At 39.6% G+C, this 115,343-nt stretch carries 112 protein-coding genes and 1 riboswitch (2 of these 113 running past the window's edge); of the genes, 34 read left to right on the top strand and 78 right to left on the bottom strand.

Annotated features, from left to right (window positions below; translation table 11 throughout):
• The 3 genes from recA to ABDW32_RS18740 form a co-directional block, all read left to right on the top strand.
• Positions 1 to 326, top strand: the end of a protein-coding gene (recA, locus tag ABDW32_RS18750; protein ID WP_343565137.1) for a recombinase RecA. Its footprint begins 700 nt before the window's first position; only the last 326 of its 1,026 coding nucleotides appear in the window; its start codon lies off the left edge, out of view; its stop codon occupies positions 324 to 326.
• A 202-nt stretch (positions 327 to 528) separates the two neighbouring features.
• A complete protein-coding gene (locus ABDW32_RS18745; RefSeq protein WP_343565135.1) occupies positions 529 to 1,296 on the top strand; it encodes an endonuclease/exonuclease/phosphatase family protein in 768 nt (255 codons plus the stop codon).
• 6 nt (positions 1,297 to 1,302) lie between these two features.
• The gene (locus ABDW32_RS18740) at positions 1,303 to 2,484 is read left to right on the top strand and encodes a metallophosphoesterase (RefSeq protein WP_343565133.1); all 1,182 of its coding nucleotides are present in this window, start codon (positions 1,303 to 1,305) and stop codon (positions 2,482 to 2,484) included.
• Positions 2,485 to 2,595: 111 nt separating this feature from the next.
• Here the strand turns inward: ABDW32_RS18740 and pruA are convergent, their stop codons facing one another.
• The 6 genes from pruA to ABDW32_RS18710 all read right to left on the bottom strand — a co-directional run bounded on the left by pruA (position 2,596) and on the right by ABDW32_RS18710 (position 6,900).
• A complete protein-coding gene (pruA, locus tag ABDW32_RS18735; RefSeq protein WP_343565131.1) occupies positions 2,596 to 4,233 on the bottom strand; it encodes an L-glutamate gamma-semialdehyde dehydrogenase in 1,638 nt (545 codons plus the stop codon).
• Between the two features lie 90 nt (positions 4,234 to 4,323).
• Positions 4,324 to 4,977 (bottom strand): peptide-methionine (S)-S-oxide reductase MsrA, encoded by a 654-nt coding sequence (gene msrA, locus ABDW32_RS18730; protein ID WP_343565127.1) that lies wholly within the window; start codon positions 4,975 to 4,977, stop codon positions 4,324 to 4,326.
• A gap of 188 nt (positions 4,978 to 5,165) precedes the next feature.
• A complete protein-coding gene (locus ABDW32_RS18725) occupies positions 5,166 to 5,774 on the bottom strand; it encodes a superoxide dismutase (protein ID WP_077438085.1) in 609 nt (202 codons plus the stop codon).
• Between the two features lie 101 nt (positions 5,775 to 5,875).
• The gene (locus tag ABDW32_RS18720; RefSeq protein ID WP_343565123.1) at positions 5,876 to 6,343 is read right to left on the bottom strand and encodes a nucleoside deaminase; all 468 of its coding nucleotides are present in this window, start codon (positions 6,341 to 6,343) and stop codon (positions 5,876 to 5,878) included.
• A 9-nt stretch (positions 6,344 to 6,352) separates the two neighbouring features.
• On the bottom strand, positions 6,353 to 6,694 hold the full coding sequence (locus ABDW32_RS18715) for a tRNA-binding protein (protein ID WP_343565121.1): 342 nt from the start codon (positions 6,692 to 6,694) through the stop codon (positions 6,353 to 6,355).
• A complete protein-coding gene (locus tag ABDW32_RS18710) occupies positions 6,691 to 6,900 on the bottom strand; it encodes a hypothetical protein (protein WP_077438088.1) in 210 nt (69 codons plus the stop codon). The genes ABDW32_RS18715 and ABDW32_RS18710 overlap by 4 nt, the downstream gene beginning before the upstream one ends.
• A gap of 88 nt (positions 6,901 to 6,988) precedes the next feature.
• On the opposite strand from ABDW32_RS18710, the gene ABDW32_RS18705 reads away from it, so the two are divergent.
• The 5 genes from ABDW32_RS18705 to ABDW32_RS18685 all read left to right on the top strand — a co-directional run bounded on the left by ABDW32_RS18705 (position 6,989) and on the right by ABDW32_RS18685 (position 15,144).
• Entirely contained in the window at positions 6,989 to 7,585 is a 597-nt protein-coding gene (locus tag ABDW32_RS18705; protein WP_343565116.1) for a porin family protein, read from the top strand.
• Positions 7,586 to 7,756: 171 nt separating this feature from the next.
• Complete coding sequence (locus ABDW32_RS18700) at positions 7,757 to 8,527, top strand: succinate dehydrogenase cytochrome b subunit (protein ID WP_077438090.1); 771 nt, start codon at positions 7,757 to 7,759, stop codon at positions 8,525 to 8,527.
• Positions 8,528 to 8,584: 57 nt separating this feature from the next.
• Positions 8,585 to 10,519, top strand: a complete 1,935-nt coding sequence (locus ABDW32_RS18695; RefSeq protein ID WP_343565111.1) for a fumarate reductase/succinate dehydrogenase flavoprotein subunit — start codon at positions 8,585 to 8,587, stop codon at positions 10,517 to 10,519.
• A gap of 14 nt (positions 10,520 to 10,533) precedes the next feature.
• Positions 10,534 to 11,307, top strand: coding sequence for a succinate dehydrogenase/fumarate reductase iron-sulfur subunit (locus ABDW32_RS18690; protein ID WP_175992101.1), 774 nt, complete (start codon positions 10,534 to 10,536; stop codon positions 11,305 to 11,307).
• Between the two features lie 90 nt (positions 11,308 to 11,397).
• Positions 11,398 to 15,144 (top strand): ATP-binding protein, encoded by a 3,747-nt coding sequence (locus tag ABDW32_RS18685; protein WP_343565108.1) that lies wholly within the window; start codon positions 11,398 to 11,400, stop codon positions 15,142 to 15,144.
• A 489-nt stretch (positions 15,145 to 15,633) separates the two neighbouring features.
• Here ABDW32_RS18685 and ABDW32_RS18680 read toward each other — a convergent pair whose 3' ends face one another.
• The 3 genes from ABDW32_RS18680 to ABDW32_RS18670 all read right to left on the bottom strand — a co-directional run bounded on the left by ABDW32_RS18680 (position 15,634) and on the right by ABDW32_RS18670 (position 18,659).
• Positions 15,634 to 16,560 carry a hypothetical protein gene (locus ABDW32_RS18680; RefSeq protein WP_343565107.1) on the bottom strand — a complete coding sequence of 309 codons (927 nt, stop codon included), beginning with the start codon at positions 16,558 to 16,560 and terminating at the stop codon, positions 15,634 to 15,636.
• A gap of 104 nt (positions 16,561 to 16,664) precedes the next feature.
• Positions 16,665 to 17,816 carry a GDP-mannose 4,6-dehydratase gene (gene gmd / locus ABDW32_RS18675; RefSeq protein WP_343565105.1) on the bottom strand — a complete coding sequence of 384 codons (1,152 nt, stop codon included), beginning with the start codon at positions 17,814 to 17,816 and terminating at the stop codon, positions 16,665 to 16,667.
• A 279-nt stretch (positions 17,817 to 18,095) separates the two neighbouring features.
• A complete protein-coding gene (locus tag ABDW32_RS18670) occupies positions 18,096 to 18,659 on the bottom strand; it encodes a hypothetical protein (protein WP_343565103.1) in 564 nt (187 codons plus the stop codon).
• A gap of 54 nt (positions 18,660 to 18,713) precedes the next feature.
• On the opposite strand from ABDW32_RS18670, the gene ABDW32_RS18665 reads away from it, so the two are divergent.
• From ABDW32_RS18665 to ABDW32_RS18655, 3 genes are all read left to right on the top strand, one after another.
• Positions 18,714 to 19,046 carry a hypothetical protein gene (locus ABDW32_RS18665; RefSeq protein ID WP_343565101.1) on the top strand — a complete coding sequence of 111 codons (333 nt, stop codon included), beginning with the start codon at positions 18,714 to 18,716 and terminating at the stop codon, positions 19,044 to 19,046.
• 85 nt (positions 19,047 to 19,131) lie between these two features.
• Entirely contained in the window at positions 19,132 to 20,046 is a 915-nt protein-coding gene (locus ABDW32_RS18660; protein ID WP_343565099.1) for a lysylphosphatidylglycerol synthase transmembrane domain-containing protein, read from the top strand.
• 2 nt (positions 20,047 to 20,048) lie between these two features.
• Positions 20,049 to 20,756: an SDR family oxidoreductase gene (locus tag ABDW32_RS18655; RefSeq protein WP_343565097.1), complete on the top strand. Its 708-nt coding sequence runs from the start codon at positions 20,049 to 20,051 to the stop codon at positions 20,754 to 20,756.
• Between the two features lie 169 nt (positions 20,757 to 20,925).
• On the opposite strand, the gene ABDW32_RS18650 is transcribed toward ABDW32_RS18655, so the two are convergent.
• From ABDW32_RS18650 to ABDW32_RS18640, 3 genes are read right to left on the bottom strand one after another with little or no spacing between them, the layout of a single operon-like run.
• The gene (locus ABDW32_RS18650) at positions 20,926 to 22,302 is read right to left on the bottom strand and encodes an alpha/beta fold hydrolase (protein WP_343565095.1); all 1,377 of its coding nucleotides are present in this window, start codon (positions 22,300 to 22,302) and stop codon (positions 20,926 to 20,928) included.
• Positions 22,303 to 22,312: 10 nt separating this feature from the next.
• Positions 22,313 to 22,897 carry a YIP1 family protein gene (locus ABDW32_RS18645; RefSeq protein WP_343565093.1) on the bottom strand — a complete coding sequence of 195 codons (585 nt, stop codon included), beginning with the start codon at positions 22,895 to 22,897 and terminating at the stop codon, positions 22,313 to 22,315.
• Positions 22,887 to 23,162, bottom strand: coding sequence for a DUF2089 family protein (locus ABDW32_RS18640; RefSeq protein ID WP_343565091.1), 276 nt, complete (start codon positions 23,160 to 23,162; stop codon positions 22,887 to 22,889). The genes ABDW32_RS18645 and ABDW32_RS18640 overlap by 11 nt, the downstream gene beginning before the upstream one ends.
• A gap of 124 nt (positions 23,163 to 23,286) precedes the next feature.
• On the opposite strand from ABDW32_RS18640, the gene ABDW32_RS18635 reads away from it, so the two are divergent.
• Positions 23,287 to 24,021, top strand: a complete 735-nt coding sequence (locus tag ABDW32_RS18635; RefSeq protein ID WP_343565089.1) for a lysophospholipid acyltransferase family protein — start codon at positions 23,287 to 23,289, stop codon at positions 24,019 to 24,021.
• Between the two features lie 7 nt (positions 24,022 to 24,028).
• Here the strand turns inward: ABDW32_RS18635 and ABDW32_RS18630 are convergent, their stop codons facing one another.
• Together ABDW32_RS18630 and ABDW32_RS18625 are read right to left on the bottom strand one after the other, a co-directional pair.
• Positions 24,029 to 25,159, bottom strand: coding sequence for a glycosyltransferase (locus tag ABDW32_RS18630; RefSeq protein ID WP_343565087.1), 1,131 nt, complete (start codon positions 25,157 to 25,159; stop codon positions 24,029 to 24,031).
• Positions 25,143 to 26,117: a lysylphosphatidylglycerol synthase domain-containing protein gene (locus tag ABDW32_RS18625; protein ID WP_343565085.1), complete on the bottom strand. Its 975-nt coding sequence runs from the start codon at positions 26,115 to 26,117 to the stop codon at positions 25,143 to 25,145. Before ABDW32_RS18625 ends, ABDW32_RS18630 begins: the two co-directional genes overlap by 17 nt.
• A gap of 100 nt (positions 26,118 to 26,217) precedes the next feature.
• Here ABDW32_RS18625 and ruvC point away from each other — a divergent pair, with 100 nt between their 5' ends.
• The gene (ruvC, locus tag ABDW32_RS18620) at positions 26,218 to 26,784 is read left to right on the top strand and encodes a crossover junction endodeoxyribonuclease RuvC (RefSeq protein ID WP_343565083.1); all 567 of its coding nucleotides are present in this window, start codon (positions 26,218 to 26,220) and stop codon (positions 26,782 to 26,784) included.
• Here ruvC and ABDW32_RS18615 read toward each other — a convergent pair whose 3' ends face one another.
• Positions 26,785 to 27,831, bottom strand: a complete 1,047-nt coding sequence (locus ABDW32_RS18615; protein WP_343565080.1) for a hypothetical protein — start codon at positions 27,829 to 27,831, stop codon at positions 26,785 to 26,787.
• 355 nt (positions 27,832 to 28,186) lie between these two features.
• Here ABDW32_RS18615 and ABDW32_RS18610 point away from each other — a divergent pair, with 355 nt between their 5' ends.
• Positions 28,187 to 28,660 (top strand): Lrp/AsnC ligand binding domain-containing protein, encoded by a 474-nt coding sequence (locus tag ABDW32_RS18610; RefSeq protein WP_046674894.1) that lies wholly within the window; start codon positions 28,187 to 28,189, stop codon positions 28,658 to 28,660.
• A gap of 34 nt (positions 28,661 to 28,694) precedes the next feature.
• On the opposite strand, the gene ABDW32_RS18605 is transcribed toward ABDW32_RS18610, so the two are convergent.
• The 34 genes from ABDW32_RS18605 to rplC all read right to left on the bottom strand — a co-directional run bounded on the left by ABDW32_RS18605 (position 28,695) and on the right by rplC (position 48,882).
• The gene (locus tag ABDW32_RS18605) at positions 28,695 to 29,759 is read right to left on the bottom strand and encodes a M20 family metallo-hydrolase (protein ID WP_343565078.1); all 1,065 of its coding nucleotides are present in this window, start codon (positions 29,757 to 29,759) and stop codon (positions 28,695 to 28,697) included.
• Positions 29,749 to 30,555, bottom strand: a complete 807-nt coding sequence (gene proC / locus ABDW32_RS18600) for a pyrroline-5-carboxylate reductase (protein ID WP_343565077.1) — start codon at positions 30,553 to 30,555, stop codon at positions 29,749 to 29,751. The genes ABDW32_RS18605 and proC overlap by 11 nt, the downstream gene beginning before the upstream one ends.
• A gap of 26 nt (positions 30,556 to 30,581) precedes the next feature.
• The gene (gene argB / locus ABDW32_RS18595; RefSeq protein ID WP_343565075.1) at positions 30,582 to 31,379 is read right to left on the bottom strand and encodes an acetylglutamate kinase; all 798 of its coding nucleotides are present in this window, start codon (positions 31,377 to 31,379) and stop codon (positions 30,582 to 30,584) included.
• 49 nt (positions 31,380 to 31,428) lie between these two features.
• Positions 31,429 to 32,391, bottom strand: a complete 963-nt coding sequence (locus ABDW32_RS18590; RefSeq protein ID WP_343565073.1) for an acetylornithine carbamoyltransferase — start codon at positions 32,389 to 32,391, stop codon at positions 31,429 to 31,431.
• A gap of 141 nt (positions 32,392 to 32,532) precedes the next feature.
• Positions 32,533 to 33,678, bottom strand: a complete 1,146-nt coding sequence (locus tag ABDW32_RS18585; protein WP_343565071.1) for an aminotransferase class III-fold pyridoxal phosphate-dependent enzyme — start codon at positions 33,676 to 33,678, stop codon at positions 32,533 to 32,535.
• Positions 33,679 to 33,835: 157 nt separating this feature from the next.
• Positions 33,836 to 34,342 (bottom strand): 50S ribosomal protein L17, encoded by a 507-nt coding sequence (rplQ, locus tag ABDW32_RS18580; RefSeq protein ID WP_077438110.1) that lies wholly within the window; start codon positions 34,340 to 34,342, stop codon positions 33,836 to 33,838.
• Positions 34,343 to 34,472: 130 nt separating this feature from the next.
• On the bottom strand, positions 34,473 to 35,465 hold the full coding sequence (locus tag ABDW32_RS18575) for a DNA-directed RNA polymerase subunit alpha (RefSeq protein WP_077438111.1): 993 nt from the start codon (positions 35,463 to 35,465) through the stop codon (positions 34,473 to 34,475).
• 96 nt (positions 35,466 to 35,561) lie between these two features.
• Complete coding sequence (gene rpsD / locus ABDW32_RS18570) at positions 35,562 to 36,170, bottom strand: 30S ribosomal protein S4 (RefSeq protein WP_077438112.1); 609 nt, start codon at positions 36,168 to 36,170, stop codon at positions 35,562 to 35,564.
• 60 nt (positions 36,171 to 36,230) lie between these two features.
• Positions 36,231 to 36,620: a 30S ribosomal protein S11 gene (gene rpsK / locus ABDW32_RS18565; RefSeq protein ID WP_046674885.1), complete on the bottom strand. Its 390-nt coding sequence runs from the start codon at positions 36,618 to 36,620 to the stop codon at positions 36,231 to 36,233.
• A gap of 10 nt (positions 36,621 to 36,630) precedes the next feature.
• Entirely contained in the window at positions 36,631 to 37,008 is a 378-nt protein-coding gene (gene rpsM / locus ABDW32_RS18560) for a 30S ribosomal protein S13 (protein WP_077438113.1), read from the bottom strand.
• A gap of 30 nt (positions 37,009 to 37,038) precedes the next feature.
• The gene (gene ykgO / locus ABDW32_RS18555; RefSeq protein WP_013665024.1) at positions 37,039 to 37,155 is read right to left on the bottom strand and encodes a type B 50S ribosomal protein L36; all 117 of its coding nucleotides are present in this window, start codon (positions 37,153 to 37,155) and stop codon (positions 37,039 to 37,041) included.
• 46 nt (positions 37,156 to 37,201) lie between these two features.
• Complete coding sequence (infA, locus tag ABDW32_RS18550; RefSeq protein WP_002997456.1) at positions 37,202 to 37,420, bottom strand: translation initiation factor IF-1; 219 nt, start codon at positions 37,418 to 37,420, stop codon at positions 37,202 to 37,204.
• Positions 37,421 to 37,494: 74 nt separating this feature from the next.
• The gene (gene map / locus ABDW32_RS18545) at positions 37,495 to 38,277 is read right to left on the bottom strand and encodes a type I methionyl aminopeptidase (protein WP_077438114.1); all 783 of its coding nucleotides are present in this window, start codon (positions 38,275 to 38,277) and stop codon (positions 37,495 to 37,497) included.
• A gap of 9 nt (positions 38,278 to 38,286) precedes the next feature.
• Entirely contained in the window at positions 38,287 to 39,624 is a 1,338-nt protein-coding gene (gene secY, locus ABDW32_RS18540; RefSeq protein ID WP_046674882.1) for a preprotein translocase subunit SecY, read from the bottom strand.
• Between the two features lie 3 nt (positions 39,625 to 39,627).
• Positions 39,628 to 40,074 (bottom strand): 50S ribosomal protein L15, encoded by a 447-nt coding sequence (gene rplO, locus ABDW32_RS18535; protein WP_070570400.1) that lies wholly within the window; start codon positions 40,072 to 40,074, stop codon positions 39,628 to 39,630.
• A gap of 118 nt (positions 40,075 to 40,192) precedes the next feature.
• Positions 40,193 to 40,372 (bottom strand): 50S ribosomal protein L30, encoded by a 180-nt coding sequence (gene rpmD, locus ABDW32_RS18530; RefSeq protein ID WP_045753985.1) that lies wholly within the window; start codon positions 40,370 to 40,372, stop codon positions 40,193 to 40,195.
• 5 nt (positions 40,373 to 40,377) lie between these two features.
• Positions 40,378 to 40,896 carry a 30S ribosomal protein S5 gene (gene rpsE, locus ABDW32_RS18525; RefSeq protein ID WP_028071565.1) on the bottom strand — a complete coding sequence of 173 codons (519 nt, stop codon included), beginning with the start codon at positions 40,894 to 40,896 and terminating at the stop codon, positions 40,378 to 40,380.
• Between the two features lie 12 nt (positions 40,897 to 40,908).
• Entirely contained in the window at positions 40,909 to 41,262 is a 354-nt protein-coding gene (gene rplR, locus ABDW32_RS18520; protein WP_077438115.1) for a 50S ribosomal protein L18, read from the bottom strand.
• A 5-nt stretch (positions 41,263 to 41,267) separates the two neighbouring features.
• Positions 41,268 to 41,822: a 50S ribosomal protein L6 gene (rplF, locus tag ABDW32_RS18515; protein ID WP_077438116.1), complete on the bottom strand. Its 555-nt coding sequence runs from the start codon at positions 41,820 to 41,822 to the stop codon at positions 41,268 to 41,270.
• A 21-nt stretch (positions 41,823 to 41,843) separates the two neighbouring features.
• On the bottom strand, positions 41,844 to 42,245 hold the full coding sequence (gene rpsH / locus ABDW32_RS18510; protein WP_245971333.1) for a 30S ribosomal protein S8: 402 nt from the start codon (positions 42,243 to 42,245) through the stop codon (positions 41,844 to 41,846).
• Between the two features lie 136 nt (positions 42,246 to 42,381).
• On the bottom strand, positions 42,382 to 42,651 hold the full coding sequence (gene rpsN, locus ABDW32_RS18505) for a 30S ribosomal protein S14 (protein ID WP_028071569.1): 270 nt from the start codon (positions 42,649 to 42,651) through the stop codon (positions 42,382 to 42,384).
• Positions 42,644 to 43,213 carry a 50S ribosomal protein L5 gene (rplE, locus tag ABDW32_RS18500; protein WP_046674875.1) on the bottom strand — a complete coding sequence of 190 codons (570 nt, stop codon included), beginning with the start codon at positions 43,211 to 43,213 and terminating at the stop codon, positions 42,644 to 42,646. The genes rpsN and rplE overlap by 8 nt, the downstream gene beginning before the upstream one ends.
• On the bottom strand, positions 43,213 to 43,524 hold the full coding sequence (gene rplX, locus ABDW32_RS18495; protein WP_172392456.1) for a 50S ribosomal protein L24: 312 nt from the start codon (positions 43,522 to 43,524) through the stop codon (positions 43,213 to 43,215). The genes rplE and rplX overlap by 1 nt, the downstream gene beginning before the upstream one ends.
• A gap of 35 nt (positions 43,525 to 43,559) precedes the next feature.
• Positions 43,560 to 43,928, bottom strand: coding sequence for a 50S ribosomal protein L14 (rplN, locus tag ABDW32_RS18490; protein WP_028071572.1), 369 nt, complete (start codon positions 43,926 to 43,928; stop codon positions 43,560 to 43,562).
• Position 43,929: 1 nt separating this feature from the next.
• Positions 43,930 to 44,184, bottom strand: coding sequence for a 30S ribosomal protein S17 (rpsQ, locus tag ABDW32_RS18485; protein WP_028071573.1), 255 nt, complete (start codon positions 44,182 to 44,184; stop codon positions 43,930 to 43,932).
• Between the two features lie 14 nt (positions 44,185 to 44,198).
• Positions 44,199 to 44,417: a 50S ribosomal protein L29 gene (rpmC, locus tag ABDW32_RS18480; RefSeq protein ID WP_077438119.1), complete on the bottom strand. Its 219-nt coding sequence runs from the start codon at positions 44,415 to 44,417 to the stop codon at positions 44,199 to 44,201.
• A gap of 92 nt (positions 44,418 to 44,509) precedes the next feature.
• A complete protein-coding gene (rplP, locus tag ABDW32_RS18475; protein WP_046674870.1) occupies positions 44,510 to 44,932 on the bottom strand; it encodes a 50S ribosomal protein L16 in 423 nt (140 codons plus the stop codon).
• 61 nt (positions 44,933 to 44,993) lie between these two features.
• Complete coding sequence (gene rpsC, locus ABDW32_RS18470) at positions 44,994 to 45,785, bottom strand: 30S ribosomal protein S3 (RefSeq protein ID WP_343565057.1); 792 nt, start codon at positions 45,783 to 45,785, stop codon at positions 44,994 to 44,996.
• Between the two features lie 11 nt (positions 45,786 to 45,796).
• Positions 45,797 to 46,231, bottom strand: a complete 435-nt coding sequence (gene rplV / locus ABDW32_RS18465) for a 50S ribosomal protein L22 (RefSeq protein ID WP_077438121.1) — start codon at positions 46,229 to 46,231, stop codon at positions 45,797 to 45,799.
• 6 nt (positions 46,232 to 46,237) lie between these two features.
• A complete protein-coding gene (gene rpsS / locus ABDW32_RS18460) occupies positions 46,238 to 46,504 on the bottom strand; it encodes a 30S ribosomal protein S19 (RefSeq protein ID WP_002997495.1) in 267 nt (88 codons plus the stop codon).
• On the bottom strand, positions 46,504 to 47,331 hold the full coding sequence (gene rplB / locus ABDW32_RS18455) for a 50S ribosomal protein L2 (RefSeq protein WP_077438122.1): 828 nt from the start codon (positions 47,329 to 47,331) through the stop codon (positions 46,504 to 46,506). Before rplB ends, rpsS begins: the two co-directional genes overlap by 1 nt.
• Positions 47,332 to 47,337: 6 nt before the next feature.
• Entirely contained in the window at positions 47,338 to 47,628 is a 291-nt protein-coding gene (gene rplW, locus ABDW32_RS18450; protein WP_077438123.1) for a 50S ribosomal protein L23, read from the bottom strand.
• 1 nt (position 47,629) lies between these two features.
• On the bottom strand, positions 47,630 to 48,259 hold the full coding sequence (rplD, locus tag ABDW32_RS18445) for a 50S ribosomal protein L4 (protein ID WP_070570413.1): 630 nt from the start codon (positions 48,257 to 48,259) through the stop codon (positions 47,630 to 47,632).
• Positions 48,260 to 48,264: 5 nt separating this feature from the next.
• Positions 48,265 to 48,882 (bottom strand): 50S ribosomal protein L3, encoded by a 618-nt coding sequence (rplC, locus tag ABDW32_RS18440; RefSeq protein WP_077438124.1) that lies wholly within the window; start codon positions 48,880 to 48,882, stop codon positions 48,265 to 48,267.
• Between the two features lie 340 nt (positions 48,883 to 49,222).
• On the opposite strand from rplC, the gene ABDW32_RS18435 reads away from it, so the two are divergent.
• Positions 49,223 to 49,693 (top strand): DinB family protein, encoded by a 471-nt coding sequence (locus ABDW32_RS18435; protein WP_343565051.1) that lies wholly within the window; start codon positions 49,223 to 49,225, stop codon positions 49,691 to 49,693.
• Positions 49,694 to 49,905: 212 nt separating this feature from the next.
• On the opposite strand, the gene ABDW32_RS18430 is transcribed toward ABDW32_RS18435, so the two are convergent.
• The 7 genes from ABDW32_RS18430 to ABDW32_RS18400 form a co-directional block, all read right to left on the bottom strand.
• A complete protein-coding gene (locus ABDW32_RS18430) occupies positions 49,906 to 50,859 on the bottom strand; it encodes a YafY family protein (protein ID WP_343565049.1) in 954 nt (317 codons plus the stop codon).
• Between the two features lie 553 nt (positions 50,860 to 51,412).
• Positions 51,413 to 51,883, bottom strand: a complete 471-nt coding sequence (locus tag ABDW32_RS18425) for a hypothetical protein (RefSeq protein WP_343565047.1) — start codon at positions 51,881 to 51,883, stop codon at positions 51,413 to 51,415.
• 413 nt (positions 51,884 to 52,296) lie between these two features.
• The gene (locus tag ABDW32_RS18420; RefSeq protein WP_343565045.1) at positions 52,297 to 53,568 is read right to left on the bottom strand and encodes a DUF2264 domain-containing protein; all 1,272 of its coding nucleotides are present in this window, start codon (positions 53,566 to 53,568) and stop codon (positions 52,297 to 52,299) included.
• Positions 53,569 to 53,634: 66 nt separating this feature from the next.
• On the bottom strand, positions 53,635 to 54,909 hold the full coding sequence (locus ABDW32_RS18415; RefSeq protein ID WP_343565043.1) for a glycoside hydrolase family 88 protein: 1,275 nt from the start codon (positions 54,907 to 54,909) through the stop codon (positions 53,635 to 53,637).
• A 204-nt stretch (positions 54,910 to 55,113) separates the two neighbouring features.
• The gene (locus tag ABDW32_RS18410; protein ID WP_343565041.1) at positions 55,114 to 56,382 is read right to left on the bottom strand and encodes a DUF2264 domain-containing protein; all 1,269 of its coding nucleotides are present in this window, start codon (positions 56,380 to 56,382) and stop codon (positions 55,114 to 55,116) included.
• Positions 56,383 to 56,535: 153 nt separating this feature from the next.
• Complete coding sequence (locus ABDW32_RS18405; RefSeq protein WP_343565039.1) at positions 56,536 to 58,224, bottom strand: RagB/SusD family nutrient uptake outer membrane protein; 1,689 nt, start codon at positions 58,222 to 58,224, stop codon at positions 56,536 to 56,538.
• A 13-nt stretch (positions 58,225 to 58,237) separates the two neighbouring features.
• Positions 58,238 to 61,357: a TonB-dependent receptor gene (locus tag ABDW32_RS18400; protein WP_343565037.1), complete on the bottom strand. Its 3,120-nt coding sequence runs from the start codon at positions 61,355 to 61,357 to the stop codon at positions 58,238 to 58,240.
• A 139-nt stretch (positions 61,358 to 61,496) separates the two neighbouring features.
• On the opposite strand from ABDW32_RS18400, the gene ABDW32_RS18395 reads away from it, so the two are divergent.
• Positions 61,497 to 65,357, top strand: a complete 3,861-nt coding sequence (locus ABDW32_RS18395) for a response regulator (RefSeq protein ID WP_343565035.1) — start codon at positions 61,497 to 61,499, stop codon at positions 65,355 to 65,357.
• Positions 65,358 to 65,537: 180 nt separating this feature from the next.
• On the opposite strand, the gene ABDW32_RS18390 is transcribed toward ABDW32_RS18395, so the two are convergent.
• A complete protein-coding gene (locus ABDW32_RS18390) occupies positions 65,538 to 66,788 on the bottom strand; it encodes a glycoside hydrolase family 88 protein (protein WP_343565033.1) in 1,251 nt (416 codons plus the stop codon).
• A gap of 684 nt (positions 66,789 to 67,472) precedes the next feature.
• Between ABDW32_RS18390 and ABDW32_RS18385 the strand changes: the two genes are divergently transcribed.
• The 3 genes from ABDW32_RS18385 to ABDW32_RS18375 all read left to right on the top strand — a co-directional run bounded on the left by ABDW32_RS18385 (position 67,473) and on the right by ABDW32_RS18375 (position 73,729).
• Positions 67,473 to 68,741, top strand: coding sequence for a Gfo/Idh/MocA family oxidoreductase (locus tag ABDW32_RS18385; protein ID WP_343565031.1), 1,269 nt, complete (start codon positions 67,473 to 67,475; stop codon positions 68,739 to 68,741).
• Between the two features lie 186 nt (positions 68,742 to 68,927).
• Positions 68,928 to 72,329, top strand: coding sequence for a DUF1080 domain-containing protein (locus ABDW32_RS18380; protein WP_343565029.1), 3,402 nt, complete (start codon positions 68,928 to 68,930; stop codon positions 72,327 to 72,329).
• Between the two features lie 149 nt (positions 72,330 to 72,478).
• Entirely contained in the window at positions 72,479 to 73,729 is a 1,251-nt protein-coding gene (locus tag ABDW32_RS18375; RefSeq protein WP_343565027.1) for an ROK family protein, read from the top strand.
• On the opposite strand, the gene ABDW32_RS18370 is transcribed toward ABDW32_RS18375, so the two are convergent.
• The 8 genes from ABDW32_RS18370 to ABDW32_RS18335 all read right to left on the bottom strand — a co-directional run bounded on the left by ABDW32_RS18370 (position 73,726) and on the right by ABDW32_RS18335 (position 82,355).
• Positions 73,726 to 74,085, bottom strand: a complete 360-nt coding sequence (locus tag ABDW32_RS18370; RefSeq protein WP_343565025.1) for a CoA-binding protein — start codon at positions 74,083 to 74,085, stop codon at positions 73,726 to 73,728. The two genes, ABDW32_RS18375 and ABDW32_RS18370, sit on opposite strands and share 4 nt — an antisense overlap.
• Positions 74,086 to 74,221: 136 nt before the next feature.
• A complete protein-coding gene (locus ABDW32_RS18365) occupies positions 74,222 to 75,412 on the bottom strand; it encodes a serine hydrolase domain-containing protein (RefSeq protein ID WP_343565023.1) in 1,191 nt (396 codons plus the stop codon).
• Positions 75,413 to 75,674: 262 nt separating this feature from the next.
• Complete coding sequence (locus tag ABDW32_RS18360; protein WP_343565021.1) at positions 75,675 to 77,306, bottom strand: 2-oxo acid dehydrogenase subunit E2; 1,632 nt, start codon at positions 77,304 to 77,306, stop codon at positions 75,675 to 75,677.
• Positions 77,307 to 77,335: 29 nt separating this feature from the next.
• On the bottom strand, positions 77,336 to 78,331 hold the full coding sequence (pdhA, locus tag ABDW32_RS18355; RefSeq protein ID WP_077438144.1) for a pyruvate dehydrogenase (acetyl-transferring) E1 component subunit alpha: 996 nt from the start codon (positions 78,329 to 78,331) through the stop codon (positions 77,336 to 77,338).
• 243 nt (positions 78,332 to 78,574) lie between these two features.
• Positions 78,575 to 79,957, bottom strand: coding sequence for a histidine--tRNA ligase (gene hisS / locus ABDW32_RS18350; protein WP_343565018.1), 1,383 nt, complete (start codon positions 79,955 to 79,957; stop codon positions 78,575 to 78,577).
• 55 nt (positions 79,958 to 80,012) lie between these two features.
• Complete coding sequence (gene rnc / locus ABDW32_RS18345) at positions 80,013 to 80,753, bottom strand: ribonuclease III (RefSeq protein ID WP_343565016.1); 741 nt, start codon at positions 80,751 to 80,753, stop codon at positions 80,013 to 80,015.
• A gap of 84 nt (positions 80,754 to 80,837) precedes the next feature.
• On the bottom strand, positions 80,838 to 82,091 hold the full coding sequence (gene fabF / locus ABDW32_RS18340) for a beta-ketoacyl-ACP synthase II (RefSeq protein WP_077438147.1): 1,254 nt from the start codon (positions 82,089 to 82,091) through the stop codon (positions 80,838 to 80,840).
• A gap of 27 nt (positions 82,092 to 82,118) precedes the next feature.
• Positions 82,119 to 82,355, bottom strand: coding sequence for an acyl carrier protein (locus tag ABDW32_RS18335; RefSeq protein ID WP_028070665.1), 237 nt, complete (start codon positions 82,353 to 82,355; stop codon positions 82,119 to 82,121).
• A gap of 317 nt (positions 82,356 to 82,672) precedes the next feature.
• Here ABDW32_RS18335 and ABDW32_RS18330 point away from each other — a divergent pair, with 317 nt between their 5' ends.
• Together ABDW32_RS18330 and pyk are read left to right on the top strand one after the other, a co-directional pair.
• Positions 82,673 to 83,137 carry an IPExxxVDY family protein gene (locus ABDW32_RS18330; protein ID WP_343565014.1) on the top strand — a complete coding sequence of 155 codons (465 nt, stop codon included), beginning with the start codon at positions 82,673 to 82,675 and terminating at the stop codon, positions 83,135 to 83,137.
• A 133-nt stretch (positions 83,138 to 83,270) separates the two neighbouring features.
• Positions 83,271 to 84,698 (top strand): pyruvate kinase, encoded by a 1,428-nt coding sequence (gene pyk / locus ABDW32_RS18325; protein WP_343565013.1) that lies wholly within the window; start codon positions 83,271 to 83,273, stop codon positions 84,696 to 84,698.
• A gap of 188 nt (positions 84,699 to 84,886) precedes the next feature.
• On the opposite strand, the gene ABDW32_RS18320 is transcribed toward pyk, so the two are convergent.
• Positions 84,887 to 85,210 (bottom strand): hypothetical protein, encoded by a 324-nt coding sequence (locus ABDW32_RS18320; protein WP_343565011.1) that lies wholly within the window; start codon positions 85,208 to 85,210, stop codon positions 84,887 to 84,889.
• 217 nt (positions 85,211 to 85,427) lie between these two features.
• Here ABDW32_RS18320 and ABDW32_RS18315 point away from each other — a divergent pair, with 217 nt between their 5' ends.
• The 3 genes from ABDW32_RS18315 (at position 85,428) to metE (ending at position 90,648) form a co-directional block, all read left to right on the top strand.
• Complete coding sequence (locus ABDW32_RS18315) at positions 85,428 to 87,260, top strand: HAMP domain-containing sensor histidine kinase (RefSeq protein ID WP_343565009.1); 1,833 nt, start codon at positions 85,428 to 85,430, stop codon at positions 87,258 to 87,260.
• A 54-nt stretch (positions 87,261 to 87,314) separates the two neighbouring features.
• Positions 87,315 to 88,004: a response regulator transcription factor gene (locus tag ABDW32_RS18310; RefSeq protein ID WP_343565007.1), complete on the top strand. Its 690-nt coding sequence runs from the start codon at positions 87,315 to 87,317 to the stop codon at positions 88,002 to 88,004.
• Positions 88,005 to 88,156: 152 nt separating this feature from the next.
• Positions 88,157 to 88,260, top strand: a riboswitch (SAM riboswitch).
• Positions 88,261 to 88,335: 75 nt separating this feature from the next.
• Positions 88,336 to 90,648 (top strand): 5-methyltetrahydropteroyltriglutamate--homocysteine S-methyltransferase, encoded by a 2,313-nt coding sequence (gene metE / locus ABDW32_RS18305; RefSeq protein WP_343565005.1) that lies wholly within the window; start codon positions 88,336 to 88,338, stop codon positions 90,646 to 90,648.
• A gap of 93 nt (positions 90,649 to 90,741) precedes the next feature.
• Here the strand turns inward: metE and ABDW32_RS18300 are convergent, their stop codons facing one another.
• Entirely contained in the window at positions 90,742 to 91,248 is a 507-nt protein-coding gene (locus ABDW32_RS18300) for a tetratricopeptide repeat protein (protein WP_343565003.1), read from the bottom strand.
• 424 nt (positions 91,249 to 91,672) lie between these two features.
• Here ABDW32_RS18300 and ABDW32_RS18295 point away from each other — a divergent pair, with 424 nt between their 5' ends.
• Positions 91,673 to 92,260: a helix-turn-helix transcriptional regulator gene (locus ABDW32_RS18295; RefSeq protein WP_343565001.1), complete on the top strand. Its 588-nt coding sequence runs from the start codon at positions 91,673 to 91,675 to the stop codon at positions 92,258 to 92,260.
• A 138-nt stretch (positions 92,261 to 92,398) separates the two neighbouring features.
• On the opposite strand, the gene ABDW32_RS18290 is transcribed toward ABDW32_RS18295, so the two are convergent.
• On the bottom strand, positions 92,399 to 92,758 hold the full coding sequence (locus tag ABDW32_RS18290; RefSeq protein WP_343564999.1) for a hypothetical protein: 360 nt from the start codon (positions 92,756 to 92,758) through the stop codon (positions 92,399 to 92,401).
• Between the two features lie 184 nt (positions 92,759 to 92,942).
• On the opposite strand from ABDW32_RS18290, the gene ssb reads away from it, so the two are divergent.
• Positions 92,943 to 93,338 (top strand): single-stranded DNA-binding protein, encoded by a 396-nt coding sequence (gene ssb, locus ABDW32_RS18285; protein WP_343564997.1) that lies wholly within the window; start codon positions 92,943 to 92,945, stop codon positions 93,336 to 93,338.
• A 63-nt stretch (positions 93,339 to 93,401) separates the two neighbouring features.
• On the opposite strand, the gene ABDW32_RS18280 is transcribed toward ssb, so the two are convergent.
• Both ABDW32_RS18280 and ABDW32_RS18275 read right to left on the bottom strand, forming a co-directional pair.
• Positions 93,402 to 93,575, bottom strand: coding sequence for a hypothetical protein (locus ABDW32_RS18280; RefSeq protein ID WP_343564995.1), 174 nt, complete (start codon positions 93,573 to 93,575; stop codon positions 93,402 to 93,404).
• A gap of 7 nt (positions 93,576 to 93,582) precedes the next feature.
• Positions 93,583 to 94,242, bottom strand: a complete 660-nt coding sequence (locus ABDW32_RS18275) for a helix-turn-helix transcriptional regulator (RefSeq protein ID WP_343564993.1) — start codon at positions 94,240 to 94,242, stop codon at positions 93,583 to 93,585.
• A gap of 91 nt (positions 94,243 to 94,333) precedes the next feature.
• On the opposite strand from ABDW32_RS18275, the gene ABDW32_RS18270 reads away from it, so the two are divergent.
• The 7 genes from ABDW32_RS18270 (at position 94,334) to ABDW32_RS18240 (ending at position 104,947) form a co-directional block, all read left to right on the top strand.
• Entirely contained in the window at positions 94,334 to 94,723 is a 390-nt protein-coding gene (locus ABDW32_RS18270; RefSeq protein WP_343564991.1) for a molecular chaperone Tir, read from the top strand.
• 4 nt (positions 94,724 to 94,727) lie between these two features.
• A complete protein-coding gene (locus ABDW32_RS18265; protein ID WP_343564989.1) occupies positions 94,728 to 95,435 on the top strand; it encodes a PspA/IM30 family protein in 708 nt (235 codons plus the stop codon).
• Positions 95,422 to 95,616, top strand: a complete 195-nt coding sequence (locus ABDW32_RS18260; protein WP_343564987.1) for a DUF4177 domain-containing protein — start codon at positions 95,422 to 95,424, stop codon at positions 95,614 to 95,616. Before ABDW32_RS18265 ends, ABDW32_RS18260 begins: the two co-directional genes overlap by 14 nt.
• Positions 95,617 to 95,628: 12 nt before the next feature.
• Positions 95,629 to 96,351: a hypothetical protein gene (locus tag ABDW32_RS18255; RefSeq protein ID WP_343564985.1), complete on the top strand. Its 723-nt coding sequence runs from the start codon at positions 95,629 to 95,631 to the stop codon at positions 96,349 to 96,351.
• A 102-nt stretch (positions 96,352 to 96,453) separates the two neighbouring features.
• Positions 96,454 to 98,568, top strand: a complete 2,115-nt coding sequence (locus ABDW32_RS18250) for a flotillin family protein (RefSeq protein WP_343564983.1) — start codon at positions 96,454 to 96,456, stop codon at positions 98,566 to 98,568.
• An 80-nt stretch (positions 98,569 to 98,648) separates the two neighbouring features.
• Entirely contained in the window at positions 98,649 to 100,082 is a 1,434-nt protein-coding gene (locus ABDW32_RS18245; protein ID WP_343564981.1) for a serine hydrolase domain-containing protein, read from the top strand.
• A gap of 20 nt (positions 100,083 to 100,102) precedes the next feature.
• Positions 100,103 to 104,947, top strand: a complete 4,845-nt coding sequence (locus tag ABDW32_RS18240; protein ID WP_343564979.1) for a DNA repair ATPase — start codon at positions 100,103 to 100,105, stop codon at positions 104,945 to 104,947.
• A 367-nt stretch (positions 104,948 to 105,314) separates the two neighbouring features.
• Here the strand turns inward: ABDW32_RS18240 and ABDW32_RS18235 are convergent, their stop codons facing one another.
• The 7 genes from ABDW32_RS18235 to ABDW32_RS18205 all read right to left on the bottom strand — a co-directional run bounded on the left by ABDW32_RS18235 (position 105,315) and on the right by ABDW32_RS18205 (position 113,819).
• Positions 105,315 to 107,021 carry a bifunctional alpha/beta hydrolase/class I SAM-dependent methyltransferase gene (locus tag ABDW32_RS18235; RefSeq protein WP_343564977.1) on the bottom strand — a complete coding sequence of 569 codons (1,707 nt, stop codon included), beginning with the start codon at positions 107,019 to 107,021 and terminating at the stop codon, positions 105,315 to 105,317.
• 98 nt (positions 107,022 to 107,119) lie between these two features.
• Positions 107,120 to 108,571, bottom strand: coding sequence for a phosphatase PAP2 family protein (locus tag ABDW32_RS18230; RefSeq protein WP_343564974.1), 1,452 nt, complete (start codon positions 108,569 to 108,571; stop codon positions 107,120 to 107,122).
• Positions 108,553 to 109,308, bottom strand: coding sequence for an SDR family NAD(P)-dependent oxidoreductase (locus tag ABDW32_RS18225; RefSeq protein ID WP_343564971.1), 756 nt, complete (start codon positions 109,306 to 109,308; stop codon positions 108,553 to 108,555). The genes ABDW32_RS18230 and ABDW32_RS18225 overlap by 19 nt, the downstream gene beginning before the upstream one ends.
• Before the next feature lie 208 nt (positions 109,309 to 109,516).
• Positions 109,517 to 110,548: a patatin-like phospholipase family protein gene (locus ABDW32_RS18220; protein WP_343564968.1), complete on the bottom strand. Its 1,032-nt coding sequence runs from the start codon at positions 110,546 to 110,548 to the stop codon at positions 109,517 to 109,519.
• Positions 110,549 to 110,727: 179 nt separating this feature from the next.
• Positions 110,728 to 111,573 carry a phosphatidate cytidylyltransferase gene (locus ABDW32_RS18215; protein WP_343564965.1) on the bottom strand — a complete coding sequence of 282 codons (846 nt, stop codon included), beginning with the start codon at positions 111,571 to 111,573 and terminating at the stop codon, positions 110,728 to 110,730.
• Positions 111,566 to 112,171, bottom strand: a complete 606-nt coding sequence (locus ABDW32_RS18210; RefSeq protein ID WP_343564963.1) for a CDP-alcohol phosphatidyltransferase family protein — start codon at positions 112,169 to 112,171, stop codon at positions 111,566 to 111,568. Before ABDW32_RS18210 ends, ABDW32_RS18215 begins: the two co-directional genes overlap by 8 nt.
• Before the next feature lie 163 nt (positions 112,172 to 112,334).
• On the bottom strand, positions 112,335 to 113,819 hold the full coding sequence (locus tag ABDW32_RS18205; RefSeq protein WP_343564961.1) for a TPM domain-containing protein: 1,485 nt from the start codon (positions 113,817 to 113,819) through the stop codon (positions 112,335 to 112,337).
• Positions 113,820 to 113,945: 126 nt separating this feature from the next.
• Here ABDW32_RS18205 and ABDW32_RS18200 point away from each other — a divergent pair, with 126 nt between their 5' ends.
• On the top strand, positions 113,946 to 114,179 hold the full coding sequence (locus tag ABDW32_RS18200; protein WP_343564959.1) for an NAD(+)--rifampin ADP-ribosyltransferase: 234 nt from the start codon (positions 113,946 to 113,948) through the stop codon (positions 114,177 to 114,179).
• A gap of 110 nt (positions 114,180 to 114,289) precedes the next feature.
• On the opposite strand, the gene ABDW32_RS18195 is transcribed toward ABDW32_RS18200, so the two are convergent.
• On the bottom strand, positions 114,290 to 115,343 hold the 3' portion of the coding sequence (locus ABDW32_RS18195) for a gluconate:H+ symporter (RefSeq protein WP_343564957.1). Its footprint extends 269 nt past the window's final position; the window shows 1,054 of its 1,323 coding nt (coding positions 270-1,323); its start codon lies off the right edge, out of view; the stop codon is at positions 114,290 to 114,292.

Raw genomic sequence — 115,343 nt, 5'->3', positions numbered from 1 at the left:
CTGATGAGGTATCTGGTAACCGCGTAAAAGTTAAAATTGTAAAAAATAAAGTAGCCCCTCCGTTCCGTATTGCGGAATTTGATATCATCTTTGGTGAAGGTATCTCAAAAGTTGGTGAAATCATTGACTTGGGTGTAGAATACGGTATCATCAAAAAAGCAGGTTCTTGGTTTAGCTATGGTGAAACCAAATTAGGACAAGGTAGAGATGCTGTAAAAGCCTTATTGTTTGACAATCCAGATCTAATGGATGAACTAGAGGCAAAAATCCGTACAGAAGTAACAGGGGAAGATCCTATGCTTCATGTAGAGGAAAATGAAGACTAATTGCTGTAAAAATTAGTATAATGTAGGTAGCCATCCTTTTGGGGATGGCTATTTTTTTATCCCTCCCCTTACCAGACTCCGGTTAAATTTAAATGATTATTTTGTTACATGTCCAAAGTTTTAAGTTTGTACGCTATGATTTTAGTATTTTTAGCGGGGCGAACATAAATCGCTGACTTCATTCTAAACTTAACTTTGAAAAATGAACCGTAAGCTAATTGCATTTCTTTTGATCCTTTTTGGATCAGTATTCCATCTCAGTGCACAAAAAATCCGCGTACTTTCCTTCAATATTCATCATGGGAATCCACCTTCAGAAAAGGAATCTGTAGTCAATCTCGATACCATCGCTCAAATTATTAAACATAGCAATGCTGACCTGGTCGGTTTGCAGGAAATTGATGTCAACCTAGGACGCTCCTACAACGAGGATCAAGCAAAAAAACTAGCTGAATTAACGGGAATGCACTACATTTTCTCAAAAGGAATAGACCTCGAACAAGGTGAATATGGAACGGCAATATTATCCAGATATCCGATAGAAAGCGTGGAAAAACATTTTCTACCCTCTCCTATCCAAAGCGAACGCAGAAGCTTATCCATTGTTGAAGTACGTATCAACAATAAGAAGATCTTATTCGCAAATACACATCTGGATCTAAAAGACAAAAACAAAATCGCACAGGCAAAGTTCATTACTTCCCGTTTCAAAAGTGAAAAACGACCTGTTATCCTGGTTGGCGATTTAAACTCCGAACCCACTGACCCTGCGATTAAAGAGCTCGGCATGTTATTCACAAAAACGAGTAGCCAAAATGGCTTAACCTTTCCACAAGACAAGCCTAATACCGAAATAGACTATATTATGGTCAATACCTCATCACATCCAAAATTCTTCAACCACCGGGTGATTGAAGAGAAATATGCAAGCGATCATCGTCCATTATATGTTGAAATCGACATTAAATAACCCATTATGAATTTTAATAGAAGAAGATTTTTAGAAGCGCTAGCACTCGCAGGAATTACATTGCCCAATATCAGCGTCGCTAAAGAAAAAGAAACAGAAAATCTGGAAGCAGATTTTAATTTTATAATACCGGCTTATTTACAGAATCAGACAGAGAACGGCATCAGCATTTTTACGATCTTGAGCAAACCAGCGCTAGCTTGGTTGGAAATCCTTGACAGTGCAGATAATGTACAGCAAACGATCCACCAATCCGAAGATGGTATGATTAATGCAAATACAGATTTTTTTCACTTTACTATCGAAGAGGCTCCCAGATCTTTTCGTTATCGCATCCGGGCAAAGGAAATTCAAAAATTCGATCCCTATAAAATCGTCTATGCGCAAGAAATCCAAACGCCCATCTTCGAAGCAAAACTAGCAAAAAACAACCAGGAACAAATTCGCTGTTTGGTCTATAATGATGTGCACGAGGAAAAAAGCAGCTACCGGGACCTTGTCCCTAACCAAGATAGCTCCATCTATGACTTCTTTGTTTTAAATGGAGATTCTTTCCATTATGTGACCAACCAAGAGGATATCACGGAGAAATTACTAAAGCCGATTGAGTTTTTCGCTACTGAGAAACCCTTTATTATGAACCGTGGGAATCACGAAACAAGAGGTTCCTTCGCGCGCAATTTCAAACGATATTTCGCCTATCCCAACAATAAATACTACCAAGCTTTCAAAAGGGGACCTATTTTTTGGATCATGCTGGATAGTGGCGAGGATAAACCTGACAGCCATGAAGTGTATGCGGGTACTGTAGACTACGACAATTATAGAAAAGAACAGGCGAAGTGGCTGGAGACCGTATTGCAATCTAAAGAACGAAAGTCTGCCCAACATACAGTGGTGATCAGCCATATCCCGATATTCCATTCAGATGAATGGCATGGTACATTGCATAACCGGGAATGCTTCCATCCCTTATTTCAGAAGTATAAAATAGATGCAATGATCTCCGGCCATACGCACCAGTACGGATATTATCCAGCAGATAAAGACCATAATTATCCCGTATTTATAGGCGGTGGCCCAAAAGCTGGAAAAAGGACCGTTATCGATATTTCGGGATCTGCCAAATCACTGGCTATCCGGATGACCCGAGACGATGGAACTGAACTGGGACAGTTTAAAAAATAACAAAGGCACTCCGTTATGTGGAGTGCCTTTTTTTGTTGAATGTATCTGCTACCGCCGATAGCGCTTGAAACCAAGCTATAGCTACCGTCCCTGCAGGATAATTCCATTATTTTATTCGCCTTTTTCTAAGAAAGGGTATCTGTAATCCGTATCTGGATTGAACGTTTCTTTGATCGTACGTGGAGACACCCAACGCAACAAGTTGATCATAGATCCAGCTTTGTCGTTTGTACCTGAACCTCTCGCTCCACCAAATGGTTGTTGTCCTACTACAGCACCAGTACATTTATCATTCACATAGAAGTTACCCGCTGCATGTCTTAATTTATCAGTAGCTAAATTAATGGCATAGCGATCCTGTGCGATAATTGAACCAGTCAATGCATAGATAGAAGTTGTATCAACGATATCCAATGTTTCCTCAAACTTAGCGTCTTCATAAACATATACGGTCAATACGGGACCAAACAATTCTTCAACCATTGTTTCGTAATCTGGCTTTGAAGCTTCAATGATCGTTGGGTGAATGAAATAGCCTTTGGACTTATCATAAGTACCGCCAACTACGATCTCTGCCTCATTGGATTCTTTCGCACGGTCAATGTATTTCGCTAATTTATCAAATGATTTCTCGTCGATAACCGCATTGATAAAGTTTGTAAAATCTTCAGTTCCACCGATTGTAAATGACTTCACATCATTAGTCATTGACTCTTTCAATGCTGGCCACAATGATTTAGGAATATACGCACGCGAGGCTGCTGAACATTTTTGACCTTGATATTCAAATGCTCCACGAACCAAAGCAGTATTCGCAGCTTTTAGATCTGCCGAAGGGTGTACAACAATAAAATCTTTACCACCTGTCTCACCGACGATACGTGGATAAGTTTTATAACGGTGGATATTATCACCGATCGTTTTCCAGATATCCTGGAATACACCTGTTGAACCCGTAAAGTGGATACCGGCAAAATCAGGATGTTGGAAAATCACATCACCAGCATCTGGTCCCGAAACATACACTAAGTTGATGACGCCATCAGGTAGCCCAGCTTCACGGAAGATTTTCATCAGCACATTTGCAGAATAGATTTGTGTATTGGATGGCTTCCATACCACAACATTTCCCATCATCGCAACACAAGATGGCAAGTTACCTGCGATCGCAGTAAAGTTGAACGGTGTCAATGCAAACACAAAGCCCTCAAGAGGACGTTGTTCAACCCGGTTCCACACACCTTTTCCCGATACCGGAGGTTGTTGCTTATAGATTTCGCTCATGTATTGTACATTGAAACGCAAGAAATCCACAATCTCACAAGCGGAGTCAATTTCAGCTTGATATGGGTTCTTTGACTGACCCAACATTGTTGCTGCATTTAACTCATAACGGTATTTCCCTGAAATCAATTCAGCTGCTTTCAAGAATATCGCTGCACGATCTTCCCATGCGAGATTTTCCCAATCCTTTTTAGCTGCCAAAGCAGCATTGATTGCATCTGTTACATGAGATTTATCGCCTTGATTGTATTGACCTAAGCTATGTTGATGGTCATGTGGAGGAGCTATATTTACTTTTTTAGAAGTAGTGATTTCTTTACCACCAATATACATTGGGATATCGATTTGTTTCGAACGTGCTTCATCAATTGCTGCTTTCAACAATTTACGTTCTTTCGTTCCGACAGCGTAAGTATACACCGGTTCATTTGAAGGAACAGGAACTGTAAAAAATCCTTTAGACATATTACAATTATTTATTATTCAACTTTTTAGAATCACACTAAATGATGCTAACAAGAGTAAAATTACCTTAAATTTTATGAATACCCAAAGTTACTCTCCTTCTTTGAGCACCTTGGAAAAGATACGTTTAAATTTTTCCAATTTCGGTTTAATGACCAATTGGCAATAAGGTTCCTCCCCATTTAGCCGATAATAATCCTGATGATAGTCCTCTGCGGGATAGAATACAGCTGCCGGCATAACCTCAGTTACAATCGGTTCGTTATAAACTTTCTCCTTATCTAGAGCCGTGATATAAAACCGTACTTTATCCAACTGCTCCTTGCTATGGACAAATATCGCTGAGCGGTACTGCGTTCCCACATCATTCCCCTGACGGTTTAATTGCGTAGGATCGTGCGCGACAAAAAAGGCCTCCAATAATTTGTCGTAGCTGATCACTTTCGGATCATAAATAATATTGGTCGCCTCTGCATGCCCGGTATTACCTGTACAGACCTGAGCATAGCTGGGATTAGCTAGCCATCCACCTGTATATCCGGAAACAACTTGCTGTACACCTTTCAACTCCTTAAACTGAGCTTCGGTACACCAAAAACAACCTGCAGCGAAGGTTGCTGTATCTAAGCTCCCTACGCTTTTTTCCGGTAGTTTAGAAAAATCCGATTTCGTAGCCTTCGGCTCTTGAGCACGGCAGGAACTCAACAAAAAAATAGCTGTAAAAATTATAAAAATATCTTTCATAGGCATAGCATTATTTTGTGGATGGATAAAGGATCTTGATCGACAGCCATTTGTGTCTCAACGTCTGTACTTCATATATCCGGCAATAAATTGCAAAAATATACCGTGTTGTCCCTGTATTCCTTAAAGCAAAGAAGCGACAATAAATTCTTATTGTCGCTTCCTTTTGTACTTACCAAAATGGTCAATTATTTTGCGGCAGCATAATTTTGTGCTACGGCATCCCAATTGATTACATTAAAGATTTCCTCCAAATAAGCGGGACGTTTATTTTGGAATTTCAAGTAATATGCATGTTCCCAAACATCAATACCTAAAATTGGTGTTCCTTTTACTTCAGCAACATCCATCAATGGATTATCTTGATTCGGTGTAGAGGTTACCGCTAATTTACCATCAGCTCCTACGATCAACCATGCCCAGCCTGATCCAAAACGTGTAGCACCTGCAGCCTGAAGTTGTTTTTTCAATTCGTCAAATGAACCAAAAGCAGCATTGATTGCTTCTGCCAATTCACCTGTCGGAGCTCCACCAGCATTTGGACCTAAAACCTTCCAAAATAAAGAGTGGTTATAGTGGCCACCGCCATTATTACGAACTGCTGCAGAATATTTGCTTACATTCTTGATGATATCCAATAAAGATAAGTTCTCTGCATCTGTTCCTGCGATAGCTTTATTTAAGTTGTCCACGTATGCCTGATGGTGTCTGTCATGGTGGATTTCCATTGTAGTCTTGTCAATATGTGGTTCTAATGCGTCGGCTGCGTACGGTAACGCTTCTAATTCAAATGCCATATCTATTTTAATTTAAATGTTTATTACTTCGTTTATATATACAAATATAACACAATATAGCCCGTTATGTTTTTATGTGTTACAATAAATTCTATATTTCGTTAACGTTTTTGACGAAAAAATGATTTTACCAATTCAGCGCATTCATTCTGCAAAACACCGTGGGTAACAACTGTCTTGGGGTGTAATATTTTATCATGAAAATGAGAATAACCCCGCTTTTCATCCTTGGCACCATAGACAATTTTACTGATATGTGTCCAATATGCTGCGCCAGCACACATGATACAGGGTTCTATGGTCACATATAACGTACAATCGTCCAGGTATTTTCCACCAAGATAATTTGCTGCTGCTGTAAAGGCTTGCATTTCAGCATGAGCCGTTACATCATTCAATCGCTGTGTGAGATTATGTCCTTTACCGATAATACGTCCTTTATGCACGATAACAGCGCCAATAGGAACCTCCCCCTCTTCAAAAGCCTTCTTTGCCTCATTTAGTGCCATGCGCATAAATGACTCGTCGCTATCGATTAATTGTGTACCTTCAAAATCTATAAATGTCATGTCACAAACTTAACTAAGTTTCGACCCATTTGGTAATTTTCTGTCCACAGAAGTCAAAATAATATCCCCGTTTTCATCTGCAAATCCCGTTACCAAACACTCGGAGAAAAAATTGGCAATCTGTTTCCTTGGAAAATTCACAACTGCGACAACCTGTTTTCCGATCAGTTCTTCCTTACTATAATGTACTGTAATCTGGGCACTACTTTGTAATACACCAATTTCACTTCCAAAATCAAGCTTTAATTGATAAGCTGGCTTTTTAGCTTTCGGAAAATCCTGCGCATCCAAAATAGTTCCTACACGTAAATCTACTTTTTCAAAATCTGTCCAACTAATGGTATCCCTCATAACCTATTGCTATTGATATCTTGAATTTCCTTACCAATTGTAAATATTATATAAGAGGGCTTGCGTCTTAAACGCGAAGAAAGTCTATTGATCAATTTATCTTCCTCACCTGCCTGAAAAGCCAGATCCTCATCACTTAGATGGTTGTACTTGCGACGGAGTTTTTCTTTGGCAACCTGCCATTGGTCTTCGTTAATTTTCAGCATAACTATGATTTAGGTATAAAATTTGTATATCTTTACCAAACTTGTAAAAGTTTGTTTAAAGATACAATATATACATAAATAAAAGATTATGAAAAAGATTTTACCAGCATTACTCTTAATTTGTGGTAGCATAGCAACTGCACAAGCACAGCTTTTACCTGGGTTTGAGGTCGGTTTAAAAGGAGCTTTAAACTTCTCTAAGTTTAAAAGTGATGGCAAATATTTCAATTCCGACAATAAAGCTGGGTATCAGGCTGGTCTCTATGGTCGTGTTGGCGTTTTAGGATTTCACGTTCAGCCTGAGGTCTATTTAACAGGAAAAAACACTAAAGTAACTAATTCGGAAGGAGAATCAACTGACGTTAAATTTACAACTGTTGATATTCCCGTGTTATTGGGCAAACGTTTTGGTTTAGGCCCGATTGGTGCGCGAATCCAAACCGGCCCAATCTTTTCATTTAAAGTAGATGATAAACAAGATAAGGTAATTGCTAACTTAGACCCAAATAACTACAAGAAAAGTGGCACATCTTGGGCATTTGGTGTGGGTGCTGATATCTCAAGCTTGCGTGTAGACCTACGTTATGAAATGGGTTTAAACAAGGTTAATAACGAAAGCCAGGCAAATCCAAAAATCAACATGTGGAGTATCGGTTTAGGCTATAGATTATTCAGTATTCTATAGTACGTTAACTCGAGTACATAGACGAGCAAAAAGTCCGTTTTTATCCAAAACGGACTTTTTATTTTAAAAAACTTTAGAACCGTTCTAAATTATTGCTTTTTCTTGTCAAAATGGTATCATATTTAATAGCAAATAGTAGATTTGCCTAATTAAAATTAAATTACAAGGATAATGAGTAAATCAAAGCCAGTTTTCAGTTCTTCGATTGGGAAGAAGCTAATCATGAGCTTAACAGGAATCTTCCTATGTTTATTCCTAGTTGTTCACTTGGTTGGTAACTTGCAATTATTTAAAGATGATGCGGGTCTAGCGTTCAACAAATACGCTTATTTCATGACTCACTTTACACCAATCAAAGTTGTTTCTTACTTATTGTACGCTTCGGTCATCGTTCACGTCATCTACGCCATTACATTGTCGATGAAAAACAAAGCCGCCCGTCCTATTGGTTATGCCAAATACGATGGTCAAGCAAACAGTAAATGGAATTCACGCAACATGGGTATCTTAGGTACTGTCATTTTAGTATTCTTAGCGACGCACATGTCAAATTTTTGGTGGAAGTTTCACAATGATCAGGTACCTTACATCGAATACCGTACTGATTTGGCAACTGGACAGACAACAGCTAGAGAACTTCAAGCTTCTGAATTCCACGACTACCAAGAAACGGTAGAAAACAATGTTCAAATCTTGAAAGCAAGAGATTTGTACAAACAAGTTGACTTTGCCTTCAAAAATGTAGCTTTAGTCGCTTTATACATTATTGCAATGGCGGCTTTGGCATTCCACTTAATTCACGGTTTCCAATCCGCGTTCCAAACTTTAGGTTTTAACCACAGAAGATATATTGGAATTATCAGAGCAATCGGAGTTTGGGTATTTGGAGTATTAATTCCAATTGGCTTTGCAATAATGCCATTGTTTTTCTTCTTTAAATAATTCAGAATCTTTTAAGATAAGGTTTAGGCCTTATGATTCAATATAAAATTAAGAGATATGTTAGATTCAAAAGTACCAGCGGGCCCATTAGCCCAAAAGTGGTCAAATCATAAATTTAATCTTAAGTTGGTTAACCCTGCTAACAAACGTAAATTTACCATTATCGTTGTTGGTACAGGTCTTGCTGGCGCATCCGCTGCCGCATCTTTAGCTGAGTTAGGATATAATGTAATTACTTTCTGTTACCAAGATTCACCTCGTCGGGCGCACTCTATTGCGGCTCAAGGTGGTATTAATGCGGCAAAGAGCTACCAAAATGATGGTGACTCTGTATTCCGTTTATTTTACGACACAATCAAAGGTGGTGACTACCGCTCACGCGAGGCAAACGTTTACCGTTTGGCCGAAGTATCTGTAAACATCATTGACCAATGTGTTGCACAAGGTGTTCCTTTTGCGCGTGAATACGGCGGTTTATTGGATAACCGTTCTTTCGGTGGTGCTCAGGTAAGCCGTACATTCTACGCACGTGGTCAAACTGGACAACAGTTATTGCTGGGTGCTTATTCAGCATTAAACCGTCAAATCAAAAAAGGAAAAGTAAAATCATATACGCGTCATGAGATGTTGGATTTGGTTATGATTGATGGTCATGCCAAAGGTATCGTAACTCGTGATTTGGTATCGGGTAAAATTGAAACACATGCAGCACATGCTGTATTGATGTGTACTGGTGGTTATGGTAACGTATTCTTCTTGTCTACAAATGCAATGGGATGTAACGTTACAGCAGCTTGGAGAGCGCACAAACGTGGTGCTTACTTCGCTAACCCTTGTTACACGCAAATTCACCCAACTTGTATTCCAGTAACTGGAGATCATCAATCCAAATTGACATTGATGTCTGAGTCTTTACGTAACGACGGCCGTGTATGGGTTCCCAAAACTCGCGAAATGGCTGAGAAGTTGCGCAAAGGCGAAATCAAAGCCAATGATATCAAAGAAGACGACAGAGATTATTTCTTGGAACGTAAATACCCATCATTCGGTAACTTGGTACCTCGTGACGTAGCGTCACGTAACGCTAAAGAAGCTGTTGATGATGGTCGTGGTGTTGGTAAAACTGGTTTCGCGGTATTCTTGGATTTCAAAGAAGCGATCGGTCGTTTAGGCGAAGATGCTGTACGTGCTAAATATGGTAACTTATTTGACATGTACTATCAGATCACTGACGAGAACCCGTATAAACAACCAATGCGTATTTACCCAGCGGTTCACTATACAATGGGTGGTGTATGGGTTGACTACAACTTGATGACGACAATCCCTGGTTTGTACGCATTAGGTGAGTGTAACTTCTCTGACCACGGTGCAAACCGCTTAGGTGCTTCGGCATTGATGCAAGGTCTTGCTGATGGTTATTTCGTTATTCCTTACACTGTGGGTGATTACCTTGCTAAATTAGGTTCTTTCGCACCGGTAGATCACAGCCATCCTGCATTCGAATCTACACGTAAAGAAGTCGAAGCAAAAATCAACAAATTGTTATCATTAAATGGTACACAAACTGTTGATGATATCCACAAAAAATTAGGCCACATCATGTGGGAATATTGTGGAATGGCTCGTACAGCTGAAGGATTACAAAAAGCACAAGGTTTGATCCAGGAATTGAAAAAAGAATTCTGGACGAATGTTAGAGTTCTTGGAGAGAACGAAGAATTAAATCTTTCTTTAGAGAAAGCTGGCCGTGTAGCAGACTTCTTGGAATTGGGTGAATTAATGGTTGTTGATGCATTGCAACGGGCTGAGTCCTGTGGCGGTCACTTCCGTCTGGAAAGCCAAACTGAAGAAGGTGAAGCAAAACGTAATGACGAGGAATTCGCTTATGTATCTGCCTGGGAATACAAAGGAGACAATGTACCAGAGCAATTACACAAGGAAGACTTGGTATTCGAAAACGTTCAGTTAACACAAAGAAGTTATAAATAAGAAGGAAAATTATCATGGCACAACATATGAATTTAACGCTGAAAGTTTGGCGTCAAAAAAATGATAAAGATAAAGGTCAATTTGTAACTTATCAGGCAAATAACATCGCTGATGATATGTCTTTCTTAGAGATGCTTGATATTGTGAATGAGGAATTGACACGTAAAGGTGAAGACCCTGTATATTTCGATCACGACTGTCGTGAAGGGATCTGCGGAATGTGTTCATTAGTAATCAATGGTCGCCCTCATGGTCCTAAAGAAGGTACGACAACATGTCAATTACACATGCGTAGCTTCCACGATGGACAGACGATCGTCATCGAACCTTGGAGAGCTGCGGCATTTCCGGTATTGAAAGACCTAGCAGTTGATCGTACAGCTTTTGATCGCATTCAACAAGCAGGTGGATATGTAAATATCAATACAGGTGGTGTTCCTGACGCCAATACAATTCCTATCCCTAAACGTATTGCTGACGAAGCTTTCGAATCGGCTACATGTATCGGTTGTGGTGCTTGTGTTGCAGCTTGTAAAAACGCTTCTGCGATGTTATTCGTATCAGCAAAAGTATCTCAATTTGCATTGTTACCTCAAGGTCAAACTGAGCGTTACGAACGTGCACAAGCAATGGTAGATCAAATGGATGCTGAAGGTTTCGGTAACTGTACGAATACCGGTGCTTGCGAAGCAGAATGTCCTGTTGGTATTAAATTAACGAATATCGCTCGTTTAAACCGCGAGTATTTGACTGCTAAAATCTTCAGACAGGAAGAACCACACGCATAATAATGCGTTTGGCATAAAATAATATAAAAGTCCTTGCCCTAAGAAAGCAAGGACTTTTTTTTATATTTACAATAATGTAAATTGACTCACGTGAATTCTGGTATAAAAATTCGTTTACTACTACTGATCTTAACACTTTGCTTTATAGGAACAGCGATCACCATCAAAGAATCTGTTACAAATAAAGAAATACTTGATATTGATACAAAATCGCTCAATGATTATATTACCAAACAAGAGAAAAAAGTAGACCGTATTTTTAAGGACTCATTGCTGCTAAAAACATTCAAGAATTACGATCAATATCCTATAGCTGTCTATCAAGCTTTTGAAAGGTATAAAAATGATGAAAAGGTTTATCTATTCTTATTTAAGGATCACGAACCGAAAATGTGGAGCACACATTTATTTGTTCCCATCACTGATCAAGGTTTTTTGGAAAAGTCGAATTTTGTACAAGACGATAATCGTTCCTACATCGTTCGTAAGAAAACAATCGGAAATATAAGCATACTTGCCTATGTCCTTGTTAAGCCTTATACTAATAACAATAATCCGTATCTAAACTCTTCTTTACGACGAAATTTCTTCGACACACGAAATATTGACATTGCATCTTATACTGATACCGTTGCAATCAAAAATATCTATAGTTCGGAGGGATCCTATCTTTTTTCCGTTAAGCTCAAAGAAGGTGATCACGAAAATATCTATACCATTTTGCAGTTTTTTTGCTGGTTGTTGGCCTGGATTGCTCTATTGATATTCTTCAATAGCCTCTGTCTCCACATGGCTAAGACCAGAAGAGCTTGGGGAGCGGTAGCACTACTTGCAGGCGTATTTATTCTTGTCAAATTCGCGGATCTGAAATGGAATTTGCTTTCTGAAAATGCGACGTTCGCTATATTCGATTCCCGAAACTATGCTTACAATAGTTTCTTCCCTAATATTTGGTCCGTTCTATCAACCACAATATTGATCCTTTGGCTCATACTATTTATCTATTCAATTCGAAAAGAACTCAACTTCGATAAAATAAAAGCTCTTCGGATCTTTAAACTACCCATTGCGATTGGATTTATCCTAAGTATATATTTATCCTTTGCACTTTTATATGATATAGCCGGAACACTAATTACCCATTCAAATAATATCTATTTTGACTTTACCAAACTCGTTGATCTACATTTCCTAAGCTGGGTAGATCTTGGTATTGTTGGCATGGGGATATTAGCATTAAGTATTTACATTGACCTCGTATTATTCTTTCTTAAAAAGTTAGAATTAAAGCCCACCCAACTATTAAATATCCAATTAGCCAGTGTCATTTTTGTCATTCTGGTTATTTCAATCTACATTGAAAAAAACAGCCTAGTTAATCTGCTTTTAGCCTTGATTATTCTAATAAAATCCTTTGGTGAAAAATATTTCGACAGGCATATTTTGACGAACTACATTGCTGTTTTGATTCTTTGGGCGATCATAAGTACAATTACTCATGCACGTTTCTACCAAGAACGGGATCTTATTGACATGAAGATATTGTTGAACAATCTACAGTCAGAAGACGATCTAAATGCCGTTTCACTATTTTCGGACATTGAAAGTGGTATCTCCAATGATAAAGAATTAAAGCACCTGTTTAACATTAGTCTTCCCAATACCAATACAGAGGGAATCAATGATTTCATCAAGAAGAAATATTTTAGTGGATACCTCTCCAAATATGAATTTAAGGCTTATTACTATGATCAGAATAATATTCCAATAAATCCAAATGATCAAAACAGAATTAATGAGTATAGAGAAAAAGTAATCAACAAATCAATAAAAGTCACTCAAAATTTCTACCGCGCCAGTGCTGAACTGGGAACCCATGAGTACTTTTCGATCATTCCAGTGGCAATTGATCAAAATAGGATCATCAACGTGATTATCAATCTTTCAAATAAGGATTTTAGCTACACGGTCCCCTATCCCGAGATATTAACAGATATGCGGATTAATAATTCGCAATATTATAATAAGGACGACTATTCGATTGCTCTTTATAAGGGTGGTTCGTTGGTTACCCAGTTTGGAAAATATACGTACGAAAATAACCTCCGGGGATTAAAAGGTACTCCAGGGAAATATATTGAAATACTGGACCGAGATTCGTACCTGCACATCGCGTATGTGGCTAATAGCTTTTCAACTTATATCATAAGTAAACAAAAGCCTTCTTTCTGGGACTATATAGCTACAACCTCTTTTCTGTTTTTGATTTTTTTCATAATCTTCATGATTTTCCATTATGCGACATCATTTTATATCTTTCTCAAGAATACGAAACTTACCGTCCGTAACTTAAAATATCAGTTCTATAAAATCATCAACAAAATACAGTATTCCACACGTATTCAGACCTCGATTATTTCTTCGGTTATATTGGCCATTCTGATATCAGCTGTAATTTCATATATCAGCATAAATAAACAGCTTTACAACAATAACAGAAATAGCAAAGAGCGCTTTATCATTGAGCTGGGGAAACGGATGGAAAATATGTTGACTTATACCGACCAGGTTTCTAATGAAAATCAGCTCATTAGTATTCTAAAGACTTTATCGGAAACAATATCCAAAGATTTCAACTTATACTCAAAATCGGGCAGGTTACTCTATAGTTCCCAGCGCAGAATTTATGATCTGGAGCTCTTCTCCACATTTATTAATCCGGCAGCGCTCAAAAACCTCTCCCTACTCAAAAAATCAGAAACAATAGAAGATGAGCGTATCGGAACGTTCCAGTTTGAGACGAGTTATGCCACAATAAGGGACAAGGATTATAGTACATTGGCCTATATCGGCATTCCGAACTTCTCCCTTCAAAAAGAAGAGAATATCAATAAAAATCTATTATTAAACACCATTGTCAATATTTATTCTCTTATTATCATTGGCTTCGGTTTTTATGCAACTTTCGTGGCCAATAGTGTGACCAATCCGCTCAGTATAATCAGTAAAAAAATATCCCAATTACGATTAGGGCAACCCAACGAGCCTTTATTCTGGCAACGAAATGATGAAATAGGTACATTGATCAAAGAGTATAATCTTATGATCATTAAGCTGGAAGACTACGCCAATAAAATAAAGGATACCGAACGTGAATCGACCTGGCGGGAAATGGCTCAACAGATTGCACATGAGATCAAAAATCCGCTAACGCCAATGAAATTAGGCATACAGCAGCTCAGGAGATCTTACAAAGATGATGATCCGAGATTCCCAGATCGCTTCAATAAATTCTCAACTTCATTTATTGAACAAATAGATGCTTTAACACAAATCGCTTCGGAGTTTTCTCATTTTGCAAAATTTCCGACGACAGTAATGGAAAACATTAATATTGTGGAGAAGATTACGAAGTCGATATCAGTATACGATAACACACCAAATGTCAATATCCGATTAATAAATAACGCTGATCAGAAGACCTTAATTGTTAAGGCAGATGGAAATGAGTTATTGCGGACGTTCAATAATCTGATAAAAAATGCGATCGAAGGAGGTTATGGACGAAAAAATATGAAGATAGAGATCTCTATCGAACGATACTCCGACAAATTTGTCAAAATAGATGTCAAAGATAATGGCTATGGCATTCCGGAAGCAATGAAAGATAAAATATTCCAGATCAACTTTACGACAAAAAGTTCTGGAAATGGTCTTGGCTTGGTGCTTGTGAAAAAAACTATTGAAGCATGTAATGGGCAGATCTATTTTGAGACAACGGAGGGTGAAGGCACGACATTCCATATTTTACTTCCATTACAACAAATAGAATCTTAGTTATTGTGGATTTTAGACAATCCACGATATTAAAACTTTCCTGATAAAGAGCCTAGGAATATCGAAAAACTGTGATCCAGGCGCAAGGAACACCATCAAAAGCTTCAGCAACCCCCTTGTTGTGGGAATTACAAAGCTTATATATATTGTATGCCTTGTAGTCTCTTTTGCGGTGAGCGCTATATGAGGCGAGATCCACAGAAAACAAGAGTTGCCCGGAAAATGCTGTTAAGCAAATAATTCTGTAGCTGTTGTGATCTATTTTAAAGCATAGCCCGCGAGCCCCATTTAGTTCGAATCCCTAAAATAAAGAAGGGCGAAAAAAACCGGTATGAAATTGAGTTGCAAAATAAAGGAAGCCAGCAAAATGTGGCGCTTAGCCCGGAAGTAAATATTTAAAAATCCCGCGGAAAGTGCCGATACAAAATTAAAAGAAAAAGGCAGTCCAAATGTGGACTGCCGCTTCTATATTCTAAATATAATATATTCTTAGCGTAATACGACAGCTGATCTACCCATGATCGCATTATCCTCATAAAGCAATACGGTATATGCTCCCTTAGCAAAACCATCTTCAGCAGCCCAATACACGACATAATCCTCACCCTTATTCGTAAACAAAATATTATGCTTAAAGGTATACTGTAGTTTTTCACCGTGCACAAAGAAAATATTATCCCCTTGAACGACAAGATTCCCCTGAGGGTCGATTATTCTTATGAAAATGTCACGTTCTCCAATTTTAGCAAGCGGGTTGTCTGCGACGGTAAAATTGATCTTTAATTTATCCACGCGCTTAGCACGTTCTTCAACAGATTCCTTTCCATTTCTTTTAACTTCAAGTCCATTGATCGTTATATTTGACACTTTCAACGCAGATGCCGTTGTTACCTTTTCCTTCAATTCAGAATTAGTGGTGGTCAAAGAATTAATTTGCTTATTTTTTTCGACTACAGATTCATTCAAATTCAAATTTTGCTTCGATAAAATCTGATTCTCTTGAATCAATCGCTGAACATCTACTCGATAGTTATCAACCTGCTTTTTTAACAGGTTTATTTTGCGTTGAGCGTCATCAATATCCTTAGAATTTATACTCTTATCTTCGAGTTTCTTACGGAGCTCGGCAATCTCTGTTCGCGAATCCTCTTTTTGTACAGTCATTTCAGGAGTCAATTGAACATTTTCAATATCAATCTTATCCAATTCGGCTTCTATCCGATCGATCTGTACCTGAAGGTTTTCTTTTTCCACTGTTAGAGCATAGACTTTTTCTCCGTTCGTCTTAAACTTAACATAAAAATATATATTCGTTGCGAGTAACGCCGCTATCGCGATAATGAAGAAATACACCTTAGAAGAATCTTTCTTCTTTTCGTCTTCCTTTTTACTCGAAACAACCTCTGAATTCATCATAATACATGCACTGTCATTTTCATCATATGAACTTAGTGATTCATACCATTTGAATGTTTAAACAAAAATTATTCCAGTTTTATTTTTTCCTTATTAATTATGAATTATTCAAAATAGTTGAGTGTCTGAAAACCACCTTGTTTCAGGTATTCTTCCTTCCTCATCAAATGGAGATCCGATTGTACCATATCTGTTACCAACATTTGAAGATCATATTTAGGTGTCCAGCCCAGTTTGGTATTTGCTTTTGTCGGATCTCCAATGAGTAAATCAACCTCGGTTGGCCGATAATAAGCAGGGTCTACCTTAACAACAGTTTGTCCGAATTTAATCAATGATTTATCAATATTCAACGCTGCTAGCCGTTCCTCATCCACATCAATTATAACTCCCTTTTCCTGCTCACCTTTCCCGCTAAATTCTATTTCTATCCCCAATTCGGCAAAAGCCAAACGAACAAAATCTCTGACAGTTGTGGTAACTCCTGTTGCGATTACAAAATCCTCAGGTTTTTCCTGTTGCAGGATTAGCCACATTGCTTCAACATAATCTTTTGCATGTCCCCAATCACGCTGAGCAGAAAGATTTCCAAGATAAAGTTTGTCCTGCAGTCCCAATGCAATTTTTGCCACTGCCCGCGTTATTTTACGGGTCACAAAAGTTTCCCCTCGGACCGGGCTTTCGTGATTGAACAAAATTCCATTACATGCATACATCTTGTAAGCTTCACGATAGTTCACCGTAATCCAATAGCCATACATTTTGGCAACCGCATAAGGACTTCTTGGATAAAAGGGTGTTGTCTCACTTTGTGGTACCGCTTGCACCAAACCATATAGTTCTGAGGTAGATGCCTGATAAATACGTGTTTTCTCAATCATTCCAAGCAATCTGACAGCTTCCAATATACGGAGTGTGCCTATGCCATCCGCATTAGCTGTATATTCAGGTGTATCAAAGCTTACTTTTACATGGGATTGAGCAGCAAGATTATAAATTTCATCCGGTTGAGTTTCCTGAATAACCCGGATCAAATTGGTTGAGTCTGTCAAATCACCGAAATGCAATGTAAAATTTCTATTGTCAAGATGGGGATCTTGATAAAGGTGATCTATACGATCAGTATTGAATAGGGAACTACGGCGCTTTAGACCATGAACCCTATAACCTTTTTTCAATAGGAATTCTGCTAAATAGGCACCATCTTGACCTGTAATACCTGTTATCAATGCAGTTTTCGTGTTTTGTTCAGCCATATTTCTATTTTATATTAAGCATCTCCCGCCTAATCCGGAGGGATCATACTGTTTGAATCCGATCAATCTGTTTTTACAAGGTGATGAAGCAATCCGATTTATTGGCTTCAAAAAGCGATTATCCATTCAGAACTTGCTTTTCAGTCTCATTCATCAACTCGCTCTCTTGCACTTTGAATAAATCAGGACGGATTCGGACTGTAAAAGTATTAAATTTTCAACAAAAAAAGCCATAGGAATTCCTATAGCTTTTTGTTATTCTTTTTTTCTCGTTTGACCTTAGTTTACACGCGAGAAATTAAATACTAAATAAGCTTCACCATTGGCGACTGTCAACGGCATTTTCATGATCAATTTATTACCATCAGAATATGACAGATCCAGGCGGTAACCTGTCGTTACATTCTTAGCTTTGTCTCCTGCGTAGATTTTTTTAAATTGGAATTGCGGTTCACCTAGACCTTTTCCCGGATTATATATAGACCAAAAAATCTCACGTGATGCACCCGGAGCACATAAAGTACCTTGAGCGTTGAACGTGATTGATCCCTTCCCATTGCCAATAAAATTCCAGTTACTACCAACAAAACATTCAGCCGGAGCTTCTTCAAAGACACTTTTAATCGTAAAAGTAGAAGGTAAGTTTTCTCTATCGATTGAATTTAGTGTCCAGGTTCCTTTCACAGCAGATCTCCACTCCGAGGCGCTCGGTCCTGACGCTGCACTTGTATTGGAAGAACCATTACCAGGGTTTCCAGATGATGTACCTTGCTTTTGTGCACCACAAGAGAACAAAGTCACCGTAGCAAAAACAGTTGCTAATGATAAAACGAATCGATTCATATGTCTAAATTTTAATTTCAAATTGTATTTTTGGGGTAAATTAATCCACAGCTCATGAAGGTTACAGCCAAAAATCATACCATAAGCAAAATAATTGCAAAAACTCTTTTGAGGTTATTCATTATTCTCCTGGCCTTTGCTGCCTATCCCCTGTTTCTGGGACAAGAAGCGAAGGCAAAATTAAGCCAAATCAGCCTCGCTTTTACAAATAAGGTTTCATTCATCGCCCCTATTTTATTATTTTGTTTTATCGTTGGATTAATGATTGCCGTGCTTAAGCACAAATATAAAAGAATTGACCTAAATTGGCTATTTTCCCTGGCTACGATATTTGGTATTTTATATTTGATTTTATTGTATTCAAGAATTTACCCAAGTATTGCCTAAGTTGAATTGCACAATTCGGCAAAGTTCCTAACTTTGAATTTTCCAAAATCGTATAATCGATCAAGATTGGAAAAAATAAACTTCTATGGATAAAAAAAAAGGTTTAAAGATCCTAAAAAACATACTAAAGATTGTCGTTACTGTAGGAGCCTTATATTGGGTTTTCAGCAAAGTTTCACTCAAAGATCTCAAAGAAGCTGTCATTAATTCAAATCCCATCTATTTATTTCTAGCCCTCTTAGCATATAGTGTTTCAATTTTTATCTCCTCTTCCCGCTTATTGACTTTTCTACGGGCAATCGGCTTAGATGTATCTGAGAAATATAATTTAAAACTCTACCAATTGGGTCTATTCTACAACCTTATTTTACCAGGAGGCGTAGGTGGAGATGGCTACAAGATATTCTTTCTTCGGAAAAGGTTCAGTATCAAAGGCAGGAAATTATTTACAGCCCTATTCTTAGATAGGCTAAGTGGTCTATGGGCCTTATGCCTAATAATAGCGGCTTTAATTACTTACATGCCACAGTTGGGCATACCAAATTACTTAACGATCATATTATTTATATTGGGTAGTATCCTTTATTATTTTATTGTCACAAAATTTTTCAAAGAATATAAAGCAACTTTTTTAAAGGCACATTTAAAAGCTATAGGTGTACAATCCATGCAAGTAATTGCCGCAATCCTGATCCTTTACGCATTAGGGTTCAATGGGAAGTTTTCACCATATTTATTTCTATTTCTCGCATCTTCGTTAGTATCTATCATCCCTTTTTCGGTAGGTGGATTAGGTATGCGGGAGCTTGTCATCATGTGGGGAGCAGGTATATTTCATGTCGATTCACACAATGCCGTATTGATCACGTTGTTATTTTATATTATCTCAGCAATCGTTGCGCTCTCAGGAATTTATTTTATCTTCAATCCGAAGGCAATCGGGGAGGATAAACTACCTTCTGCAGAGGAAGTTGAACAAAGTCAAAAACTAGAAGGATAAACATGGCGAATATTATTATCACAGGAGCAAGTAGTGGAGTCGGATTCGAGGCAGTGCTTGATTTGACCTCAAAAAAGGACAACAAAGTTATTGCATTGGCCCGTTCAGCAGACAAATTGAGAAAACTCCACGAAATCGCAAGTCAGCTCAATTATGATGGCGGAACACTCTTTCCTGCTCAATTTGATATTGTTTATGATGACTACGCAACATTAGTCCCTTTTATTCAATCCAAATTCGACACTGTTGATATCCTGATTAACAATGCCGGTGCATTAGTGAATAAACCTTTTATGGAGACAAGTGGGCAGGACTTTGCAGAGATGCTTCAGACAAATATCATAGGTCATGTCAATATGATTAAACAGGTTGTTCCATTTATGCATGAAGGTTCCCATATTGTTAACATCGGTAGTATGGGCGGTTTTCAGGGCGCGATGAAGTTCCCCGGTCTAGCAGCCTACTCTGCTAGTAAAGGAGCATTGGCGATTTTAACAGAATGCCTGGCGGAAGAATTTAAGGAAAAAGGGATCAAGGTTAATTGCTTAGCCCTGGGATCATCACAAACTGAAATGTTTGAAGCCGCGTTCCCAGGCGTGGAGGCTGGGACACTAGCTTTTGAAATGGGCAGATATATCGCTGATTTTGCACAGAATGGGCATAAATATTTCAATGGCAAAATCCTTCCCGTTGCCAATACAACTCCCTAATAAGTAGCGAGCACAAAGTACCCTATTGCTAAAATATTCCTTTTATTAGCGTCCAATCTGAAGCTCTATCTCCGATAAAGCTTTAGATTGGGCGCTGAACTTTTAATATACAGCTCCTGTTTAAGGTTATTAAACAATCGCTATCATTCATACGAATATCTTGATCCAATTACTTTGCTTTCAATTTAAGCCAATTCGTGAGATCATCCATCAATTGCACGTTGAAACTTTCCGGATTTTCAAAATATTCTTCAATTTTTCCTGTTTGTGCATTTTGAAAAAGATGGTTCAGATTTGGATAGTTTTTGATAGTGACATCTGTCGTATTCAAATGCAGGCGTTGAAGTGCGTAGATATTTTCATTTGCAGGAACCTGAATATCCTTTCCTCCAAAAGTAGCAAAAATAGGCACTTTCACCTGTTTCAGATAATAAGCTGGATCGATACGTATAAAAGTTTTAAACCATGGAATCAGCATAGGACTCAATTTAATTTTCATATCAGCTGTTAATGCATTCCCGTTGTTTTGACGAATAAGTTCTGTTTCCAATGATTCTGCCAAAACCTTCGGCGGCTCGTCCCTTAGTAGAATGTCATATAGCTTTCTGTTATTGCGCTTATTTACTTCTAGAGCAGGCTCAGCTAATCCAGCCACTTTTCCTAAAGCGTAACTTTGTAGGATTAATAGAGAATCTCCTTTGAGGACAGGACCAGACAGTAAAGCAATATAGTTGACTTTATCGTTTTCCGCTGCCACCATGTCCGCTATCAAAGCCCCTTCACTATGTCCAATGATACCTATTTTATCGGTTCTGACCATCGACTGCTTACTCACAAAATCCACGGCAGCATTTGCATCTGATGCGAAGTTAATTGTTGTTGCTAAATTAACCTCCCCTTTGGAACCACCGATACCGCGGTCATCGTAACGCAAAACCGCGAAACCATTTTTACTGAGGTGATCTGCCAGTACCTTAAATGGTCTATGACCAAACACTTCCGAATCTCTATTTTGTTGTCCACTTCCATTAACCAGAATAACAGCCGGAAAAGGTCCTCCCGCTTTGGGATAAGTAAGTGTTCCCGCTAAGGTAGCATTGCCCTTCACATTTTGAAACGTAACCTCCTTTTCAATGTAATCATATGGGGGAAAGACATCCTGCTTACGCGAAAGCCCACTTTGCTCGCTCTCACTGCGGACCAATAACATAGGAGATTCAAAGCTTCCCTGTTTCATTACACCTTTCAACACATCTTTATCCCGATCCAGGTAGCCAGTATAATATAGACCTATCGCTTTGACATCGATATATATCGAGTCCTTGTCCACTTTTATTGCATTAATAGGAAACTTTAGGGAGGTCTGCATGGGGCTTTCAAAAGTCCCAGCCCAATTATCATTGCTATCCTGCTTTAGATTGAATACCAAAAGTAATTTCTGCCCAGACACACTCACCTCACCTTTCCATGAACCATCAAAGGTCTGTGCGTCCGCACATGAGAACTGCAAACAGATCAAAAATAAATAGAGAATTTTCTTCATCATTTCTTTGCTATCAAAAATAATACTGTATACCTAAATCAAGCATAAAATATAATGCCACAAACAATATGCTTACCCAAATCTTTTTATTGTTTACAGCAACATTCATTCCTTTGACCAATAGATAGAATTGATAAAACAGTAGAAATAGCGCCGATATTCCAAATACAGCAAATAATATCATTTGGCCTTGATCTATAGTCGATAGAGTATGATCACCATTTTTTAAGGCTTCATCAATCTGTTTGGTAAACTCATCCTGATTCAATAGTTTGCCTAGTAGCAGAACCAAATAAAGTGGAAATGGCGCAATCAACATAACATTCAATACATCGATGATTCTGGTCCTATGGTTTAGTATCCTCCCTATTACATAGAATAAAATTAAAGGAACCAAAACCATATAAACATGAACTTTTAACACCGCAATAAAAGAAACGGGCGCTTGGGGTTTATAGAAATGCATAAATCCATTAAACTGCTCACCTGACAGATAGACAAGATAACTGGAAAATAAAAAGCCGGCGATACCCACAACAAACAATACCCGTTCCGAAAAATCCACAAAGGGATTTAATAACAACTGCTTAATTTTCATTGGCAAACGTATTTAACTTATGAATCAGATCATCTAGGATATTGCGAACCGTGGGATAAGATTTACCCATCTGGTTGGCCATCTCTTTTAAGCTACCTGAATATTTTAAAAAATTGAGAACAAACTCCTGCTCTTCGACTGTCAGTTGCATGAGTACGGGTAAAGTAAACTTACCAACAACTTCAGTATCGCAGGAATCACAGATCAGTTTGGAGACTTTTAGCTTTGCATCACAACATGGACAATTTACAGGTATTTTTTTCATTCCAAAAAACAAACATTAATATTGTTAAATATAACATTAATATTATTAAAATAAAACACAATATTATCAATATTTTCCAAAAACCGTTGCTTAATGATATATTTGTAAACATTAAATAAAGTGTATGAAAAAGTTTTTAGGCTATATCCTATCTATTATATTTTGGTTCTGTTTTGGCTTATCTTTAATTATATTCCACCCTATCCAATGGCTATGCCTAAAATTAGGTGGCTATAGTGCCCATAAAAAAAGCGTTGACATCTTAAATGCATGTTTGGTTGCTTGCTACTATACCTTATTCAATAGGGTCACTTTTATCGACAATAAATCCATCCCCTTAGGGCAGCCGATTATATTTGTTGCCAATCATCAAAGTACTTTTGATATTCCGCCGCTCATCTATTTTCTACGGAGATTTCATGGCAAGTTCATTTCGAAAATTGAACTGGCCAAGGGTATTCCCAGTATTTCGTTCAACCTAAAGCATGGCGGTGCAGCCAACATCGATCGGAATGACCCCAAACAGTCTATAGCTGAGATCCTCAAACTTGCCAACAATATGAAAACGAAGAACTGGTCCGCCTTTATCTTTCCTGAGGGTACTCGATCAAAAACCGGCAAGATGAAAGCATTCCACGTTGGCGGAATTGCAACATTATTAAAGAAAAATCCAAATGCGTTGGTTGTCCCTATTGCAATCAAAGGATCTTACGAGATGGTACAGTACGGTATGTATCCGCTAACTCCTTTTTTACATATGACATGGGAGGTATTGGACCCTTTGGATACAACGGATAAAAATATTGAGGAAATTGTAAAATTAGCTGAGGAAACGATTAAGCGAAAAGTAGAAAATTAAACCGGGTTTATTTGACTTGTCTGCCCTTCCAATCGTATTTCCCAATATTCCCCAATATTCCAATATAAGTTAAATATAGAATATGGGCTAGGCTTAATATTGGAAGATACCAAAGCAAAGTAGTGCGTTTCGCAAAAGTGGTTAAGGGTTGGATAAATAGGAACTCCACGACTACTTTAAGTAATAATGCGAAGATAACGACCCATCCAATTGTTTTAAAGCCTGCGATAGCAAGGGCTCCCCCTACCAGTAAAAGCACATTAAACAGCCAGATTGCGATTCCCAAGGCGATAACCCCCTTGTTTTTATACTTGGTACTTTTAGAGGCCCAACGTCTTCTTTGGCTTATAAATGAGCGAAGATCAGGTTTGGCATCCGTATACACAATAGCATCCTCTGATTTACAAAATGCGATCCGTTCAGGATATTTCTCTGCCACCTTATGCAAAAATAATTCATCGTCCCCAGAAGCAAGTTCATCAATACCTTTAAACCCGCCCATTTTCTTAAATATATCTTTTCGATAAGCTAAATTCGCACCGTTACAGGTTGTTGGCTTTCTATTCCCTATACCCGCAGCGCCAAGACCAATGAGATATAGGAACTCCAAGGTCTGCAAGCGCTCGAAAAAACTTCTTTCCTCTGAATACAGTACCGGTGAAGACAGCATGTAAACATCCTCCTTTTCAAAGGTTCCGATTACAGTCTTTAGCCAGTTTGGCCCCATCCTGCAGTCTGCGTCTGTCGTTATAATAATCTCCCCTTTACAGCAGTCAATTGCCCTTGAAATCGCCAGCTTCTTATAGGAATTCATCCGGCCATTCTCATTTAATTGAATTAACTTGACTCCTCGTTCGGTAAATTCTTTCACAATTGCTGAGGTGTTATCGTCCGAATGATCATCAATAATAATAAGTTCGAGAAGATCTTTTGGAAAAGCCTGATTTAAGATACATTCAATCGTTCTTCGAATATTTAATTCTTCATTACGGGCGGCAATAATTACGGATACCATTTTGGTGGGAATTAAATTACCATCAGGTGCTTGGATCTTAGCCCAGCCCTTCCGCATCCACAATACGAGAATAGCGTACACACAGGCAAAACTGATCAATAAATAACTAAGAATTTGTATCACCGAAAAAATTAATCTTAAAGACAAAAATAGAACCAAATATCGCCGGGAGAATCAAATTAACAAACCAAATACACGATACGATAGCCATCACTGCAATCTCCTGGGTTGTAATATAGCTATAAAGATTACTTGCAACAAAACTCCGCACACTAAAATCAAAAATATCCAAGGTGGGCAGGGCAGCCTGAACGAAAAAGAGGATAAAGATCATCAAGATCATGGACAGTAGGGGCAACTCAGGTAAAGTCAGCTTCATCAAAATAATATATTGCGAAGTGAAAATAATAAATCTTGCCAATGAATTGACCAGAACAATACTCAGTTCCGCTGTAGAATAATGTTCAAGTACCTCAAAAAAAGGTTTGATTTTCGTCAGAAACTTAATCCGCCCTACAAGCATATCCACCCATCTCACATTAAAATACAAGATAACAAATCCAGCGGCATAAATAATGGCGAGCAGCCATATTCCAAATTGGACAGATAAAGGCGTAGATAAAAATTTACAGACAAACCAGGCTATACTCAGTGAGCCCGCAACACTTGTCAATACCAATTGGGCAAACAACCCAACTCCCATCGCTACAGCCCCTTTGGCCCTGTTCTGCGGTGTAAGGAATAATACCCTACCACCGTACTCCCCAATCCTATTTGGAGTAAAAATCGCCCATGTAAGTCCACAAAAAACGGATTGAAATGCTTTCCAAAAAGATATATGCTCCAACTTAGAAGCGAGATAGCGCCATTTGACAACCTCCAGTAGCCAGTTTACAAGCATTAAAACAACGATCAATATCAATGTCCAGACAACAGAGTGTTGTTCTAATCCAGTGATCAGTGTCTTAAATTTATCGATATTGCTCTTATCGGATACCTTGGTAATGATATACCATGTGGCAAGTGCAAAAACCAGTACCTTCAATAAAAGACTGATGTATTTTTTTTGTCTCCCAGTCAACGTTTGATAATTAGAGAGCAATGTTACTAAATTTTAGCCAAATGATTAAGTTTTGTGTGCAGCAATCCACTTATAAAAAGCAAAATTTGTAATATTGTACATGCAGAAGGAAAAGGCGAAAGAAAGAATCATTCTGGGGATTGATCCTGGGACGGTAGTCCTTGGATATGGAATTATCAAAGAAGTTGGCAATACCATCTCCCTTATTTCAATGGGTGTCATCAAAATGGGCCACCTCGATGACCATGCACTAAAATTGCAACGCATCTTTAAAAAGACCGCTGCATTGATGCAAGAATATAACCCCGATTGTGTCGCGCTGGAGTCTCCTTTCTACGGCAAGAATATTCAGGTTATGCTCAAACTGGGGAGGGCGCAGGGTGTTGCTATGGCAGCTGCACTGGCACAAGATATCCCGATCTTTGAGTATTCACCCAGAAAAATAAAACAGTCAGTCACCGGAAATGGAAATGCTACGAAAGAACAGGTTTCGGCCATGCTCAAAAATCTATTAAAATTTGAGGAAACACCTCAATTTCTTGATGCGACAGATGGGCTGGCAATTGCTGTTTGCCATTCATTTCAAAAAAATAGTACTACAGGAAGCGGAAAATCCTATTCCGGCTGGTCCTCGTTTATCAAAGAAAACAAAGATCGGATCAAGTAGTTACATCTGCACCTGTCGGATGACATTTTTCACATTTAATTCGACAATATCAGTCATTGTCTTACATTTCAAATAAGAATTATTCTGATAAAACTCCGCGTACCCCTCACGCAATTGCCTAATATTTTCCGGAGTTGAGAGGACCTGCATCTGTGAAGCATCTCTAAGATCAGCGATCCGGTGCCGCTCACTCCGTACCCTATGCACAATCGAAGAGCGCTCCTCCTGTTGATATTGCAATACCGTTTTTTCGGTCAAATGCTCCATCGCAAGCTTAACATAGGGATAGTTCTCTTTAAAAAATTGGGGCATATATACCTTGGGATTTCCCTCATAAAACTGTTGATCAAAATCAATCGCCCTGATCCTAAACTGAAAATCATCAAAATCAGGTGTAATCTGCATGACAAAATTATAGGCCCGCATATCTCCCAAGAGTGTGATAATACAACGCTCGTTAAACTTGACAAATTCCTTTGAAATACGTGTCAAATTGTAATCGGGCGTGAACATTCTTGTTTGAGAAAATATATCACCGGGAATACCAACGATATGCTCTTCTACCAACGTATCCTGATCTACCATATAATTGACCTGGTTCGGAGATAATATTTCCTCCAGTTCTAAACCGTAGATCCGCGATGCATCCGCCTGTTTGATATAGAAATAATCATACACGTCATTCAATCGGTTTACAATACGGATCCGAAAGGGCCGTGTATTACCAAAACCACAGTACTCCACACGGTCGATATATTTGTGCTGTACAATACGTGTGTTGCCCGAAGCTTTAAGCTTGGCATAGATGACCTTTAACCCATCATATAGCTGATCAATAAGATACTGAGGATAGAGTGGTGTTTCCCAAAATGTATCATTACCAAATTTATCCATGACCGGTACGGTCTCCGTAAAATTCAATAGATCCTTATAACCAATGGGTAACTTTTCATCCCGTTGATATAGCTTAAGATATTTGTGAAGCCCTTCCCCTACCTCAAAGATCGGCTTCTTCCTCGAAATCTTTACATCTTGAACTTCTTCCATCTTTATTTTAGTCTTGAGATATTAAATATGCGTATTGAGATTTTGGTTTAACACATCAGCCACTTATTTACTTGTCTTTTGTTTTTGATCTTTATCCTACATCTTTATCGTCTCACTGACATGAATAACAAGATAACGAAACTATCTGATAACCTTACAATAAAATCACCTCTAAAACAATTATAAGCACTTTCGATCAAAAACATATAACATTATCAATATCAATAAGTATTTTTTATTAAATTTACATCTATAAACCGAAAATTCTTAGTAATTTTGAAATAAATTTAATTATTTTAGCTATTGGTCAGATTTTGATGTATGACCAATGAATGAAACACAAAACCCATTGTTAATGGAAAATCAATATGCAAACTATGATCTAGACAATTTGGATATCCAAATCCTGTCTATTCTAATGAATGATGCTTCTATTCCTTATACTGAAATAGCAAAAAAGCTAATTGTATCAGGTGGTACCATCCACGTTAGAATGAAGAAGATGGAAGAGTTAGGTATCATCAGAGGTTCAAATCTTATTATCAATCCCCAAAAAGTTGGATTTGACATCACTGCCTTTCTCGGTATCTATCTAGAAAAAGGTTCACAATATGCAGATGCGGTAGATAAGTTGAAAGAAATCAAAGAAGTGGTTGAGTTACATTATTGTACTGGCCAATACAGTATTTTTGCAAAAATTATCTGTAGGGACACTGTCCACCTCAGAAAAGTATTGAATGAAGATATCCAATCTGTACCTGGGATCCAGCGTACGGAGACAATTATCTCCCTTGAAGAAAGTATTAAGCGTCAGATCAGCTTAGTCTAGTATAAAAAAAGCTTCCAACAGTTGGAAGCTTTTTTTATACGATCTTTTGTAGCATAGCGATATACAAATCAATTCCTTCCCTAATTTCATCAATATAGATAAATTCATCCGCCATATGCGATCTTGCACTATCCCCTGGCCCCAGTTTTAACGAAGGAACCGGAATAAGCGCTTGATCACTCATTGTCGGAGATCCATATAGTTTACGGCCAAGCGTAATTCCTGCCTGGACAATAGGATGTTCTTCAGGAATAGAAGAAGATTTCAAACGAGTAGATCGAGCCGAAACTTCTGAAGATACATGAGATTTGATGATCGCTAGGGTTTCCTCATTTGTATACGCATCTGTTGTGCGCACATCAACGACAAAACTGCAATTAGCAGGTACTACGTTGTGCTGCGATCCCGACTGAATCATTGTCACGGACATTTTTATGGGACCTAAAGTCGCGGATGTTTTTTCAAAAGCATAATCTTTGAACCATTGAATATCACTTATCGCGTTATAAATTGCGTTGTCCCCCTCATCTCGTGCAGCATGGCCTGCTATTCCGATCGCATTACAGTCCAATACCATCAAACCTTTTTCCGCAATAGCTAAATCCATCAGGGTCGGCTCGCCAACGATCGCAAAATCAATAGGTCCGATATCCTCGAGTACCGATTCTATGCCGTTTCTGCCCGAGATTTCTTCCTCGGCACTTGCAACCAGACAAAAATTATAGTTTAGGTCCGCCCGTTCATAAAAGTATAAGAAGGTTGCAATCAGTGAGACCAGACATCCGCCAGCATCATTACTACCCAAGCCGTAAAGCTTCCCCCCTTCTTCCGTAGCAGCCAATGGATCACGGGTGTAACCCGGATTGGCTTTTACCGTATCATGGTGCGAATTAAGCAGGATAGTGGGTTTATCTATCGCGTAATGCTTATTATATACCCATACATTATTTCCCTTTCTAAAGGTTTTGACGAGCCTTTCTTTGAAAAATTCCTCAATCCGGTCAGCTGTTCGTTTTTCCTCACGGCTTAGAGAGGAAAGAGCGATCAACTGTTTCAATAAAGCCAAGCTATCTTTGAATAAGCTATCCTTATCCTTCATGATACAATCCTCCTGCTTTATCGGCAGACAATTTTATCCCTTTAATAAAAGCTGAACTAAAACCATTATGTTCCATTTCGTTCAATCCAGCAATGGTACACCCCTTTGGCGATGTTACCTTATCAATCTCACCTTCTGGATGCGCATTTGTATGCAACAATAAATCTGCAGCACCTTTAGCAGTCTGAACAGCCATTTTTAAGGCGTCATGTGCATGGAAACCTATTTCAACCCCACCTTGTGAAGCCGCTCGGATAGCACGCAGGAAAAAGGCTATTCCACAAGCGCACAAAGCTGTTGCTGAAGTCATCAGATCTTCATTGATAATGACAACTGATCCTACAGTCTCAAACATCTTTTCTACTTCAGCAAGACTTCCATCTGATGCATGATCACTTGCGATACAGGTCATCGATTGAGCGATAGCGATTGCGGTATTTGGCATAGCACGCACGACCGTCGCATCATCACCCAACACCGCTTTCAGGTCAGCACAGGAAACACCAGATACGATAGAAACAAAAATCTGATTTTTCTTGTCTATTTCGGGAGCGACCTCAACCAGTACCTTTTTTAATTGCTGTGGTAATATCGCAAAAACAACGATATCAGCACCTTTAACAGCCGCTTTGTTATCATTACTTACGGTGAAACCCTGGCTTGCCTCCTCAGCCAAAGCATTCAGATTTCTGCGGGTCAATGTAATATCGGCAGCACTTGCAAATTCGCTTTTTACAAGCCCTTTTGCCAAAGAGAGGCCGATATTGCCACTTCCAATAATAGTGACCTTTTTCATAGTGGGGTTTAGATTAGATTACATGATTATTTTAATGTCAAACAGGTGCCAAACTGTCCTTGTTGAAACAAATGTAAATTGTTGGCATGACCAATATACACCTCTTGAACACCTTTATTTATGGCATTAAATGCATTTTGTAGTTTTGGTATCATACCATCGTTGACGACACCAGAGTCTTTAAGATATTCAAATTCCTCGTATTTAATCGTTGGTATCACTGAATTTTCATCCGTTACATCCCGTAATACACCATTTTTCTCGAAGCAATAAACCAACGAAGTTTCATATAATGACGACAGAGAGACTGCCAAGGAAGATGCGATGGTATCTGCATTGGTATTGAGCAACTGTCCCAAACCATTATGTGTAATGGCAGAGAATACCGGAACAAATCCTGCTTCTAAAAACTTTTTTATCGCCAATGTATTCACCGAATCATGCAATAAATCTCCAACAAAACCATAGTCAATATCTTTGACGGGACGTTTTATAGCCTTGATCACATCCCCATCTGCCCCCGACAAGCCAACAGCATCGCATTTTAATTTTTGTAATTTGGCAACGATGGTTTTATTTGTTAATCCAGCATATACCATCGTAACTATACGTAGCATGTCTTCGTCCGTCACTCGACGGCCTTCAACCATTTGGGCTTGTACACCAAGTTCGCTTGCCAAACGTGTTGCAATTTTACCTCCGCCATGGACGAGGATTTTCTTCCCGGACAATGCGGAAAATTTCTCTAAAAAAGAATCTAACAGACCCTCATCATCGATAATATTTCCACCAATTTTTATAATATTTAATACACTATTAGCCATTACGCAACTTTTCCCAAATAAATAGTTTCTCAATAACCAAAGACTGGACTTATACCAGGTCTTCCAGCATTCGTTTTAAAACAACCTGTGCCGCCCATACACGATTACTGGCCTCTTTAATAACCAACGAGTTTGGTCCATCCAAAATCTCAGATGACAACTCCAGATCCCGTCTTACCGGCAAACAATGCATAACCTTTGCATCATTTGTCAAAGACAGCTTTTCATTATCCAACATCCAATCTTCATCCACGGTGTACACCTCGCCATATTCCTGATAGGATGACCAGTTCTTCACATAAACAAAATCAGCGTCTTTTAGACTTTCATTTAAGTTCGTTGAAATTCTCGCCCCCTTTGTAAAATCCTTGCTGAGCTCATAACCCATAGGTTGTGCAATCGTAAACTCCACAAGCCCTTCTTCCTGTGCCTTACACATCCATTCCGCAAAAGAATTCGGTACTGCCTGCGGCAAAGCTTTCACGTGTGGAGCCCAGGCCAATACTACCTTCGGCTTTGCGGTCTTCTTGTGCTCGGTGATGGTAATGATATCCGTCAAACTCTGTAATGGATGACGTGTGGCACTTTCTAAAGAGACAACAGGTACGCCACAGTATTGAATAAATTTATTAAATAGATCCTCGCTGTAATCCTCCTCCCGGTCTTTTAATTTTGGAAAGGATCGTAAGCCAAGGATATCGCAATATTCTCCCATGACTGCTGCTGCTTCGCGGATATGTTCAACAGTACTGCCATTCATCACGACACCGTCTTGCGTTTCCAGGGCCCAGCCATCCTTGTCCATATTCATGACCATAACATTCATACCCAAGTTCATTGCCGCTTTTTGGGTACTTAGACGCGTACGCAGACTAGGATTTAAAAATACGAGACCCAAGGTCTTATTTTTACCAAGATCTTGATTATCATATGGCGCTGCTTTTAAAGCTAACGCCTCTTGGACAACGTCTGCTACACTGGATACGTCCTTTACAGAGAAAAACTTTTTCATCTATATAAATCATTTATGTGGGTATTTCCGATGGCACAACGCTTTGTGCTCCCCACTTTGTTCATGTATGCTGTTGGAATAACAATGATTGATCCGCTATGATATCAGGGATCAATCATTGTTATTATTTCATCTATTATCTTAAGCGATTGCAACCGCTTTTATATGTTCTTTTAATGCCAGTAAAAATTGATCAGCATGTTCTTTTGTTATATTTAATGCTGGAAGCAATCGAATAACATACGGCTTTGCCTCACCTGTAAAAATACGATTCTTCAACAGAAGATCTTTTTTCACATGCGCTAAGGAAGCTGGAAGTTCTATTCCGATCATTAACCCTCTCCCCCTTACTTCGACGATCTCTTCAATTTTCTTTAGTTCGTCAATGAGATACTGTCCTACAAGCTGTGCATTCTCCATCAGGCCATCTTGTTGAATGACCTCCAATACAGCTAGCGCAGCGGCACAGGCCAGGTGATTGCCTCCAAAGGTTGTCCCCAAACTACCATGTGAAGCTTTAAACTTAGGAGAGATACTGATTGCCCCAATAGGAAAACCATTTCCCATCCCTTTGGCCATTGTATAAATATCCGCATTCACTCCGGAATAGTCCTGTGCATAAAACAGCCCCGTTCTCCCGTAGCCACATTGGACCTCATCGGCAATAAATACAGCATTATATTGGTCACAAAGTGAACGGATCAGCTGCAGAAAACTGATGGACGCTTCGCGGATACCGCCTACCCCTTGAATGCTTTCGATAATAACGGAAGAGATTTCCTCACCATAAGCAGCAAATGCTTCTTTTAAAGCCGTTTCATCATTGAATGGAAGGAAAACAACGTTCTCAGTTTCATTAACAGGTGCAACTATACTGGGATTGTCTGTAGCAGCTACCGCTAATGAGGTTCTACCATGAAAAGATTTAGAAAATGCGATGATTTTCTTTCTCTTATTATAGAAAGAAGCAAGCTTCAATGCATTTTCGTTTGCTTCAGCACCAGAATTACAGAGAAATAAGTCATAATCAACCTTACCAGATACTTCGCCGAGCAATCGTGCAAGTTCACGCTGAATAGGAATTTCAACAGAATTAGAATAGAATCCGATACGATTCAATTGCTCTGTAATGCGTTGTACATAATGTGGATGCGTGTGTCCGATCGATATCACGGCATGGCCACCATACAAGTCCAAATAAGCATTTCCTTCGGCATCCCACACCGTAGATCCATTAGCTTTAACTATGTTAATAGGATTAATGGGATAAACATCAAATGGTTTCATCTTAATGAATTATAGATTGATAAACGAAATAGCTTGTAATAGAAAAAGCTATCAGATTTTAGCATTACAAATATATCAGTTATAACGGTAGGAATGGTCATAAAATAAAAAAAGTCCTCTTAAAAAGAGGACTTTTTCTATGGTAACGGGAACAATATTATTCTCCGTCAACTTTTTCTTCACCTTCTACTTCAGCTTTTACTTCAGCAGGAGCTTCAGTTTCGGCAGGAGCAGCAGCTTTTTTAGCACCACCACGACGACGAGTAGCTTTTTTCTCAGCAGCAGCAGCTTTTTTACCGTAGATTTCGTTGTAATCAACTAACTCGATGAAAGCCATTTCAGCGTTATCACCTAAACGGTTTTCCATTTTGATGATACGTGTGTAACCACCTGGACGGTTAGCTACTTTTTCAGAAATTTCGCGGAACAAGATAGAAACTGCGTCTTTATCTTTCAAATAAGCGAATACTGTACGACGAGAGTGTGTTGTGTCGTTTTTAGATTTAGTAATCAACGGCTCAACGTATGTACGCAACGCTTTAGCTTTAGCCAAAGTAGTTGTGATACGTTTGTGTAGGATTAATGATGTTGCCATGTTAGCCAACATTGCTTTTCTATGGCTATCCGTACGGCCTAAGTGATTTACTTTTTTTCCGTGTCTCATTTTGATTTTATTATACTATATATACCGTTCTTGCTTTAAATAAACTGCCAGATTTTTCCAAGGCAACAGCCCATGTTATCCAGCAATTCGCTTCAAGAGGAATTACATATAGTGGTCGCTTAATAAATTATTATTCTTCGTCTAATTTATATTTCGCTAAATTCATTCCGAATGATAAACCTTTCGATTTAACCAATTCTTGGATTTCGCTTAACGATTTTTTACCGAAGTTTCTGAATTTTAACATATCCGCTACGTCGTAAGTTACCAACTCAGCTAACGTACGAATATCAGCAGCTTTCAAACAATTCAATGCACGCACTGAAAGGTCAAGGTCTACTAATTCTGTTTTCAGAATCTTACGCATGTGCAAGATCTCCTCATCGACAACTTTAGTTTCTTCTTTTGTTTGAGACTCAAGAAGCATATTCTCATCCGAGAATAAGATAAAGTGTTGAATTAAGATCTTAGCAGCCTCCTTCAAAGCTTCTTCGGGGTGAATTGAGCCATCTGTAGAAATATCCAACAACAATTTCTCGTAGTCAGTCTTTTGCTCTACACGGTAATTCTCAATGGTATATTTAACATTCTTGATCGGAGTAAAGATCGAATCGATAGCGATAACACCTACTGGCGCGTCAGTCACTTTATTCTCATCTGCATTTACATATCCACGACCTTTAGCAATACTCAATTCCAATTCAATTGTCACTGCGTTATCCATGTTACAGATTACTAAGTCTGGATTTAAGACAGTAAAGTTATTAGAGAATTTTGTGATATCACCAGCTAAGAATTGTTCTTGACCATTGATTACTACAAATACCTTTTCGTTGTCGCCAATCTCACCTGTTTTTTTGAAACGGATCTGTTTCAAGTTCAAGATAATTTCAGTTACGTCTTCAACAACACCTTTGATCGTTGAAAATTCGTGCGAAACGCCAGAAAACCTTATCGACGTAATTGCATATCCTTCTAACGAGGACAATAGAATACGGCGCAAAGCATTACCAATGGTTACACCAAAACCAGGCTCCAATGGACGAAATTCAAACGTACCATCAAAATCCGTAGATTTCTGCATGATAACTTTATCCGGTCTTTGAAATGCTAAAATTGCCATTTATTTTCTTTTAATGTTTTATTTGTAATAATAATTGTAATACAATAGAAAGATGCATAACCCAAAATTGGACTATGCATATTTCTATTTTATTTATTATTTAGAGTATAACTCAACGATTAAGTTCTCTTTAATGTTTTCAGGAATATCAGCTCTTTCTGGATAGCTTAAGAAAGTACCTGTCAATTCTTTCGCATTCCACTCTAACCAAGAAAATTTATTTACAGTACGACCTGCAACTGAATTTGTGATGGCTTCAAGTGTTTGAGAACGTTCACGAACTGCTACAACGTCACCTGGACGCAAGCTATATGATGGAATGTTAACAACACTTCCGTTAACAGTAATGTGTTTATGAGAGACTAACTGACGAGCAGCAGCACGAGAAGTAGCAATACCTAAACGGTAAACTACGTTATCTAAGCGAGCTTCCAATAATTTCAAGAAGATCTCACCTGTAATACCTTGTTTAGAGGCAGCTTTAACAAATAAGTTTGAGAACTGACGCTCCAATACACCGTAAGTGTATTTTGCTTTTTGTTTTTCTAACAATTGAATAGCATATTCAGATTGTTTACCTCTGCGTTTAGAAGCTCCATGTTGTCCAGGAGGGTAATTTTTCTTTTCTAACGCTTTATCTGGGCCGAAGATCGGCTCTCTAAATTTACGGGCAATTTTGGACTTAGGTCCTGTATATCTAGCCATTTTCTTTTACAATTAAAGTATCTATCAGCCTATAGCCGATGAATCTTATCTTTAAATTAATTAAACTCTTCTGCGTTTTGGAGGACGGCAACCGTTGTGAGGAAGTGGAGTGATGTCTTTGATAGTAGTCACATCGATTCCTACAGTTTGTAATGTTCTGATTGCAGATTCACGACCCGCACCAGGTCCTTTAACAAACACTTCAACTTTGCGTAGACCCAAGTCATGAGCAACTTTTCCACAGTCTTGTGCAGCTTGACCAGCAGCATATGGAGTGTTCTTTTTAGAACCACGGAAACCCATTTTACCAGCACTAGACCAAGAAATAGTTTGTCCTTGATTATTAGTCAAAGTTACAATGATATTGTTAAACGTTGCGTTAATGTGAGCCTGACCTACAGGTTCAATAACAACGATACGCTTTTTTGCAGCTTTTTTAGTTTTAGCCATTTCTTATTTATTATTTAGTAGCTTTTTTCTTGTTTGCAACTGTCTTACGTTTACCTTTACGAGTACGTGAGTTGTTTTTAGTACGTTGACCACGAACTGGTAAATGTTTACGGTGACGCAATCCACGGTAACAACCGATATCCATTAAACGTTTGATGTTCAATTGAATTTCTGAACGCAATGCACCTTCTACTTTCAATTCATCGTTGATGATGCTACGAATTGCTGCCAATTGTTCATCATTCCACTCTTGTACCTTCACATCTTCGCTGATACCAGCTTTTTCCAAGATATATTGAGCTCTTGTACGACCGATACCAAAAATATAGGTAAGGCCGATCACACCTCTTTTGTTTTTAGGTAAATCAATACCTGCTATCCTTGCCATATAATATTAAGCTATTATTTTTTTAATGAATTAACCCTGACGTTGTTTAAACTTAGGATTCTTTTTGTTGATTACAAAAACTTTACCTTTACGACGGATGATCTTACAGTCCGCGCTACGTTTTTTTATTGATGCTCTTACTTTCATGATATTTATTTTTTCAAAAGCTTGCGCTAAGTAAAAAGGCTTACGACTATTTATAGCGGTAAGTAATCCTTCCCTTAGTCAAATCATACGGAGACATTTCCAATTTAACTTTATCCCCAGGTAAAATTTTGATATAGTGCATACGCATTTTACCAGAAATATGGGCAATGATTTCATGTCCATTTTCCAATTCTACCCTAAACATAGCATTAGAAAGTGCCTCTCTAATTATACCGTCTTGTTCTATTGAGGCTTGTTTAGCCATATATTCTCGATTAAATTTAATTTAAAAGCCTGCGAACAGGAGTGCAAAGATAAATAAAAATAATTGAAAACCAACTACTTTTTACTCAAAACTTTCTCTACATGTTCGAATGTCAGCAACACATCTGGTTCTCCTTTTCGGATAGCAACCATTTGTTCGAAGTGCGCCGATAATTTCCCATCTACTGTACTTACTGTCCAACCATCATCCCAAAAACGAACACCAGCACGTCCCGCATTGATCATCGGCTCGATACAAATAACCAAACCTTCTTCCAATTTCGGGCCCGCACCACGCTTTCCATAATTTGGAACCTCTGGTTTTTCATGTAAATGATATCCTACTCCGTGCCCCACCAGTTCGCGCACAATTCCGAAACCGAACTTGCTTACATATTCCTGAACGGCAGAAGAGATATCCCCAACACGTTTACCGGCCACAGCCTGTTCAACACCTTTGTACAATGATTCCTTTGTGACATCCAACAACAACTGCGCTTCCTCAGAAATCTCGCCAACACCGAAAGTGTAAGCTGAATCACTGATAAAACCATTTAAATTGACACCCCCATCGACCGAAACAAGATCACCATCTTTAATTTCATAATCGCTTGGAAAACCGTGTACAATCTGATCGTTGACAGAGATACACAAAGAGTATGGAAATCCATGATAGTTTAAGAACGCTGGCGTTCCACCGTTATCATGAATATACTCATAAGCTAATTTATCAAGAGATATAGTTTTTACCCCAGGTTTAATCACTTTTGCGATTTCACCAAGCAATTGCGAAAGCACATCTGCTGACTTCCGCAATTGCTCTATATCATCTGCTGACTTATAAAATACTTTAGACATCTAAAGAAATTAAATTGCCGAATGATCCATTCCCTCTACAGACGCGGCCGAACGGCCTTTAATACGACCTGTTTTCATCAATCCATCATAATGACGCATCAATAAATGAGATTCGATCTGTTGCAAAGTATCCAACACCACACCTACTAAAATCAATAAGGACGTACCTCCATAGAAGTGCGCAAATTGATTATTAATACCAAACAAACTTGCAATAGCAGGTAGAATAGCAATAATCGCTAAGAAAATTGCACCTGGAAATGTAATATTTGATATTACGCGGTCTATAAAATTACTAGTTTCCAATCCCGGTTTAATACCTGGAACAAAACCTCCGTTTTTCTTCATGTCATCTGACATCTGTTGGGGGTTAACCATAATCGCTGTATAGAAGAACGTAAATGCGATAATTAGCACCGCAAAAGTCACGTTGTACGCTACAGAAGTATAGTTACTCAACGAGGTCAAAAATTCTGACTGAAGATTTGGGAAGAACTGTCCTAAACTCATTGGCACAAACATGATCGCCTGTGCAAAAATGATCGGCATTACACCTGCAGCATTTACCTTTAACGGTATATACTGACGTACTCCACCGACTTGCTTGTTTCCGACAATTTTCTTCGCATATTGTACAGGAATCTTACGAACTCCCTGTACGATCAAGATCGTAAAGATCACAACGAAGAATAAAGCCACAAATTCAAGCAACAATGGAATTGGACCACCACCACCTTTCGCCATTCTAGAAACCCATTCCGCAGTGATACCACTTGGCAATTGAGCGATAATACCGGTCATGATGATCAAAGAAATACCATTACCGATACCTTTATCAGTAATTTTTTCCCCTAACCACATCACAAATAAAGTACCGCCTGTCAAAACTATGGCAGTCAGAATCGTGAACAATGGGTCTGCAATTGTCTTAGCACTTGGCTCGATCTGAGTACGTACATAAGCAAAAGCCTGAAGCAGCGTAATCCCTAATGTTAAATAGCGAGTAATCTGATTCATTTTTTGACGACCACTTTCCCCTTCTTTCTGCATCTTTTGGAAGTAAGGAACCGCGATGCCCAACAATTGAACAACAATGGATGCCGAAATATATGGCATTACCCCTAAAGCAAAGATAGCCGAACGGGAGAATGATCCCCCCGCAAACATATCCAATAAGCCCAATAAACCCTCTTTCTGACCAGAAGCCAAAGCATGAGGATTTACACCTGGTAATACCACGTGACATCCAATACGGTAAATCAAAAGAAAAAGTAAGGTATTTAGAATACGCGTACGTAAATCATCGATTTTCCAAATATTGGTTAAGGTTGTGATTAGTTTCTTCATTTATTAAATTTTAACGATAGAACCGCCTGCAGCTTCAATAGCTTTTTGAGCAGAAGCAGTAAACGCGTGCGCTGTTACTTCAACTTTAGCTTTCAATTCACCGCGACCCAAGATTTTTACTTTGTCATTTTTAGACACTAATCCATGAGCTTTCAATGCATCGAAATCTACAGCTGTCAAATTGTGCTTCTCGATCAACGCTTGCAAAGTATCTAGGTTGACACCATTGTACTCAACACGGTTGATGTTTTTGAAACCAAATTTAGGTACACGACGTTGCAAAGGCATCTGACCACCTTCGAAACCAATTTTCGTAGAGTGACCTGAACGAGAACCAGCCCCTTTGTGACCACGTGTAGAAGTTCCACCACGACCAGAACCAGTACCGCGACCGATACGTTTGCTACTTTTTACTGCACCTTTTGCAGGTTTTAAATTACTTAAGTTCATTTTTAAACTAAATTGTGCTAGCCCTTCGCTCTCACTAAACAGGTACTAGCGATTAAAAAATAATTATTATAAATACAAGTAATGGAAAGAGCCCAAAGACCCTTTCCATAAGCTAATATTAAATAGTTTCGATAGCTACTAAATGGTTTACTTTACGTACCATTCCAATGATTGCTGGAGTAGCTTCAACTTCTACTGAGTGGTTGATTCTTTTCAAACCCAAAGCCTCAATAGTTTTCTTTTGGCGCTCGCTTCTGTCGATAACGCTCTTTATCTGGGTGATTTTGATTTTTGCCATGATAATTAACCGTTAAATACTTTATTTAAATCGACACCGCGGTGTTGTGCCACTGTATATGCATCGCGCATATTTGCTAAGGCAGTTACAGTTGCTTTTACCACGTTGTGTGGGTTAGAAGAACCTAATGATTTAGCCAATACGTCTTTGATACCAGCAGACTCCAATACTGCACGCATTGCACCACCTGCCAAAACTCCCGTACCGGCGATAGCTGGTTTAATCAAAACTGAACCACCAGAATATTTACCATATTGCTCGTGAGGAACAGTCCCTTTGATTACAGGAACTTTCACTAAATTTTTCTTTGCGTCGTCGATACCTTTAGTAATTGCCTCAGTTACCTCTTTAGCTTTACCTAAACCGTAACCAACAATACCGTTTTCATCACCTACTACAACAATTGCAGAGAAGCTGAAAGTACGACCACCTTTAGTAACTTTCGCTACACGTTGGATACTTACTAAGCGATCTTTTAATTCGATTTCGCTTGATTTTACTCTTTTTATATTGCTTAATGCCATTTCTTTCTATGATTAAAAGTCTAAACCGCCTTCGCGAGCACCTTCAGCCAAAGATTTGATACGGCCATGGTATAAGTACCCATTACGGTCAAAAACTACTTTATTAATACCTGCTGCTAATGCTTTTTCAGCAACCAATTTACCTACAGCTTTAGACTGCTCAACTTTGTTACCAGATGCAACAAATTCTTTTGACAAGCTAGACGCAGCAACTAATGTTTTACCTGCATTGTCGTCAATGATCTGTGCATAGATACCTTTGTTACTTCTAAAAACCGATAAACGTGGACGTTCAGACGTTCCAGCAAGGTTTTTTCTGATTCCTTTTTTGATTCTCTCTCTACGAGATGCTTTTTGTCCTGCCATGATTATTATTTTTTAGCTGATTTACCTGCTTTTCTTCTCAACACTTCACCTTCAAACTTGATACCTTTTCCTTTGTAAGGTTCTGGTTTACGGAAGCCACGGATTTTAGCCGCTACCTGACCGATCAATTGTTTGTCAGCACATTCTAAAGTGATTGTAGGGTTTTTACCTTTTTCAGCAGTAGTTGATACTTTAACCTCTTTTGGCAATACAAAGACAATCTGGTGAGAGAAACCTAAAGTTAACTCTAATACGTTACCAGTACTTGTCGCACGGTAACCTACACCGACTAACTCTTGCGTAGTTTTGTAACCTTCAGTCACACCTTGAACCATGTTAGCCAACAGGGAACGGTATAGACCGTGTAATGCTTTGTGTTTCTTTTGATCAGTTGGACGTGTTACAACGATGTTACCTTCTTCTTGAGCAACATTGATGTCACGATCAACTTGTTGTGTTAATTCGCCTTTAGGACCTTTTACTGATACTAAGTTTTTGTCTGAAATAGTAACAGTTACCCCTGCAGGGATAGCGATAGGCGCTTTTCCAATTCTTGACATTTCTTTGTGTTTTTACCTAGATTAATAAACGTAACATAAAACTTCACCACCAACATTTTGAAGTCTAGCTTCTTTGTCTGTCATTACACCCTTAGATGTTGACAAGATAGCGATACCTAAACCATTCAAAACACGAGGCATAGTTTCAACACTTGCATACTTTCTTAAACCAGGTTTACTCACACGTGTCAACGTACGAATAGCCGGAATTTTGCTAATTGGGTTATATTTCAATGCGATTTTGATCGTACCCTGTACGCCATTCTCATCGAATTTGTAATTAGCAATGTAACCTTTGTCAAAAAGAACTTTAGTAATTTCTTTCTTAAGGTTCGATGCAGGAATTTCAACAACCCTGTGGTTGGCCTTGATGGCATTCCTTACTCGTGTAAGGTAATCCGCAATTGGATCTGTAGTCATTATATATGAAAATTTGTGACAGCGGTTTCCCTCCCAACCATTGGTATGGGACCTACTATCTGTTAAACAATTTTAAAATGCAAAAACCCCGGCAATCCTAAATTGAATTGCCCGGGCAAAATTAAGTATTTTTTTTAAATTACCAAGAAGCTTTTTTCACCCCTGGGATCTTGCCATCTAAAGCCATCTCACGGAAAGTTACACGAGAGATACCGAATTGACGCATATATCCTTTAGGACGACCAGTCAATTTACAACGGTTGTGTAAACGTACCGGAGAAGCATTTTTAGGTAATTTATCTAATGCAACGTAATCGCCAGCAGCTTTTAATTCTGCACGTTTTGCCGCATATTTAGCTACCAATTTAGCGCGTTTTACTTCGCGTGCTTTTAATCCTTCTTTAGCCATTGTTATTAGTATTTTGATTTTTAAATGGTAAACCGAATTGTTTCAACAATTCTAAAGCTTCAACATCATTTTGAGCAGAAGTCACGAAAGTGATATCCATACCTTGGATCTTGTTGATTTTGTCAATGTTGATCTCAGGGAAAATGATTTGCTCAGTGATACCTAAGTTATAGTTACCACGTCCGTCGAAACCTTTATCGTTGATACCGCGGAAGTCACGAATACGTGGAAGCGATACTGCTACCAAACGATCCAAGAATTCAAACATGTTGTTGTCACGCAAAGTAACACGTGCCCCTACAGGCATACCTTTACGTAATTTAAAGTTTGAAATATCTTTTTTCGATTTTGTAGCAACGGCTTGTTGACCTGTGATTAAAGTCAATTCAGCGATAGCGTTATCGATTAATTTTTTGTCAGCTGTTGCAGCTCCTACACCTTGTGAAACAACGATTTTCTCAAGTTTGGGAACCTGCATAATACTTTTATACTGAAATTTTTCTTGAAGTGCTTTACGGATTTCCTCCGCATATTTCACTTTTAATCTTGGTACGTAAGTCATTATTTAATTTCCTCCCCTGATTTTTTAGCGTAACGAACTAATTTACCATCTGCATTCAACTTACGACCTACACGGGTAGTTTCACCTGTTTTAGGATCGATAACAGCTAAATTAGAGATGTGAATACCAGCTTCTTTCTCAATGATACCACCATTAGGATTAGCTGCACTTGGTTTAGTGTGTTTTTTTACGATGTTAGCGCCTTCAACGATAGCTCTATTTTTATCCACTAAAACAGTCAATACTTTTCCTTGAACACCTTTAGAGTTACCAGCGATAACTTTCACTAAATCACCTTTTTTAATTTTGATTTTGTGCTTAGTTGTTTTTGTTTTCTGTGCCATAATTATAAAACCTCCGGTGCTAATGATACAATTTTCATGAACTGTTTCTCACGCAACTCTCTGGCAACAGGGCCGAAGATACGTGAACCACGTGGCTCATCATTATTATTTAACAATACAGCAGCATTGTCATCAAAACGGATGTAAGAACCATCTTTACGACGGATTTCTTTTTTAGTTCTAACTACTACTGCTTTGGAAACCGAACCTTTTTTCACGTTTCCAGAAGGCAAAGCGCTTTTCACCGATACAACAATCTTATCTCCGATTGATGCATAACGCTTGCGCGTACCGCCCAATACACGGATTACTAAAACTTCTTTAGCACCGCTATTGTCAGCTACATTAAGTCTTGATTCTTGTTGTACCATGTTATTTAGCTCTTTCTATAATTTCAACTAATCTCCAGTTTTTTGTTTTACTCAGCGGACGAGTTTCCATGATTAATACCGTATCGCCGATACCGCAGGTATTAGTTTCGTCATGAGCTTTGAATTTAGTAGTTTTTTTAACGAACTTACCGTAGATAGGGTGTTTTACTTTACGTTCAACAGCTACGACGATAGACTTGTCCATTTTGTTGCTAACTACTAAGCCGATTCTTGTTTTTCTTAAATTTCTTTCCATTTCGACTTTAAATTTTACGCCTCAGAGGCTGTTTCATTCTTAGCTGCAGCTTTGCGTGCACTGATCTCTGTACTGATACGAGCGATAGTTTTGCGTGCTGCTTTGATCACGTTAGGGTTCTCAATAGCTGAAACAGCATGTGCAAATTTCAATTTTGTAAGGGCTGCTTTCTCCTCTACAAGACGAGCTGCTAAGTCCTCATTAGATAATTCTAAAATTTCTGAATTTTTCATGTTTTTTCAGTTGTTATTTGGGTTATCATCAGTTTATATATAGCGTTAGGGGTAACGGCCCTAACGCTTAAATGATGACATTACCAAGATTTTTATGCTTCAACGTAGTCTCTACGAATCACAAACTTAGTTTGAACCGGAAGTTTTTGAGCTGCAAGGCGTAATGCTTCTTTGGCAATTTCCAAAGGCACACCTTCTGCTTCAAATAACATACGGCCTGGGCGTACTACTGCTACCCAGTATTCTGGAGCACCCTTACCTTTACCCATACGTACCTCTGCAGGTTTTTTCGTAACAGGTTTGTCAGGGAAAATACGAATCCAAACTTGACCTTCACGTTTCATATAACGTGTAACCGCAATACGAGCTGCCTCGATTTGACGGCTAGTGATCCATGCTTGCTCCATTGTTTTGATACCGAAAGAACCGAAAGCTAACTCCGCTCCACGAGAAGCGTTACCTTTCATGCGGCCTTTCTGCATCTTTCTGAACTTCGTTCTTTTTGGCTGTAACATGTTCGTATACTTTTTAAATCTGCTTCTTCAGCAGGTTTTTGTTGTAATCTAAATAAAACTATTAATCTTTTTTCGGACCACGGTTGCTTCCACCACGGCTGTTTCCACCACGGTTATTTCCACCGCGACCGCCTTTGTTACGGTTGTCACGACGTTCGCCACCACCTTCGTGGTTGCCACGTGATTTTACACCAGATGCCTGACCAATGTTTGGAGATAAGTCACGTTTACCGTAAACCTCACCTTTACAGATCCAAACTTTGATACCGATTTTACCGTATGTAGTCAATGCTTCAGCTAAAGCGTAGTCGATATCAGCACGCAATGTGTGTAAAGGAGTTCTTCCTTCTTTGTATTGTTCAGTACGTGCCATCTCAGCACCGCCTAAACGACCAGAACACATGATTTTGATACCTTCTGCACCCATACGCATCGTAGAAGCGATTGAAGTTTTCATTGCACGACGGAATGAAATACGCGCCTCTAATTGCTTAGCGACACCTTCAGCTACTAACTTAGCATCTAACTCTGGGCGTTTGATCTCGAAAATGTTGATTTGAACATCCTTTTTAGTCAGTTTTTTCAACTCTTCTTTAATCTTGTCAACTTCTTGACCGCCTTTTCCGATAACGATACCTGGACGAGCAGTGTGAATTGTAACAGTGATACGTTTTAAAGTTCTTTCGATAACAACTTTAGCTACACCACCTTTTGCAATACGAACAGAAAGATATTTTCTGATTTTTTCGTCTTCAACTAATTTATCGGAATAGTTTTTACCTCCGAACCAGTTAGAATCCCAACCTTTGATGATTCCTAATCTGCTACCTATTGGATTTGCTTTTTGTCCCATTTCTCAATAAATTAGTTTTGTTCAACGTTTAATTTGCTATCAACTACCAACGTAACGTGATTTGAACGTTTACGAACTCTGTATCCGCGACCTTGAGGAGCTGGACGCAATCTTTTCAATTGACGACCTCCACCTACTGATACTTCTTTTACAATAAGTTCGCTTTCTTCCACTGATTTACCTTCGTTTTTGGCTTCCCAGTTTTTGATTGCAGATAATAATAATTTTTCTACACGAGCAGCAGCTTCTTTACTTGAGTGTTTCAAAATGTATAATGCATTTTCAACACGCTGACCACGAATTAAGTCTACCACTAAACGCATCTTACGAGGCGAAGTAGGGCAGTTCAATAATTTGGCATCCGAAGCTCCACCTTGTTGAGCTTTCTCTTGCTCTTTGCGTTGTCTAATTAAGACAGACTTTTTAAGTTTTTTTGTTGCTTCCATTACCTATTATTTTTTCTTTTCTGCGTGGCCTCTGAATGTACGCGTAGGCGCGAATTCACCAAGCTTGTGACCTACCATATTTTCTGTTACATAAACAGGGATAAATTTATTCCCGTTGTGCACTGCGAAGGTATGGCCAACAAAATCAGGTGAAATCATTGATCTACGAGACCATGTTTTGATAACTGACTTTTTGTTAGTTTCATTCATAGAAAGAACTTTTCTTTCTAAGTTGTGATCGATATAAGGACCTTTTTTAATTGAACGAGCCATTATTTTTTCCTTCTCTCAATGATGTAACGATTCGATGTTTTCTTCTTGTAACGTGTTTTGAAGCCTTTAGCTAATACACCTGTACGTGAGCGTGGGTGACCTCCTGAAGTACGGCCTTCACCACCACCCATTGGGTGATCTACTGGGTTCATCGCAACACCACGAACTCTTGGACGACGACCTAACCAACGTTTGCGACCTGCTTTACCTAACACTTGGTTAGATCTTTCATGGTTCGATACGGAACCAATTGTAGCAACACATGTCAATAAGATCATACGTGTTTCGCCTGAAGGCAATTTGATGATGGCATATTTACCATCACGAGCAGACAATTGAGCATAAGTACCAGCCGAACGAGCAATTGAACCACCTTGACCAGGATTTAATTCAATGTTGTGGATGATAGAACCCAATGGAATGTTTGCTAATGGTAATGTATTACCAACTTCTGGGGCAACTTTATCACCTGCAACTACAGTTTGACCAACTTGTAAACCAGCTGGAGCAATGATGTAGCGTTTTTCACCATCAGCGTAATGCAACAAGGCAATACGAGCAGTACGGTTTGGATCGTACTCAATAGTAGCTACTTTTGCAGGGATATCTTTTTTATCGCGTTTGAAATCAATTAATCGGTATACTTTTTTATGTCCCCCACCGAGATAACGCATAGTCATTTTACCGGAGTTATTACGACCACCTGATTTCTTGTTGATTTTTACTACTAACGATTTTTCAGGAACGTTTGTAGTAACATCAGAATAATCTGCGCCTATTCTGAAACGAGTACCAGGGGTTACCGGTTTGAATCTTTTAACTGCCATCTTAAATTATATAGTACTGTAAAAGTCAATAGTTTCGCCATCTTTAATAGTAATGATAGCTTTTTTATACTTAGGAGCTCTACCAGAAACGAAACCTGCTTTTGTGTAACGGCTTTTCGCTTTACCTGCTACAACTGCAGTGTTTACAGCAAGAACTGTTACACCGAACATAGCTTCAACAGCTGATTTAATCTGGATTTTGTTTGCTCTGTGATCTACTTTGAAAGCGTAACGGTTTAATTTTTCCGTTAAGATAGAAGCTTTCTCAGTCAAGATAGGTTTTTTGATAATTTCCATATTACTTAGCTAATGCTTCCTCCAAAGTTTTAACAGAATCTGTTGTTAACAATAATTTTGTTGCATTTAATACATCATATGTATTCAAATCAGAAGCAACAATAACTTTTGCTTTTTTCAAGTTTCTGCTTGATTTATAAACAATTTCATCGTAAGCTGGCAATACCAATAAGGTTTTCTCATCAGCTACGTTCAACGCATTTATTAAAGCAACATAGTTTTTAGTTTTGATCGCATCGAATTTTACTTCATCCAATACTACAATGTTATTATCTTTTGCTTTGTAAGACAACGCTGATTTACGCGCTACTTGTTTCAATTTTTTGTTCAATTTGAACGAGTAGTCACGAGGTTGAGGACCGAATACACGACCACCACCATTAAACAATGGAGATTTGATAGAACCCGCACGAGCACCACCAGTACCTTTTTGTTTGTGTAATTTACGAGTTGAACCCGCGATTTCATTACGTTGTTTAGATTTGTGAGTTCCTTGGCGTTGGTTCGCTAAGTATTGTTTCACATCCAAATAGATCGCATGATCGTTAGGCTCTAACCCAAATACCGACTCAGGAAGTTGCACCTTGGCACCTGTTTCTTTACCTGATAAATTTAAAACTTTAACTTCCATCTCTACTATTTGTCTACGATTACATAAGAACCTTTAGCTCCTGGAATGGAACCACTAACAACGATAAGGTTTTGCTCAGCGTAAACTTTCAACACCTGTAAGTTTTGAACTTTAACTCTGTCACCACCTGTACGACCAGCCATGCGCATACCTTTGAATACGCGTGAAGGCCATGATGAAGCACCTAATGAACCTGGAGCACGTAATCTGTTGTGCTGACCGTGAGTCGCACCACCTACACCACCAAATCCATGACGTTTCATTACACCTTGGAAACCTTTACCTTTTGAAGTACCGACTACATCTACGAATTCGCCTTCCTCGAAAAGTGTAACGTCAACTACGTCACCAAGTTGTTTTGCATCTGGGAAAGTTTTAAACTCTACCAACTTACGCTTAGGCGTTGTGTTTGCTTTCGCAAAGTGCCCTTTCAAAGGAGCTGTCGTGTTTTTCTCCTTAGCTTCGTCGAAACCAAGTTGAATTGCCGAGTAGCCATCCTTTTCTTCCGTACGTATCTGCGTAACCACGCACGGCCCGGCCTGAATCACTGTACAAGGAATATTTTTCCCTTCAGCGTTAAACAGGCTCGTCATTCCTACTTTTTTTCCAATAATACCTGACATGTTGTAAATTAATTAATTAAAAGTCCTTCGAAGCAGTAGGGCTTCGCTCAAGACATACTATTCCCATTAAGGGACTGCAAAGTTACAAACATTTTTATAACTGTCAAATAATTAGTGAATTATTTTTTTTATTTTCTACTTTGTTCTGCTCCCCGTTTCGATTCGTCCAATTAAAGACGTTCTTTCCCTATCACCAACACCCACACAAAAAAATAAAAAAACAAGATCACCAACATAATGCTGCCATACAGCTGTCATCGACTAACCTAATTTTGAATTGTCTTAGCAGCATAAGGCATATCATATAGACTAAAATTAATTACAGTAAAATACCATAATCATGAAAAAAGAAATCATTTCCAAGAACGAACTCCTTGCACATTGGCTGGGGCACAGAAACTTAACAAGACAAGTAATCGAAAAATTTCCAGAAGAAGCGCTTTTCAATTATAAAGTAGAAGGCATGCGGACATTCGCCGAAATGACCCAGGAACTTTTGGGTATCGCGGTTCCCGGTCTACAGGAAATTGTCGCTAACGAAAGCGGTGAACTTAATGAGAAATTCAACTATACAACCAAAGCCCAACTCTTGCAGGCCTGGGATGAGGCTACTCCGCAGATCAGCGCGCTATTCGACAAAATTTCGGAAGAACGCTTCTCCGAAGAATTTAACCTATTCGGCCAATACAAATCACCGATTATCCACAGCATACTTTATTTCATCGACAATGAAATTCATCATCGTGGGCAGGGATTTGTCTATTTACGCCTGCTGGGTATCCAGCCGCCATTCTTCTGGGAGCGGGATTAATTGTTAGATGAACGATATTAGATATGAGATTTGAGATAGGAGATTCTAGTATTATTAGTCGAAGACGCGCTCGACATAATCTGGGAGACCTGCCAGCTTATTATCACTGACATCTTAAAATGTACAAATACTTGTTCGGGTTCAACGCTGATACCGGACAAGTATTTTTTTTTAATCTCATGATGGGGAGACCCAAGGCTCCTATCCCCAGATTAAACCTGTTCGATCGCTGCAGCAAGCAATTGCTTCACGGTACCTTTCAATGATTCGGGCTCTATAATCTTTCCTTTATCCGCAAACATCAGATACCAGCGTGCAAACCCGCCCTCCACATGAATGCTCTCGAAGTGCATTTCTACATAATCATCGGTCACCACCTCTTTTTGAAATCCGAAGTAATGGCGATCCCATTCCATATAGCGTGCCATCTCCTTGTCTACCTGCACCACGACCTTCGTTGTTGGCAGCTCATGTTTCTTATTTAGGAAAAATGAAAGTTCAGGATGTTCTTTTCCAAACCCCTCATCGAGCATACGGATATTACTGATCCGGTCCAGACGAAATTGCCTATAATCTTTTCGGAGTTTACAAAATGCGAGGACATACCAGAACTTACTTTCCACGAAAATGCCGACAGCTTCGATTTCGCGTTTTTCTGGGCTTTTGTCTGACGGCTTGGAATAATAGATTTCTACACATTTTTTTGCTGCGATACTCTCAATAAGCGTATTGGTTCCATGGGTTAATTTTTCATTGAACTGATGCCTTTGGCCCCGCACCAGAAAATTATCCCCCAGCAAGGCAACATGCTCCTTTTCATTTCCTCTTAAAATAGCCTTCATTTTAAGCATTGCTGTTGCAAAATGATGAGCGAGATTCTTGTCCGTATACTTTTCGACCAATTTCTCGGCAGCGACAAAACTTAGGGCCTCCTCGCGGCTAAATTGCAATGGCGGCATCTTATAACCTTCGACTAAGGAATAGCCATTTCCTGCTTCACCATAAATCGGCACCCCAGCCTGCATCAAGGATCGGATATCGCGATAGATCGTCCGCAAACTTACCTCATATTTCTCCGCCAGCGCAGCGGCTGTCACCACAGGTTTCGCCTGCAGATGCATATAAATAGCAAGAATACGGTCGAATCTTTTCTGAATATCGGTCATAGGGATAAAGGTACGAGTTATTCCATATGTTTAGACTAAATAGTAGGGACAAAAATAACCAACGAAAACAAAAATCACAATCCCGATAAATCATAGAATGCAGCAACACATCAGACCAAGATAGTCAAGGTCGCAAAATCCTATCGCCCCTCCCCCTTAAAGTATAAAACGAGGGTTCAACTTGGGATCTAACTTTCATTTAATAGGGACTTTATAGGGACCTTATTCGGACCTTGTCCGGACCTCATTCGGATAAAAGCGTATAATCTCCCTATTATTCCCCTGTTTTCTACCTGTTAATTTACAATAAGTATCCTATTTGAAGCAAAACTTTCCTCTACTTGTCCTGTAAAAGAACCAAACCAGTTATAAATGAATTTGTGACACGAATAAATGATGGAGCAAGCAATAGCCGGAGAACAGACAAACTAGTACTGAGGCTGAAACAGCCCTTAAAAGTCAGCAATTCATTGAGGCCGAATTGATCCTAAATTTTATCAAAAAGCCTGTCTCAAAAAAATGAGACAGGCTTTTTCAAATATCGTGTTATTAATTATTCGTTTTCTATATCCAAAGAAGTACACCCCTGGGTATCAGATAAAAAGACATTTTCAAATGTATAGTACTGTCCTGATCCCGAATAACCACAACTCATCATATATCGCATAGATAGTCCGTATGGGCAACTTGCATAGATATAATGACTTCCCCTTTGCAGATTAACCGTATATCCCCGCGTATTTGCTGGGACAGTAACATGTTGAGTTGAACCACCAGAAAAATTGGGGCTAAAAGTTAAATAAATAGGTGAACTGGTAAAATTCCAGACATAAAACTCAAAAGTATCGCTAAGGTTCGCTGCACTCTTACCCGCTATCTTTTTCTTGGAGAGATGAGTCGTTAAAGTTTTATTTGCTGCTTTCGATCCCTTAACAAGATTTGTGGTTCCATGATCTCGCGCATGAACCAATAAGCTAACGCTGATCAATAGCATAAATGCTACTATAAAAGTTTTTTTTAACATAATTTAAAATTGTTTATAAATAATTGAATAAACGATAAGCTTCTTAGAGCTTATCAAAAAAACTCTGCCTTCAATACATCATAGGCAACCTCCTTTCATGTTTTTACTAACAGGATAAACTGAATCGATTACTTATCTCATGAAAATATATGTAATGGTCGTTCCAATCCTCCCCAGATTATTTTCTTACCATATTCGAATATCAATTATCTTTTTCCTTTCCCAAGGTTATTAAAATGGAGCACAGTCTCCATATACTAATAATCAGCGTACGCCAATAGCTCATCTAAAAAACTTTTATCGGGTAAACTACCGACAGCATGTTTCAATAAGAATCCACTATTATCACCAAAGCAACCAATAGCATTATGATCAGAACTAACAAATAGTTGATTTCATCTTTATTATACTTGTTATTTTTTCCGCTCTTTGTAAACATCCGCTCCAATAATATCCGGCGTCAACGTGTGATCTATAATCATTGTTTCACCATTCCACGCCTTTTTAGCTGTCCAACTTGCATCGGGAGCAGTCCACAGTGGATCGTTTGGTGGTAAGCCCAGAATAATGAAGGCTTCTGAGCATAAATATTCACTTCCAGTAGAAATATAGGTTTCGCCCACTTCCGGTTGATGGCCAGCAAAACCGATATTTAACCAACCGGAGCTATTAAAAGTTCCCGGCATTTCAATCTGTCTTTTTATGACCGTATAAAGCGCACATCGCACCTGAGCCGGTTCGATTCCTTTTTCTAGTTCATGCATATACGCCATTTTGGAAAGCAACTGGAAAGCACCAAAACGGTAACTCAATGAACGTCCGATTGGCGGATAAGTTCCTTCTGGAGAGATTAAACGTTCTTGTATGGTCGCGTATCTTCTGGCGCGATCTAAGAATATGGGATAAAGGTTCGCTGTATCTAAACCAGCGTTCTTTAGTTCCAAACTGGTCTCTAAAAGCATCGGATGTATTACAAAGCTATTGTAGTAATCATAATGAAAATTCGGTCCATCACCATAAATTCCATCACCTTTATACCACGACACCATCAGATCAATCGCTCTATCCAACCGTCTTTTATCAACCACTTTATCGTATTTTAAGAAAAATGCCTCGATTTCGGAACTAAACAATACCCAATTATTATTGTATGCGTCCATCTCACGCGTTAGATTGAAGGCAGCAAGTACATTTTTTTTTGTCTGATCGTCCAATTTACCCCAAAGTTGATTTGGTGCCCTCAGAAACGCCTGCGCCAAAAATGCAGCATCCACCAACGCTTGGCTCTGTGTTTTGGGATGCTTTCTAAAATTCATATAATCTGGATTATTGGGATCCGTTGCATTTTTTATACAAGTAATCGACAAATCGATGTATTTCTTACGCAGCATACCCTCAGGTGTTTCATCCGGTCCTAGCTCGAGCCAGGGCGCCATTCCAGCCATCAATCTTCCAAATGCCTCTAAATAAGTAGCGCCTGTACGATCTGAATTATTGCGCGATTCTACAGGCATTGTTTTTACCAGTTCGCCTTTACTCAATGACGTTAATACAGGATCAGCAATTTTGGTAAGCGTTTTTACCAAATATGCTCGTTGTTGCAAACCGCTATGTACCTCTTTCTGCTGAGCAAATAATACCTGTGGGAATATTAATGCGATAGTGATTAACTTTTTATAGTTCATATGACTGGAAGTATTTATTTTGATAAGGAACTAGTTGACCTAGTTCCTTGCACATCGATAATGTCTCTACTGCTTGATCACTTTTTCGCCATTGAGCATCCTGTTATATCTGATCAGCGCCTCTACGTAATAATAGTCGGCATAAGTCAATGGGACATCTACCTCCGTTTTATGTGGAATAGAACCGACACTGTGTTTCAATATATAACCACCAGCTTCTTTATAATCTGCTTTGTACGGTTTAGAAGAAAGCGACTTTAACATCTGCTCAGCTTTGGAAATGTACGACTGGCTTTCGCTCCCCTGTGTATACTGGGCTAATTCCAACAATGCAGAAGCAGTAACCGCAGCAGTAGAAACGTCACGCAGATCCTTTTGATTATAATACTTACTTTCCTTGGTCAGTTTATTTTGATCCATATCCCAATACGGAATCAGATCCTTTGGAAGATTGGGATGATTAAGGTAAAACTTTGCGATATTCCGCGCTTGTTCCAGGTATTTCTTTTCACCGGTTTCTCGGTACATCATGGTATAGCCATATAATCCCCAAGCTTGTCCCCTTGCCCAGGCAGACTCATCGAATGCTCCTTGGGCTGTTTTTCTCGCGATTATGCTTCCATTACCTGGATCATAATCCACCACGTGATAAGAACTGTAATCTTTTCGATAATGATTGACCATGGTCGTATTCGCGTGCTGGATAGCAATATCCCGAAACCTTTTGTCCCCCGTCATTTTAGATACTTCGGTCAGAAATTCCAGATTCATCATATTGTCGATAATAACAGGATATGTCCACGGTTGCCCGTCCCAGTTCTTACCACCGTCCCATGAGCGGATGGTTTTCGGAGCCTCATGAAAGCGTGTTGCCAATGAAGCCGCACCAGTACTTAGCACTTCTTTGTAAGCAGTAGAATCACCTGTCAACCGTAACGCATTACCGAAACTACAATACAGCATAAACCCAAGATCATGTGTCCCTTTGTTGTTTTTCTCCTTTTCTAAATGTTTTAATTTCCGTTTTGCCTCATCTAACAACTTTTCATCTTTTGTATATTCATAAAGGTAGAGCACGGTACCCGGATAAAATCCGGAGCACCACCAGCTAGAACCCCAATTGACATATTTTCCATCTTTATAGGTAGTAGGAATATCCGACTCCTTTATGGATGCAGCCAGATAGGTAATCTGTTTATGTGCGTCTTCAAGATTAGTTTGGACAAATTCCTTGTTAAGTCCCAATTTGGCTGTTGTTAAATTCTTCTGACTGGAACATGAGATTGCCTGTAGACCAAGCCCGATCATTAATGCTCCTGAAATATAGTGTTGTATCTTCATATTAGTATTGAGGATTGAGATACGAGTATTGAGATTTTACTTATACACGTCTAAGACCTACCTAGTATCTCTATTTTTTTAATTTCTATCTGTTATCTATTTAGTATTGAGACTTGCGTATTGAGTTTTTACTTAATACGAGCCTAAGGCTTAACAAGTATCTTTATTTTCTATTATTTAGATTATGACCAAAAGAACAAGGAATTAGTAACTGACGTAATAATCTTTGGGAAACTGTTCCGCATTCCAGCATTTCTGCGAAGTCCATTTTTGTGGAGCACAGGTCCAGAACTCATCTGTAGCAGGTAATCCCAATGGGAGGAACGACAGTGAAGCCACATACATTGATCCAGCGTTGGTATAGTAGTCTGCCAAATTAGACTGCTGATCTCCAACTACCCCCATACGAAGCCATCCAGAAGGAGCAAATGTTTTGTCGATATAGATGTGCCGGAGTACCGCAGTCAATGCCGCTCTTACCTGACCCTTTGAAATATCATCTGGTAATTTGTTTTCTAAGGCAATGGCTGCCAAAGGCTGAAATGCCGCGTTTTTATAGGTAGATGAACGTCCCACGACCACATAATGTCCTTCGGGCGATATCATCCGTTCCAGATGATGTGCATAACGTTGCATGCGTTTATATGCGCGTTCATACATTTCTTGGTATTTCTCACCTGCGGGGATATTATGACGTAGTGATTCCACTTGCATGCAATGTATTACATAACCATTGTAATGGTCAAAGCTAAAACGTGCCCCATCACTATACCAGCCATCGCCAACATACCATTCCTGATCAAATTTATTGACCGCATAGTCTATTTTCTCACGCGCGCATTCCTCGCCAGCACTATATAAGAAAGTTTCGGTCATTGCAGCAAAAAGCAACCAGTTGCTTTCATTCGGTTTGATCTTACGCAATAGTTTGAATTCTTCGACAACCCTTTTTTTGGTTATCTGGTCCAATGGTTCCCATAGGGCTTTGGGTGCTCTCAGAAACGCTAAAGCCAAATGCGCTGCATCTACCAGGGTTTGCGATGAAGGTCCCCGCCATGTAAAGTAATCTGGAGACTTTGGATCCACACCATATTTGATACCCAATAAGGCTTGATCACGTAATTTTTTACGGAGTTTCCCTTCTTCCGAGCTGTCATCAGGTAATGCCAACCAAGGCGCCATTCCTGCCAGCAATCGACCAAAAGCCTCCAGGTAACCAACCCCTGGATCTCTACTATCAAAAGTAGGACTTACTTCCATCGGCATATTTTTGCGCCATTGCTGCTTGCTGATATTATTCAATATGGGCGCTGCCATCTTATTTAATATTGAAACCCAATAAGCGCGATCATTTCCCGTATAACTTATACTTTCTTTATGTAAAACATTTGCCTTCACGTCCATCGGCCACAATGGTGTCAGTGCACCAATCCCAGCACCACCTAATAATTTTAATACGGATCTTCTCTTCATCGATAATGGTTTATAAATATCGTATGTTCAACAAGTACACACAAAACATTAAAAATCTTTATTTTAATACAGAAAAACAAGCTAAAAAGAATCAATCGCTCTGGCAAACGATTGCGCGAGCGATTGATCCGTAAATTTGTTACAAATCAAATCTTATTGCCATTTAGGATTCTGTACCAAATTCGGATTTAAGGACAATTCTGAGATAGGAAGCGGCCAGAGATAATCGCGAGCGGGATCAAATTTTCTTGTCGCTGCTGTTTGTGCGATTACATATCCTTCAGGCGTAAGACTCACAACAGGTTGTTCCGCATATTCGCTTTTGAAAAACTGAATGCCTAACGTAGGTAATGGCAATACCTTTTCTGCAATTTTCCAACGGATAATGTCCCAATAGCGGTGTTCACCTTCCATTGCAAATTCGACTCTACGCTCTCTTCTAATTTCTTCTAATACATTCAATTGATGATCTAAAGCAAAAGCATTTGTCAATTTTGGCATTCCAGCACGCTCTCGAACGATATTCAACGATTTATTCAGGTCAGCATCTGAAATATTTCCATCTAGTTCATAAACTGCTTCTGCATATGACAACAACACCTCAGGATATCGAATAATTTTATGTTCATTAAAACTCGCTTGGTTCACCCAATCTGTATCATTAAAATATTTGAAGGTTTTATAGCCAGTTTGTGTAAATGAAAACATAGGCTGGTATTTAGAGCCATTGATATAAGTATCTCCGGTTTTAAAAACAGTCATTGCCAAACGAGGATCCCTATTTTCGAATTCCGTTAAGGTGCTTACACTAGGTTTATAATAAGGAGATCTATTTGCCCCATCTCTAGGTAGACCATCGATATATAAATAAGCGTCTACTAAATAACGCGTGGGAGTAATCGCACCTTGTTCTATATTCCGGCTATAATTGTGCGTTGATATTCTATCCGTCATATCTTTACCATATAAACGGGGTAATATGACTTCCTTATTTGCATAACCATTCCCTTCTTTTTGAAAAAGATAATAATAACTCTTTGCCGGGTCAGCTCCATAAGTAAAAAGCTTAAAATAGCCTGTTGAAATAATATCGTTGGCCGTATTTTTCGCTAATGTCAGGTGCTTTTTTGCATCTCCAAACTGATGATACTTTTCAAAAGTCCCTTCAAAAAGCGCAAGTCTAACCTTAAGCGCCTGAGCAACACTCTTATTGACCCGCCCGTAATCAGTGGATTTTGTCGCACTTGCTTCAGGCAAATTTTGGATCGCGTAATCCAGGTCGCTATAAATCAGATTGACAACTTCGTCACGTGTTCCTCTTGGCGCTTGAAGCAATTCATCATTCAGATTTAATGTCCGGGTTATGATCGGCATTCCCCCAAATCTTTTGAGCAATTCTCCATAAGCATAAGCTCTAAAAAAACGTGCTTCAGCGCTATATTTCGTTATAACAGCCGCGTCTAGCGACATCTTTTCTGCCTTTTCTAAGACAGTATTTACTGCGCGGATTAGCTGATAATTATTTGTATAATCCCCACTACTATTAGGCACCAAGCGAGATCCATCGCTGATTGAATTGTTACCAGTAGAACGAGAGTCATCAGTCCAATTTGCGGCGCTATTTTCGCCAATTCCTGGCAAGAAGGTATAAAGATAATTTACACCCATCAACAAGTGCTGTTCGGTTTTCCAAAAAGACGCATCTGTCACCCTAGTCTCATCTATCTTATTATCTAAATCCTTCATACATGATGAAAATAGAATATTGGCCGACGCAATTAGGACTCCCAATTTTGCCGCTCTCTTTATGATGGTTTTTGATTTATTTATTTCGATTTTCATAATTTCCCTGGTTTTAAAACGTAACATTTATCCCTAATGTGAATGAACGGAAAAATGGATATCCGAATGCCTGTCCATTTGGCGTTTCAGGGTCATAATAGGGGTTCCATGATTTTTTAAATTCAAATAGATCTTCGCCGGAGAAAAAGACCCTTAGACGTTCTATTTTCGCTCTTGTCGTCAATTCCTTTGGTAAGGTATAGCCCAGTTGGATATTTTTCATACGTGCGTAAGCTCCATTGACTACCCATTTATCTGAAATTCTTGTATTACTTCCGCCCCCCATGACTGGTCTTGGGAACATGGCATTTGGATTTTCTGGCGTCCAGTAATCTTTATGGATGGCCCAGGCCTGCCGCCAGCTTTCAACATAGGGAAGGGTCAAAACGGAAGGTAGTAAAAACTCTCTTTTCCCAACACCTTGAATAAATGCACTAAAATCAAGTCCTTTATAATTAAAACCTAGGTTCAATCCGAATGAATATCTTGGATTTTGAGTACCAAGATATACTAAATCACCTGGATCCTCTAAATTACCTTTACCAGAGGAAATAATTCCATCACCATTTACATCAACATAGCGAATATCTCCAGGCCCTAAATTCGGATTTTGGTGATTAACCTGGTTATTTTTTATCTCATCAGCATTTTGGAAGTAACCATCCGTACGGTATCCAAAAATTGAATTTTTAGAATATCCTTCTAAAAGAGAAACTAGACCGCCACTCAGGCTGGTTCTATTTAAAAATTTAACAACCTTGTTGTTATTATCTGATAAGTTAGCTCCAATAGTATAATTAAAATCCTCACCGATTTTATCACGCCAATTTAAGCTCAGTTCCCAGCCCCAAGATTTGAAATCACCAATATTTGAACTAGGGCTACCAATACCAAATACACCAGGCTGCGTTATGACCCCATACGTCCCTTTGGTTTCACGCCAAAAATAAGAGAATGATCCATCAAGTTTTCTATTGAACATCGCGAAATCCAACCCCACGTCGGTATTTGTAACTTTCTCCCAAGTTCTTAGGGGTGAAGCTGCGCTTCCAATCCAATAGTAAGTATTCCGCACGTTATTAAATGGATATGCATCTCCCTTGGATAGCGCATTTATATAATCGTAATTATTGGCGCGGGGATTATCGCTATTAGGATCATTTGCCTGTTTACCCCAAGCTGCACGCAATTTTAATTCATTAAAAATCTTGGAAGCATTGCCAAACCAGGATTCATTGTTTATACGCCAGCCTGCTGAGACGCCTGGTAAAGTGATCCAGCGGTTGGCTGGTGATAAACGTGAGCTTCCTTCCCTATTTAACGTTCCCTGAATAATATACTTCTGGTCAAAAACGTATTGTGCGGTACCAAAGAAAGAAATTAATGTATTGGTTTGTATATTGTCTCCAACACTAGTGTTATTTTTATCCCCAAATTGACTTAAAGCCAGGACATCATCCGTCGGGAGATTCGATGCTGACGCGCCAATATAATCGTACCGATAATCATCATAACGATATCCTCCACGTACTAACACCTCGTGCTTTTCATTAAATGTTCTATTATACTCACCTACAGCTTGCCAATTGTTCGTCAGTGTCTGAGAACGCCCCTTAATGATTGAATTAAGATTAATTCCCCCTGCCCATCCAGTTCGTCCATTTACATTATACATTGGAACTGGGATTCTGGTATTATTATCATTCTCCATCACAATTCTTGGACTATACAACAGGCGTAGCTTTAAACCCTCCGTAAAAATATCTTTTGCCCCAAGCTCAAAACTTCCGCCAATTTCTTGGATGACATTATTGTTACGTCCGCCATCCTTTAATAACCCAACAGTTTCTCCAGCAGCACTTCCGGCAGCATATTTTGTATCGCCACTTTCTGGAAGATATATAGGACTTATACTCCTTGAAGAAACTATATTATAAATCAAACCATAATCATTACTGGCTCCTAAAACACTTGAGTTCCTCTCCGATCTACTGTATAATATTTTAGAGTCCAGGCTAAACATCTTGGAAAGTTCCCGATGATAATTAAAACGTCCATTCAAACGTTTATAGTCATCTGGCCCAAATCTAAAAATTCCTTTATCCGTGACATAACCTAACGAAAACAAGTAATTATCCTTTTCTGTACTTCCTGAAATAGATAGATTTTGATTTAAACGTGTTGACTTATCTTTCAGTAAAATCTCTGGATAATTATAATTACCAAAATATTGATATGCAGTGGGATTCGTTGGGTTAATTCTATAATATTGATTAGGATCCTTCATCAAAGCAATTAACTCAGCTGACCAATCTGGCGATTGACCCGCGTTTATACGAGCGAGGTTCTGCATCTCAGCCTCCTCCCAGCTATTAATCCGCTCCGGAAAAAGTCCCATCTTTTTTGCCGTCCACATCCCCTGATAGTTTACCTTCAATTTTCCCTGACCAGATTTTGTCGTCACAAGGACAACACCCGCTGCTCCCCTAGACCCATATATGGCTGTTGCTGAGGCATCTTTAAGAATAGAAATACTTGCAATATCGTCCGGATTGGTATAGGTCAAAGAACCGGGAACACCGTCAATAAGTACCAACGGATTAGATGATCCCGTAGATAGATCTCCACGAATATTAACCGAAAAACCCTCGGCGCCCGGTTGCCCGCCCGAGCGAGTTACAACTAATCCAGGCGCGGCTCCCTGCATTGCAGACATGACATTGGATATGGGACGAGAATCCAAAACTTTTTGATCTATGGTAGAGACCGAACTTGTCAAATTTGCCTTTTTCTGCGTTCCATACCCCACAACAACAACTTCATCAATTGCCGAAGTTGCGCCATCCATCGTGACATTAACTATTTTGCGATTGTTTAACACTATCTCTTGGTTTTGATAGCCCACATAAGAGATTATTAGCGTTGCATTAGGGCTAACGGATAAGGAGTACGTTCCCGATGCATTTGTGGAAGTGGAAGTCGTCCCTCCTTTCTCTCGAATTGTAACACCAGATAATGGTGTTCCCTGACTGTCTTTGATTTGTCCGGTAACATTGACTTTCTGCTGGGCATGAACGGCACCTACAGAAAACAGCGTCATTGCGGACAATCCAATTGCGTAAAACTTAGCCATACTTAGGAAATTGGTTTTATAATTAAAAATGGTTACTTAACTATGTCAAAATTGAGCAAGAACAATTATTTAGTAGGGTGATTTTTATAAATATTAAGGGGTAAAATCTTAAATTTGATGTTGTAAACCCTATTTATCTATGAATTTTCCCGTAAAACAGATCCAAAACATGGTCATTATTGTATGGCTACTTTGTCCATTTTTGTCCTGTTTCGCTCAGAATTTCAGTTTTGAAACACTGACACAGGATAATGTTTTGGACAAACAGGCGGTACTGACAATTGCTCAGGATAGACAGGGGAAACTCTGGTTTGGCGGGGGGAGCAATCTATTTATTTACGACTCCAGAAATGTGACGAATGTCTTAGTCTCTGATTCAATTTTCAAGAATGTAGATTACATCAATAAGATTAATATCAATGCAAGAAATGATCTTTTTATTGCGACCGCGACCAAAATCTTCATTTTTAATATCGACAAAAGAAAACCAGTCTACCAACGAAACAAGCCATTTGCTTCCCCTTTGGTGATTCATGATATTTATGTTCACGATGACCGGACAATCCTTTGTGCCGATAAGGGGCTCTATCTTGCCACACCTTTAGGAAATTCTTATACCATACAACCTATCCTGACCCGAAGTCATGTCCAAGCCATTATACCGATTAATTCAACAACATATGCAATTGCCAGCGATATGGGGATTGAGTTATGTACATTCGAAGAAAATAAAATAACCCATATCGAGCGTATCTCATTACCCCTAAAAGATCAAAGTATTGTTAGCTCTTTGTATTATCAAAATGGCTTACTCTGGATAGGAACAAAATTGCAGGGCTTACTTCAATATCGACTATCGGATAAGCACTGGCAGCATATTCACGAGGCCAACAGCAACCTTCTGAGTAATAACATCCGTAAGATCACTAAAGGCACCAATAACACCTTGCTACTGGGCACACTAAAAGGACTTTCTGTTTATACCGGTAATACATCTTTTATTAATTACAAACACAACACCTTGGTGCCCCATTCGCTAAGCCAAAATTCCATTTATGATATATTTGTTGACGATCAGCAAATTATTTGGTTAGGCACTTATTTTGGAGGGATCAACGCCATTTATCCGAACATGGTTCCCCTGCATGTTTATTCGAGCCGGGGTACTCCCCAAAACAGGCTAAATAGTGATATTGTAGGCAGTTTTGCTGAGTCTCAAGAGGCTTACTGGATCGGGACCGAGGAGGAGGGAATAAATCTGTTGGATAAAAAGACGGGAACAATACAGCCCCTACCTCAACTATCACGGTCCAATCTGGTCAAGGATCTGTCCATACGCAACAACCTCCTCTATGCGGCACAACATGGCGGCGGTTACTCGGTCATTGATGTAAAGACCAAAACGGCACGTCATTATCTATTGGACAAGAACCCGCTTCATTTAAAAAACAATATCTATAGCATCTATGCCGGAGTAGACAATTATCTCTACCTGGGTACAAATGCGGGTTTATATATTGTACCTCCCGGAAAACCAGCATACCCGATCAAAGAACTTTCTACTACATTAACGGATATACAGGCGGATAACAAGAATTATGTTTATTTCCTATTAGGTGGAAAGCTTTACAAGCAGGATGCTGCAACAAAAGCGATTCGACCATTTACTGATCCAAAATTATCGGTTAGAGGATTTTATGTTCATCCTAATGGGGATATCTGGTTTACAACCGCAACGGAATTGTATCATTGGGGCGATATCAAGCCGTTAGCTCGTTTTCATAATAACACCCTAGGCTGGCCTGTTATGATCGATAAACATTTTTGGATCAGCAGCAAAAATGGGCTAATTTTCTTCGATCCAGCGACAAAATTTCATACAGTTCTCGATCAGTATGATGATCTTCCGGTTAAAAATATGCAAGGGGCTAAGGTTTATAGCAGCAAAGATGGTTTCTTATTCGTGACTACATTGAATGGTTTAGTTTCGATCGACACCCGAAAAATTGCTTTTAATCAGAAAAAACCATATGTGCTTTTTAGAAGTATCTTGCTTGAAGATACTCCCTTAAACTACGGCCGCATTCAGAAAAGTAATAAACTGAATGATTATCACCTGCAATTGCGTTATGACGAGAATTTTATCACTGTAAATTTTTCAAGCTCAAATTTTATCAAACCCCAGAAAAATAGATATCGCTATAAACTAGAAGGTTTTGATAAAGATTGGATAGAAACAAGCACCCCGAGTGTCAGGTATACTAATATCCCTGAAGGACAGCATACACTTACCGTATATGCCAGCAATAACGATGGTATCTGGAGCAGTACGCCGCTGCAAATACATATCGATATAAAACCACCTATCTGGAGAACCTGGTGGGCTTACTTGTTATATGCAGGGATCTTTACCTTGGGAGTACACTTTGTTATTCAATTTGTCGTTGAACGGCAAATGCTGATCAATTCTGAACGGGAACAGGAAAAGAAAATAAAATTCTTCACACAGATTTCGCACGAGATCCGTACACCATTAACCCTGATTACTGCACCACTGGATGAAATCATCAGCGAAACGGCCAACTTATCCGCTACTCAATCGAAGATAAAACGGATTAAAAAGAATGCGGCTAAGCTATTGGGGGTTGTGAACGAACTGCTTGATTTCAAAAAATTTGATGACAAATACTTTATCTTGAAACGGAACGATATCCCTTTCAGGGAATATATTGAAGATACATTCTATCTCCTCAATGATCTTGCACAGCATAAACATATTAATTATTATATCCGGCAATTGGACGCTGTCGGTTTACAGTCCATAGACGTTGTCCAATTTGACAAAGTCATGTTCAATCTATTGTCAAATGCCATCAAATATACACCTGAATATGGTACTGTTTATCTTGAACTCCTGGAGAATGGCGACAGCATTATTATCAACATTGTTGATAACGGGATTGGCATTGCCACCGATAATCAGTTCAAGATCTTTGAGGAATATTATCGGGAAGAACAGGCAAACGACAGTATCGGTACCGGTATCGGCCTAGCCTTAACCAAACAGATTGTCCTACAGCATCAGGGTGAAATCCGTTGCTTTACGATGGAAGATGAAAAAGGAGAATGGACAGTGTTCAACTTGCGCTTACCAAAGCAATCGAAAACCCACACACCCGCCCCTACTGTTTCCCCGGTGACCGTAATGGATGAATCCAATTTTACAGAACCTGCAATCTTAGACAGATCTTTGCAACAGACTCTTCTTATTGTAGAAGATAATAAAGAGCTTCTCGACACAATTGTCCATTTGTTTCAGGAGAGTTATAACATCATCACGGCTGTCAATGGAGAAGATGCCCTATCAAAAGCGCAAGAATATATACCTGACCTGATATTATCCGATCTGATGATGCCTTATATGAATGGAGCTCAATTATGTCAGGCGGTCAAGACAAACATCGCTACCAGCCATATTCCTGTTATCTTATTGACAGCAGTCACAGACAGTGACTCTCAGGCACGGGCTCTGCAATATGGAGCTAACATCTATTTAACAAAACCTTTTGACAATAGACTGCTGTTCCTATCCGTACAGAACCTAATCGCAATCAGTCATAAAAAGAGTAAGGAATTTCAGGTTAAAAAAACAGATTTCGATAATGAACTAGATGCCCAATTTATTGCCACGTTGGATCAATTGATTGAAGATAATATGCAGTCGGATGACTTTGATGTAAATTTTATCTCCCGAAAAATGGGCATGAGTACACCTATTATTTACCGAAAGCTCCGCGCGATATCCAACCTATCCATCAATAATTATGTGAAAATGTACCGGCTGAATAAAGCTAAGGAGTTATTAAAGTCCTCAATGAATGTCAGTGAAGTCGCCTATGCTGTTGGATTTTCTGAACGAAAGTATTTTAGTAGGGAGTTCAAAAAACAATTTGGATACAACCCTTCAGAACAGCTAGCCGATTCTAGCGAAGATGATTAAAATACCGAACCGTAAAGAAAGGATGGACAAAATTTGGGCACATCCAAGTTAGTCAAAAAGAACAGCACAACATTGAATAGCCGAAAATAGCATCGGGCAATACGAATAAAATAAAAAACAGGGGTATCCAAACTGGACTTCCCCTGTTAATATGACCTTGTATCTGTATAGATATAGAATTTATTTAGCGATTTCTTTAATTATTGGTTCGCCATCCAAGAGTCTTTTATAACGGATCAATGCTTCCACGTAATAGTAGTCAGCATAAGTTAATGGTACATCAACCTCCGAATTTAATGGTAGTGCCCCCACGCTATGCTGAAGAATATAGCCTCCATTTTGACCATAGGCTGCCAAATAAGGTGGCTGTGATAAATTTTTAATCATTGTCTCCGCCTTATCGAAATATAGTGCCGACTCACTGCCTTTGGTATACTGCGAAAGTTCCAGTAAAGCTGAAGCATATAAAGCAGCGGCAGAAACGTCTCTTAGGTCTTTATTCGGATACATTTTATCAGACGCTGAAATCTTATCCTTATCAAAGTCCCAGTAAGGAATCAGATCAGAGGGTAAATTTGGATTATCAAGAATATATTTCGCTATCTGCTGAGCCTGCTTTAAAAACTCTTTTTTCTTTGTTTCACGGTACATCATCGTATAACCGTAGAGCGCCCAACCCTGTCCCCGCGACCAGGCTGACTCGTCAAATGCGCCTTGATGTGTCTTTTTGGATCGTACTTTACCGGTATTCTTATCATAGTCGATCACATGGTAAGAACTATAATCTTTCCGGAAATGGTTTTTTAATGTAGTTTCAGCATGGGTGACCGCAATATCATAGTATTTTTTATCCCCTGTTATTTTGGATACCTGAGTCAAAAACTCCAGGTTCATCATATTGTCTATAATAACCGGATAATCCCAGGATCCATGATCCCATGAACGGATGGTTTTTGTCTTCTGACTATAACGTGATGCCAATGAATTAGCCCCAGTTGTTAAAACCGGCTCATATTGCTGCGTATTCCCAGTCAACCGGAGGGCGTTTCCAAAGCTACAGAACAACATAAAGCCCAAATCATGGGTACCTTTGTTATTCTTTTCCTTTTCCAAATAGGTTAGTTTTGCCTCTGCTTTCTTTAATAGGTCTTGATCTTTGGTTCCTTCATATAGATAAAATAAAGTTCCAGGATAAAATCCCGAACACCACCAGCTTGATGACGAAAAAACCTCCTTACCATTTTCAAATGTTTTCGGAAACTTATCTGCTGGGGTTTCCCTATCCAAAACTTTAATCTGCCTAGCGGCTGCATCAAGCTGCTGCTGCACAAAATCTTTCGACAGTTTTAATTTTACCGTTTGCCCCTGAGCCAGAGCTGCTGTTCCCATAGCAGCCCATAAAATCATAAAAATTTGCTTTCTAAGTCTCATTCTTTATATTCCCTTTCTATACGTTGTTTATGTTGATTGCTTCATCGCACCGATATTACTGAATTGCACAGGTACCGACAATAATTTTTTTTAAGTTCCAACCCGCTTACAGCGCGCCTAACATTATACAGCACATATGTAACCACAATATCTTGGTTAGTGATATTTATCATCCCCTTCTGAAAGTGCCTTAAAGATGCCTGATTCTCCAGGTATAATCAAGCTTGTTTTACGAAAACGATTGAGTGATTCGTTCCACTTTCTATAACATACGACCCTATCAATCCCTTAATAAATCAAATACAATTCCTTAAATAACCTATCAATCATACGGCATATCGTTCCATTCTGTCGAAACGATCATATTGTAAGCATAGCATGCCAATAGCTGGCTATACTTCAATACTGGAAAATACCATCTTTATAAGAGCTTGATGTAATCTGTGTAACAATTCTGTAGCTAAATATTCTCTATAGCCAAATAATCGAGCCTTATATATGAAAGAAATGAATTTAGAGTCACTCTTTTATTATTTTTTCATAAAACAAGAAGAAACAATACGTAAAATTTTAGTTATCAGTTTATAATTATCAGTTTTTTATCTATTTTTAAGTTCAATATCCAATTGCAGTTATTTTAACAGCCTAAAATGGATCAATTATAAAACAACTAATCCAACCAACATGAAAGAACAGAATTCATCAAGGCGTGATTTCATTAAAAAATCAGTGGTAGGTGCCGCAGCATTTTCTATTGTACCACGCTTTGTACTTGGAGGCCAAGGCTATCTTGCTCCGAGTGATCATCTAACTAAAGGAGTAATTGGCGTCGGAAATATGGGCCGTGGACATTTCGGCTATGCCGGCACAAAAACAGTTGCCATTTGTGACGTTGACAAAAGCCATCTTGCGGCTGCGCAAAATGACTTGGGGGGCGGTGTAAAAGAATACCACGATTTCAGAGAATTAATCAAATCTCCTGAAGTAGACATCGTCCATATTGCGACTCCACCACACTGGCATGGTCTTATGTCGATCGAAGCCGCTAAAGCAGGAAAAGATATCTGGTGTGAAAAACCAATGACACGGACCATCGGTGAAGGTAAAAAAGTAAAAGAAGCGATAGCACAGCATGGAAATATGTTCCGTTTAAATACATGGTTCCGCTTCAAAGATGATTTTTATGGAATGAATGTTCCTGTCAGTAAAATCAAAAAGCTGGTCGATACAGGCATGTTGGGTTGGCCATTAAAAGTGACGATAAGTAAGCATACAGGATTTGATTGGAAATTCTATTGGGTTGGAAAAGAAAACCTGCCAGAAGAACAAGTTCCTGCTGAATTGGACTATGACTTTTGGTTAGGCCCAGCACCCTATAAGCCTTACAACAAACACCGCGTACACACTACTTTTAGAGGATATTGGGATTATGATGGTGGCGGATTAGGTGATATGGGTCAACATTATATGGATCCGGTACAATATTTCTTAGGTAAGGATAATGAAAGCCCCGTGAGTGTAGATGTGGATGCTCCACAACAACATCCCGATGCCGTTGGTACCTGGAGACGCATTACCTTTACTTATGCCGATGGCTGTCAGATCATTTTAGATGGCGAAGCGAAAGATGAAAAAGCGGCATATATCGAAGGACCTAAAGGTAAACTGTACAAAGGCTTTGCGTCTGATATTCCAGATTTGGAAAGAAAACTAGCGCAGTATCCGGAGCCTGCTCCGCAGATTACGGACTTTCTGGAATCTGTCCGAACACGCGAAAAATTTGCCCTCAATGAAATAAATGGACATCGCTCCTGTACATTGGTCAATATGGGACTGGCAGCCCTTCGTCTCAACCGCTCATTGAAATACGATTCTCAAAATGAGCAATTTATTGATGATGATGCGGCAAACCGTTTAATTCACCAACCAATGCGAGGTCCTTGGTCCATCTAACAATTATAATCCGACGAAATATCATAAACAAAAGATACATCAGAAAACAGATGGATAGCAATTGCCATGATACTTCGTGCCGATAAAAGATAAAAATCTCAATGAAACCATCATGATTTATTCAATTACATAAGGAAATGAATAAATCTGATAGCTTCATCACAAATGAAAAACAGATTTAAACGGATGAAAAAGATATTTAATTCGCTGGCTGTATTACTCCTCATCTCGAGTGCTTCATACGCCCAGCAACCGCAAAATAGAACCACAGCTACCAAAATAGCTGATGTACTGGCCCAACAACCGGCAGAGGAAAAAGAAAAGTTTCTACTCGCCATGCACGAGCTGGAAGGATTTACTTCCGATGACATCGTTGCTTTCCTAAAAGGCCTAAAAGCGCCCGGAAGTAATAACGCCCCTATTGAATTTGCTGCCAATAGCTATTCTTTTTACGTCAATCAACCGGGAAAAGAACAGCAAAAAAAAGTATTTGTTGAAGGCCTCGCAAAATCCATCGCACAACTAAGTGAACCTACCAATCAGGTTTTTGCTTTACGATTGCTACGCCAATGCGCGGATAACACTGCAATTCCGGCTGTAGCAAACTGCCTAACGAACGATGTCCTAGCTGATGCGGCAGCAAGAACGTTGGTATCTATCCATACCAACGAGTCTATTGCGGCCCTCGAAAAGGCATTAGCAGCTTCTACGACCGAAAAAACTGCAATCGCTCTTGTTACAGCACTAGGTGATTTAAAGGTGGCAAATGCCGAAACTGCGATTTTGAATTTAACTCAAAAATATAGTTCAGATGCTTTCCAACGCACAGCGTTGATCGCTCTGAGTAAAATTGGTGGTACAGCTTCTGCGCCTTTATTTCAAAATAAATTAAACGATGCGGCATACAGCTACGATAAATTTGACGCTGTAGGACTAGGTATTGATTATGCGCAATCGCTGATCGACAATAAACATGAGCAGGATGCGGTCAAATTCCTGAACAAATTCTTCCAGGAATCACAAAAAGCAAAATCCATTAACGGCCAATTCGCGTCATTGAAATTATTGGCAGCCATCGATCCAAATAAACAAAAGAAAAACCTTCTGTCTGCTGTAAAAAGCGACAATGGTGCATACCGTAACCTTGCATTACAACTGCTTGGAAAATATGGAAAAGGCGGTGATGTCAAAAGTCTGCTCGCTCTAGCAAGTAAAGGTACTCCAGAAGTTCAGGAAAGTGTCCTAAACTACCTTGCACATAATGGATCGGCAAGTAGTTTAAATGCAATTCAGGCCTTGGTTGGCAAAACAACTTCACCGGTAACAAAATTAGCAGGATTAAGTGCTATCAATACGCTTTCCCAAGGCAAAGAGACTAATACCTTAATTCAAGCCTTCGATACCGACCAAGAATTTAACAATTCTGTTAAGGCACTTATCCTCTCTTCAAAGGATGCAAATGTGATTAATGATGTCAATACTGCTCTCGCATCTGTTGATGACAATAAAAAAGTTCAGCTACTGGATATATTGAGCAAACGCTCCAATAATGCTTCTTCCAAAGCAGTTCTAGCGATCAAAACAACAAACCCGGCAGTAGCAGAAGCCGTAAATAAAGCGCTACCAAATGTCGCACAGGAATCCGACCTTGAAGAACTGTTCAATAGGTTGAACGCAAGCGCTGATCCAAGCTCGGCGGCGTTATTGCAAAAAGCGATTGTCAATGTTGTTCAATCAAGTTCCAATGCAAAAGGACTAACAGAAAAATTAGCTTCCAATATTTCAAAATCGGCAGCTCCTAGCGCTTCAAAGTACTTTCCTATTTTTGCTGGACTCGGTGATGACCAATCGTTAAAAGCAGTCAGCAATTACGTAAATAATAATAATCCGGAATTAAGGGCCGCAGCCATTACTTCACTGTCAAGCTGGTCATCTGCGAATGCCCTTCCTGAACTGGTGTCCCTATCAAGGACGGAAAAAGATGACAACTTATTCAACACGGTTTACAAAGGATTAATCAAATCCATTTCATCTTCGGCTAACACTGCGGATCAAAAAACACTTTTATTGCGCGATGCATTTCGTGTTGCAAAAACTGTTGAACAGAAGAAAGCTGCGTTGTCAGCTCTCCAGCCAACAGGGACGTATCAAGCCTTCATTTTTGCTGCGGATAAAATGGCTGATTCGCAGTTGGGAGAAGCCGCTGCAACTACGGCGATGAACATTGCTATGGACAATAAGTTTTACGGTAGCAAAGTTAGAGAAGTTCTGGAGCAGGTCATCGGTAAACTGTCCGGTAGCGAAAGTGGGTACCTGAAAGAAGCAGTTGTCCGTTATCTCTCTGAGATGCCAATAAAAGAAGGTTATGTATCCCTTTTCAACGGTAAGGATCTCAGCGGCTGGAAGGGTTTGGTTGCTGATCCGATCAAACGCAGTAAAATGAATGCCAAAACTTTGGCAGCTGAGCAAGCGAAAGCAGACGAGATCATGCGTAAAGGTTGGTCTGTCTCAAATGGAGAGATCGTTTTTAGTGGAAAAGGAGATAATCTGGCCACAATAAAACAATACGGGGATTTTGAGATGCTTGTGGACTGGAAACTGGAGAACTATGGTGGTATAGAGGGTGATGCCGGTATTTATTTGAGAGGTACGCCACAAGTACAAATTTGGGATATTGCCAATACCAGAGTTGGTGCCCAAGTTGGCTCTGGCGGATTGTATAATAACCAAAAAAATGAAAGCAAACCGCTCAAGGTTGCCGACAATGCTACAGGAGAGTGGAATACGTTTAAAATCAAAATGGTTGACGATAAAGTCACAGTCTGGTTAAATGGACAATTGGTCACAGATAATATTCCACTGGAAAATTATTGGGACAGAAACCAATCTATTTTCCCGACCGAACAGATCGAACTTCAAGCTCATGGTTCTGTTGTATATTATAGAGATCTTTTCATCAAAGAATTTCCTAGAAAACAGATCTTTAAAATGAGCGATCAAGAGAAAAAAGAAGGTTTTGAAGTGTTATTTGACGGAACAAATCTAGACAAATGGACTGAGAACAAGGCTTATATCGTTAATGATGAAGGTTATATCTGGGTATACCCCAATGCTAAATTTGGCGGGAACCTGTATACCAAAGAAGAGTACTCGGACTTTGTCTATCGCTTCGACTTCAAATTGACGCCAGGCGCGAATAATGGTGTCGGAATACGTGCTCCATTAGAAGGTGACGCGGCTTATGAAGCCATGGAAATCCAGGTACTTGATAATGATGCTGATGTCTATAAAGATTTAAAACCTTACCAATATCATGGTTCGATCTATGGCGTGGTAACAGCAAAAAGAGGTTATCTAAAACCATTGGGCGAGTGGAACTCCGAAGAAATCTATGTAAAAGGCAATCGTGTGAAAGTGACATTGAATGGCACCGTCATTGTCGATGCAGATATTGCTGAAGCTAGTAAAAACGGTACACTCGACGGCAAAGAACACCCGGGGTTAAAACGTACAAGTGGCCACATCGGTTTCTTGGGCCACGGAACAGAAGTATTCTTCAAAGATATTCGCGTAAAAAGACTCAAATAGTCTTATCAAGCGTAAAAGAGAGGGGATAAGGTATCTTATCCCCTTTTTTCTAAACTACCGGCTTGTTTGACAAGTGAGAAAATAACCGAATGATTCCAAAACTTTTATTAAATTAAGCGCTAGGATTCTAATTCAAAATATGATGTTTTATGACAAAAGCCGTAAACTTACTGATTAACAAAAAATTGGACAGTAAACCCGAAAAGAAAAATCTGTTCAATAAACTTTCTATTATCAAATTAATAGCCGAATTAGGATCTGTATCAGTAAACGACATTGTAAAAAATCTATCCTTAAGCCTTCCTACAGTCAATAGCCTGATTGCGGAACTATTGGAGGATAATATTGTCCTTCAATTTGACAAGGGAGAATCTATCGGTGGTCGCAAACCAAATCTATATCGCCTGTGTGATGGACTGTTTCAAGTGCTATGCGTCGAACTGCAGCGCTTTTCCATTACATTGAGTATCATGGACAACAATCAAAATATAGTTGCTGAAACAGCGGAGCTGGACAATGAGCTATCACGCAATGCTGATAACCTCCATGATATTACGCAGATTATCGATCAATATCTGCTGGAGAAATCAGTAGATACCGAAAATCTAACAGGACTGATTATCAGTATGCCGGGCCTGATCAATGCGGAGGAAGGAACCAATGAAACGTTTTTGCATGACGCCTCTCAATCTATTACAGCTTACTTTGAGAACAAATACAGCAAACCTGTTTATATACTCAATGACGTAAAAGGAGCAGCCTATGCTGAACTGAAATTTGGCCTCGCCAAAAATACCCGAAATAGTCTCATTATTTTAATGGATTGGGGGATCGGTCTTGGAATCGTTTCCAATGGTGAAGTTTATCTAGGCCGTGATGGCTACTCTGGAGAGGTAGGTCATATGCCCTTTATCGATAATGGGGAATTGTGTTATTGTGGAAAAAGAGGCTGTCTCGAAACGGTGGCTTCAGGAATTGCTCTGGTCAACAATGCAAAACAGGAAATTCAAAAAGGTGAATTGACCAAACTCAATGAATTACAGAAGGAAGAGTTAGATCACCTCACACCTACTCATGTGATCGAAGCTGCCAATAAAGGGGATCAATTTGCCATCAACCAAATTTCTAAATTGGGAACAAATCTAGGCAAAGCATTTGCCTCTTTGATCCAGCTGCTCAATCCTGAACTCATTGTACTGGGCGGTAAAATCGCCAAAGCCAATGAACTAATCACAATCCCAATACAACAGGCCATCAACTCATATACAATGGCTATCTTAAAAGAACATTGTGATATAAAAGTATCCAGCCTGAACCTGGACAGTAATACAATTGGTTTGACAAACTATTTTATTACAAAATATCTGTCTGTAGAATTGCTCCAGAAATCCAAAATCTAAAACTGACCTGTACTCAACAAGACCAGAGTACAGGCTCTTTCAGTTTTTATATCATTTTCCATGGCCAGCTGCTCTAATTCAGCATTCTCGGCTCCCGGATTAAAGATAATACGCTTAGGCTTTGTCGCCAAAATATAGTCATAATATCCCTTTTGATTCTGCTCGCTAAGATACATGGTTATCGTATCAATATCGGTATGCACTTCCCCTTTCGGTTCAATAGTAACACCTGCCGCTTCTCCACCGCTCAGACCGATATTAACAATATCATGTCCATGCTTGCGGAGCATATTCGCAGCTTTATTTGAATAGCGCGAAGGATTCGTACTGGCACCTAAGATTAATGTCTTTTTCATCTTAATACTTATTATTTGTTCATCTATTACGCGACCTAATGCATTTATATCGTCTTCATCGATATCAATTCCTAAACCCCGTCCCTTCGTGTAAGCGCCCTATTTAAACTCTTTTTATTAATGAAGCGAATAAGATCTATTCATCAATAATAAAATCGCCATGAGAACTGTAAGCATTCTTACGTAAAACTGGCATTCCCAAAATTTTATAAAGTTCATCCAATTTCACCAAGCTACCATTTGTCATATTTGAAAGTAAGACAATCACAATATTTCTTTTCAGATCGCGTACATAGATGTGACGAAAACCGTGCCACCATCCTGTATGATAAACAATATGGTCGTTTCCATGTTCAAAGGTCCTCCATCCATAGCCATAGCTAAAAATCCCTTTCTTGGCGTCGGGATAACCGCGATATGCTGAATCCAAAGTCGATTGCTTCAATAATCGACCATCCCGCAATGCAAGGTCAAAACGATAGAGGTCACGTACGGTACTATACACCCCCTTGTCTCCCAATGGTCCATCCTGAAAATTTTGCACCACAGACCTCCGCCAGACCTTATCGTGACCGATGACGTTTGTGGGGATCTTATCATAGACAGCTTTTGATAATGCAGCGGTATTGGTCATACCAGCAACATTAAACACACTATCTTTCATATAGGTCGCATAATCTTGCTTCGAGACCTTCTCAATAATAGCTCCTAAAACCATAAAATTGGAATTATTATAAAAAAATCGTCCACCTGGAGCTCCATACCTGTTCGGCTTAAATTCCGTCAGCATTTTCATAACATCCTGATTCGTCATTCCTTTTTTACGATCAGGCCAGTGCTTCTCCGAAAAATACACATAGTTAGGTAAGCCCGAGCGATGAGTCAATAACATCTTAATGGTAATGCCGGGGTACGGAAAATCCGGATAAAAATCATTTATGGTCTGATCCAAACGTAATTTTCCAGCTTCAACCAGCTTCAATACACCAACCGCTGTTATTGGTTTGCTAACAGAAGCCAACTCAAATTTATCATCGATTTCCAGGCTATCACGTTTCAGGTAGTTGGCCCAACCAAAAGTATTCTGATATAAAATTTTGCCATCCTTTGCTACCAGCACATTTCCATTGAATGCAGCCTTTGAATGCAAGTTTTTCATAAAGGCGTCAATCTTTGGATCGGCATCCTGAGGATTGTAAATGAGTCTTGTACTATCTATTTTCGCCTGCGCTATCGCCGCCTCTTTCTGTTTTTTCTCTTTTGAACTACAAGCAATTGTAGATACGAACAAAAGAGCTGCCATTCCCTTTAAAAAAAATAATTTCACGTATTGCTTCTCCTGGATTTTTCTGTGTTGTGTTTGTCCTCTCTTTAGGGCCTTTCTATGCCTCATTATCTAAAAGATCCTTACATCGTAATTATCCCGTTATTACTTTGATGAATGTGTATTCTTTTTGATTTTCAATAAAGAACCAAGCTTAAAGATAATAATGCTAAAATGAAGATTTTAGTATAAAAAAACGAATTTTTAGAACAAAAAAAGCCACTTTATTACTAAAGTGGCTAATATATTATTGGTTTGGTAGAATCTATGCCAGTAATCTAACTGGATTTTCAACCAATGCTTTTAAAGTCTGTAAAAATGCAGCACCTGTTGCGCCATCTACCACACGGTGGTCACAGCCCAAAGTTACCTTCATTACGTTACCAGGAACTACCGCACCATTTTTAACAACAGGAACAGCTTGGATAGCGCCTACCGAAAGAATAGCTCCGTCAGGTGAGTTAATGATCGATGTAAACTCATCAATACCAAACATACCTAAGTTGGAAACTGTGAAAGTAGAACCTTCCCAATCCGCTGGTTGTAGTTTTTTGGCTTTTGCTTTTTGAGCGAAATCTTTCACTTCAGCAGAGATGTGAGATAATGATTTACCATCCGCAAAACGTACGACAGGAACCAACAAACCATCTTCAACAGCCATTGCTACACCGATGTTAGTATGTTCGTTGAAACGGATTTTGTCTCCTTGCCAAGATGAATTCACTGCTGGATGTTTTTTCAACGCTACTGCAACAGCTTTCACCACGATATCATTGAATGACACTTTTACCGGAGCGACCTCATTGATTTGAGCGCGCGCTACCATAGCATTATCCATATCGATAGATACAGTCAAATAGAAATGTGGTGCAGTAAACAATGACTCACCCAAACGACGCGCGATTGTCTTGCGCATTTGGTTGACAGGTTTCTCAGTATAACGTTCTTCACCAACATATGTAGGTAAAGTGATTGCTTTTGTTTCTGTCGCAGGAGCCGCCGCAGCAGTTGTTTCAGCAGGTTTAGCAGCAGCCGGAACAAAGGATTCTACATCTTTTTTCACGATACGTCCACCATCAGCTGATCCTTTGATATCGCTTAAGTTGATCCCTTTTTCCTTAGCAATCTTACGTGCCAAAGGCGAGGCTTTTACTCGGGAATCATCGCTTGAAGCAGATGCTACCGGTGCTGCAGTTGCAGCTGGAGCTGAATCAGCTTTAGGCGCTTCTGCAGTTTCTGCTTTTGCAGGAGCAGATTTTTGATTTAACAAAGGAGTAATATCAGTTCCGGCAGGACCAACGATAGCAATAATATCATTTACTTTCGCAGCTTCCCCAGCTTCAAGACCTACATATAACAATGTACCATCAGCGTAAGCTGTAACTTCCATTGTCGCTTTGTCTGTTTCTACATCAGCGATAGCATCATCCGATTTGATCGTATCGCCAACTTTGAAATTCCACTGCGCAATAACACCTTCTTTCATGGTATCGCTCAGCAATGGCATTGTGATCACCGTACATCCCAACTCCTCAGGAGTAACCGTGCTAGCCGAGGACTCTGCTGGAGCAGAAACTTCCTCTTTCTTTTCTTCAGTTTTTTCCGGTGCCTTTTCAGCTGCAGGAGCATCAGCACTCAACAAAGCTTGAAAATCTTCACCCGGTTCACCCAAAACAGCAATAACAGCATCAATCGCTACTGCTTCACCTTCTTTCGGGCCAATATATAAAAGAGTACCTTCTTGGTAAGACTCGAAGTCCATTGTAGCTTTATCTGTTTCAATTTCAGCTACCAAATCACCAGAATTTACTTTATCACCAACATTTTTGTGCCATTTTGCGATGACCCCTTCGGTCATTGTGTCGCTCATTTTGGGCATTCTTACTACTTCAGCCATTCTGTATTATATTATCAAGTTAAAGAGTATTAATCTAAAATAAATGGATAGTCTTGTTGTACATAAACATCTTTGTACAATTCATCTGCAGTTGGATAAGGAGATTCCTCTGCAAATTTTACGGACTCGTCAACTACCTTTTTCACGTCAGCTTCAACCTCAGCAAACCAAGCCTCGTCAGCATAGTTGTTTTCCAAAATAGCGTGTTTCGTAGACAACAATGGATCGCGATCTTTATAGGCTTCCAATTCTTCTTTCGTACGATATTTTGCAGGGTCGGACATCGAGTGTCCTTTATAACGGTACGTACGGATTTCTAAGAATGTAGGACCTTCGCCCGCACGCGCACGTTGAACAGCCTCATCCATTGCATTGTGTACAGCAACAACATCCATTCCATCTACAGGAGCAGAAGGCATATCAAAACCTAATCCCATTTTGTATATATCTTGCATGTTGGTCGTACGTTGTACCGAAGTACCCATCGCATAACCGTTGTTTTCACACACGAAGATAACTGGAAGTTTCCACAACATCGCCATGTTCAACGTTTCGTTGAATGCACCTTGACGTACAGCTCCATCGCCCATATAACAGATATTTACATTATCTGTACCAAGATATTTCTCAGCGAAAGCGATACCAGCACCTAAAGGAATCTGACCACCTACAATACCATGGCCACCCATGAATTTATGCTCCTTAGAAAAGAAGTGCATAGAGCCTCCTTTACCTTTTGAACAACCAGTGATCTTTCCATATAATTCTGCCATACAAGCATTTGCAGAAACCCCTTTAGCTAAAGCGTGGGCATGATCACGATAAGCAGTGATCAAAGAATCTTCAGGTTTGATAACCGACATCGTTCCAGCGACTACCGCCTCTTGTCCTATGTACAAGTGACAGAAACCACGAATCTTTTGCTGTCCGTAAAGTTGACCTGCTTTTTCTTCAAACTTACGCATAAGTAACATTGACTTATACCACTCCAAATATGTCTCTTTTGTTATAGGTGTTGAACTCATTTCAAAGTTTTGATTTTCTTACAATTCTAGACTACAAATCTAATAATTTTGGATGAATTTCCTTGGTCAAAAATCAATTTTATTTACACTTTAAGACACTTCTAAGACATTTGATTTAAAGTATATAGCATTTTTCAGCAAATAAATGAAAGGCACAATCAAATAAATCAAAAACTTATGAAAATAAAAAAGCCAAACGACCTAATAATCATTTGGCTTAATCTATTTTATACCAATTGTTTGCTAACGAAGTTTTTGAATAAGCTCACTTTCGGTAACCTTCACCTGCTCGCCACTTTCCATATCTTTGAGCGACAACTGGCCGGATGCAACCTCTTCCTCTCCAACCAATAACACATAAGGGATTCCCTTTCCATCTGCGTAGCCCATCTGCTTTTTCAACTTCACTGGAGCAGCATAGAGTTCTGCAGAAATATTTTCCCTACGTAGTTTATTGAGCAAAGCCAATGTATAGACTTCCAGTTGTTTATCAAAATTGATGATCAATAGCTTCGTAGAATCCGCTTTATTTGCCGGGAATAAATTCAGTTCCTCCAAAACATCATATATACGATCAGCACCGAATGAGACTCCCACCCCTGTCAGGTCCTTCAATCCGAACATCCCCGTGAGGTCATCGTAGCGTCCACCGCCACCGATACTGCCCATCGCGACCTCATTTGTCTTCACCTCAAAAATACAGCCTGTATAATAATTGAGACCGCGTGCCAATGTAATATCCAGATCAAGAATACGGGTCAATAGATCCGTGTCGCCACTCAGCTTCTTGACATAATCGAACACTTCTTCGATTTCAGCAATACCTTTTAAACCGATCGAAGAATCCGCCAAGATAGATTTTAACGATGCCAGCTTTTCTTCATTTGACCCCTCCAATAAGATAATTGGTTTCAAAAGGTTTAGATCAGCTTCGGTAAAACCTCTTTCCAACAATTCTTTATTGACACCGTCTAGTCCGATTTTATCCAGCTTATCAATGGCGACAGTCATATCAACAATAAGCTGCGGCTTCCCGATAATTTCGGCAATACCGGAAAGGATCTTCCGATTATTGATTTTGATATTAAAATCTTTCAGCCCAAAACGTTCGAACGCTTCTTGATAAATCAGAATAAATTCTGCTTCGTTCAATAGACTTTCTGAGCCTACCACGTCAACATCGCATTGGTAGAACTCCCTGTACCGACCTCTTTGCGGGCGGTCAGCACGCCAGACTGGCTGTACCTGAAAACGCTTAAAGGGTAGGGAAATATCATTTTGGTGCATCACTACGTAACGCGCAAAAGGCACTGTCAGATCATACCGTAACGCTTTTTCACTAATATGTGGAATGAGTTTATTTGAATTTTTATCATGAAGCAGACCATCCGGGGCTTTTGCCAGATAATCTCCGGAATTGAGGATCTTAAAGATCAATTTATCACCTTCATCACCATATTTACCTGTTAAGGTTGTTAAATTCTCAAATGAAGGCGTTTGTATTTCATTGTAACCATATTTTTTAAACACAGCTTTTAATGTGTCAAAAATATAATTACGTTTGATCATTTCGGAAGGCGAAAAATCACGGGTTCCTTTCGCCAAAGAAGGTTTTACTACTGCCATATCCGGCAAAGTTAATATTTAGCGGGGACTAAATAAATTAAAGAATAAAAATCCTTTATTCTACTTCCAGAATTTTGAGGAATTCGCAGGCTTTCTCCGCCGCTAATTTTTCAGCCGATTTTTTATTAAAATCGCGTCCTAGACCACATACAACCCCATCTACAACAGCTTCGATACTAAACATCTTCGGAGATTCGCCCTCTGGATTATCCGTTTGTTGAAATAGAATTTCTTTACCTGTATGCTGGCACCATTCGATCAATCTACTCTTGAAATTAGTCTCGGTCTGTTCCAATAGCTGGATATCGACATGTGGTTTAATAATACGGTTCAGAAGAAAGCTCTTCGTGAAGACATAACCTTTGTCCAGATACACTGCACCGATCAGCGCCTCAAATGCATCTCCTAGTAAAGATCCCTGTTTATTGGGGAAGCTGATCATCCGGGCATCGAACTGTATCATTTCATTGAATCCTAGTTTTCTGGAAAGCTGATTCAAATTTGCTCGGCTCACGATTTTGGAACGCATTTCAGTCAGGAAACCTTCGTCTTTATAAGGATATTTCTTGAATAACAATTCGGCAACGACTGAACCCAAAACAGCATCGCCCAAAAATTCTAGACGTTCGTTACTATTCTTAGCCCCTTCTTTGATTGTTACTGCAACAGACTTATGTCTAAATGCCATCTTGTACAAATGCACATTTCCGGGAATAAAACCTAAAAGGTTTTTTAGTTTTTTAACATATTCCCGATCCGGCGAAATATATAACTTGTATATCCTTGAAAAAGGCATCTCATCTAAAAATAAGGCGACAAGTTCTAATTAAAGAACCTGTCGCTAGCTCATATTACCAAACCATGTTTGAAGGATCAAACATTAAGCTTTATATTTTTTTACAATCACGGTAGCATTGTGGCCACCGAATCCAAATGTATTACTCAACGCCGCATTCACTGTACGTTTTTGCGCTTTGTTGAATGTAAAATTCAGTTTATTATCAATTTCAGGATCATCTGTGAAGTGATTGATTGTCGGTGGGACAATATCATTTTGCACAGCTAAAATAGAAGCAATCGTTTCGATAGCGCCCGCAGCACCCAAAAGGTGTCCTGTCATTGATTTCGTTGAACTGATATTCAATTTATAGGCGTGTTCGCCAAACAGGTCAACAATAGCTTTCGTTTCACTGATATCGCCGACCGGTGTAGACGTTCCATGGACATTGATATAATCAATATCTGAAAAATTCAGACCTGCATCATTGACAGCCATTGTCATGGCCAGCTTAGCGCCCAATCCTTCTGGATGCGAAGCTGTGATATGATGTGCATCGGCACTCATTCCACCACCTGCAACCTCTGCATAGATTTTTGCGCCACGTGCCAAGGCATGCTCTAAACTTTCTAAGATCAAGGCACCTGAACCTTCACCCGAAACAAAACCATCTCTATCTTTATCAAAAGGACGAGAAGCTGTCTTGGGATCATCATTTCTTGTTGACAAAGCATGCATAGCGTTGAATCCACCGATTCCAGCCTCATTGACCGTCGCTTCAGATCCACCCGTAACAATTACATCTGCTTTTCCCATACGAATATAGTTAAAAGCATCAATCATTGCATTGGTAGCAGAGGCACAGGCCGATACTGCTGAAAAGTTAGGACCACGAAGGCCATGACGCATTGAAATATGTCCTGGAGCAATATCGACGAGCATTTTAGGAATGAAAAAAGGATTGAAACGTGGTGTTCCATCTCCCTTTGCAAAGTTGGCAACTTCTTCTGTAAAAGTTGTCAGCCCCCCAATTCCTGAGCCCCATATAACTCCGATACGATTTGTATCTAATTTTTCAAAATCTAAGCCAGCATCTTTAATTGCCTCATCAGTAGACGCAATTGCATACTGTACAAAAGGATCGACTTTACGAGCTTCTTTACGATCCATAAAATCATGTGGATCAAACCCCTTTACCTCACACGCAAACTGAGTTTTGAATTTTGACGCATCAAAATGCGTAATAGGAGCAGCTCCGCTTACACCATTTATTAACGCCTCCCAGTAAGCTGGAACGGTATTACCAATTGGTGTAAGGGCGCCTAATCCTGTTACTACTACTCTTTTAAGCTCCATTTATTACGATTAGCCTAATTAAATTAGTTAGTTAACGTTTTTTTCTAAATAAGCGATTGCTTGACCAACAGTACCAATAGTCTCTGCTTGGTCATCAGGAATAGCAACGTTGAATTCTTTTTCAAACTCCATGATCAACTCAACAGTGTCAAGTGAATCAGCACCTAAATCATTAGTGAATGAAGCTTCTGGTGTTACTTCGTTTTCGTCTACACCTAATTTTTCAACGATAATTGCTTTTACTCTTGAAGCGATATCTGACATGATTTTATAGTTTAATTGTTTAATAAATCTGTGCAAAGAAAAATAAATTTCATCAAAATTCAAACCTAAATTGATATTTAGATGAAAGTCACCATGTTAGGCGACCGAACTTATTCGCGTCTTATACTAGCTAACCCACTCTATATTAACTTAGTTCAAGTATAACAAAAATTATTTTGTATTCCAAACGCTCAGCTAATTAACTCAAATTTTACACAAAAAGTATATTCCCAGCTTAAAATTATTAGTACCTTCGTTAGTATAAGCACATATATTTTAGGAACAAAGTGGTCAATAAGTTAGTAGCAAGGTTAGACATGGACATGGATGAAGAGTTGGATTTCACCCTACTCGCCATCACCTGTCCCCTGAAAGATTACCGTCTCTGCCATTTTATCAACAAAGTGACAAACCTGAATTTTTCCAGAGGCAAAGAAAGTAAATATGATCATGATGGCCGCCCGAAAAATAAATCGGAAGAAGAACTTGAATATCATATCATCTTTGACGCTAAGAAAAAAATTAGCTATCACTTCACCGCTTTTCATTACTTTAGTCCAGATTCGGATACTGAATATTTTCTTATTAACAACAAAAGTATTGAGGGAACCTTTTTAATCCCCGAAAACCCCCATTTTGATTTTTTTGTCATTATCAAAAATTACATCTGTGAAGAGGATATTGAACATATAATCAAAAGGATCAGCAAATTACCCGAAGTGGTCATTGCAAAAGAAATATCACCAAAAATATTGAAATCTAAAGAAAATCTCATATTTTAGCAAACTGTAGGTTAGTGTAGCAAATACACCTAACTGTAAATCTAAATTAATTCGATTTAGTTTTGACAAAGACAACAATACAGCTTGCTGTTTGTTGTTATAAATGAAGAACATTAAAAATACAAAATAACAGATGGAAAAAGTTCAAAAAAGGACTAAAATTGTCGCAACATTAGGCCCTGCTTCGGCAGACAAACAAGTTTTGACCAACATGATTGCCAAAGGGGTTGATGTGTGTCGGTTGAATTTCTCTCATGGCAGCCAGGCCGATCACCTTAAGGTAATCGAAACTATAAATGCAATAAATAATGAAACCGGATTCAATGTTGCCATCTTAGCTGACTTACAAGGTCCAAAGATTCGGATCGGAAAAATGAAAGAAGGTGGTGCTGTTCTCGTAAATGGTTCAAAAGTTGAAATTACCACGCATGAACTCATTGGAGATGAAAACAGAATCTACATTACATACGAAAACTTTCCAAACGATGTTGAAGCTAACGAAATCATATTACTTGATGACGGAAAACTTCAACTTCGTGTTTTAGAGACCAACCATAAAGACACCGTTACATGTGAAGTGGTGCATGGTGGTATCCTTACTTCACGCAAAGGTGTAAACTTACCAAACACCAAAGTATCTATTCCTTCCTTGACTGAAGAGGATTTGGACAACTTGAACTTCGCTTTAGAACATGGTGCTGATTGGATTGCAATGTCATTTGTTCGTTCGGCAGAGGATATTGCACAATGTAAAAAAATCATCGCCGAAAAAGGAAGTCATGCCCGTGTAATCGCGAAAATAGAGAAACCGGAGGCAATCGAAAACATCGATGCAATCATCGAGGCGACAGACGCTGTCATGGTCGCTCGTGGTGACTTGGGTGTTGAACTTCCAATGGAAGAGGTACCGGGACTTCAGAAGATCATCGTTCAAAAATGTAGAGATCTTTCAAAACCTGTCATTATTGCTACGCAAATGCTAGAGAGCATGATTACGACACCTCGTCCTACGCGTGCGGAAGTAAACGATGTTGCCAATTCGGTATTGGATGGCGCAGATGCAGTGATGCTGAGCGGCGAGACTTCTGTCGGTGAGTTTCCAGAGATCGTAATCGAAACAATGAGTAAGATTATCATCCACGTGGAACAAACTTCTTATCCTTATTATAATGAGAAAGTTAGTGAAATCCACGACGGAACGCTTATTCCAGATGCTATTTGTGCTTCCTCAGTTTACCTTGCTCAAAAAACAAATGCTTCAGCAATCGCTGTCTTGACTTCTTCTGGAGCAACGGCATTTGAAATTACGAGCTACAGACCGAATGTAGATATCCTGGTGTTTACAGGAACACAGAAGCTATTGAAACAATTAAGTTTGCTTTGGGGTGTGAAAACATTCATCTATGACAAATTTGAGAGTACAGATGGTTCTATCCATGATGTCAATAAATTTATCGTCAAAAACAATTACGTTAAACCGGGATCGATTATTATTAATACGGCATCCACTCCGCTAATCGAAAAGGGTAAAACAAATACAATCCGTGTTTCTCAGCTGTAAGAAACAGGACCATTAAAAAGAAAGGCATTCACTTCACGCGAATGCCTTTCTTTTTTGCTGAGATACTGTCAGTACCTTATTGAGATTCATTTTTTTTAAGCCATCACTTACTGATTATTTTTATTCAGCAGAAGAAATCTCTTTAGTCGCCTTCACAGCTAATAAGGTCTGAGCAAGTGGTTATAGTGTTATTTCTTAGGGTATAGCGAATCAATCTTCAATTTGAAATCCTTCACTTTTAAGCTATCTTCCAACAACTTAAACCGCGATGTATCCTGTACTGATTTCCTTCGTTTAGAAGACTTTTCCGTTCCCGGCATTGGAGCTAGACTATCGAGTTTCTTGAATTTCTGGACAGGCATTTTATACTTGGCTGATGTCGTATCTAACCCAAGGACGGGCATCTTGGAAGGTTTATCCTGAAGTAATGGGCGGTGCTCCTTCAATTTAACCTGACCAAAGGCAATCCCCACCGTAAAAGATAATGCCAATGATAATACGTAAGTTTTCATAACATAATCTATTTTAACCCCTAATTTACAACAAGATCACCAAGATCTAAAGCATTTGCTGTTAAACATTGTTAAAACAGCTCCAAAACGGACTAGCATCTTTATATTTGTAACAATTCAGGTAAAGTAGAAGATGGAATGTAGGAATGGCTCAAAATCACAGGATTTCATGGGCTCATGATGCGAGTGAGAACATATATTTACAAAACATAATTTCATGAAGAAAAATAGTATTGTATTAATCATTGGACTAATGTCTTTAGCGCTAATTGGAGTATTGGCTATGCAATTCTATTTTCTACGAGATTCCTATCGCCAAAAGTCACAGCTCTTTGATGAATCGGTCAATGCTGCCCTTACTGCTGTCGCAGGAAAGCTTGAGCGGCGTGAGGTCGTGGATTTCGCAAAGGTGCAACAGGAACGTAATATTGAAAAATCCAAACAGGAACAGGCCAAACAACAACTACTAACCGAGCAGCTCCAGCTCCAAACTCAGATTGAGGATCTAAGAGGCAAATTAAATCGGGTCTATCAAAAATTTAAGGCCCAGGAAGATCGGCTAAACAGACTTTACCCGAATATTATCTATATTGACAATTGGTTTTATGAGACTTACGTAAGAAGACCACAGTATCAAGATCTCGTAGAAATTTCCATTGTAAAAAAACCGACTTCCACCCCGCTCTATTATGAAGAGCAAATCGAGGTAAATGCGATCAAACCAATTCCACGGATTGAAGCTAAAGATGACAGTACCAGATTTCTTGTCGTCCATTTTGACGATTTAAAAAGATTGGTAGGAAGAGATCTATTTGTACTTCCGCCAAGATCAGATCCCAAATTATCACAAAAGATCTTTGAGCTAGAAATCAAATTAAATAAGCTATCGAAAAAAAATGCAGGACAGGGCTTTAATGTTTATGACTCTGTCGCCATGCTTGGTGGAAAAAAGGCAGACTACATCGAGGATGTTGCCATCGGTATGGAGCTCGCTAAAAGACCACTTAAAGATCGCTTGAACATTATTATTGTTCAGGAACTCCTGAAGGAAGAGTTGGCCCAACGTGATATCAAAGTACCCTTTAACATAGAAATATGGAGCACAAGCAATATTTTGCTAAATAATATTCTCAACGAAGCGGAATTAAACAGCTCTAAAAATACAACAAAATATTCTACTGCTCTTTTTAAGGGCGATATTGGAGCCGCACCAGGAAAACTTACTATTTATTTCCCTAATAAAAAAGCGATCATAGCGGACAACATGAGTTATTTACTGCTGCCCATGCTCGCCTTGCTGTTTCTATTGGTCGGATGTTTTGCATATACGCTTATTATTATCTTTAGGCAAAAGAAAGTCTCTGAGATGAAAACTGACTTCATCAATAACATGACCCATGAGTTTAAAACACCGGTGGCCACAATCATGATTGCCAGTGAATCACTCAAAGATCCTGATATCAATGCTGACCATAAACGCGTACAGAAGTTGGCCAACATCATATACGATGAGAATGTTCGTCTCGGGAACCATATTGAGCGGGTATTAGATTTAGCAAAACTTGAAAAAGAAACATTGAAACTTGACCGTGAAGATGTTCATATCAATGACCTTGTAGCCGCTGTTACAGACAGTATGCAGCTCCGGATGCAGAACATTGGCGGAAAATTCAGTGTCGATCTCGCTGCAACAAAGGATATTGTTGTCGGAGATGAACTGCATTTCTCCAATGTATTTTACAACTTAATCGACAATGCAATTAAGTACAGCAAAGGAGATCTACATGTAAATATCAGTTCTAAAAATATTGGCGACAATATTGTTATCACCATTGCCGACAATGGAATCGGGATGAGCCGGGATCATTTACAAAAGATATTTGATCAATTTTATCGTATTCCCACCGGAAATGTGCACAATGTCAAAGGCTTTGGCTTGGGCTTAAGTTATGTACAGGATATATTGAGAAGACTCAATGGAAGAATCACTGTAAAAAGTGAAAAAGATAAGGGCACAACCTTTGAAGTAATTTTACCCTTAAAAAAATAACACGTTCCTTTTTTGTATATTCAGGGAACATTAGTGAAAATTAATAGATTCATTATGCAAAAGATATTATTAGCAGAGGATGATCCCAATTTGGGGGATCTTTTAAAGGACTATCTCGAATTAAAGGGAAAATTTGACGTTACACTCTGTACCGATGGAGACGAAGCCGTTTCCCAGTTCAAAAAAAATGATTATGATTTATGCATTTTCGATGTCATGATGCCAAAAAAAGACGGTTTTACCGTGGGCCGTGAGATCAGAAAAACAAATAGCACCGTACCGATCATCTTCGCCACTGCAAAAGGGATGATGGAGGACAAGACAGAAGCTTTTGAATTAGGTGGAGATGATTATATCACAAAGCCCTTCCGTGTTGAAGAGTTACTTCTTCGGATAAATGCCTTATTAAAACGCAGTGTCAGGGACAAAGAAGATGAAGTAGTCGCGGATAAGTTTGAAATTGGAGATTACTTCTTCGATTATACAAGTCAGCAGATTTCCTATAAAGGTCAGACACAAAAGCTTTCGACCAAAGAAGCCGAACTACTTCGCTTGCTTTGTTTGAAAAAGAATGATGTATTGACCCGTGAAGAAGCTTTATTAAAAATATGGCATGATGACAACTATTTCACCGGAAGAAGTATGGATGTATTTCTCAGCAAACTTCGTAAATATCTAAAAGAAGACAGCAAGGTTGAAATCGTCAATGTACACGGGAAAGGTTACAAACTCCTGGTGAGCTAAGGGCATGGAGGGTGGGATGCCAAGTATGGATTCCACCCTCGTTTCCAATGAAAAGAAACAAATAAAACCTTTCTATCCTTAGTAGAATATAAAAAATAGATGCACTTTTATAAAAAATTTGCATATCAAAAAGAAATGTGCTAACTTAGCGTCGCTTATAGAGAAAGGCAGAGGGAATAGACCCGATGAAGCCTTAGCAACCTGTCCCTTGACAAGGTGCTAAATTCTACCCTACTTGACATGGGAATGATAAGCCGAAGTCACCGAATTCTAGTGTGTCCTTCTCTCTAGCAAGAAATATAGTTGAAAAAGAAATATTAAAAACATTATTATGTTATTGACTAACAATTTAGGTTACCCTCGTGTGGGCGCGTTCCGCGAATTGAAAAAAGCCAATGAGGCCTATTGGGCTAAAAAATCTTCTGTTGAGGAATTATTGGACACTGCAAAAAAAATTCGTGAAGGCAATTGGAAAACACAAAAAGATGCTGGAATAGATTTGATTCCTTCCAACGACTTCTCTTTTTACGATCAGGTATTGGATTTAACCCTTACTGTTGGTGCAATTCCTGCCCGTTACCATTCTTTGTTGAATAAAGTAGACAACAACTACAGCTTAGACTTATATTTTGCAATGGCACGCGGTTTCCAACAAGAGGGAATTGACGTAACTGCAATGGAAATGACCAAGTGGTTGGATACCAATTACCACTACATGGTTCCAGAATTCACAAAAGATCAAGAATTCAAATTGACTTCAGAGAAATTCTTAAACGAATACAACGAAGCAAAATCATTGGGTATTGAGACAAAACCAGTATTACTTGGCCCAATCACTTACCTTTTGATCGGTAAAGAAAAAGAAGCTGGTTTCGACCGTATCGACCTATTGGACAAATTGGTTCCTGTATATGAGGAGATCTTGTCTAAATTGGCTGAAGCTGGTGCACAATATGTTCAGATCGATGAGCCTTTCCTGGCTTTGGATTTAGACGCCAAAGTAAAAGCATTATACCAACCTACGTTTGAGAAATTAGCTGCAGCGGCAAAAAACATCAAATTGATCGCGACAACTTACTTCGAAGCGTTAAAAGACAACGAAGACATCGCTGTCAACTTGCCAATCCATGCTTTACACCTGGATCTTGTACGTGGCGAAAACCAATTGGATACCGTTTTAGCGAAAGTTCCGGCATCATTGACATTATCTTTGGGTATTGTTGAAGGCCGTAACATCTGGAAAAACGATTACGAAAAGTCGTTGGTTAAAATCAAACAGGCAGTTGATGCTTTAGGAAAAGACCGCGTTTGGATTGCTCCTTCTTCCTCTTTATTGCACGTTCCTTTTGACTTGGACAATGAGCACAATGAGCAATCATTACCTGCTGAAGTTAAAAACTGGTTAGCATTTGCAAAACAAAAATTAGCTGAGGTAAAAGATCTAGCGGTCTTAGCTGAAGGTGAAGTTGATGCCGAAACAGCAAAACGTTTTGAAGCAAACAAAGCAGCAGCTGAAAGCCGCCGTACTTCTCCATTGATCCACAAGCCAGAGGTAAAAGAGCGTACAAGCAACATCACTGATGATGATGCAAAACGTACATCTGTTTTTGCTGAACGTAAAGCAGCTCAACAGGCTAAATTTAACTTACCAGCATTCCCTACAACAACAATCGGATCTTTCCCACAAACAAAAGATGTACGTAAATGGAGAGCTGATTTGAAAAAAGGAGCGATCACACAAGAAGAATACGATAAAGCGATTGCCGAAGAGACTGAAAATACAATCCGTCTTCAAGAGCAATTGGATATCGACGTATTGGTGCACGGTGAGTTCGAGCGTAATGACATGGTTGAATACTTCGGCGAGCAATTGGCTGGATACGCTTTCACACAAAACGGTTGGGTACAATCTTACGGTTCACGCTGTGTTAAACCTCCAATTATTTATGGTGATGTGTACCGTCCAAACGATATGACAGTACGTTGGTCTTCATACGCCCAATCATTGACTAACCGTCCGGTTAAAGGGATGTTGACTGGTCCTGTAACAATCTTACAATGGTCTTTCGTACGTAACGACCAACCGCGATCAACAACAACTTACCAAATTGCATTAGCAATCCTGGATGAAGTACAAGCCTTAGAAAAAGCAGGCATCAAAATCATTCAGATCGATGAGCCAGCTATCCGCGAGGGATTACCATTGCGTAAAGCAGATCAAAAAGATTACCTGAACTGGGCTGTACGCGCATTCCGTGTTTCTTCATCCAATGTTGAAGATGATACGCAGATCCACACACACATGTGTTACTCTGAGTTCAACAATGTGATCGAAGATATCGCTGCAATGGACGCTGATGTTATCACGATCGAAACTTCACGTTCACAAATGAAATTATTGAATGCTTTCGCTGGAGATTTCAAATATCCAAACGATATCGGTCCTGGTGTTTATGACATCCACTCACCACGCGTACCAAGCAAGGACGAAATGGTAGACCTGTTGCGCAAAGCAAAAGCAGTAGTTCCTGCGGAACAACTTTGGGTTAACCCTGACTGTGGTTTGAAAACTCGTGCTTGGCCTGAAACTAAAGCCGCTTTAGAATCTATGGTTGAAGCTGCAAAAATCCTAAGAGCAGAATAATTCTTAAACTATATTGATAAAAGCCCAAGATGAAATTTCATCTTGGGCTTCTTTTTTTGACTACATTTATTCGGAATCAAGCGTCTTAGTCACTTATTTATTTCGTTTAGTATACGTTTTATTCATCTCCAATTTGCTTTTGATCCGATCTTCGATAGACTTTATAGTGCTGGACAGGCTACTGTTGAGATTATCCATCTTGGCCATTTTGATAATTTTTAAAGCCTTTTTGAATTTTCTCAATTTTTCGAATAGCAGGGCTTTCTTGATCCAGATTTCGGTCAAAGGCATGCCCGGCAAGGTCAAAGCAAATTTAATCGTCTTTTTCGCAGCGTCATATTCTCCCATATCAATCAATGTCTGAATGAAATAAGGATACACTTCCAGTGCTTGCACATTATACGCCAAAGCTTCCTGGAAATACTTCTTTGCCTGTTCATAATCAAATAATTGTTCCGAATACACCCTTCCCATTAAGCATAATGCCATAGTGTTGGATTCATCGTATGATAAGGCATAAGATAAGGATTCTAATGTACCTTCCAGATAATACGGATAATTATCCAATGCCTGAAGGACATATTTATTCACTGAATTCATTGTGTTTTTTAAATATTACATGAGTGTTAAGCTTCTTTGAGGCTATCTTTAGCCTAACAGATGCCATTTCCTTTTTATCGGTTAGATCGTCTCTAACGATCTCTTGGCGGCGATACAGACATAATCCGATGTCATATTACAAGTGCCAATAGTAGTCCGGAAAAGAAGATTAGGAGAGTGCAGTATTCCGGAGAATATGCCCAAGCCACTTCTTAGGGGACGAAGTCGGGTTTTTTAGTATAGCAAACATATTCTTCCGTTTTTTTATTTTATATTAATACCTTATTACGTTACAAAGATTCAAAATATTTATCAAATTAAAAAATATTTGATTATTAACCACTTACAAACACCTTTTATTATTGGCATATTATTGTCATATCGTTTTTTTTAAAATCATCAAGCTTTTATCCATTTTCGTTTTATGGAAAGTCAAACAGTAAATCAACGCATTAAACAATCGAGAAAGCGCAGAGGACTGACACAACAGGATCTCGCCAATCAAGCCGGTCTATCTTTAAGAACAGTACAACGAATCGAAAAGGGTACAGAAGAGATCAGTGGTTTCAGTTTAAGACAAATCAGCCAGGTTTTAGAAATTCCTTTAGAACAATTAATTATGCCAAATGTAAACCAAATCAGTATTGACAACAATCAAAGCGGAAGTATAAAGGCACTTTATCTAGCTTCTTTAACTTTTCTGGTCAACCCGCTATTAGGTCTGTTAGTTCCAGCCATTATAGGCTACACCAAGCAAAATAAAGATGCCCAATACAGCATGCATCTGAAAAAGATCATCATCATACATACCACCGGTCTTTTATTTCTCGGCGCCTTTATAGGTTATATTCTTGCTGCAGATTTTTTAAAAATTGGGTTGCCTTCATCTTTAAATTACATCTTTAACAGTTGGCTTTTTCTGCTAATCCCCGTATGCTATTACGTCGTGATTATCATTTTTACAGGAGTGAACTATTTTCGAATTAAAGGATCCGATGTAAGTCAAGATTAACCTGGTATTCAGCTTGCGCGAATCGATATTCATGATACGTGCAAGCTGAAAATACAGCTGTGAATAGATTTTATAAAATCAGAAGACCTCTTTCTTCCAAAAGAAAGAATAGAAGAAAGAAAGCTTAAAAGAGTCTTATCATGGCTTCTTTTGGACAATCAATACCCAGTCATTTTCTAGCATGAGGTAACCCATCTCATAGATAAATTTATAGGTTTGCCCTTTATTATTAGCAAATGTATGTGTGTGGAATTTGAAATCAAAACCCAGTCTTTTTAATTTTTCACCTTGTACCTTTGTCATCCCCTTCTCCTCCTCCTTCAGTACCTCCAGTAGAATACGCCGGTTCTTCCGTAGGATATTATTTACATTACGAACGAGATTAGTTTGATCACTATTCAGTTTATTGTTATATGCGTTCCGGCAAGAGTCATCACAGAAGCGTTTGTCCGATCTTCCTCTTATATTTTGTCCACATTCCAGACAGGCCTTTTCCATAGTGTTTAGTATAAGTTAAACGACAACAAACGGTTACAATCGACTATAGTCGAATACAAATGGTAAACAGACGATTATTATTTCAATTCCTACTCATCTTTGCTCAAGGTCATTCCACAGAAATTGATCGTTATGACCAATAACTAAAATAAGAATTATTAGAAACATTTAAAAATCAGACAACATGAGCACATTACGTAACAAAGTACAATTAATCGGTCATTTAGGAAATGATCCTGTCATCAAAACCACTTCAACAGGGACAATTTACTCTGTTTTACGGCTTGCCACAAATGATCTTTTCAAAAACAAAGCGGGTGAATGGGTTGAAGAAGTACAATGGCATACACTTGTTGTTTGGGGTAAGCAGAATAATACCATTGAAAAGAAATGTAGTCGTGGGACCAAACTGATGGTTGAAGGGAAACTGACCTATCGTAACTATGAAACTGCCGATGGAGAAAAAAGATATATTACTGAAATAAAAGTTGATAGCTTTTTGATTCTGTCAGATCAAACTTCCTCAAACGAGGATATCCCAGTACCACAAGAGCAGGATGAGGATGAGCTCCCGTTTTAATTTAGGGATAAAAAGAAAGTAGGACATCTAACGTTGTCCTACTTTCCGCTTATCTCAAAAAAATTATTTTGTTGCACTCGCAGTTAAATCTGCCGCTAGCTGTTGTGCCTCTGGATTGCTAAATTTAGGCAGGGCTGTAGTAGTGGTCGTTTCCGTCGTTGTTGTCTGTGCAACACCACCTTGAGTGTCAATCGTAGTGGTTGTATCTCTTAGTTTCAACTTTTTTGCTATCTGCATTATTATACTATATTCTTTCAAATTTACCGTACAATTTCCAAAAGTTTCCTTTCTCGGCTAATACAAAGTCGACTTTTTTCCAGGCATTTAATACCAGGCTTATTTCCCGCTCTGCCATTGTATATTTTCCAATAAAGAATTCTTCTGCCGAAAAATATAGGCCAAAAGCATCATGCAAAGTATGCAAGCTTTCGATATCAACTTCTTCAAAAAATAGAATAGACTGTGGCGTTACATTGAAATCACTGGGCACGGGAATCGAATCGGTATACGCTATCGCTATAATACGATTACGGCTTTGTAACGGAAACTCAATGATCGGAAGTTCATTGAGTTTGGAAACATACTTACAAGCATCTAGTAGTATCTCCCGTTCCAACAATGGAATGTGAAACAATCGCTTGCTCCCTACCGCAGGAGTATCGGGTTGAAAATAATCGTTAAAATTGAGAATCTCGTTTACAGATAAATTCTTTTCAATCAGATGCTGCACAGGAATGCCAAAATAATTTGCAATTTTTAAAACAATCTCGATTTTTGGTTCAGCACGCATCTCTTCATAAGATGAAATATTACCCCTAGTGAGATTAAAAACATCTCCAAAAGCCTGTTGACTCATTCCTTTCACTTTTCTCAGCTTCTTAATATTATTCCCTACGTTACTCATTTTAAAAAAAAATTAATTTTTTCTTGCAAAATATTTTTGCAATTCACTATCTTTATGCAAAGAATATGTGCAATATATAAAAAACTTGATTATGTACTTCTCAAAAATTGAAAATTATATCGCCAATATCGGTTATAACGTCACCCATAAGGATAAAAAAGAAGGTGTTTTTGTTATCGAAAACGAAGATGATGGTATTCGCAATCTCATTGTAGGGATCGCGCAGCCGATCATAATTTTTGAGCAGTACCTATTTACCATAAACCATGAGAACATGGACATGTTTAAATCCCTACTTATTAAAAATAGAGATATTATCCATGGCGGATTTGCTTTGACGGAGGATGGCAGCAAGGTCATATTCCGATATACGATGCAAATACATAACCTTGATCAAAATGAATTTGATGCAGCCATCAACTCGCTCAGCCTTTTGATCAGCGAGTATTATAATCAGTTAATTAGTTTTTCAAAATTATAGAATAATGAATATTTTTAAGAGAATTTTCAGAATCGGTCAAGCAGAAATCCACGCAGTAGTGGACAAAATGGAGGACCCCATCAAAATGACGGAACAAGGTATCCGTGAGATGAAAGAAGACCTGGAGCAATCGCTAGAAGCATATGCAAAAGTAAAGGCCTTAGCCATACGTACGCAGAATAACTGTGAAAAGAAAAAAGAAGAGGCCAATGAATTTGAAAACAAAGCCATTTTATTATTGCAAAAGGCTCAAAAAGGCGAGCTTTCTACTGAAAAAGCAGAGAGCTTAGCCAAAGAGGCCCTACTCTTGAAAAAGCAATTGTTGATCGAAGCCACTGAACTGGAAAAACAGGCGACAATTCACCAGAGTTCAGCAGAAGAATTGCATAAGAATGTGGATATACTTAAATTCAATATATCCAAATGGGAAAGCGAATTATCAACCTTAAAAGCAAGAGTTAAAGTATCCAATGCGGCTAAAATGGTTAACCGGCAACTGGCCAACATCGACTCTAACAGCACCATTTCTATGCTGGAGCGCATGAAAGAAAAGGTCGAAGAGGACGAGGCTTTGGCCAAAGCTTATGGTGAAATTGCAATGGGCAACAAAAGCAAGGTAGATGAAATCAATGAATCCATTGGTGGATCGGACTCTGTCAGTAGTGAACTGGAAGAATTAAAACGAAAACTAAATAACGATGCGCAGATTTGAGTATAAAACGATCAAGATCGAACCTAGCGGTTTCTGGGGAACCAAATTGGATCCAGAGAAAATCGACGAGATACTTAACGATCTAGGTAATCAGGGCTGGGAATTGGTTTCGATGCAAGACCTGGAGGTAAATGGTCATTCGTGGTCATTTCATTACACCTTCAAAAGAGAAAAAATTTAAAAGAAAAATACGATGACAGAATTAATCAATATCTTGTTCAACCCATTATCAAATGGCATCATGACTGTTCTGACAGGACTATCAGTAGTGTATTGGTTATTTATGTTCCTCATGGGCGATGGTGTGCATCTATTTGATGCAGATGCCGATGTAGATTTACACCCTACCCCCGATGTCAGCGATGTAGATGGTTCACATGATATTGATGCCGGCGGAACCGATCATCCACACCATCATACAGACTCTGACGCGCCTACCGAGCCGGGATTTTTTGCGAAAGCAATGGATTATATCAATGTTGGTAAAGTGCCGATTATGCTTATTGTAACCATGTTTAAATTCATTGGCTGGGTGCTTACTATTATATCCTCATTGTATATCGATGTAGCCTCCTGGGGAATAAAATCGGTATTGATCTTGATTCCTGTTTTTATCGTAACATTTTTCTTCATGCATTTTCTGACCAAACCCTTAGCTAGAATGTTCAAAAATATTGGTTACAATGGCGAAGAAAGCCATGATTTCCTTGGTCGCATGGGCAAAATGCGGGCAAGCATTGAAGGTAAAAAAATAGGTTCTGCTGAATTTGTCATCCAACAAGATCCGATCCGTCTCAATGTCGTGAGCCATAACGGCGAAAAGATCGGTTATGGGGATGATGTCATTATCGTGGACGAATCCAAGGACAAGAAATATTATTATGTCACTAAGGAAATCACCATAGACAATATTTAAAATTGATGAGCAAAACGAAACCATTTTGTCAGCTATAACCTTGCATAAGCAAAATCTAAATATGCATATCTAACTACTAAAATCTAAATAAATACTAATCATATGCTATATCAACCTCTTTTATTTTTAAGTGGCTTAAACGGAATTATATTGTTAATTGTCGGTTTAGCTGTCTTTTTAATTTTTGCATTCTTTGTTGTACTGAGTGCATTTTATAAAAAAATCCCGCAGGGAAAGGCTATCGTTCGGACAGGTGTCGGTGGAACAAAAGTTGCCTTCAACAAGGGCATGTATGTCGTCCCGGTTTTCCACAAGATGGAGATCATGGACATCTCCATCAAAAAAATTGAGATTGCCCGCATGCAAGGCGAAGGATTGATCTGTAAAGACAATATCCGTGCTGATATCAAGGTGGCCTTCTTTGTCCGTGTTAACAAAAATGTGGACGATGTGATCAACGTTGCCCAGAACTTGGGCTGTGATCGTGCTAGTGAGCCCGAAACTTTAAAGAGCATCTTTGAATCCAAATTTTCTGAAGCACTCAAGACTGTAGGTAAGAAATTTGACTTCATCGAATTGTATGAAGCCCGTCGTGAGTTCCGCGATGAGATCCTTGACATCATTGGTACAGACCTGAACGGCTATATCCTTGATGACTGTGCGATCGACTACCTGGAGCAGACAGATATCGAACATTTAAATCCCAACAATATCCTGGATAGCGAGGGCATCAAGAAAATCACCGAGCTGACAGCAAAACAGAATATCAATGCCAACTTCATCCGTCGTGACGAAGAGAAATTGATCAAAAAACAAAACGTAGAAGCACGCGAGGCAATCTTAGAACTGGATCGTCAGCTTGCCGAAAAAGAAGAAAAACAAAAACGCGAAATCGACAATATCAAGGCCCGTGAGGAAGCCGAAATAGCAAAGGTACGTGAAGAAGAGCGTTTGAAATATGAAAGTGTCCGCATCTCGACCGAAGAACAGCTGGCTGTACAGGAAGAAAATAAGCTACGTCAGATCATCATTGCTGAGAAAAACAAACAGCGTACAGATGCTGTCGAAGCGGAACGTGTGGAAAAAGATCGCGCGCTGGAGCAAACAGAACGTGAGCGTATCGTTACCCTAGCTCAGATAGACAAAGAGCGTTCAATTGAGACCGAAAAGAAAAGTATCCAGGGTGTGATCAAAGAACGCGTCCAATTGGAAAAAGGGGTCATTGAAGAACAACAAGGAGTCAAAGATATTGAAGTATTCCGTGAAGTAGAACGGAAGAAACAAGCCGGTGTTATTGCGGCATCACAAGAAGCCGAGGAGAAATTAATTTCTACGGTAAAAGCGGCTGAAGCAGCGAAAATTGCGGCAGAACAGGAAGCTGAGAAAAAAGTGATTGATGCCGAGGCAGCGCGTAAAATCGCTGAAAAACGTGCACAGGAATTATTAATAGACGCCGAAGCGAAAAAAGAAGCGTCGCTCAAAGAGGCCGAGAGCCGTAAGATCATAGCAGAAGCACAAGCGAAAGAAGAAGCCGCAATAGGTTTGTCGGAAGCCGAAGTAATGGTTGCAAAAGCCGAAGCCGAAGAAAAACAAGGTACTGTACAGGCAACAGTGATCGAGAAAAAAGCTGAAGCTATGCGTAAAGAAGGTTTAGCGCAGGCAGAAATCGTACGCGAAAAAGCACTTGCCGAAGCGAAAGGTATCGAAGAGAAAGCCGAAGCCATGAAAAAACTGGACGGTGTGGGTAAAGACCATGAAGAGTTCAAATTACAGTTACAGAAAGAACGTGACATCGAACTCGCACAGATCAACATCCAAAAAGATATCGCTCAAGCACAGGCAGGAGTATTGTCCGAGGCACTTAAAACAGCGAAGATCGACATCGTCGGCGGTGAAACCATGTTCTTCGAAAACATTGTACGTCAGGTGTCCAATGCCAAAGGTTTTGATCATCTGATCGATAACTCCAAACATGCGACCGATATCAAGAACTCATTGCTGGGACCAGACGGGAAAGGTGATCTTGCTGAAAAAGTACGTGGGCTCGCAGATAAATATGGGATTTCATCCAATGACATCAAAAATTTAACCGTTTCTGCAGCCTTGATCAAATTGCAACAAGCGGCTACAGATGCAGAGAACAGTGAAGATGCTAGTTTTATCAATTCCCTATTTGGGTTGGCAAAAAACTTAGGCATTTCCAATAAAAAGCTGTAACTACATCCATTATCTTGAGCCTTGTAAAGCTTCAAATCTTAACAGGCTCAAGATAATATCCTAAAAACCAAAGCAATCACATGATACGTTTTATCCTTTTTTCTGTTTTCCTGTGCTTAAACATCCTATCCCTAACTGCCCAGACGGTTCAGCAACGATTGGATTCACTATTCCAATCCTTGAATCAGGATGGTGAATTGAGTGGAGCATTCCTGGTAGTCGACAGTGGTAAAGTTGTTTTTGAAAAATATCTTGGTTTTGAAAATTCAGAGAAAACAAACAAGATAACCAGTAACAGTCGTTTTGAACTCGCCTCAGTCAGCAAGCAGTTTACTGCTATGGCCATTATGCAGCTGGAAGCACAGGGCAAGCTCTCTTATGAGGATGATATTAGCAAATATTTCCCGCATATAAAATTCAGAAATGTCCGTATCAAGCATTTGCTGCGCAACACTTCCGGAATACCCGAGTTCTTGGCATGGGATCCACAATGGATTGACCGAAAAAAAATAAATACAAACCAGGATTTCCTCAAAGTAATTGAAACAAAGATTGACAGTACCTTATTTAAACCAGGTAATCAATATGCTTATTCCAATACAAACTACTTGCTTTTGGCCTTAATTGTAGAAAAAGTATCTGGACAATCTTTTGCCACCTATATGCAGCAGTATATATTCAAACCTGCAGGAATGGAAAACACAGCTGTATTTTCGGCACGATCACCCAATGCCAACCTAAAAAACTATGCTAAAGGAATGGCCTATGATGCGAAGACCAAGCGTTTCAAAAGTGTTGATGACTTTCCTGCATTTAGCTATTTAACCTATTTTGATGGCGGAAGTGGCCCCTATGGAATAAGTAGTACGGCTCAAGATTTATTTAAATGGAATCAGGCTATTCAAAACAATACGCTATTGACGCGTCAAAATTTTATGAAAGCCATCACTGTCGACACACTCAATAATGGCAAATCAATTAAAATGGCAGGTTTGTATTATGGTTTTGGCTGGCTCTTTACTGATAGTACCAACAGCGAAAGCAAGATGCATTTTCACACAGGAGGATATCCAGGCTATAAAACGATCAACATTCGAGATTTTAAAGAACAAAAATATTTCATCGCCTTAATGAACAAATGGAATACGATTGATGTATATCCATTGACATCCGCTGTTAATGCAATTCTTCAAAAAAGAAAGGCTCCAGTTATTGAACGTGAAAAACTTACAGGTGCAATTGTACTGATGGAGTTTCAGATCAAACAGCTCCTGGGAACATATGAATATACGAAACAACCTGAATTGAAATTCAAAATTACCGCGGATGATGATGGTAATCTATTTGCCCAATTATCGGGGCAATCAGCTATTGAGGTCTATCCCAGGAATGATTTAGAGTTATTTTATACGGCTGTACAAGCCGAGCTGAAATTCAGCAAAGAAAATGATCAGATCACAGCACTGACACTGTATCAAAATGGTCAGGAATTAAAATTCAATAAAGTTAAATAAGTCAAGAACTAGCGGAACTTATGCCAGAAGAAAACGTAATATATCAGAACGACAGCCTTGACCAAGGTGCATGTGAGATTATCCGAAAGCGACTTCTTACACAAAAAGAAGAACTAGCGAACAAGCTCCTACAGTTGAACGAGGCACGTAAAGAAGTCTTCAATTCAACGAGCTTTGTCCTCAAAGCCAATCAACGGATCACCACAGAAAACAACTGTGTTGCCCGCGGCATTCTTGCCTTGGACAATCAATGTATTTTTGGATATAATGTGCATTTTGGACTACGTACCGAGATCAAGCTGGAAGATGTTTTCAGTGTTTATGCATTTGAGAATAATCAGTTTATTCCGCAGTCCCTCGACCTGATCAACGACCAAAATTTCATCTCTGATTACCAGAATCTATATAAATACTACAGGGACTCCATATTCTCCAAATTTCGGAGGACAGAGAACTATCTGTACATGATCTTTCAGACTAGCAAAAATCCTGCTGACCTCAAAGCATTCAAATGGTTAATCAAAGATGGTAAGCTCCAGTATCAGGATGACCGCAGCATCCACGAAGTCAAATTGCCAAATCAATTTGAATTTGACTGGACGAAAACCACGCTTGAAGACCGCCGGCTGGGAAAACATCCTCATATATCCATTATGGATAAGATCTTTATTGAAGCGATCAACGGCGACATTACCTTCAAGATCGAGAACAATACGGACAGTGGCAAAGGGATCTATTCCGAAAAAGTAGTTAATGCAGACCAACAATTGGACGATGCCGATTATTACTATGCGGACCTCGGAAACCTTATTGCGGTACGTATCAAGCCGTACCAGGAAGATTTCAGGGCTTTCGTCTACAACCAGCGCACAAAGGAAGTCGTCAATCTCAAATCACTGAATGAATCAGCTATATTGTTACCGGACAACCAGGGGATTATTTTTTCCAATGGATACTACTTACAAAATGGCACACACAAGGTTTTTGACGCCCAGTTTGAACAGGTATCATTCCTACGCAGGATAGCCTCCCCGAATGGTGAAGATTTTCTGTATATATTCTGTCAGGAGGAAACCAATACCTATATCCTACTGTCATATAATATTATTCAACAGCATGTCGAGACCCCGATTATCTGCAACGGATTTACCCTGTTCAAAGATGGCAGCTTAATTTATTTCCGCACTGAAGCGGAAGCCACTAGACATCATCAGGTGCAGATCTGGGAAACACCCTATATGGCCATGCTCAAAGAAAATGAGCAGAAAAAAGATGATCCCCTTTATAAAGTCGGCAATAAACAGATCGTGCAGGCGATGGCCGAGGCTCAGGAGGTTATACAGCTGATCAACAAAGAGGACAGCTACGAAGGTTTATACGAAGATATCCTCAAAAAGTCCACGGTTTTATTGGATTCCTATTTCTGGATCAAAGATGACGCTTTATCAAATCTTGGCCAGCCATTAACACAGATCAAGGAAGTCGCCAATACCGCCATTGATGAGTTTGTCAAAGTACAGGCACAACGCAAACATGCCGCAGAATTAAATATAGCAGCAGAAAAGAAGATGGAAGAACTCACCTTCTCCATCAATAGTACCGTTGTGGACAAACTCGATCAGCTCGTCCATCAATTGGCCGACTCCCGCCGTCTTCAGGGTGAAATCATCGACCTTAAAAATATAAAATATATTGATACGGTAAGGATAGATAGCCTATTGGAAAAACTGCAGCGTATCACCTCCGAACTGGCCGAAAAAACCATTGCCTTTCTCCTACGTGATGAAGCTCTGCTTCCTTACGAACAAAAGGTCGAACAGCAGAAGAAAAATGTGGAGGCCATAGTGAAGGTCTACGATGCCAAAGCAATCGAGGAAGCCAATTCAACCATTTCAAGCGAACTGGAACTATTAATTGATATCCTCAATAGTCTAAAAATTGACGACTCCACACAGACAACCAAAATCATTGAGAAGATTTCGGTTATCTTCTCCTCGCTAAATGAAGTACGCGCACAGCTTACGCGAAAACTCAATTCATTGAAGAGCACCGAAGCGATAGCCGAATTCTCTGCACAGCTGACCTTGTTGGAGCAATCCGTGACCAACTACCTCGAATTGTCAACGACAACCGAAAAGGTAGACGAATATTACACGAAAGTCATCGTTCAGCTAGAAGAGCTTGAAAGTAAATTTTCTGAATTTGAAGATTTTGCCCTCAAGATCGCGGACAAACGGGATGAGGTTATTAAGGCTTTTAATTCCCGCAGAGAACAAATCGTTGAACAGATCAACAAGCGTACCTCCTCGCTCGAACAGATTGGTCTTCGTGTATTAAAGAACATTGAAAACAAATCCAAGACATTTGCAACACGGGAAGAGATCCTCAGCTTCTTTGCTTCGGATCTGATGATCGACAAGATCAGACAGTTGGTACAGGAGCTTAAAACATTGCAGGATGTCTCAAAAGCTGAAAATCTTGAAAATCTATTAAAGAAATCCCAGGAAGATGCATTGCGGGTTCTGCGCGACAAAAATGACCTCTTTGTAGATGGTGAAAATATCATTGCATTGGGCAAGCATAAGTTTGCGGTCAACAACCAATCCCTGAGTCTTACCCTGCTGCGCAGAAATGACGAACTATTTTTCCATCTGACAGGCACAAGTTTCTATCAGAAGGTGCAGGCCGAGGAGATCAACACCTTTCAGGATATCTGGGATCAAGAACTTGTCTCAGAAAATAAGGAAGTCTACCGTGCAGAATACCTTGCATACAAAGCATTCCTTGCTTCGAAAGGGCAACAAGATTTTGATGCCCCATCGTTTATCACACAGGCCGTGGAGCAAAGTTATTCGGAAGGCTATGTCAAGGGAGTTCACAATGTAGATGCGTTGTTGATCTATGATACGGTCAAACAGTTGGATAACAAATTGGATCTGCTTCGCTATGATCCCCTTTTGCGTACGATGGCTCAGCTATTTTGGCAATCCCTATCGGATGATCTGCGGACAAAGCAACTGGCGTTGATACATTCTACTTACACGATATTAAAAACTTTTCCAAATTCAAATCGTTACCAGTCGGTCATTGATGAGCTGACCAAGTTATTCAATACATGGGAGACACTTTTAGATCGCTCCGCCATTCATGCCCGTGATCTGGCAACTTACCTTTTTCAGACGTTTACGAGTTACAATACCTTTGTCGTCAGCGAACAGTCCGATGAACTGAAAAAGGCTTTTATTCGATTGCTGGAATCCAAGAAAAGTTTCAAGCTCTTTGAAGCGGATATTCAGAATGAGCAATTTAGCTTAGTAGATCGCTTTTACCTGACTTTAAACTGGCTCAACTCCTTTGTAGACGAGCATCCGGAATATCTTACGCTACGTAAATATATTGAGGAAGCAGCGATCATGTTGCTTTATCCGACCCATGCGTATCACCTTATCATAGCAAAAGACAAGGCAGATATCAGCGGATTAAAAGGCAATCATCCGATCCTGAACAATGGAGCGGAACATATCCAATACCACGAGTTTTTAGCACGTCTGGCGCAATTCGCTGATTATAACGTACCTCGTTTTGTGGCTTTCTCCACATTGAAAGAGCAGCTTGCAAAGGCCTATGCAAAAGAACTAAAGATAAGTGAGTTTGAGCCTAAAGTACTGACTTCCTTTGTAAGAAATAAGCTGATCAATGAAGTTTACTTTCCATTGATCGGAAATAACCTCGCCAAACAGTTGGGAGCCGCAGGGGACAACAAGCGTACGGCCCGTATGGGAATGCTTCTATTGATATCACCTCCGGGTTACGGTAAGACCACCTTAATGGAATATCTGGCTAAGACAATGGGCTTACATTTCGTTAAAATCAATGGCCCGACCATTGGTCATTCAATTACATCCATTGATCCAGTTGAAGCGAAAACATCCGGAGAACGGGAAGAGCTCAAAAAGATCAACCTGGCTTTTGAGATGGCAGATAATGTCATGCTGTATCTGGACGATATCCAGCACTTAAATCCTGAATTCTTACAGAAATTCATTTCCCTTGCTGATGGTCAGCGTAAGATTGATGGCATCTTTGAGGGCGAAAGCAAGACCTATGATCTCCGGGGCAAGCGCTTCTGCATCGTAATGGCCGGAAACCCATACACAGAGAGCGGCTCTAAGTTTCAAATTCCCGACATGCTTGCCAACCGGGCTGATGTGTACAATCTCGGCGATGTGATCGGTGATACCGAAGCATTATTCAACCTTAGTCTGATCGAAAATGCGGCAATAGAAAACAGTTATCTGGAAAAAATCGCCAGCAAATCGTTTAATGACTTCTATGCACTGGTCAATTATGCGCAGTCTGTTATGGATCAACTGCCCGATTTAGAGGGCAATTATCTGAAACAGGATATTGATGACTTCATCGCCGTACTACGGCATGTTTTAAAAATTAGAAATGTCGTGATAAAGGTCAATCAGAATTATATTCAGAGTGCAGCGATGCAGGATAATTACCGTACCGAACCACCATTCAAAATGCAGGGCTCCTATCGGAATATGAGCAAGCTGGTTGCGCAGGTGGTACCGATGATGAATGAGCAGGAAATTGATCAGGTTCTTCTCGCGCACTATGAGAGCGAATCGCAGACACTGACAGCGGATACGGAGAGTAACCTCTTAAAACTAAAAGAGCTTGCCGAGCTGTTAAATCCTGTTGAACAGGAACGCTGGGAAACCATCAAGGAAATCTTCCGCAAGAACAATAAGCACGGTGGACTGGCCAAAGATGATAAAGTATTCGGTCAGCTACTGGACTTCAATGAAAATCTGGAAGGTATTATTCGGGCGATCCGGGAGTATAAGAATTAAGATTTTCTACTGCTATCCCAGCTGAAAAGACAAGAAAAGTCAGCTGAGATAGCAGTGTTTTGATACGATTACCATCAAAATTTTTTAAGCATTAGCTACTTTTAGGTTGATTAATGATTACCTTTGATAGTATCAAATGATACTATCATCATAATGAAACCACCGTATATTATTACAAGTGAAACTTTAAAATTAGTTAGTTCTATTTCAGAAAAAATAGGAGAAATTAATGCTGCTCACTTATATAGACCCACCAAAGAACCACGAAAAAAGAACCTCATAAAAACGATACAATCGTCTGTTAACCAGACATATACCAACAACTTACTTTGTTACGATTCTGTCTACAGAACGTTCGGAAATACGATTATCCGGTCTTCACAGCTCCCGAAGAAACGGTAAATATCCCATAATCGTCAATAAGCATCCGTTCCTTGACGACTCCGTTGTAAGCCATAATCCGATCCAATTCTTTTTGCGAACGTCGGCGCATGACCCAATCTTTCTTCTGATGGCTGTTCAACACATAAGCGATCATTTTCAATTGCGGATGCCATGGCTGTCCGGTATAGACCAGATGGCTGTTTTCCTCACAAATGGAAGTCGCGCCATGTACCGCCCTGCTCGCCATTTCATTGTTGCCAAACAATTCGAAAATACCGGAGGTCACCACAATATTAGGTTCAAATTCCAGTTTGCTATAAGTCTCGGTATCAAAACAATCGTAATTAGTGAAACGTATACCCTGAAGACCTTTCTTCTTGATGATTTTCTCGCCCACTGCGATATTGGGCAATAGAAATTCGTTGATCACGATCTCCACTTCGGAATATTTTTCTTTGATATCAAATAAATAATTTCCCGTGCCACCAGCGATATCCAAAATTTTCACGGGCCGGCCTGTAGACTTTATCTGCTCAATATTCTCTTCTAATAGACGTAATAGATGCTGTTTACGTATACGGATCCCTTTCCAGCCGATCGCTTCCAAATACCCTTTATCAATGATTTTGCCTAATCCCAATCTGCCCTTCGGCTCATTGCGATAAACGTAATCCAATGAAATTCCTGAATCAAAACCAAACTGAAGCCCCAAGTTCATCCCATGACTCAATGATCCGATCTTGCCTAAAGTCCATTTCTGCAAGGAATAGTTTAATTTTTCAGCCGCAGGCATCACCTTATGATACAATTTTTCATATTCTTTTACCGAAAACTCGTCAGGCTCCAGCCCCTGTTCAGGCTTTTGCCTTGCGTAGGCCTTCGTTATAAAATCCTTTAAATAGCTGTATACTTTCTGCCTGTTGGATTCAAAAAGGATACCATGATAAAAATTGCGCAGGGTAATAAATGTCTTCAGCTTAGAAGCAATGGAAACGAAGAATTGCTTTTGTACCGAGTTTTTGACCACATAGTCCTTTTCGGCAGAAAGTACAATCACGGGAATATCGATTGCTGCTGCATCATCTACGATACGCACACCGGCTTTCAATAGGTCGACCAATAAAGCGCCATTAATGGATTTTGAGATCAGGGGATCAGCATCATAAGCCTGTTGTTGCTCGACATCATGGGTCAGGACCTTCGCTTTAACATAGCTTTGGATAACAAGATCCTTCTTCAGTTTAGTTCCCAGTGCAATCATCTGGTTGGCAAGCGGTACATACAGTTTAATCTCAAAGGCAGGGGCCAATAAGGCCATACCTGCGATTTGCGGAGCAAAATCATGCACCCAAGCGCTCACAATTACCCCAGCAATGCTATTGGCGATGACAAAAACATCCTTTGCCTCAACTGCATATTCGGAGCGGATATAGGACACGAAACAGTCCAGGTCGCGCACATTATCCATGAAAACCGGCGATACTGGTACTTTGGTATAACCATGTCCGCGCAGGTCAAATGCAAAGATGGAATAACCGGCAAACTGTGGATCGGTCGCCATCTCCTGCAGGCGTTCTGAATGCTCATGCCCACGGTGCAATACAACTAAAGCCTTTTGCCCCTTTTGATAATTCCAAACACGATATAGCAGTTCCCCTTGATCGAAACTCTTAAAATAACCTGATTTCATCTTTTTATAATTTATTCCATCTATCCGATGGCGTATGTAATTTCTGTATCTATTCAGCTGTGGCTATTAAAAACAAAGACCAAGCCACCCCTTTTTGATCAGGATCGGCCAGCGACGATAATTTTCATCAACTGGATCGCATGCCCCCGCAATACCACATGCCTATTGACCGACTTCACCTGATCAATAGCATTATTTAAATCTAAAGATAATAATTCCCGCGTCATCAGAATAGCAAAAATCATACTTCTGCTATACCCCATTGTACAATGAATGACCATATTTTCATGCTCATCCAAGTTGCGGTAAGCAGATAGCATTGCATCTATGATCACATGCCCATCTTCCACATCGACCTCCGCAATATCCAGCAAAGGAAAAGAATAATACTTTTCCATGGCAGCTAAGAGTTTGATATCCTCCAGTTCAGCGGCGAGGTCAAAAACAACTAGATCGCGATCCAGTCCCAAGGCTACAAACTCCGACGCGTTCAACCTTGGCCCCACGTAACAGCGAGGCAGTAACTCCATCAGCGGCGGATTATTTTCCTTTCTAAAAAAACGCCACATCAGCCAGTAAGCTAATTGATAAGGAGCGTAAAATACTTTCTTTATCAAGGGGATTCGACCCCGATTATCCTTTAAAAACCGCCTATTACCGCACAGATAATTGTAACCAACCGCAAAGCATACCAAGGCTATCCAAGCAAAAGCGATCGGCAGCAATGCGTATCTTTCGCAGCACAGTGCAAGTAGCAGAAATAGCCAGCCAATGAGGTAATAACTATTCGCTAGCTGTTGGTTTCTTGTGGGCAGAATACGTCTTTCATACCGCTCGCCGGCAATATTTGAGTTCACACCTCCACTATTATCTTCATCACTGCTACTGTCATGACTGGAGCGCCTTCCTTGCCCCGATTTCTGTCGTAAATTATGCTGCTGTTCAATGGCGTTCGGAAAGAGGATAAAACTGACCTGAATCAGTAGGCAAGCTGTCAACAGATCGATCACATGGTGCTGATATACGGTTAATGTTGCTAGGCCCATCAACAGAAGCCAAAGGCCCAAGATTATTTTCTTCCATCCGTTGAACTTCCAGCGCAGCACAGACCAAAAAAGAAAGGCATAAGCGACATGCAGGGAAGGCGCCTGATTAAAAGGCGAATCATATTCCTTTAAGAAGGAGAAGAAAATTGTAAAAAAACGATTTTCCACCTGCGGCCGGTCAAAAGAAAACCGCAGTGGAAAAAGGAGAAAACATAGCGCAGCAATCAGGGTAACAAATGTAAATCGCTTTGCATAGCACAGAAGTTCCTTCTTTTGCCCACAGTAAAACGGCACAAGGCAAAGAAACAGTCCACTGCTCATATAGGGAAGGATCATCCATGGAATGAAGGGAATATGTTGTTCAAAATCGAATACAAAGGAAGGTACCGCAGCTAAGCTGCTGGCATAAACTGCTGTCAAGGGATAAGTAAGCTGAAAAAGTAACAGGCAATAGATAACAACAAGAAACTGGCTACTTCTCTTTTTTAATCGTTTTTCATCCATTTGGCTTTCCTAAACATGATTTTGCTTAATAATATATCGGGGAGCAAGCCTAAAAATCCCATCAGCCATTTCATCCGCTTCGGAAAAATCACGATTTCTTCCTTTCGCTGTATGGCTTTTAGGATGCGTTGCACAGCGTCGTCCACGCTGATCAAAAAAGGCTTTTTGGAGAGGTTCTGCTGATTAAGATCACGGAGCTTGGGTGTATCTACATAGCCTGGTGCGATGACTGTCACCGCAATCCCATACGGGAGCAATGCCCTTCTGTAGGCATCAGCCACTTGGATTGCGGCCCGCTTTGTTTTGCTGTACAAACTTGAATTCGGAAAAACTAGCGTCCCCGAAACGGATGCTATGGTTACAATCTGTCCTGTTGATTGTCCACGCATAGCTTCGCAGGCAACTTCAAAACAATTGATCGTTCCGAGCATATTAACCTGGAGCATTGCACTTGCCTCTTCGTAACTGATGCGTTGTGCCACATCATCGGCATAGCTTCCTGTACAATTGATAAAAAGATCCAATGTCCCATGATGACGGAAAGAATCAACGGCAGCAGCCAAAGCATCCCGATCACATACATCTACTTCAACCTTGAAGAGCGCATCGTACGCTGGATGATGAGACAGCTTTGACAGGTCCCGACCACATACAGCAACTTCAGCCCCCTGCTGGAGGTAGCTTTGTGCCAGTGCTAGCCCCATTCCACTTGTTCCCCCTGCGATAAATACCTTCATTTTTATAAAAAATAGCAATTATAGTTCCCACTGATCGGCTATATTGTCAAACAAATAACCTTCGATTTCGGTCACCTAAATTCTCCAATAGTCTATTATTAAACGACAAACATTTCAAAACTCTCCTGAACTTTATAATTTATATACATTGTGTATGATCGCTTCACCCGCATATGTTTTTTAACTCCACTTTCCGAGACATTGTGCTTTACCCCATACGCAACTCCATCGTCTTCCGGTATCCATAGTTCCATTGCGCTTCCATTGCAGCCGCAAATTCATCAAGACTGGTCGGAAGGGATAAAGTTATTTCAAATCTACGCCAATCTATACCTTTTTTGCAATAGCTTCCTGCCAGCTGCTCCGTAGCATCCCTTGTATCGATCCATCGGATTTCCCGAAATTGCTGATCAATATCCCGCAGGCGTTGATTCCCACTAAAGCCCAATACCGCCCTGACCAATCCTTCTTCTTGCAATTTATACGCCTGCTTGCGCTCACAGATCACTTCCGCCGCCAAAGATTGCGCTAGCTCCACAGGAACCAAATCAATGGCTCCACCGGCATAATATTCCCCATTCCGCTGTACCGGCTCAATATAAAACATATCGGACATCGAAATACGAACTGCCTCCAACAAGGTTACCACCGAATTTATCGCTATTGTTGGCGCAACGGCACTTTGTCCATAATTTTCACCTTGAATTTGGATATGATCCAGACTTACGTTCGATAGTGCATTTGTATTCCCCATCAGGATTTTCTGATAAAGCTTATGTTCGCCACGTCTCTCCCCAACTGCTGAACGGTCAAAAAGCATTTTCGAACCAATAATAATCGAAGGTATTTCCTCCGAAAACGGACGGTTCAAAGTCGGTAATAATGGCGAAAGATCATGTTCCATGTTGACCAGATAACGGTCAAAGACATCTTCCAGATAAGGAGCAGATCGCTTATCCCACTGCTTTTTTAGCACATACCAACCCAATTTGCCCAGATGACGTTGTTCCGTAAGCTTATGCGCACAGAAGAAGCGATAAAACTCTTCGGACTGGAGATAAGACTTCCGCTCGGCATCCGTTTCAAAAGCCTGGATAATCGCAGCAGCCAACGATCCGCCACAGCTAGCAATCAGTAGATCTGGTTTTAACCCTAGTTCTTCCAACGCGGCATACATACTTAAGTACAAACCAAAGCGCGTACCGCCTCCCGAAAATAAAACTGCCCGCTGATAATTCATTTAGCAATATATTAGATATGAGTTTATGCTTTTAAAAGGTCGCATTTACAATTTTTAGTCGTTGATAGATCGGTCTCATTTTACACCAGTCTGAAACACGTTATCGGACCATCTGATCGCAGAATAACGTAGTACAAATTCCATCGATTCGGTGATTATCATCCGCTTTATAAGATCATTTACAAATTCGTCATTGCTATCAAACAAATCAAACCATAGAACACAGGCGCATTAAACAGCAGGCTATCTATTCGATCCAATAATCCACCGTGTCCAGGGATTAATGTTCCCGTATCTTTGATTCCCGTCCTGCGTTTCAAAAAGGAGAAAAGCACATCACCACAAAATCCTAAAACACCAAAAAGCAAACCAAGCAACGAGAAACAACTAAAATCGCCAAATGGTAATAACAGGTAACCCAAGATATTACTCAGAATCACTGTCAATCCGATACCACCAACACAGCCGGCAACCGTTTTATTTGGGCTGATACGCGGGACGATCTTCCGTTTGCCAAAGCATTTCCCCATTAGGTATTGGAATACGTCATTCAGTTCCGTTAAAACAATAATATAAGTTACCAGCCTTAGACCCATCCACTCGTTCTGATGAATTTCTACTGCTCGGATAAAGGCCAGCTGGCTGAATGCAAGTAGGCAGGCTGCTGCGCCAAAGGCTATTCCGATAGCGGCTCTCACCGTTGTTTTCTGTCCCATCCTGAAGAACAGCCCAATCCCTAGACACAATAGTGCCGCCGAACACAGGTAGCCACTATATGAACAGTAGATTAAAAGGATCAGTTGCAATAGACCAACGACAATAGCAAAGGGCAATCCAAGACTAAAATTGGGCACAAACATCTTCATAAATTCGCGCATGCCCTGGAAGCTAAGCCAGGAAACAAACAACCATGATGTCATTTGCGGAACGAAAGCAATCGCCAGTACAAGCACAATATAGCCCCAGCTTCTGACCCGGACAGGTACGTCAGCAAACTTATCCTTCGGATTAGATACTTCACTCATGTACTACCAATGCCTTTCTCAATCGCGTTATGGAACTCAAGACCAATAACAAACATAGCACAGCGAAAATATAGCCCGAAAATGCATTGATCGAAATATCCAATAAACTCAAAATCCCATATATCCCCAGCAGCAGTGCACGGTCGCTTTTACCCATGGGCCCATCATAACGACGATCATTGGCTACAACCTTTCCGATCAGTCCGCAGAATTCGTTGATGACACTTAAAACAATAAAACCAACCACCAGATATAAGCTCTCAGAATGAAATTTCAGCAAGGGAAAGAAGATCAGGACATCGGAAACAATATCGCCTACCTCGTTCAGGACTTCCCCCGTTTTACTCATCTGATTGAAAAGACGGGCCATCATCCCGTCCAGTGCATTGAGAGCCATACGCAGTAATAAACCAATCGGTAATGCCAGAAATAAAACTGAGCTGCGGTCGGCATTCCAAAACAGGATCGCAATAACCAGAGACAAGACCACCGAGCCAATCGTAATCTGATTTGCCGTTACCTTTTTCCGATTCAAAAAGCTCAGAACCGGCATCAATAACTGCTGAAACTTTGGTTTTAATTTATAAACAGAAATCATATATGCGCTATGTAACTTACTTTTTTATTTTTTTTTAAAAAAACTTTTGATAGTGTAAAAAATACACTATATTTGTGTCATCATAATTTAGGTTTATAATTGGTTATTTAAGGTTTTCATTCTCCCCGTTTGAAAACCTTTTTTTTTGCACCTAAATTAGGAATTACCATCTTCCGCCAGCCCCACCGCCACCGGACGAACCGCCACCAAAACTTCCGCCGCCACCGCCACTGGAGCCGCCACCACCAGATCTGCTTGATGAAGATCGTACTTTAACGGGTATAGTGTGCTCGCCATGGGACACACGGTGACCACAGTTCTTACATTTATCAAAACGTTCCTCCAGTCCCTGTGAACTGTAGGTTGCGGACCGGATCGTTCGTGAAAGACCGGTTTCAAACGTACGGTAATGACATTGCGGACAATCCATGTACCCAGCATTTTCATCCCAGGGAACCAGCTTGGTCTCATTGCTTGCCTGATCCACCCAGATCTCATAAGACCGGCTGCCGATTTTTTCTTCCAACAGCTGTCCTTGATCCAGATATGCGCTTTCCCGGGTAGCGGCATCATCCTTATTCATGCGCAACCAGCGCCCCGAGCCATCCGGGGGAGTCAGCCGAAGTTCATTCCTTCGGATACGCTTATTTATTCCAAAGAGATCAAACAGCGCCAAAGGACTTAACAATAAAGGAACAAGTCCCCAAACGCGAAACTTACGCAAGGCCTGCTGGATATTCTCTTCATCACGGTAGGAATTGATAATCTGTGTACGACTCGCATTATATTTCATTGCCAGTGTAATGCTTCCAAATATAAACACAAAATAAGGCAGGTTCTTCCATTGATAAACAACTTCGAAGTTGTTCAGCGCAAAAGCACATATAAATACACTGGCAAACATCAGCATTCCCATACAACCGCAGCCGCTGACCAGTGGTGGAAAATATTTACTTTTTTTGGTCAGCTTCCCCTTGATCGCACGGGTCACTTCGCCCAGCCAGATGTAACAGAGGGCAAATAAAGCCAGTAACAAAAGTGAATTTCTCAGGATAGGACTCCTAAAACTCCAAATTGGAATTGCTTCGGGCATCAAACGTTCCAGTTCGGCCCTACTGTCGGGTGATGTCAGAATAGTTTTGATAAACTGCGACGCCTCGAGGACGCCTTGATCATAATTTCCATTTCGAAAATTAGGTACCAGGTACTTTTCGCCGATTCGTTTCAGATAGGCATCCGGCAAGGTGCTTTCCATGCCATAACCCGTAATGAAGCGATATTCCCGCCGGTCTTTCGCAATAAACAATAATAGCCCGTTATTGCTTTCCTTCTTACCTATACCCCAGGTATTAAATAGCTTTAATGCAAATTCAAAATCGCTGTCACCGACATAGTCATTGACCAATACAATGGCATACTCACTTTTGGTAGCTGCTTCGATCTGTGTGGATAAGCCATCCAGCTCGGCAACTGTTCCCGAAGACAGAATCCCATCAGGGTTGGAGACAAAATAATCTTGTCCTTTCTGCTTTGGACTGGGTATATTATCAACTGTATAGGTTATGGATTGCCCAAAAGCTGAAAAACCAGTGAGACAGGTTCCCACCCAAAACAACAAAAAGACATGAAATCGATATAATCTCCACATAGTTTTAGAACAACAAAATTTGGTTCATTGTCACGATATTAAGAAAAAAAAATCAAACCAAGGGTTTCATCAAAAAAAAGCCCATAATCAACCAATGATGGATCTATATAATTCAATATTCGTTTGATGAAAAAGGCAATCGAGAATGCGGAGTTTGCTTTGTGGCTTCGACAGCCCCCTTCTGATAAGGGATCGTTTTATCGTGGTACAATAGCCGATTTAACGGTCGGTGACTTATTCCTTCCCGGCGGCGAGTCTAAAACCGGGAGCCCTCAAATAAACCATATTTATTTTACAGTGATGATTAATGGAGCGGGTCTCGCAGCACCTTCAAAAATTATTGGAGCAGCAAGCGACTAGGTGAAACCATGTCCGGAAGAATTTAAAATCTTTCAGGAGCGACTATCAAGCAAATAAAGGCGAGATGATAACTAAGACTGTATGGCAATAGGAAACTTTCTCATTCGCTGTCAATGACCAAGCCAGTGTAAAATCAAGACACCGATCAATCCAATAACAGAAACGAGCGTTTCCATCACCGTCCATGAGCGAAATGTATCCTTCACGCTCACTCCAAAATAAGATTTGAACATCCAAAACCCCGGATCGTTGACGTGGGAGAACATGAGACTGCCCGCTCCAGTCGCGAGCACCATTAATTCAGGAGTAATACTTCCTGCTTGCACAATGGGAAGCATAATGCCCGCTGCCGTGAGTCCAGCAACACTTGCCGAACCGATAACTAGACGAATGATACCGGCTATTAACCATGCAAGCACAAGAGGCGACAAGCTAAGGTCTGCGGTCTGGTCAGCAATATAGTTCGCGACACCACTATCTACCAAAATTTGCTTGAAGGCGCCTGATGCTGCAATGATAAAAAGGATCATCATGATCCCACGGATTGCTTCTTCCACACTTTCTGATTGCTCCCGCAAACTTTTACCTTGGCGGATACCCATTGTATACATCGCTACTAGCGATGCTATCATCAAAGCCACCACGGGGTCACCCAAGAAACGTAGTGCCGTCAGCCAAGAGGAGCCTTCTGGAAATATTAGATGTGCAAATGAACCAAAAGCAATTAAAATTATTGGAAACAGCCCCGTAAATATACTAATTGCAAATCCGGGAAGCTCTTGCCTATCTGCCTGATTGTGTTCAGGAAAAAACTCGGCAGGTGGGTTGGTCGGAATACGTTTAAGCATCCTTCCGAAGAGCGGACCACCGATAATTATAGCAGGAATTGCCACCACAATGCCATAGGCCATTGTCAAACCTATATCTGCATTGTACGTAACCGCTATGGCTGTAGCTCCCGGATGGGGTGGCAAATAACCATGCGTCACGGACAGCGCTGCCAGCAGCGGCATAGCGACGTAAAGCAAGGGCAATTTATTGGAAGCACATACCATGAAAACGAACGGTACCAAGACGATAAAACCGACATTGTAAAATAAGGGAATTCCTACTAAAAAGCCCGTGAGAACCATTGCCCAAGGCAAGTTCTTTCTGCCAAATACA

Source organism: Sphingobacterium sp. (assembly GCF_039596235.1).
Taxonomy (GTDB): Bacteria; Bacteroidota; Bacteroidia; order Sphingobacteriales; family Sphingobacteriaceae; genus Sphingobacterium.
The sequence above is the reverse complement of the archived record's forward strand: the minus strand, read 5'-3'. Positions and strand labels throughout refer to the sequence as shown.

Excerpts from the sequence above, each read along its gene's own strand:
- ABDW32_RS18575 (WP_077438111.1), bottom strand. The coding sequence starts at position 35,465 with ATGGCAATTTTAGCATTTCAAAGACCGGATAAAGTTATCATGCAGAAA.
- rpmC (WP_077438119.1), bottom strand. The coding sequence starts at position 44,417 with ATGAAAAATTCAGAAATTTTAGAATTATCTAATGAGGACTTAGCAGCT.
- rplN (WP_028071572.1), bottom strand. The coding sequence starts at position 43,928 with ATGGTACAACAAGAATCAAGACTTAATGTAGCTGACAATAGCGGTGCT.
- ABDW32_RS18390 (WP_343565033.1), bottom strand. The coding sequence starts at position 66,788 with ATGAGACTTAGAAAGCAAATTTTTATGATTTTATGGGCTGCTATGGGA.
- rpsN (WP_028071569.1), bottom strand. The coding sequence starts at position 42,651 with ATGGCTAAAGAAGGATTAAAAGCACGCGAAGTAAAACGCGCTAAATTG.
- ABDW32_RS18215 (WP_343564965.1), bottom strand. The coding sequence starts at position 111,573 with ATGAGTGAAGTATCTAATCCGAAGGATAAGTTTGCTGACGTACCTGTC.
- ABDW32_RS18615 (WP_343565080.1), bottom strand. The coding sequence starts at position 27,831 with ATGGAAGAAGTTCAAGATGTAAAGATTTCGAGGAAGAAGCCGATCTTT.
- ABDW32_RS18660 (WP_343565099.1), top strand. The coding sequence starts at position 19,132 with ATGGATAAAAAAAAAGGTTTAAAGATCCTAAAAAACATACTAAAGATT.
- map (WP_077438114.1), bottom strand. The coding sequence starts at position 38,277 with ATGTCTAAAGTATTTTATAAGTCAGCAGATGATATAGAGCAATTGCGG.
- ABDW32_RS18335 (WP_028070665.1), bottom strand. The coding sequence starts at position 82,355 with ATGTCAGATATCGCTTCAAGAGTAAAAGCAATTATCGTTGAAAAATTA.
- ABDW32_RS18275 (WP_343564993.1), bottom strand. The coding sequence starts at position 94,242 with ATGAGTAACGTAGGGAATAATATTAAGAAGCTGAGAAAAGTGAAAGGA.
- ABDW32_RS18415 (WP_343565043.1), bottom strand. The coding sequence starts at position 54,909 with ATGAAGATACAACACTATATTTCAGGAGCATTAATGATCGGGCTTGGT.
- ABDW32_RS18385 (WP_343565031.1), top strand. The coding sequence starts at position 67,473 with ATGAAAGAACAGAATTCATCAAGGCGTGATTTCATTAAAAAATCAGTG.
- ABDW32_RS18435 (WP_343565051.1), top strand. The coding sequence starts at position 49,223 with ATGAAAAAAGAAATCATTTCCAAGAACGAACTCCTTGCACATTGGCTG.
- ABDW32_RS18695 (WP_343565111.1), top strand. The coding sequence starts at position 8,585 with ATGTTAGATTCAAAAGTACCAGCGGGCCCATTAGCCCAAAAGTGGTCA.
- ABDW32_RS18315 (WP_343565009.1), top strand. The coding sequence starts at position 85,428 with ATGAAGAAAAATAGTATTGTATTAATCATTGGACTAATGTCTTTAGCG.
- rplC (WP_077438124.1), bottom strand. The coding sequence starts at position 48,882 with ATGTCAGGTATTATTGGAAAAAAAGTAGGAATGACGAGCCTGTTTAAC.
- rplQ (WP_077438110.1), bottom strand. The coding sequence starts at position 34,342 with ATGAGACACGGAAAAAAAGTAAATCACTTAGGCCGTACGGATAGCCAT.
- rplO (WP_070570400.1), bottom strand. The coding sequence starts at position 40,074 with ATGAACTTAAGTAATTTAAAACCTGCAAAAGGTGCAGTAAAAAGTAGC.
- msrA (WP_343565127.1), bottom strand. The coding sequence starts at position 4,977 with ATGAAAGATATTTTTATAATTTTTACAGCTATTTTTTTGTTGAGTTCC.
- ABDW32_RS18375 (WP_343565027.1), top strand. The coding sequence starts at position 72,479 with ATGACAAAAGCCGTAAACTTACTGATTAACAAAAAATTGGACAGTAAA.
- rplW (WP_077438123.1), bottom strand. The coding sequence starts at position 47,628 with ATGGAAATTATCAAAAAACCTATCTTGACTGAGAAAGCTTCTATCTTA.
- ABDW32_RS18205 (WP_343564961.1), bottom strand. The coding sequence starts at position 113,819 with ATGTGGAGATTATATCGATTTCATGTCTTTTTGTTGTTTTGGGTGGGA.
- secY (WP_046674882.1), bottom strand. The coding sequence starts at position 39,624 with ATGAAGAAACTAATCACAACCTTAACCAATATTTGGAAAATCGATGAT.
- hisS (WP_343565018.1), bottom strand. The coding sequence starts at position 79,957 with ATGGCAGTAGTAAAACCTTCTTTGGCGAAAGGAACCCGTGATTTTTCG.
- ABDW32_RS18655 (WP_343565097.1), top strand. The coding sequence starts at position 20,049 with ATGGCGAATATTATTATCACAGGAGCAAGTAGTGGAGTCGGATTCGAG.
- proC (WP_343565077.1), bottom strand. The coding sequence starts at position 30,555 with ATGAAAAAGGTCACTATTATTGGAAGTGGCAATATCGGCCTCTCTTTG.
- rplP (WP_046674870.1), bottom strand. The coding sequence starts at position 44,932 with ATGTTACAGCCAAAAAGAACGAAGTTCAGAAAGATGCAGAAAGGCCGC.
- gmd (WP_343565105.1), bottom strand. The coding sequence starts at position 17,816 with ATGGCTGAACAAAACACGAAAACTGCATTGATAACAGGTATTACAGGT.
- ABDW32_RS18585 (WP_343565071.1), bottom strand. The coding sequence starts at position 33,678 with ATGAAACCATTTGATGTTTATCCCATTAATCCTATTAACATAGTTAAA.
- ABDW32_RS18280 (WP_343564995.1), bottom strand. The coding sequence starts at position 93,575 with ATGCAGATAGCAAAAAAGTTGAAACTAAGAGATACAACCACTACGATT.
- ABDW32_RS18610 (WP_046674894.1), top strand. The coding sequence starts at position 28,187 with ATGGAAAATCAATATGCAAACTATGATCTAGACAATTTGGATATCCAA.
- ABDW32_RS18430 (WP_343565049.1), bottom strand. The coding sequence starts at position 50,859 with ATGACCGATATTCAGAAAAGATTCGACCGTATTCTTGCTATTTATATG.
- ABDW32_RS18605 (WP_343565078.1), bottom strand. The coding sequence starts at position 29,759 with ATGAAGGATAAGGATAGCTTATTCAAAGATAGCTTGGCTTTATTGAAA.
- rpsE (WP_028071565.1), bottom strand. The coding sequence starts at position 40,896 with ATGGCATTAAGCAATATAAAAAGAGTAAAATCAAGCGAAATCGAATTA.
- ABDW32_RS18300 (WP_343565003.1), bottom strand. The coding sequence starts at position 91,248 with ATGAATTCAGTGAATAAATATGTCCTTCAGGCATTGGATAATTATCCG.
- ABDW32_RS18425 (WP_343565047.1), bottom strand. The coding sequence starts at position 51,883 with ATGTTAAAAAAAACTTTTATAGTAGCATTTATGCTATTGATCAGCGTT.
- rnc (WP_343565016.1), bottom strand. The coding sequence starts at position 80,753 with ATGCCTTTTTCAAGGATATACAAGTTATATATTTCGCCGGATCGGGAA.
- rpsD (WP_077438112.1), bottom strand. The coding sequence starts at position 36,170 with ATGGCTAGATATACAGGACCTAAGTCCAAAATTGCCCGTAAATTTAGA.
- pruA (WP_343565131.1), bottom strand. The coding sequence starts at position 4,233 with ATGTCTAAAGGATTTTTTACAGTTCCTGTTCCTTCAAATGAACCGGTG.
- ABDW32_RS18380 (WP_343565029.1), top strand. The coding sequence starts at position 68,928 with ATGAAAAAGATATTTAATTCGCTGGCTGTATTACTCCTCATCTCGAGT.
- rpsK (WP_046674885.1), bottom strand. The coding sequence starts at position 36,620 with ATGGCTAAAACTAAAAAAGCTGCAAAAAAGCGTATCGTTGTTATTGAA.
- ABDW32_RS18700 (WP_077438090.1), top strand. The coding sequence starts at position 7,757 with ATGAGTAAATCAAAGCCAGTTTTCAGTTCTTCGATTGGGAAGAAGCTA.
- ABDW32_RS18220 (WP_343564968.1), bottom strand. The coding sequence starts at position 110,548 with ATGAATTATCAGCGGGCAGTTTTATTTTCGGGAGGCGGTACGCGCTTT.
- pyk (WP_343565013.1), top strand. The coding sequence starts at position 83,271 with ATGGAAAAAGTTCAAAAAAGGACTAAAATTGTCGCAACATTAGGCCCT.
- rplB (WP_077438122.1), bottom strand. The coding sequence starts at position 47,331 with ATGGCAGTTAAAAGATTCAAACCGGTAACCCCTGGTACTCGTTTCAGA.
- argB (WP_343565075.1), bottom strand. The coding sequence starts at position 31,379 with ATGGCTAATAGTGTATTAAATATTATAAAAATTGGTGGAAATATTATC.
- ABDW32_RS18690 (WP_175992101.1), top strand. The coding sequence starts at position 10,534 with ATGGCACAACATATGAATTTAACGCTGAAAGTTTGGCGTCAAAAAAAT.
- ABDW32_RS18410 (WP_343565041.1), bottom strand. The coding sequence starts at position 56,382 with ATGAAGAGAAGATCCGTATTAAAATTATTAGGTGGTGCTGGGATTGGT.
- ABDW32_RS18200 (WP_343564959.1), top strand. The coding sequence starts at position 113,946 with ATGAAAAAGGCAATCGAGAATGCGGAGTTTGCTTTGTGGCTTCGACAG.
- ABDW32_RS18210 (WP_343564963.1), bottom strand. The coding sequence starts at position 112,171 with ATGATTTCTGTTTATAAATTAAAACCAAAGTTTCAGCAGTTATTGATG.
- ABDW32_RS18420 (WP_343565045.1), bottom strand. The coding sequence starts at position 53,568 with ATGAACTATAAAAAGTTAATCACTATCGCATTAATATTCCCACAGGTA.
- ABDW32_RS18370 (WP_343565025.1), bottom strand. The coding sequence starts at position 74,085 with ATGAAAAAGACATTAATCTTAGGTGCCAGTACGAATCCTTCGCGCTAT.
- ABDW32_RS18225 (WP_343564971.1), bottom strand. The coding sequence starts at position 109,308 with ATGAAGGTATTTATCGCAGGGGGAACAAGTGGAATGGGGCTAGCACTG.
- rplV (WP_077438121.1), bottom strand. The coding sequence starts at position 46,231 with ATGGAAGCAACAAAAAAACTTAAAAAGTCTGTCTTAATTAGACAACGC.
- rplD (WP_070570413.1), bottom strand. The coding sequence starts at position 48,259 with ATGGAAGTTAAAGTTTTAAATTTATCAGGTAAAGAAACAGGTGCCAAG.
- ykgO (WP_013665024.1), bottom strand. The coding sequence starts at position 37,155 with ATGAAAGTAAGAGCATCAATAAAAAAACGTAGCGCGGACTGTAAGATC.
- ABDW32_RS18230 (WP_343564974.1), bottom strand. The coding sequence starts at position 108,571 with ATGGATGAAAAACGATTAAAAAAGAGAAGTAGCCAGTTTCTTGTTGTT.
- ABDW32_RS18330 (WP_343565014.1), top strand. The coding sequence starts at position 82,673 with ATGGACATGGATGAAGAGTTGGATTTCACCCTACTCGCCATCACCTGT.
- rpmD (WP_045753985.1), bottom strand. The coding sequence starts at position 40,372 with ATGGCAAAAATCAAAATCACCCAGATAAAGAGCGTTATCGACAGAAGC.
- fabF (WP_077438147.1), bottom strand. The coding sequence starts at position 82,091 with ATGGAGCTTAAAAGAGTAGTAGTAACAGGATTAGGCGCCCTTACACCA.
- ABDW32_RS18245 (WP_343564981.1), top strand. The coding sequence starts at position 98,649 with ATGATACGTTTTATCCTTTTTTCTGTTTTCCTGTGCTTAAACATCCTA.
- rplF (WP_077438116.1), bottom strand. The coding sequence starts at position 41,822 with ATGTCAAGAATTGGAAAAGCGCCTATCGCTATCCCTGCAGGGGTAACT.
- ABDW32_RS18635 (WP_343565089.1), top strand. The coding sequence starts at position 23,287 with ATGAAAAAGTTTTTAGGCTATATCCTATCTATTATATTTTGGTTCTGT.
- rplE (WP_046674875.1), bottom strand. The coding sequence starts at position 43,213 with ATGACTTACGTACCAAGATTAAAAGTGAAATATGCGGAGGAAATCCGT.
- ABDW32_RS18270 (WP_343564991.1), top strand. The coding sequence starts at position 94,334 with ATGTACTTCTCAAAAATTGAAAATTATATCGCCAATATCGGTTATAAC.
- rpsS (WP_002997495.1), bottom strand. The coding sequence starts at position 46,504 with ATGGCTCGTTCAATTAAAAAAGGTCCTTATATCGATCACAACTTAGAA.
- pdhA (WP_077438144.1), bottom strand. The coding sequence starts at position 78,331 with ATGAGTTCAACACCTATAACAAAAGAGACATATTTGGAGTGGTATAAG.
- rpsC (WP_343565057.1), bottom strand. The coding sequence starts at position 45,785 with ATGGGACAAAAAGCAAATCCAATAGGTAGCAGATTAGGAATCATCAAA.
- ABDW32_RS18405 (WP_343565039.1), bottom strand. The coding sequence starts at position 58,224 with ATGAAAATCGAAATAAATAAATCAAAAACCATCATAAAGAGAGCGGCA.
- ABDW32_RS18590 (WP_343565073.1), bottom strand. The coding sequence starts at position 32,391 with ATGAAAAAGTTTTTCTCTGTAAAGGACGTATCCAGTGTAGCAGACGTT.
- ABDW32_RS18265 (WP_343564989.1), top strand. The coding sequence starts at position 94,728 with ATGAATATTTTTAAGAGAATTTTCAGAATCGGTCAAGCAGAAATCCAC.
- ABDW32_RS18395 (WP_343565035.1), top strand. The coding sequence starts at position 61,497 with ATGAATTTTCCCGTAAAACAGATCCAAAACATGGTCATTATTGTATGG.
- ruvC (WP_343565083.1), top strand. The coding sequence starts at position 26,218 with ATGCAGAAGGAAAAGGCGAAAGAAAGAATCATTCTGGGGATTGATCCT.
- ABDW32_RS18715 (WP_343565121.1), bottom strand. The coding sequence starts at position 6,694 with ATGAGGGATACCATTAGTTGGACAGATTTTGAAAAAGTAGATTTACGT.
- ABDW32_RS18650 (WP_343565095.1), bottom strand. The coding sequence starts at position 22,302 with ATGATGAAGAAAATTCTCTATTTATTTTTGATCTGTTTGCAGTTCTCA.
- ABDW32_RS18320 (WP_343565011.1), bottom strand. The coding sequence starts at position 85,210 with ATGAAAACTTACGTATTATCATTGGCATTATCTTTTACGGTGGGGATT.
- rpsM (WP_077438113.1), bottom strand. The coding sequence starts at position 37,008 with ATGGCAAGGATAGCAGGTATTGATTTACCTAAAAACAAAAGAGGTGTG.
- ABDW32_RS18705 (WP_343565116.1), top strand. The coding sequence starts at position 6,989 with ATGAAAAAGATTTTACCAGCATTACTCTTAATTTGTGGTAGCATAGCA.
- ABDW32_RS18720 (WP_343565123.1), bottom strand. The coding sequence starts at position 6,343 with ATGACATTTATAGATTTTGAAGGTACACAATTAATCGATAGCGACGAG.
- ABDW32_RS18645 (WP_343565093.1), bottom strand. The coding sequence starts at position 22,897 with ATGAAAATTAAGCAGTTGTTATTAAATCCCTTTGTGGATTTTTCGGAA.
- metE (WP_343565005.1), top strand. The coding sequence starts at position 88,336 with ATGTTATTGACTAACAATTTAGGTTACCCTCGTGTGGGCGCGTTCCGC.
- ABDW32_RS18295 (WP_343565001.1), top strand. The coding sequence starts at position 91,673 with ATGGAAAGTCAAACAGTAAATCAACGCATTAAACAATCGAGAAAGCGC.
- ABDW32_RS18260 (WP_343564987.1), top strand. The coding sequence starts at position 95,422 with ATGCGCAGATTTGAGTATAAAACGATCAAGATCGAACCTAGCGGTTTC.
- ABDW32_RS18400 (WP_343565037.1), bottom strand. The coding sequence starts at position 61,357 with ATGGCTAAGTTTTACGCAATTGGATTGTCCGCAATGACGCTGTTTTCT.
- ssb (WP_343564997.1), top strand. The coding sequence starts at position 92,943 with ATGAGCACATTACGTAACAAAGTACAATTAATCGGTCATTTAGGAAAT.
- ABDW32_RS18665 (WP_343565101.1), top strand. The coding sequence starts at position 18,714 with ATGAAGGTTACAGCCAAAAATCATACCATAAGCAAAATAATTGCAAAA.
- ABDW32_RS18725 (WP_077438085.1), bottom strand. The coding sequence starts at position 5,774 with ATGGCATTTGAATTAGAAGCGTTACCGTACGCAGCCGACGCATTAGAA.
- ABDW32_RS18290 (WP_343564999.1), bottom strand. The coding sequence starts at position 92,758 with ATGGAAAAGGCCTGTCTGGAATGTGGACAAAATATAAGAGGAAGATCG.
- ABDW32_RS18680 (WP_343565107.1), bottom strand. The coding sequence starts at position 16,560 with ATGATGAATTCAGAGGTTGTTTCGAGTAAAAAGGAAGACGAAAAGAAG.
- ABDW32_RS18670 (WP_343565103.1), bottom strand. The coding sequence starts at position 18,659 with ATGAATCGATTCGTTTTATCATTAGCAACTGTTTTTGCTACGGTGACT.
- ABDW32_RS18255 (WP_343564985.1), top strand. The coding sequence starts at position 95,629 with ATGACAGAATTAATCAATATCTTGTTCAACCCATTATCAAATGGCATC.
- ABDW32_RS18250 (WP_343564983.1), top strand. The coding sequence starts at position 96,454 with ATGCTATATCAACCTCTTTTATTTTTAAGTGGCTTAAACGGAATTATA.
- rpsQ (WP_028071573.1), bottom strand. The coding sequence starts at position 44,184 with ATGGAAAGAAATTTAAGAAAAACAAGAATCGGCTTAGTAGTTAGCAAC.
- ABDW32_RS18745 (WP_343565135.1), top strand. The coding sequence starts at position 529 with ATGAACCGTAAGCTAATTGCATTTCTTTTGATCCTTTTTGGATCAGTA.
- rplR (WP_077438115.1), bottom strand. The coding sequence starts at position 41,262 with ATGGCAGGACAAAAAGCATCTCGTAGAGAGAGAATCAAAAAAGGAATC.
- ABDW32_RS18310 (WP_343565007.1), top strand. The coding sequence starts at position 87,315 with ATGCAAAAGATATTATTAGCAGAGGATGATCCCAATTTGGGGGATCTT.
- ABDW32_RS18235 (WP_343564977.1), bottom strand. The coding sequence starts at position 107,021 with ATGAAATCAGGTTATTTTAAGAGTTTCGATCAAGGGGAACTGCTATAT.
- ABDW32_RS18640 (WP_343565091.1), bottom strand. The coding sequence starts at position 23,162 with ATGAAAAAAATACCTGTAAATTGTCCATGTTGTGATGCAAAGCTAAAA.
- ABDW32_RS18360 (WP_343565021.1), bottom strand. The coding sequence starts at position 77,306 with ATGGCTGAAGTAGTAAGAATGCCCAAAATGAGCGACACAATGACCGAA.
- infA (WP_002997456.1), bottom strand. The coding sequence starts at position 37,420 with ATGGCTAAACAAGCCTCAATAGAACAAGACGGTATAATTAGAGAGGCA.
- ABDW32_RS18710 (WP_077438088.1), bottom strand. The coding sequence starts at position 6,900 with ATGCTGAAAATTAACGAAGACCAATGGCAGGTTGCCAAAGAAAAACTC.
- ABDW32_RS18740 (WP_343565133.1), top strand. The coding sequence starts at position 1,303 with ATGAATTTTAATAGAAGAAGATTTTTAGAAGCGCTAGCACTCGCAGGA.
- ABDW32_RS18240 (WP_343564979.1), top strand. The coding sequence starts at position 100,103 with ATGCCAGAAGAAAACGTAATATATCAGAACGACAGCCTTGACCAAGGT.